Raw genomic sequence first — 112,448 nt, forward strand, 5'->3', positions numbered from 1 at the left:
TACAGCATCCCAAGATGCTGTCAACCCCCTCCGCTTCATTTCGTCATCACCCTGAGGTGAAAACCGAATGGCGAAGAATCCGTGGACCCCCCGCCCGGCCCAGACCTAAGTGCTTGATTTTCAAGCCCCTTCAGCATCTGCGCCGGAAGTGGGGCGCATTATAGGGGAGTTTCGAGGCAGGTCAACAGGTTATTTTCAAAAAGCCAAAAAAGAAGGGGCTGCTCGCGCAGCCCCTTCTCTCATAGACCTTTAGGCCCGACCAATACGGCGGTTGCGCCAGAGGGTGGTGAAGGGTCCGGAGACGGCATAGGCCAGGAAGCCCAGCAACAGGACGCGCGGCGGGTCGGTGAAGACCACGGCGAAGACCAGCACGGCGATCAGGATGACCACAAAGGGCACCCGCCCTTTCAGGCCCAGGGTCTTGAAGCTCCAGTACTTGAAGTTGCTGACCATGAGCATGCCGGCAGCGGCCACCATCAGGGCTACCAAGAAGGAAAGCTTGGAACCCAGAATGCCGAAGTCGCTGAAGCACCAGACGGTACCGGCCACCAGGGCCGCCGCGGAAGGACTGGCCAGGCCAATGAAGTAGCGCTTGTCCACCGAACCGATCTGGGTGTTGAAACGGGCCAGACGCAGGGCGGCGCCTGCTACATAGATGAAGGCCACGGCCCAGCCGACATTGCCCAGGCCGCTCAGGGCCCACTGGAAGGCCAGGATCGCCGGCGCGACGCCGAAGGCGACCATGTCGGAGAGCGAATCGTACTGTTCGCCGAAGGCGCTCTGGGTGTTGGTCATGCGGGCGACGCGGCCATCCAGGCCATCGAGGACCATGGCGATGAAGATGGCGGCGGCGGCGGCCGAGAAACCCGCGGAGGCGATTTCGTATTGACCCTGGATGAAGGCGGTCTGGGCCGCGACACCCTTGATGATCGAATAGAGGCCGGCAAAGAGTGCCGCGGTAGTGAAGAGGTTGGGCAGCAGGTACACGCCACGGCGTCTGATCTTACGCCCCTGGGCGTCCTGCGTTTCCTCGATGTGTTCATCCACGGGGATGAGGCCGTCGGTGTTGGTGTTGGACGGGGTTTCTTCGGGACGCTCGCTCATGGACTTTCCTTGGGCATTACCTGACGGATTGGACTGACCTCTCGAGGATAGGGTTCAGCCTAACCTCTCATGCTAAGGCATTGCCGGGGTCGTGGGCAGTGCAATAAAAAACGCGGCCGAGGCCGCGTCTTTACCGTTCGTTACAGGGCTGACGCCCTGCCCGATCAGTTCTTGGTCTTGTCGACGATCTTGTTCGACGCGATCCAGGGCATCATGGCCCGCAGCTTCTCGCCGACCTGCTCGATCGGGTGAGCCGCGTTGTTGCGACGGTAGGCGGTCATGGAGGCGTAGTTGGACGCGCCCTCGGCCACGAACATCTTGGCGTATTCGCCGTTCTGGATGCGCTTGAGCGCATTCTTCATGGCGGCGCGCGATTCGGCGTTGATCACCTCGGGGCCGGTCACGTACTCGCCGTACTCGGCGTTGTTGGAGATCGAGTAGTTCATGTTGGCGATGCCGCCTTCGTACATGAGGTCGACGATCAGCTTCAGCTCGTGCAGGCACTCGAAATAGGCCATTTCCGGCGCATAGCCGGCTTCGACCAGGGTTTCGAAACCGGCCTTGACCAGCTCGACCGCACCACCGCACAGCACGGCCTGCTCGCCGAACAGGTCGGTTTCGGTCTCGTCCTTGAAGGTGGTCTCGATGATGCCGGTACGGCCACCGCCGACGCCGCAGGCGTAGGACAGGGCGACGTTCTTGGCATTGCCGGAAGCGTCCTGGTGGACGGCGACCAGGTCAGGGATGCCGCCGCCCTTGACGAACTCGGAACGCACGGTGTGACCCGGGGCCTTGGGGGCGATCATGATGACGTCCAGATCAGCACGGGGCACGACCTGGTTGTAGTGGATGGCGAAACCGTGGGCGAAGGCCAGGGTGGCGCCCTGCTTCAGGTTCGGCTCGATCTCGTCCTTGTACAGCTTGGACTGGAATTCGTCGGGGGTCAGGATCATGACCACGTCGGCGGAGGCGACCGCGTCCTTGACCGGCTTGACGGTCAGGCCATGGGCCTCGGCCTTGGCCACGGTGGCCGAGCCACTGCGCAGGCCGACGACGACGTCGACGCCGGAGTCCTTCAGGTTGCAGGCGTGGGCGTGGCCCTGGGAGCCGTAGCCGATGATGGCGACCTTCTTGCCCTGGATGATGGAAAGGTCACAGTCTTTGTCGTAGTAAACGCGCATTGCAGGTTCTCCTGGAAAAGGGGGTATCAGATGCTCAGGGCTTTGTCGCCACGGGAAATTCCGGTCACGCCGCTACGCACCACCTCGAGGATGGACGCGGCGCCGATCGCCTGGATGAAGCTGTCGATCTTCTCGCTGGTGCCCGCCAGCTGAATGGTATACACGCTGCTGCCGACATCGACGATCTGGCCGCGAAAGATATCGGTGGTGCGCTTGACCTCGGCGCGCTGGGCGCCGGTGGCCTTGACCTTGATCAGCAGGAGTTCGCGCTCGATGTGGGCGCTTTCGGACAGGTTGACCAGTTTCACCACCTCGATGAGCTTGTTGAGGTTCTTGGTGATCTGCTCGACCGTCTCTTCCTGGCCGATGGTGGTCAGGGTCAGGCGCGACAGGGTCGGGTCTTCGGTCGCGGCGACCGTGAGGCTTTCGATGTTGTAGTTGCGCTGGGAAAACAGGCCGACCACGCGGGACAGGGCGCCGGGCTCGTTTTCCAGCAGCAGGGAGATGATGTGTCTCATGTTCAGGTCCGCTCCGTCTTGCTCAGCCACATGTCGCGCATCGCGCCATCCTTGATCTGCATCGGGTAGACGTGTTCGGTGTTGTCCACGGCGATGTCGAGGAAGACCAGGCGATTCTTCATGGCGAAGGCCTCGGCCATCATCGGCTTGAGGTCTTCCAGACGCTCGATGCGCATGCCGACGTGGCCATAGGCCTCGGCCAGCTTGACGAAGTCCGGCAGGGATTCCATGTAGGAGTGGGAGTAGCGGCTGCTGTACTGCATGTCCTGCCACTGGCGGACCATGCCCAGGGCGCCATTGTTGAGGCAGACGATCTTCACCGGCAGGTCGTACTGCATGCAGGTGGAGAGTTCCTGGATGTTCATCTGCACGCTGCCTTCGCCGGTGACGCAGGCGACGTCGGCGTCCGGGAAGTTGAGCTTGACGCCCATGGCTGCCGGGAAGCCGAAGCCCATGGTGCCGAGGCCACCGGAGTTGATCCAGCGATTGGGCTTGTCGTAGCGGTAGTACTGGGCAGCGAACATCTGGTGCTGGCCCACGTCGGAGGTGATGTAGGCATCGCCCGCGGTGACGTCGTACAGGGTCTCGATGACGGTCTGCGGCTTGATGATGCTGCCGTCGCCCTTGTCGTAGGGGAACATCTCGCGACCGCCACGCCATTCCTCGATCTGCTTCCACCAGGCGGCCTGGCTTTCGGCGTGGGGCTTCTCGCTCAGCTCGCGGACCACGGCGACCATCTCGGTGAGGACACTGTCGACCGGACCGACGATGGGCACGTCGGCCTTGATGGTCTTGGAGATCGACGCCGGGTCGATGTCGACGTGGATGATCTTGGCGTTCGGGCAGAAGCGCGTGGCGCCGTTGATGACGCGGTCATCGAAACGCGCGCCCACGGCGAGGATGACGTCGCTGTGGTGCATGGCCAGGTTGGCCGGGTAGCTGCCGTGCATGCCGAGCATGCCGAGGAACTGGCGATCGCTGCCCGGATAGCCGCCGAGCCCCATCAGGGTATTGGTGACCGGCAGGTTGAGCAGGCGAGCCAGCTCGGTCAGGGCCGCGGAGGCGCCACCGAGGATGACCCCGCCACCGGCGTAGAGAACCGGGCGCTTGGCCGCCACCAGCATCTCGATGGCCTTGCGGATCTGCCCGGAATGACCGCGTTGCGCCGGATTGTAGGAGCGCAGCTTGATCTTCTTCGGATAGACGTATTCGAATTTCTTGGTCGGATCGCCCATGTCCTTGGGGATGTCGACCACCACCGGACCGGGACGCCCGGACTCGGCGAGGTAGAAGGCCTTCTTGAGGACTTCGGGGATCTCGGAGGGGTGCTTGATGATGAAGCTGTGCTTCACGATCGGCCGGGAGATGCCGACCATGTCGGTTTCCTGGAAGGCATCGGTGCCCACCATGTTGCTCGGCACCTGCCCGGACAGGACCACCATGGGGATGGAGTCCATGTAGGCGGTGGCGATGCCGGTGATGGCGTTGGTCGCACCGGGGCCGGAGGTCACCAGGACCACGCCGGCCTTGCCGGTGGCGCGGGCATAGCCGTCGGCCATGTGGGTGGCGGCCTGCTCGTGACGAACCAGGATGTGGTTGAGCGCCGGTTCCTTGAACAGGGCGTCGTAGATGTGCAGCAGGGCACCGCCCGGGTACCCGTAGATGTGTTTCACGCCCTCGTCGCGCAAGAAGCGGACGACCATCTCAGCGCCAGTTAATAGCTCCACGTATCACCTCATTCCACGCATGGCGAGCGCCCATTGGTGGACGCTCAAGGTTCGGTTGACTGCAAGGCAGAGCATGGGCGACGGTGGTCACCGACGATTCAGCTGCCTAGAAAGCCTTGTTGGAAGATTCCGATGAATGCTGGAGCTTCCACCCGACGCGAGGTAACGCGGTGCAGGGTATTTGACTGTGGCGGCGCGGGTAGGCACCTCATGGTCTGCCGAGCAGTCAGCTTTGGGCCGACTCGCTACAGCGAACTTTGGATTGTTCGCATTCGACCGGTGCAAGTCAAGCCGAAAGGTGCAACCGGGCGCAATCGGTCGTCGGCGATCAGTCGTGATGAAAAGGTCGACGTCTCCTCTTATAGTGAAGTCCTGTCCTCTCCCCTTCCAGGATTCCCATGCGCTCGATCTTCTGGCTTTCCGCCCTGGCTTTCGCCTGCAGCCTGTCCGTCCAGGCCGCGCAGGTCTACAAGTGGACCGACGACAAGGGCGTCACCCATTTCAGTGCCCAGCCGCCCGAGGGCCAGAAGGCCAACGAGGTGGACGTGAAGACGGCGCCGCAGATCAATGGCGGTGGCAATGCGCCCACCTACAAGATGCCCAACGGCGCCCAGCAGCCGTCGGTGTCCAACGATGCCCAGCAGCAGGAGCTGGATCGCCAGGTGAAGGCGCAGGTACGCGAGGAGCAGAACAAGCTCAAGGGGCAGTGCGACCAGGCGCGCCAGAATCTGGCGCAGCTGCGCAACAATCCGCGCATCCTGGTGCAGTCCGGTCGTGGCGAGACGCGGCGGCTGAGCGAAGAGGAACGTCAGCAGCGGCTGGCCGAGACCCAGCTGTCCATCGAGCAGAACTGCGGCAAGTAGCTCAGGGGCCTTCGATGATGCGGTCGAATTCGGCCAGGGACGCGAGCAGGGACAGGACCGGATCGAGATTGCCCTGGTAGACCATCTCGGCCATCGGTCGGATGCCCGAGCGCGCCGGCAGGACCGCATCGCTTTCGATGATCAGCTTCATCCGTGGCACGAAGATCCACTGCAGCCACTGGGCGAAGCTCAGGGTATCGACGCAGAAGGGCTCCTGGCTGGCCAGGGCCTCGGCGCTTGGCGCCTGCGCCGACCACCAGCCGAGCAGGCGCAATTCACGCTCGATCTGCAGCAGCTGATCGGCCAGGGCGGGCAGGCGCTCGTCCATCAGGTACCCACCTGCGCCTTCTGCCGGGCCAGGGCGGCCCCGGAGGCATCGCCCTGGGCTTCGCGGGCCTGGGCGATCAGCTGCCAGAGACTGGCCTGCAGGGCCGGACGACCATTGGCATAGGTCAGGGCGCGACGGGCCAGTTGCTCGCCCTGGGCGGGATCGTTCTGCGCCAGGCGCACCTGGGCCAGGCGATAGAGCACCTGGGGCTCGCGGGGGGCGATGCGCATGGCGCGCTCCAGACTCGAGGAGGCGCCGTTGAGATCGCCACCACCCTGCTGTTGCTGGGCAGTGGTCAGCAGGGCCAGCACCGGACCGTCGAGCTGCTCGTCGGCAGCCAGGCCGCCGCCCGTGGAATTGCTGCCGGAGGGGATACCAGTCGGTGCGCTGTTGGCAGCTGCGGCGCCCTGAGTGGCGGGCGGATAGACCGGCTGCGAATAACTCGGCTGCACCGGCGCCTGGACGGGCGGCGCGCTGGGACTGGACGAGGTGATCAGCGGCGCCGAGGCCGCCGGTGCGGCATAGGTCTCCAGGGGCGCGGAACTGCCACCCGGCACCATGACGGTCACCCCGGCATCGGCCGGCGCGCTGGGCGCTGCGGCCACCGGAGCCTGGCGCTGCGCCGGCAGGGGCCGGTTGTTGCCCTGGCGATAGAGTTCGCCGTTGGATACCGGACCGCCGGAATCGACCACGGGGATGGCGCCACGCTGCGGCGCGGCGCAACCGGCGAGGAGAACACCGGCGATCATCACCGGCCAGACTGCTTTCGTCACCTTGGGACCTCTCAATTCAACCAACCCTTGACCCAATCCATGACCGGACTGCCGCTGTTGCCGTTGCCGTTGCCGTTGCCGCCGGCGGCGGCGGGTGCGGCCGGTGCACCACAGGAGGCGCCCGGTGGCGGCTCGCTGCCGCGAATATAAGGCATCTGCACGGCATTGGGACACGAGGGATCCGTGCCGCGGCCGGTGGTGGCATCGACCCAGGCCTGGGTGATGTTTTCCGGCACCGGCATATCCAGGGAGACCGGATCGGCGCGGCGCATGAAGTTGCTCCAGACCTGCAGGGCGCCGGTGGCACCGGTCAGCGGTGTCTTGCCGTTGTCGTCACGACCCAGCCAGACCACCGCCAGCAGATCCTGGCTGAAGCCGGAGAACCAGCTGTCGCGGGAATCGTTGGTGGTACCGGTCTTGCCCGCCAGGTTCACGCTGGTGGGGATCTGGTTGTAGACCGAGCGGCCGGTGCCCTCGCGCATGACACGCTGCATGGCGTACTGCACCAGATAGATGGCGCCGGTATCGAAGCGCTGCTCGATCTGGAACGGATAGCGCTTGAGCGGCTCGCCATTGGCATCGAGCACACTGCGGATGCTGCGCAGTGGCGTATTGAAGCCGCCGTTGGCCAACGTCTGGTACATGGTCGCCACTTCCATGGGCGTCAGGGCGCCGGCGCCGAGCAGGGTCGCCGGATAAGGTGGCAGGGCGCGACTCACACCCAGGCGCTCGACGGTCTTGAGCACCTCGGGCAGTCCCAGGTCCAGGCCCAGGCGTGCCGTGGAGAGGTTGTAGGAATGCGCCAGCCCCTGATAGAGGAAGATGGTGCCGTGCGCCTTGTGCTCGTAGTTCTGCGGCCGCCAGACTTGGCCGTCGGCGCCTTTCACCGAGAAGGGCTCGTCCTGGATCAGGGTGGTCAGGGTGTACTTGCTGGGGCGTTCCAGGGCGGTGAGATAGACCGCCGGCTTGATCAGCGAACCGACCTGGCGCACCGCATCGAGGGCACGGTTGTAGCCGGCGAAGCGCGGATCGCGACCGCCCAGCAGCGCCTGGACCTCACCGGTTTCCGGATTGGTCACCACCATGGCCGACTCGACGTTTTCCGCACCCTTGCGGCCATCGATGCGCTTCATGGCCTCGCCCATGGCCGCTTCGGCCTTGGTCTGCAGGATGGGGTCGAAGCTGGTGAAGATGCGCAGCCCTTCCTCGGTGAGGTCTTCGTCGCGGTAGTCCTGCTTGAGCTGGCGCTTGACCAGGTCGACGAAGGCCGGGAAGGAGCTGTTGGTCAGGCTGCCGGCCTTGGTGATGCCCAGCGGGCGGGCCTTGGCAGCCTCGGCCTCGGTGGCGCTGACCACGCCCTGCTCGGCCATGAGGTCGAGTACCAGGTTGCGGCGGGCCATGGCGCGCTCGGGATAGCGACGCGGGTTGTAGTAGGACGGGCCCTTCACCAGACCGACCAGCAGGGCGACCTGATGCAGTTTCAGTTCGCTGAAGGGCTGGCCGAAGAAGTACTGGGCGGCCAGACCGAAGCCGTGGATGGCGCGCGAGCCATCCTGACCGAGGAACACCTCGTTGAGATAGGCCTCGAGGATCTCCTGCTTGCTGTAGTGCAGCTCCAGCAGCAGCGCCATCAAGGCTTCGGTGCCCTTGCGGGTGATGCTGCGCTCGTTGGTGAGGTAGAAGTTCTTGACCAGCTGCTGGGTCAGGGTACTGCCACCCTGGCGGACCTGGCCGCTGGTGGCGTTGACCCAGACGGCGCGAGCGATGGACTTGGGCGATACGCCATGGTGATGCCAGAACTCGCGGTCCTCGACGGCCACCAGGCCATCGACTAGGTGCGGCGGCGCCTGGTCGAGCTTGATTAGGATGCGATCCTCGTTATGCGCCGGATAGATGCCGCCGATCATCAGCGGCTCCAGGCGGGCCACGGCCAGGTTGCTGCCATCCAGGGCGCTGACGCCGGAGACGGTGCCGCCGGCGAAGCGCACGCGGATCGCTCGCGCCGGCTCGACGCCTTCGTAGAACTGGAAGCCACGGGTGTTCAGCTCGACCGTGGAGGCGCCCACGGAGACGCTGCCGGGGCCGTCCACGGTCTTCTCGCGGCGATAGCCGAGGGCATCCAGTTCGGTGAGGAAGTCGTCACGGCTGAGCTTGACGCCATTGAACAATTCCAGCGGTCGGGCATAGACCTTGGCCGGGATGGTCCAGCGCTTGCCGGAGAATTTTTCCTGGACCACGGCATCCAGATAGATGCATACGCCAGCCAGGGCTACCAGCGCGACCAGACCAAGCTTGACTGCCCAGCCGGACAGGCGGCGCCAGTCAAAGGTCTTGCGCTTGCGGGAACGAGAGGATCGGGGTCGCTTCATGGCGGCGCATTATACGCACTTGCCCGTTGGCCGACAGCGGCCCACAAGCGCTTCGTCAGCTGGGGTCAAAGGATGCCCCCTTCCCGGTGTCGTGGCTTGCGTGGACCGCCCTGGCAGCGATAATGCCGCCATCCATTTCCTACAAGGACCGCCCGTGAGCCAGCTCCTGATTTCCGCCCTGCAGAACCCGGCGCTCTATCCCCATCCCACCTCGGCGTTCCGGGTGATCGAAACCCATATTTCCTGGGTAGTGCTGACCGGCGAGGTCGCCTACAAGATCAAGAAGCCGGTGAATTTCGGTTTCCTCGACTTCACCGACCTGGAGGCCCGCGGCCACTTCTGCCGTGAGGAGCTGCGACTCAATCAGCGCCTGACCCGCGATCTCTACCGGGACGTGGTGGCCATCACCGGCAGCGAAGGTGCCCCCGAGCTGGATGGCAGCGGTCCGGTGATCGAATACGCCCTGCGCATGCGCGAATTCCCCCAGAGCCAGCTACTCAGCGAAGTGCAGCAGCGCGGCGAACTGACCGAGGCGCACATCGATGCCCTGGCCGCCCAGATCGCCCGCTTCCACCTGGCAGCGCCCCAGGTGGCGACCGAGCATCCGCTGTGCACCCCGGACGCGGCCATGGCGCCGGTACGGCAGAATTTCGAGCAGATCCGCGCCATGCTCGGCGAGGCGGCCGACCTCAAGCAGCTCGACCAGCTGGAAGCCTGGGCCGAAGCCAGCTACGCCCGCCTCCTGCCGCTGTTCGAGGCCCGCTGCCGGGACGGCTTCATCCGCGAATGCCATGGCGACATCCACCTGGCCAACGCCACCCTGCTCGACGGCGAGGTGGTGCTGTTCGACTGCATCGAGTTCAACGAGCCCTTCCGCCTGACCGACACCATGGGCGATGCCGGCTTCCTGGCCATGGACCTGGAAGACCGTGGCCTCAAGGCGCTGAGCAACAGATTCGTCAACGCCTACTTCGAGGCGACCGGCGACTATGCCGGTCTTGCCCTGCTCTACTTCTACAAGGCCTATCGCGCCATGGTGCGCGCCAAGATCGCCCTGTTCCGCCTGGGCCAGGCCGAGGAGCCGGCGCTACGGGCCGAGATCCTCGCCAGCTATCGCAGCTACACGGCCCTGGCCGAGGGCTACACCCAGGTGCCTCAGCCCTTCGCGGCGGTGATGCACGGCGTCTCGGGCATCGGCAAGAGCACCGTGGCCCTGGCCCTGGTCGAGGCGCTCGGCGCCATTCGCCTGAGATCCGATGTCGAGCGCCAGCGCCTCTATGTCGATAGCGACGAAGCCACCCGTTACAGCGCCGCAGCCGGCGAAGCCACCTATGCGCGACTGCACGAGATCGGCGCCCAGGTGCTGGCGGCCGGCTATCCGCTGGTGCTCGACGCCACCTATCTCAAGCAGGCCCAGCGCGCCGCGGCCCAGGCCCTGGCCGAAGCCCAGGCCGCCCCCCTGCTGATCATCGACTGCCAGGCGGACGACGAACTCATCGCCCGCTGGCTGCAGGAGCGCCAGGCCGAGGGGACCGATCCCTCCGAAGCCACCCTTGCGGTGGTGGCGGCCCAGCGCCAGGCGCAGGATCCGCTCGAACCCGCCGAGCAGGATCGGGCACTGGTGGTGGAACTGGAGCGCGCGGGACAGCTGGAGGCCCTACCGGCTCGACTGCTGCGCCGCCTGGGTCGCGCGCCGGTCTGACCGCGACCTCCCGGGAGGCAGAACAAGCGTTCCGTCACAGCTCGCGGAGTTGTGGATTTACGGTCGCCGACGAGCGGCTTATCGTGCGACCCACGTCACAACCTCTGCGTAACAAGAAGGAATTGGCACCATGTACCTCATCGGCGATCAGCCTCCCTATGTCGATCAGCTGCGTCAGGCGCTGCAGGCCATTCCGGCGCGGCTGGTCAGTGGTGTGGCGCCGAGTCGGCAGCCCCTGCAGCTGAGTCCCGCCGCCCTGCTGCAGGACTGGATGCGCAATGACGAGGTCTATCTGATCCAGCGCGGCCCGCTGCGGGTGGTGCTGGATCAGCGGGCACTGTTCCAGCTCGGCGAGGGCGATCTGATCGGCCTGGGGCGCACCCTGGATCTGCCGCCCCTCAACTACGAAGGCGAGGCCGACGTGCGGGTGCTGCCCTATGACCGCGAGACCTTTCTCGCGGCGGCCACCGCCACACCGGTCCAGCGCGATGCCCTGCTGAGGTACATGCTGGGCCAGCAGTCGCTGCTGGCCCAGGCGCTGATCCGGCTCAAGCCGCCGGTCACCCAGCCGGCGACCGGCTTCCGTCGCTATGCCGCCGGCGAGGTCATCATCCGCCAGGGCGACTCCGCCGAGCATGTCTTCGTCATCACCGAAGGCCATGCCGAGGCCTGGGTGGATGGCTGCAAGGTCGGCGAGGTCTGCCAGGACGAGATCGTCGGCGCCCTGGCGGTCTTCACCCATACGCCGCGTACCGCCAGCGTCATCGCCAAGACCGTCTGCACCGTGCTGGTGATTCCCCAGGATCAATTCGTCTCGCTGATGGAGACCACCCCGCGCATCGCCCACAGCCTGATCGAGAACATGGCGCGCCATATCGATACGCTGAACAAGGAAGTCACCCGCCTGCGCAGTGCCCCGGAGCGCCCCACTAGCAGTAATTAAGAAATATTCTCGAATACGCTTGACGATGGAATGAGAATTGTTATTATTCAACTCAGCCGGTCGCGAGATCGGTCGATAACTGGAGGTCCAGCAGTGGTCTTCGGGTTATCTCCTCATCAGGCTAATCACGGTTTTGGACCCGGCTCTGCCGGGTCTTTTTTTGCCTGAAATCCGGCGCTAGCGTCGATCCAGCACGGGCGGCGCACGTTCTGGCAGTCGTTCCTCACCCAGGACATAGGCCGCCTGCAGCTGCGCGACGGCCCGCGCTGCGCTGGCGGTATCGCGAGCATGGACCAGCCCCAGCGGCCGATCCTGATCCACCCGCTCGCCGGGCAATGCCAGATCAGCCAGGCCTACGGCGGGGTCCACCTCATCTTCCGGGCGCTGTCGACCGCCACCCAGTTCGACCACCAGCAGCCCGAGGGCGCGGGTATCGACCTGCTGCACCCAGCCCGGGCGTGCAGGATGGACGGCGCGCACCACCGGAGCCCGAGGCAGATGCTGCCAGGGCCGCTCGGTCAGGTCGGACGGACCGCCCAGGGCCTGGTTCATCGCCGCGAAACGCGCCAGGGCGGCGCCGCTCCGCCAGGCCTCCAGCACCAGGCGCTCGGCCGCGCTGGCATCGCCGGCCAACCCGGCCAGTTGCAGCGCTTCCCCGGCTAGCGCCTGGATCACCTGCCAGAGGCGCGCGCTGCGCACCTCGCCGGCCAGCAGGGCGATGGCCTCTTCCACCTCCAGGGCATTGCCGGCGCTGCGCGCCAGGGGCTGGCCCATGTCGGTGACCAGGGCACGGGTACGGACCCCTGCCGCTTCGGCGACCTCGACGATGCTGTCGGCCAGGCGCAGGGCGGCTTGCTGCTCGGCCATGAAGGCGCCGCCGCCGGTCTTGACGTCCATGACCAGCACGTCCAGGCCGGCGGCCAGTTTCTTGGCCAGGATGGAGGCGGTGATCAGGTCCACCGATTCCACCGTGGCGGTGACGTCGCGGATGGCATAGAGGCGCCGATCGGCCGGGGCCAGATCGGCGTCCGGACCGACGATGGCGCAACCCACCTCGGCCACCACCTGGCGAAAGCGCGCCAGGCCGGGACGGATGCGATAGCCGGGAATGCTCTCCAGCTTGTCGAGGGTGCCGCCGGTATGGCCCAGGCCGCGCCCGGAGATCATCGGCACATGGCAGCCACAGGCGGCGAGCAGCGGCGCCAGCACCAGGCTGGTGAGATCGCCCACGCCGCCGGTGGAATGCTTGTCCACCACCGGCCCCGGCAGGTCCCAGTGCAACACCTGGCCGCTGTCGCGCATGGCCAGGGTCAGGGTGGTGCGCTCCGCAGCGGTCATGCCGCGCAGCAGGGTAGCCATGGCGAAGGCGGCGATCTGGCCTTCGCTGAGGCTGTCATCGACGATGCCGCTGACCAGGCGCTGGAGGTCCGCAGCGGACACCTCCAGGCCATCGCGCTTCTGGCGGATCACTTCCTGGGCGAGCCACATGGGCGGACTCCTTAGAAGTCTTCGAAGGCGCCGGGCAGCAGCTCGGCCAGGGTCCAGGTACGGGTACGGCCGGGTTCGCTGCCGCTGCAGACGATGGTCGCGTCGGGCGCCATCAGCTCCAGCAGCACCTGGCGGCAGGCGCCGCAGGGACTGATCAGGGGGACGCCCGGCGCATGGATGGCCATGGCGGTGAAGCTGCGCGGCGGCAGGCCCCGGCTGATGGCGGCAAACAGGGCGCTGCGCTCGGCGCAGTTGGTCAGGCCGTAGGAGATGTTTTCCACGTTGCAGCCATGGATGACCTCGCCTTCGGCGGTCAGCAGGGCGGCGCCCACGGGAAATTCCGAATGCGGACAGTAGGCGCGCTCGGCTGCAGCGACCGCTTCCGGAAGCAGTGCGGCCAGGTGCGCAGGCAGGTTGGTGCTCATGTCAGTCTCCAGATCAGAATTGATAACCCACCCCCACATAGTAGCCCCAGCCGTTGGAGCGACCCTCGAAGGCGCCCTCGCCAAAGTTCAGCTCGGTGCCGTCGCGCCAGTTGCCGCCATTGTGGAAGTGCCGCGCGGCGAACATGAAGCGCAGGTGGGTGAAGGCATAGAGCAGCACATTGGTGGACACGGTGGCATTGGCCGTTCGACCCGGCTCGTCGCCCAGCTTCGAGCCGAAATCGAAGTTGGTGAAGCCGACATAGGTCAGGGAGGCGCCGTTGTCGAACCTGGCCAGCGGCCAGATGTACTTGAGCTGGGCCCGATAGCCGTCCCAGGAATTCTCGTTGGCGGCGCCATAGTTTTCCCATTGGCGACGGCCGTACAGGTTGGCGGACAGCAGTACTGGGGTATGGGTCTCGATGTCGGTACCTAAGCCGGCGTAGAGGGTGTTCTGCCGACTGGCCTGGCTACTGCCGTGGTCGTAGATCCAGTCAAAGGCCAGGTACCACTCCTTGAACGGCCCGAAGGCCAGTGAGCGGCCGGTGAGCTGATCGAGGGAAATCCGCGGCTCGTGCTCCATGAACAGGGGTGAACCGCGGTCCCAGACGCCGGAGTCATGGCTGTTGCCGATGCCCAGCACCCTGGGCACGTCGATGTAGCCATAGAGTTCGAAGGGCCCCTTGCGGCCGAAGTACTCGTACTCCAGATAGACGTCATCCACGGGCTGCGGGCCGAAGCTGATGTCCTTGCTGCCGATCAGGGTCAGATCCTGGTTGTACCAGGACGACAGATAGGGGGAGCGATTTTCCGTCTGTTGCGCGGCAGGACTGGCGGTCTCGCCCTGGGCGCTGTCGGTAGCGACGGCGGGAGCGGCCAGCAGCTGGGCGCTGCAGCAGAACAGGAGCGGTAGCGCGCCGAGGCGCGCGCGACGGAGGCGGGAAAACGTCATGAGAGGGGGTCCTGAACGAAAGCCTTGAGAAGCCGCGGACAACGCGTGGCGGCGAAGCAGGCGCACGCCACGGTCATCCGCTGTTACGTTTTGGCGCACCCAGGCCAGCTGTGCACCATAAAGTGGACCGGATGGTCCAATCGACATCGACCTAGAGGCCGATGAAGAAGCCGGCCAGGGCCGCGCTCATCAGGTTGGCCAGGGTGCCGCCGAGCATGGCGCGCAGGCCCAGCTGAGCCAGTTCGTGACGCCGCTGGGGGGCGATGCCGCCCAGGCCGCCGAGCTGGATGGCGATGGAAGAGAGATTGGCGAAGCCGCAGAGGGCGAAGGTGACGATGACCTGGGTGTGCGCCGAGAGCGGCTGGACGCCAGCCGCCGCCGACTTGACCGGGTCCAGGTAGGTCGAGAGATCGGCGTAGGCGACGAATTCGTTGAGCACCAGCTTCTGGCCGATGAAGCCACCGGCCTGCACCGCCTCGCTCCAGGGCACGCCGATGAGGAAGGCCACCGGCGCCAGCAGATAGCCCAGTACCAGCTGCATGCTCAGCTGCGGCAGGCCGAACCAGGCGCCGCACCAGCCGAGGATGCCGTTGAGCAGGGCGATCAGGGCGATGAAGGCCAGCAGCATGGCACCGACCGCTAGGGCGATGCGCAGGCCGACCTGGGCGCCTTCCGCAGCTGCGTCTATGACGTTGGCCGGGCGCTCTTCCCCTTCCCCCAGGGTCTTCATGGCCTGGTCGCGCGGCTGCTCGGTCTCCGGCTCCATCAGTTTGGCCATCAGCAGTCCGCCCGGGGCGGCCATGAAGCTGGCGGCAATCAGGTACTTGAGTTCCACGCCCATGCCGGCGTAGCCCAGCAGCACCGAACCGGCCACCGCGGCGAAACCGCCGACCATGATGGCGAACAGCTCCGAACGGGTGAGATCGGCGATGAAGGGCCGCACCACCAGCGGCATTTCCGACTGGCCGAGGAACAGGGTCGCGGTGACCGTGGTGGATTCCACCCGGCTGGTGCCGAGCAACGCGTGTAGCGCTCCGCCCACCAGGCGGATGATCCAGCCCATGATGCCCAGGTAGTAGAGCACCGCGATCAGGCTGCCGAAGAACACGATCAGGGGCAGCACCCGCACGGCGAAAACGAAGCCGCCGTTACCGAAGTACTCGAACATCCTCGGCCCGGCGAGGCCGCCGAAGAGGAATTCGATGCCCTTGTCGGCATAGAGCTGCAGCGAAGAGACGGCCCCGGAGACGCTGCCGAGCACCTGCTGGCCCCAGGGAATGTAGAGGACGAACAGACCGAGTCCCGCCTGCAACAGAAAGGCCGCGAGCACGGTACGCACGCGAATGGCGCGCCGCTGGCGGGAGAAGAGGATGGCGATGGCCACCAGCAACAGCATGCCCAGCACAGAGATCATCAAGAGACTCCTGACAGGATCGCCCGATAGCGGCGATCAATGGGCGATATCCGTAAGCAAGGCGCCTGCCAGATCCTGTCCAGGCGATCAGCTTTTTGTGACTGCCCAGTCAGCGAGGCGTAGCGGTCGGTCCAGTTGCAGACCTGCGGGCGAGAGCAGTGCCCCATAAGCCAGCACCTGCACGCCCTGCCGACGGGCTTCGCCCAGGGCCAGGGCATAGGCGGCATCGATTTCCGCCGCCGGGCGCACCGCCTCGATGCCGTCGAGCAGCACGCAATAGAGCAGCACCGCCCGCTCGCCGGCCGCGGCCAGGGCCGCCAGCTCGCGCAGATGGCGGGTCCCGCGGGTGGTCACGGCATCGGGAAAGGCGGCGACCGTGGTGTCGGCAAAGCCCAGGGTGACGCTCTTGACCTCCAGGTACAGCGGCCCCGCGGGATACTCCAGGCGGAAATCGGCGCGACTGTTCTCCAGCCCGTAGGCCACCTCCCGGCGCAGGGCGGTGAAGCCGGCCAGCTCGGGAATGCCGCCTGCCAGCAAGGCCTCCTCCACCAGGCGATTGGCACGGGCGGTATTGATGCAGGCCAGGCGCCCATGATCCGTCTCGACCAGTTCCCAGGTGCCGGGCAGCTTGCGCTTGGGACCGCTGGCGCGGCTGAACCAGACGCGGGCTCCCGCCGGCTGGCAGTGGAGCATGGACCCGGTATTGGGGCAGTGCAGGGTCAACACTTCACCGCTGGCGGTCTCGATATCGGCGAGAAAACGCTTGTAGCGGCGCAGCAGGCGACCCTCCTCCAGGGGCGGATCGAATCTCACCGGGCACTCCAGCGCTGCAGGCCCTGGGCGATGCGGGCGACGGCCTCTTCCAGGCGCGGCAGCGACTGGGTGTAGGCGAAGCGCACATGGGTGTCGGCACGGTGGCGACCGAAGTCCAGGCCGGGGGTGATGGCCACGTGCTCGGTCTCCAGCAGGAACCGGCAGAAGGCATAGGCATCGCCGCCGAAGGCGGAGATGTCGGCATAGAGATAGAAGGCGCCCTGGGGCTCGACGGCGATCCTGAAGCCCAGGTCGCGCAGCGCTGGCAGCAGGTAGTCGCGACGACGGGCGAATTCGGCGCGACGCTCCTCGAAGATGGCCATGGCCTCTGGGGTAAAACAGGCCAGGGCCGCCTGCTGCGCCACGGTGGAGGCGCTGATGTAGAGATTCTGCGCCAGCTTTTCCAGCTCCGGCACGGCGGCGGGCGGCGCCACCAGCCAGCCAAGGCGCCAGCCGGTCATGCCGAAGTACTTGGAGAAGCTGTTGAGCACGAAGGCCGAATCGTCCACCTCCAGCACGCTGGGGGCGTCCAGGCCGTAGGTCAGGCCGTGGTAGATCTCGTCCACCACCAGGTGACCGCCACGCGCCTTGAGGGCGGCCGACAGCCCGGCGAGCTCGTCACGATCGAGCAGGGTGCCGGTCGGATTGGCCGGCGAGGCCACCAGGGCGCCCACGCTGTCCGCCTGCCAGTGCCGCTCCACCAGCTCGGGCGTGAGCTGGTAGCGGGTGTCGGCGCCGACCGGGATCAGCTGGGCCGCGCCCTCCACCAGGCGCAGGAAGTGCCGATTGCAGGGATAGCCGGGATCGGCCAGCAGCCAGTGCCGTCCGGGATCGACCAGCAGGGCGCTGGCCAGCAGCAGGGCGCCCGAGCCGCCGGGGGTGATCAGCACCCGCTCCGGATCCAGGTCGATGCCGTAGCGCTCGCCATAGAAGGCGGCGATGGCGCGGCGCAACTCCGGCAGGCCGCGTGCCGCGGTGTAGCGGGTCTGACCGGCGGCCAGCGCGGCCTGGCCAGCGGCGACCACTGGGGCGGCGGTGGTGAAATCGGGCTCGCCGATCTCCAGGTGGATGACGTCGTGCCCGGCGGCCTGGAGCTGGTTGGCGCGCTCCAGCAGGGCCATCACATGGAAGGGCTCGATGGCCTGGCTGCGTGCGCTGTAGGAATTGGACATGGACGGGGTCCGAACTTGTGGCGAAGGCGGGATTCTAACCAAGGCTTCGCAGACCGGCACCCGCCGCGTCGGCAAGGAGCGGGAGGCCAGTAGTAGCGCCCCCTGGAAGCTTCTGGTAAGTTCGCCGGCTTGCATCCGCAGGGCGACTGGCCAGTCGAGAACATATTCAGCCTGGCGTCGGCATTGCGCGGGACGTCATCGGCAGCCACAGACCCCGGGCGTTCCAACATGGAGAGGCCTGGAAACGCATCCAGCCTGTGGACAGGATCAGCGAAAGTGAGAGGGTCAATCATGCCCAGCGAAGCAAATCAGCAGAACAATCATCTGGCCCGTGGCTACGAACCCTACCAGCCTGCCAAGGGCGAGGAATACATGAGTGAGCGCATGCGCGCCCACTTCACCGGCATTCTGAACAAGTGGAAGCAGGAACTGCGCGAAGAAGTCGATCGCACCGTGCACCACATGAAGGAAGAAGCGGCCAACTTCGCCGACCCGGCCGACCGCGCGACCCAGGAAGAGGAATTCAGCCTGGAACTGCGTGCCCGCGACCGCGAGCGCAAGCTGATCAAGAAGATCGACGAGACGCTGCAGCTGATCGAAGACAACGAATACGGCTGGTGCGACTCCTGCGGCGTGGAAATCGGTATCCGCCGGCTGGAAGCCCGTCCGACCGCCAGTCTGTGCATCGACTGCAAGACCCTGGCCGAGATCCGCGAGAAGCAGACCGGGACCTGAGTCCTGCTGCCTCACCGACGAGGGCGCTACGGCGCCCTTTGTTCTGTTCAGATTTTGGTTTTTCCGGCATTCACAGGATGAGCTATGTCCAGGCGCCCCTATGTCGGCCGTTTCGCCCCCACGCCCAGCGGCTATCTGCACTTCGGCTCGCTGGTCGCCGCCCTAGCCTCCTACCTGGATGCCCGCGCCGCGGGCGGGCAGTGGCTGGTGCGCATGGAAGACCTGGATCCGCCACGCGAGGTCCCGGGCGCCCAGGCGGCCATTCTCACTACCCTGGAAGCCTATGGCTTCGAATGGGACGGCCCGGTGCTGCGCCAGAGCGAACGCCTGGACGCCTATCGCGCGGTCATCGCGCAGTGGCTGGCCAGCGGGCTGGCCTATGCCTGCGACTGCTCGCGCAAGCAACTTGAAGGCAGTGGCGGGCTCTACCCCGGCTACTGCCGCAATCGCGGGCTGCCGGCGACCGACGCCGCCATCCGCATCCGCGTCCCCGAGCTGGACTACCGCTTCGTCGACCGGGTGCAGGGCGAATTCCGCCAGCACCTGGGACGCGAGGTGGGCGACTTCGTCATCCAGCGTCGCGACGGCCTGATCGCCTACCAGCTGGCGGTGGTGATGGACGATGCCCTGCAGGGCATCACCGACGTGGTGCGGGGCGCCGACCTGCTGGACTCCACGCCGCGCCAGCTCTATCTGCAGGAATTGCTCGGCCATCCGGCGCCGCGCTATCTGCACGTGCCGCTGCTGATCCAGCCCGACGGCCACAAGCTGGGCAAAAGTTACCGCTCGCCGCCGCTGCCACCCGAACAGGCCGGCGCCCTGCTGGTACGCGCCCTGCGCGCCCTGGGCCAGCCGACCCAGCCGGCGCTGGCCGAGGAGCCCCCGACCCGGGTGCTGGCCTGGGGCGTCGCCCACTGGGACGCCACGCTGATCCCGCGGGTGCCCCACCTGGCCGAAGCCCAGCTGCCGGACTAGTAGTTGGGCCAGAGTCCGGGCGTCACCAGTTCCAGCAGGTGCCCGTCCGGATCGCGGAAATACAGGCTGACCGCCCCACGTGGCCACTGGGTGCGTTCCTCGATGGCGACCCCGGCGGCTGCCAGGTGCGCGATCCAGGTGTCCAGTTCATCCGCCGCGATCGCCAGGGCCAGGTGCTGACAGCCCTGGGCGCCGTGCGGAGGAATGCAGCCGCCCGGCAACCTGACGGGTTGCTCGGTAGTGCCCCGCTGGAACAGCAACAGCACGCTGGCGCCCACCGCATAGGCGGCCAGACGGTCGTCGGTGAACAGAGGCGCCAGGCCCAGCACCCTCGTCATAGAAGCGCCGGGCCCTGGGCAGATCGGCGGCATAGAGCGCGGTTTCCAGCACGGCAGCGAGGCGGGGCCTGGTCATCGAGGATCTCCAGCGGGCAAGGATGCCGTCACGGTAGAAGCCTCCCTCTCCGGGGTACAGCGCTTTTGCTTTACCATGGCGCCATCGCCGTTCGGGAACCGCGCATGTACATCTACCGGCTGGTCCTGCTCCTCGTGGTAGGCATCTATCTGTTCTCCCCCGCCATCATGGATTGGTGGATCGCTCCCAGCGGCGCCTGGTATCGGCCCTACCTGCTGTGGCTCATCCTCATCGTGGTGACCTTTATCCTGCAGAGCCAGCGCGATGCCGACGAGCTTTAGTCTGTCCCAACTGGTCCTGATCAGCGCCGGTTACCTGCTGATCTTCTTTGGCGTCGCCTGGATGACCGAGAAGGGCTGGGTGCCGCGCCGGCTGGTGCGCCATCCGCTGATCTACACCCTGTCGCTGGGCGTCTATGCCAGCGCCTGGGCCTTCTATGGCACCGTGGGCCTGGCCTACGACTACGGCTACGGCTTTCTCGCCTATTACCTGGGGCTGTGCGGCGCCTTTCTGCTGGCGCCGGTATTGCTCTATCCCATCCTGCGCCTGACCCGTGCCTACCAGCTGGCGTCCCTGGCCGATCTCTTCGCCTTCCGTTTCCGCAGTACCTGGGCCGGCGCCCTGACCAGTCTGGGCATGCTGATCGCCGTGCTGCCACTGCTGGCGCTGCAGATCCAGGCGGTGGCCACCAGTACCGGCATCCTGGTGCAGGCCCGCGCCCAGGACGCCCCGGCGCTGGGCTTCTGCCTGCTGATCACCCTGTTCGCCATGCTCTTCGGCGCGCGCCAGATCAACTCCAAGGAGCGCCACGAGGGCCTGGTGGTGGCCATCGCCTTCGAATCCCTGGTCAAGCTGCTGGCCCTGGGCATCGTTGGCAGCGTCACCCTCTATACCGTGTTCGGCGGCCCCAACGGCCTGGAGACCTGGCTGCAGCAGAACCAGAGCGCCCTTTCCACCCTGCACACCCCGCTGCAGGAAGGCCCCTGGCGGATCCTGCTGCTGGTGTTCTTTGCCGCGGCCATCGTCACCCCGCACATGTACCACATGGCCTTTACCGAGAATCTCAGTCCCCAGGCGCTGGTCAGCGCCAGCTGGGGCCTGCCGCTGTTCCTGCTGCTGATCAGCCTGGCGGTGCCGCCGATTCTCTGGGGCGGCCTGGCGCTGGGTTCGCCGACGCCGCCGGAGTACTTCACCCTGGGCGTGGGCCTGGCACTGGACAATCCGCTGCTGGCGCTGGTGGCCTTCGTCGGCGGCCTGTCGGCAGCCAGCGGCCTGATCATCGTGGTGACCATGGCGCTGTCGGGCATGCTGCTCAACCACATCGTGCTGCCGCTCTACCAGCCACCCACCGACGGCAACATCTATCGCTGGCTGCGCATGACCCGGCGCCTGCTGATCGCCGCCATCATCCTCGGCAGCTACGGCTTCTACCGCCTGTTGCAGGGCCATGGCGATCTCTCCAGCCTGGGCATCGTCTCTTTTGTCGCCACCGTGCAATTCCTGCCTGGCGCGCTGTCGGTGCTCTACTGGCAGACGGCCAATCGCAAGGGCTTCATCGCCGGCCTGCTGTGCGGCCTGGGCCTGTGGTTCCTGAGCATGCTCATGCCGCTGGTGGCCGACATCAATCCGCTGCACATCGGCGTCTTCAGCTATCGCATCAGCGCCAGCAACTGGCACCTCGCCGCCGTGGCCTCGCTGACCGTCAACGTGCTGGTGTTCGCCTTGGTCTCGCTGTTCACCGAAGCCAGCGAAGAAGAGAAGAGCGCCGCCGAGGCCTGCGCGGTGGACAACGTCCGTCGTCCGCAACGCCGCGAACTGGCGGCCAGCTCGCCCCAGGACTTCGCGGCCCAGCTGGCCAAGCCGCTGGGCGCCAAGACCGCGCAAAAGGAAGTCGAGCGCGCCCTGGCCGACCTGCTGCTGCCCTATGACGAACGCCGCCCCTATGCCCTGCGCCGGCTGCGCGATCGCATCGAGGCCAACCTCTCGGGCCTGATGGGCCCGCGGGTCGCCCAGGACATCGTCGAGACCTTTCTGCCGTTCAAGGCGGAAAGCGAGGCCTATGCCACCGAAGACATCCACTTCATCGAGAATCGCCTGGAAGACTACCAGTCGCGCCTGACGGGTCTCGCCGCCGAGCTGGACGCCCTGCGCCGCTATCACCGCCAGACCCTGCAGGAGTTACCCATGGGCGTCTGCTCCCTGGCCCGCGACCGCGAGATCCTCATGTGGAACCGCGCCATGGAAGAACTCACCGGCATCGACGGCGCCCGGGTGGTGGGCTCGCGCCTGAGCGCCCTGCCCGATCCCTGGCAGGACCTGTTCGAGCGCTTTCTCGCCGAACCGGCACAGCAGCACCTCTACAAGCAGCGCCTGCCCCAGGAGCACGAGCAGCGCTGGCTCAACCTGCACAAGGCGACCATCGACGAACCCCTGGCGGTGGGCAGCAACGGCACGGTGCTGGTGGTGGAAGACATCAGCGAGACCCAGCTGCTGGAAGACCGCCTGATCCACTCCGAGCGCCTGGCCTCCATCGGCCGGCTGGCCGCGGGCGTCGCCCACGAGATCGGCAACCCGGTCACCGGCATCGCCTGCCTGGCGCAGAATCTGCGCGAGGAGCGCGAAGCGGACGAAGAGATCGACGAGATCAGCAGCCAGATCATCGAGCAGACCCGCCGCATCACCCGCATCGTCCAGTCGCTGATGAGTTTCGCCCACGCCGGTGGCCGCCAGCAGGCCCACGAACCGGTGTGCGTGGCCGAGGCGGCCCAGGAGGCCATCGCCCTGCTCTCGCTCAATCGTCAGAGTGTAGACGTCGACTTCTTCAATCTCTGCGACCCGGAACACCTGGTGCAGGGCGATCCCCAGCGCCTGGTGCAGGTGATGATCAACCTGCTGTCCAACGCCCGCGACGCCTCGCCCGCCGGCGCGCCGATCCGGGTGCGCAGCGAGGCCCACGGCCAGACCGTGACCCTGAGCGTCGAAGACGAAGGCAGCGGTATTCCCAAGGCCATCGTCAGTCGACTGTTCGAACCCTTCTTCACCACCAAGGATCCGGGCAAGGGGACAGGGCTTGGCTTGGCGCTGGTCTATTCCATCGTAGAAGAGCATTATGGTCAGATAATGATCGATAGTCCTACCGACCCCGTGACCGGCCAGGGCACCCGCATTCGGGTACTGCTGCCGCGCTATCTCGGGTTGCCGGAGGCGCCGTGACGGACCCATCCGCCTGCTGGATGGATCTGCTAAAGCATTCGGAAGTCCAGACGACCGCGACATCACACGCTGCCTGGCGTGGGTCGTCTTGCCTTCCCGTAAGAGAGCGCACTTGATGGCCCATATCCTGATTGTCGAAGACGAGAAGATCATCCGTTCGGCGCTGCGCCGCCTGCTCGAGCGCAACCAGTTCCGTGTCAGCGAAGCCGGCTCCGTCCAGGAAGCCCAGGATCTCTACGACGTTTCCAGCTTCGACCTCGTCATCAGCGATCTGCGCCTGCCCGGCGCCCCGGGTACCGAGATGATCGATCTCGCCAAGGGCAAGCCGGTGCTGATCATGACCAGCTACGCCAGCCTTCGCTCGGCGGTCGATTCCATGAAGCAGGGTGCGGTGGACTACATCGCCAAGCCCTTCGATCACGACGAGATGCTGCAGGCCGTGGCGCGCATCCTGGTGGAACGCGAGCAGCGCCCGCCGATGGTCGCCGAGGAAAGCGTCACGCCGGCGCCGGCCACCGGCGAGATCGGCATCATCGGCAACTGCGCGCCGATGCAGGACCTCTTCGGCAAGATCCGCAAGGTCGCGCCCACCGATTCCACCGTGCTGATCCAGGGTGAATCGGGTACCGGCAAGGAACTGGTGGCGCGGGCACTGCACAATCTGTCGCGGCGGGCCAAGGCGCCGCTGATCTCGGTCAACTGTGCGGCCATTCCCGAGACCCTGATCGAATCCGAACTCTTCGGCCACGAGAAGGGCGCCTTCACCGGCGCCAGCGCCAGCCGTACCGGCCTGGTGGAAGCGGCCGACGGCGGCACCCTGTTTCTCGACGAGATCGGCGAATTGCCACTGGAAGCCCAGGCACGCCTCTTGCGCGTGCTGCAGGAAGGCGAGATTCGCCGGGTCGGCTCGGTGCAGTCGCAAAAGGTCGATGTGCGCCTGATCGCCGCGACCCATCGGGATCTCAAGGGTCTGGCGAAGATTGGCCAGTTTCGCGAAGACCTCTTCTATCGCCTCAATGTCATTTCCCTGCGCCTGCCGGCCCTGCGCGAACGCGGCGGCGACGTCATGGAGATCGCCCGGGTGTTCCTCGCTCGCCAGTCGGCGCGCATGAGTCGTCCAGGCCTGAAGCTCGGCGCCGAGGCCGAGGCCGCCATCCGCCACTACAGCTGGCCGGGCAACGTGCGCGAGCTGGAGAACGCCATCGAGCGCTCGGTGATCCTCAGCGAAGGCCAGGAGATCAATGCCGATCAGTTGGGCATCGACGTCGAGCTCGGCGAACTGGAGCTGGCCGACAGCTACCTGGATCCGCTGCCCAGCTCGGGACTGGGTAACGGCAATGGCGCCCACGAACCCACCGAGGACCTGTCGCTGGAAGACTACTTCCAGCACTTCGTGCTCGAGCACCAGGACCACATGACCGAGACCGAGCTGGCGCGCAAGCTGGGCGTCAGCCGCAAGTGCCTGTGGGAACGTCGCCAGCGCCTGGGCATTCCGCGGCGCAAGGCCAGCGCCAGCAGCGACGCCTCCTGATCCATACCGGGACGTGACAGCCTTGCACGTCCCGCGGTAACACCTCCCTGGTCTCTCCCCCATCCTTTGCAATGTGTTACCGCCGTAACAGCCGGCGGGTTCAGCGGTAACGAAAATTTGCCTGTAGCCCCTGAGCAAAAAGGCTACATTTTTCGCAAGCCGTTGAAAATAAAGGATTTTATAAAACTGGCACGGCATCTGCTTTATGTTCTCGCACAAGAACAATAAGAACGTACCCAAGCCATAACAAAAACAAGACGTAGCGACTCCAGCACAACAAGAACAAGCAGGCGGAGGCGTAGCTAACTGATCATTTTGGAGAAGAGTCGTCTAGCGGGATGGTCCGCGCGATGTCAGGCCAGAGAACAACAAAACTGCCCCGAGGCAGCACCCGTACCAGGCAGAGCAGGAATGATCCTGACGGCATCAGCTTCCAAAGTAATCCGTTTGCTCTTGGCTCTAGACTTCAGAGCCTTTCCGGCGGCAGGTATCCGCACGGAACAGACCACACAAGAAAAACAAAAGGTCTGGATAAACAATAAAAACAAAGCACGTACCACTTTGGGGGGGAGCTTCGGCTCCCCCAGTGCCTTTGACAGCCTCCCCTCCCTCGTTCAAGATCCCCTCCTTATCTATTGCGCAACGGTTCCCGCTGTGGGCCAGATTGCGTGTAGCCGTCTCTCCGAACAGAAACTCGCATGCTGAAGAAGCTGATCCAGACTCTGCGCTCGCCCCTGCGGCGTACTCCGCCCGCGCCTGCCTTGCCCATCGAACTGCCCCGCAGTCAGCATGCTCTGGAACGAGAGCGCATCAGCCGCTACGCCCTGAGCGTCGTCGAGCGGCTGGAGAAAGCGGGTTATCAGGCCTACCTGGTAGGCGGTTGCGTCCGGGACCTGCTGCTGGGCTTCGAGCCCAAGGACTTCGATGTCGCCACCAGTGCCACGCCTGAACAGGTGCGGGCCGAATTCCGCAATGCACGGGTCATCGGCCGGCGCTTCAAGCTGGTCCACGTGCATTTCGGCCGCGAGATCATCGAGGTCGCGACCTTCCGCGCCAATCATCCCACCGGCGATGCCGAGGACGAGGCCCAGGGCTCGCGTCATGAAAGCGGCCGGATCCTGCGCGACAACATCTATGGCAACCAGGAACAGGATGCCCAGCGGCGCGACTTCACCATCAACGCGCTCTACTACGACGCCAGCGGCGAACGCATCCTCGACTATGCCAATGGCACCCAGGATATCCGCCTGCGGCAGATTCGCCTGATCGGCGATCCGGAGCAGCGCTACCAGGAAGACCCGGTGCGGATGCTGCGGGCCGTGCGCTTCGCCGCCAAGCTGGACTTCCAGATCGAGGCAGCGACCGCCGAGCCCATCAGTCGCCTGGCGCCGCTGCTGCGGGACATTCCCGCACCGCGCCTGTTCGACGAGGTCATCAAGCTGCTGCTCGGTGGCAAGGCCGAACGTACCTTCGAGCTGCTCTGCCAGTACGGTCTGTTCGCCCCGCTGTTCCCGGCCAGTGGCGAAGCCCTGGAACGCGACCCGGAATACGCCGGCAGCCTGATTCGCCAGGCCCTGGTCAATACCGATACCCGCATCCGCGAAGGCAAGCCGGTCACGCCGGCCTTCCTGTTCGCCGCCCTGCTCTGGCCGGCGCTGCCCGAGCGTGTCCGGCATCACCAGGACCTCGGTCTGGCACCGATTCCGGCCATGCAGGAAGCCGCCCACGACCTCACCCTGCAGCAGTGCCAACGCACCGCCGTCCCCAAGCGCTTCACCCTGCCGATGCGCGAGATCTGGGACATGCAGGAACGCCTGCCGCGCCGTCAGGGCAAGCGCGCCGATCAACTGCTGGAAAATCCGCGCTTCCGCGCCGGCTACGACTTTCTGCTGCTGCGCGAGAGCGCAGGCGAGGAGACCGGTGGCCTGGGCGACTGGTGGACGCGCTACCAGGAGGTCGGCGACAGCCAGCGGCGCGAGATGATCAAGAATCTCAGCCGAGACGAAGGCGCACCGGCCAAGCGCCGTCGCCGGGGCGGCAGCAATCGCAAGCGGCGCACCTCGGATGCGCCCACCGCCGGCGACGAATGATGGAAAGGGTCTATCTCGGCCTGGGCAGCAACCTGGCCGAGCCGCGGCAGCAACTGGATGCGGCCCTGGAGGCCCTGGCCAGCCTGCCGAAGAGTCAGCTGGTGGCGGTCTCCGCCTTCTATGCCAGCGACCCCCTGGGTCCGCCCGACCAGCCGCGCTACGTCAATGCCGTCGCCGCGCTGGACACCGCCCTTGCCCCCCTGGCGCTGCTCGACGCCACCCAGGCCATCGAGCAGCAGCAGGGCCGCGTGCGCAAGGACGAGCGCTGGGGGCCGCGCACCCTGGACATCGACATCCTGCTGTTCGGCGAACGGCTGATCGACGAGCCACGCCTGCAGGTGCCGCACTATCACCTCCACGCCCGCGCCTTCGTGCTCTATCCGCTGGCCGAGCTGGCCCCCTCCCTGCACCTGCCCGACGGCCGCCGCTTGCCGGACCTGCTGTCCGCCTGCCCTTTCGAAGGCCTGGAACGGCTGCTACCGTCGTCACCCAGCCGGTAACACAGCCGTAACACCGAGCATTGACTTGTGCCGGACGCGCCGGGACTATAGCAGCCGTTTGCGCGCGGCCACCCCGCGCCCGCGGCGCCCAGACAACAACCATAGCGCCGTCCCACGAGGACCCCTTGCATGCCCGATATCAGCCTCACGACCCTTCAGGGGCTCAAGCAGCGCGGCGAAAAGATCGCCATGCTGACCGCCTACGATGCCACCTTCGCCCAGGCCGCCAGTCAGGCCGGCGTGGAGATGCTGCTGATCGGCGATTCCCTCGGCATGGTGCTGCAGGGTCACGACAGCACCCTGCCGGTGACCCTCGACGACATGGTCTACCACACCGCCTGCGTCAAGCGCGGCCACGCAGGCGCCTTCATCGTCGCCGACCTGTCGTTCATGACCTATGCCACCCTGGAGCAGACCCTGACCAGCGCCGGTCGCCTGATGCAGGCGGGGGCGCAGATGGTCAAGCTCGAGGGCGATGCCTGGCTGGCCGAGCCGATTCGCCGCCTGGCCGCCAATGGCGTGCCGGTCTGCGCCCACCTGGGCCTGACGCCCCAGTCGGTCAATGTCTTCGGCGGTTTCAAGGTGCAGGGCCGCGATCCGCTCCGGGCGCAGCAGCTGCGCGAGGCCGCGCGGGAGCTGGAAGAAGCCGGCGCGGCCATGCTGCTGCTGGAATGCGTGCCCTCGGCGCTGGCCGAGGAAATCACCCGGGCCGCCCGGGTGCCGGTGATCGGTATCGGCGCCGGTGCCGCCACCGATGGCCAGGTGCTGGTGCTGCACGACATGCTCGGCCTGGCCCTGCGCGGGCGCACGCCGAAATTCGTCCGCAACTTCATGGTCGGTCAGGACAGCATCCAGGCTGCCCTGGCGGCCTACGTCGCCGCCGTCAAGGACGGCAGCTTTCCCGCTCCCGAACACGGATTCTCCGCATGAAAACGGTCCATAGCGTCTGCGAACTGCGCGCCGCCGTTGCCGCCGCGCGCCGCCAGGGCCTGCGCATCGGCCTGGTGCCCACCATGGGCAATCTGCACGCCGGCCATATCGCGCTGGTGGAGACCGCCCGGCGCCACGCCGACTTCGTGGTGGCGAGCATCTTCGTCAATCCGCTGCAGTTCGGTCCCGGCGAGGATCTGGACACCTATCCCCGCACCCTGGCGGAAGACAGCCGCCAGCTGAACGAAGCCCATTGCGATCTGCTGTTCGCACCGGCGGTGGCCGAGATGTATCCCAGCGGCATGGACGGCCTGACCCGGGTGAACGTCCCCCAGGTCTCGGAAGGCCTCTGCGGCGCACGCCGGCCCGGGCATTTCGAAGGCGTGGCGACGGTGGTCACCAAGCTGTTCCAGATGGCGCAACCGGACGTGGCGGTCTTTGGCGAAAAGGACTATCAGCAGCTGGCGGTGATCCGCAAGCTGGTCCAGGACCTGGACATGCCCATCGAGATCGTCGCCCAGCCCACGGTGCGGGCCACCGACGGCCTGGCGCTGTCGTCCCGCAATGGCTATCTCGACGACGGCCAGCGCGCCAGTGCGCCCTGCCTGTACAGCCTGCTCAGGCGGCTCGCTGATCAGCTCGCCGCCGGCGCCGCGGTCGAGCCGACCCTGGCCGCCGGTGTCGCCGAATTGCAAGCTCAGGGGCTTAAGGTGGACTACCTGGAACTGCGTGAGCAGCTGAGTCTGCAACCGGCCGGGCCGGACACCTCCGCATTGGTCCTGCTGGTAGCGGCCTATCTCGGCCAGACGCGGCTGATCGACAACCTGAGCTTTCGCCGCAGGGCCCGAGTGTGACGCAACCGAAGGTTAGCTCACCCGACCCTGACTGAACCCTGGAAGCCCGGAACATACCGGGCTTTTTCATGCTCGAAGCGCGGCGCCACGACCGGCGTCTCGCGGTCACCGACTTTCTCTTGCAAGCCAGCGGCTTGTGGGGCACAACAGCAAACAAGAGCCACCAAGGAAAAGCCTAGCCATGGAGTACTATCAACACCCCATCGACGTGACCCAGCTCGCCTCCTGGAAAGCCCTGCAGGAACACCGCAAGGCCATGCAGAATTTCCGCATGCGCGATGCCTTCGCTGCCGATCCGCAGCGCTTCTCGCAGTTCTCCCTGAGCAGCAGCGGTCTGTTTCTCGACTACTCCAAGAACCTCATCACCGAGCAGACCCGCGACCTGCTGGTGAATCTGGCCCGTGAAGCGGGTCTGGAAGGGGCCATCCACACCCTGTTCGACGGCGCCTACGTCAACTCCTCCGAACACCGTCCTGCCCTGCACACCGCCCTGCGCCGCCCGGTGGGCGACAGCGTCCAGATCGACGGCCAGGACATCATGCCCGAGGTGCACCGGGTCCTGAACCAGATGACCCAGCTGGTCACCCGCATCCACAACGGCCTCTGGCGCGGCTACACCGAGAAGCCGATCACCGACGTGGTCAACATCGGCATCGGTGGCTCCTTCCTCGGTCCGCAACTGGTCTCCGAGGCGCTGGTGCCCTTTACCCAGCGCGGCGTGCGTTGCCACTACCTGGCCAACATCGATGGCAGCGAATTCCGCGAGGTGACCTCCAAGCTCGCCGCCGACACCACCCTGTTCATCGTCTCCTCCAAGTCCTTCGGCACCCTGGAGACCCTGAAGAACGCCCAGGCCGCGCGCGCCTGGTGCCTGGCCCAGGGCTGCCCGGAGCCGGAGCTGCACAAGCACTTCATCGCCGTCTCCAGCAACGTCAAGGTGGCGGTGGAATTCGGCATCGCCGAAGAGAACATCTTCCCGATGTGGGATTGGGTCGGCGGCCGCTATTCGCTGTGGTCGGCGATCGGCCTGCCCATCGCCCTGGCCATCGGCATGTCCAACTTCAAGGACCTGCTGGCCGGCGCCTATGCCATGGACCAGCACTTCACCAGCGCGCCGTTCGAAGAGAACATGCCGGTGCTGCTGGGCCTGCTGGGGGTCTGGTACGGCAACTTCTGGGGCGCGACCAGTCACGCCATCCTGCCCTACGACCACCACCTGCGTAACTTCGTGAAGCACCTGCAGCAGCTGGACATGGAGTCAAACGGCAAGAGCGTGCGCCAGGACGGCTCGCCGGTGAGCGTGGAGACCGGCCCGGTGATCTGGGGCGGCGTCGGCTGCAACGGTCAGCACGCCTACCACCAGCTCTTGCACCAGGGCACCCAGCTGATCCCCGGCGACTTCATCGTGCCGGTGGTGAGTCACAACCCGGTAGCCGATCACCAGCAGTGGCTCTATGCCAACTGCCTGTCGCAGAGCCAGGCACTGATGCTGGGCAAGACCCGCGAAGAAGCCGAGGTCGAGCTGCGCGAGAAGGGTCTGGGCGAAGCCGAGATCGCCAAGCTGGCGCCGCACAAGGTGATCCCGGGCAACCGCCCGAGCAACACCCTGGTGCTGGAGCGCATCTCGCCGCGGCGCCTGGGTGCGCTGGTCGCCCTGTACGAGCACAAGGTGTTCGTGCAGAGCGTCATCTGGGGCATCAACTGCTTCGACCAGTGGGGCGTCGAGCTGGGCAAGGAGCTGGGCAAGGACGTCTACCAGCACATCATCGGCCGCAGCGAAGGCAAGGCCGACGATGGTTCGACCCAGGGCCTGATCGACTACTTCCGCGGTCGTCACCGCGGCTGATCGTCGCTGGTCCGCTCCGAAAGGCGCCGCTCTGCGGCGCTTTTTTCGTTTTGTCGCCTCGCTGAACCCCGGCAGGTCATCCGCGGCCTAAACTAGGAGCACAACAACACCAAGAAGGAGCCGGCCATGAGCCAACGCTATCCCGTGCCCGAGAGCCTGAGTGCCCGCACCCACCTCGACGAAGCCCGTTATCGCGAGCTCTACCAGCGCTCGGTGGAACAGCCGGAACGCTTCTGGAGCGAACAGGCCAACGCCCTGCTCGACTGGTCGCGCACCTGGGACGAAGTCCATAGCGGCGATATGCGCCAGGGCCAGACCCGCTGGTTCAGCGGCGGCCAGCTCAACGTCGCCTACAACTGCATCGATCGCCACCTCGCCGCTCGCGGCGATCAGACCGCCATCCTCTGGGAAGGCGACGATCCCGCCGACAGCCAGGTCATCAGCTATCGCCAGTTGCACGAGCACGTCAGTCGCCTGGCCAATGTGCTCAAGGATCGCGGGGTCAGGAAAGGCGACCGCGTCTGTCTCTATATGCCGATGATTCCCGAGGCGGCCTACGCCATGCTCGCCTGCGCGCGCATCGGCGCGGTGCATTCGGTGGTATTCGGCGGCTTCTCGCCCGAGGCGCTGCGCGACCGCATCCTCGATGCCGACTGCCGGGTGGTGATCACCGCCGACGAGGGCGTGCGCGGCGGCAAGCGCGTCCCGCTCAAGGCCAATGTCGACAAGGCCCTGGCCAAATGCCCGGAGGTCCACACCGTGGTCATGGTCGAACGCACCGGCGCCGCCGTGGCCCGCCAGGAGGGGCGCGACCTGCCCTACGCCCAGGCGGTGGCGGCAGCTTCGCCCGACTGCCCGGCAGAGCCCATGGACGCCGAGGATCCGCTGTTCATCCTCTACACCTCCGGTTCCACCGGCAAACCCAAGGGCGTGCTGCACACCACTGGCGGCTATCTACTGGGCGCCACCCTGAGTTTCAAGTACCTATTCGACTATCACGAGGGCCAGGTCTTCTGGTGCACCGCCGATGTCGGCTGGGTCACCGGCCACAGCTACATCGTCTACGGTCCCCTGGCCAATGGCGCCACCACCCTGATGTTCGAAGGGGTACCGAGCTATCCCGATGCCAGCCGCCTCTGGCAGGTGGTGGACAAGCACCAGGTCAACATCTTCTATACCGCCCCCACGGCCTTGCGCGCCCTGATGCGCGAAGGCGACGACCCGGTACAGCGCACCTCGCGCAAGAGCCTGCAGCTGCTGGGCAGCGTCGGCGAGCCGATCAATCCCGAGGCCTGGGAGTGGTATCACCGGGTGGTGGGCGAAGGACGCTGCCCCATCGTCGACACCTGGTGGCAGACCGAGACCGGCAGCATCCTCATCGCTCCGCCACCCGGCGCCCTGGCGCTGAAACCGGGTTCGGCCACCCTGCCCTTCTTTGGCGTCCAGCCGGTGCTGCTGGACGAGCAGGGCAAGGAGATCGACGGACCCGGCAGTGGCGTGCTGGCGATCAAGTCCAGCTGGCCGAGCCAGATCCGTACCGTCCATGGCGACCACCAGCGCCTGATCGACACCTATTTCAGCGCCTACCCGGGCTACTACTTCACCGGCGATGGCGCACGCCGGGACGAAGACGGCTACTACTGGATCACCGGGCGGGTGGACGACGTGCTCAACGTGTCCGGTCACCGCATCGGCACCGCCGAGGTGGAGAGCGTACTGACCGAACATGCGGACGTGGCCGAGGCCGCTGTAGTCGGCTGCCCCCACGAGGTCAAGGGTCAGGCGGTCTATGCCTTCGTCACCACCAAGGGTGGAGTGACGCCGAGCGACGAACTCAAGGCCCGCCTGCGCCAGCAGGTGGCCGATGAGATCGGCAGCTTCGCCAAGCCGGAATTCCTGCAGTGGGCACCCGCCCTGCCCAAGACCCGCTCCGGCAAGATCATGAGACGCATCCTGCGCAAGATCGCCTGCGACGAACTGGACAGCCTGGGCGATACCTCGACCCTGGCCGATCCGTCGGTGGTCGACAGCCTGATCGACGCCCGCCTCAATCGCGCGCCCCAGAACTGAACGCCGGCCCAAAGAAAAGCCCCGCCTAGGCGGGGCTTTTTTCTGCGAGCAGCCTTAGTGGGCGGCTTGCATACGGTGCTTCAGGTCACGCATGCGATCATGGGTCGCACGGGCCTTTTCCAGCTGGCTGCGCAGGTTGGCCTGGGCATCCGGGGTGGCGTGTTCGTTGACGGCACGCTCCAGCGCGTGCAGCAGGCGGTCTTCCTGCTCTTCCAGCTCGCTGACGTAGGTGACTTCTTCCTTTTCCTTGCTGGCAAAGGAGGTTTTGACGTCGGTGTAGTACTTGCGGAAGCTGCCGGCAAAGGTGCCTTGCTCGGCAGGCTTTTCACCCGAGGCCGACACCTGGCTGCTCAGGGCGCTGATGATCTCGGCCTTGCTCTGGGCGATCTCGGTGAACAGGGCCTTCAATTCGGGGTTCTTCACTTCGGTGAGGGCGTGCTCGTAGAAATTCTTGCCGTCACGGGCGATCTCGATCAGATCGTTGAGGGTTTCGGTCGTGCTGGTCATGGCAGTTCTCCGGGGCGAAGGACAGGGGGGTGATGGCAGCGCGCGGCGCCGCCATCGTGCCGGGTGTACGGGCGTTCTTACTGGGCGGCTTTCAGCGCGTCAGCCGAGACGGCCTTGACGCCCTTGATGGCCTTGGCTTCCTTGATCGCCAAGTCGCGCTGGGCTTCGGTCGCCACGGTGCCGGACAGGGACACGACACCCTTGTTGGTCTCGACCTTGATCGAGGTGCCCTTGATGTGTTCGTCGGCCAGGAAGGAAGCCTTCACCTTGCTGGTGATCCAGGTGTCGGACGCGGCTTCTTCGGTCTTGTCCATGGTGTTGTTGGCGGCCAGGGTCATGTTCTGGCTGGTGGCAGCAAAGGCACCGCCGGCCAGCGGCAGGCTCAGTACGGAAGCGGTAACGGCAGCGAGGGCAAAAGTACCGAAAGTCTTTTTCATGAGATGACTCCTGTTTTCCTTGGTTGTACTGCGCCCAGGTCCTGGTAGCAGCGACCTAGATGTAGAGCGCAACGGCCGCGCCGAATTCCAAGATTCGTTAAAGACTTTACTAATCAATGAGTTATGAAAAATAGACGGCGACAAGGGGCGGGCAAAATGCAATTGGCAGATGGATAGGCCTGGTAATTTGCACGAGGTCAGACGACTCTTGAGCCTGGATGGGAAGAGTTGCCCGCCAGAGCATCTCACCCGATAAAGCCAGACTTATGGAAAAGATTTCCACGTGACCAGGCCAGAACTGCCATACCTTTATCCGGTCCAAGCCCCAGCGAACCCGACACCTGCGATCGGGCCTTGAGGATCCGGCATGCGGCCTCTCTCTCCTGCGCGCATTGCCCTGATTTATCTGCTGCTGAGTGCCCTCTGGGTGATCGGCAGCGACGGGCTGTTGTATCTGCTGCTCAGCGATCAGGACAGTGTCTATCTGTGGCACACCCTGAAGGGCCTGGCCTTCATGAGTCTGCTGTCGCTGGTGCTCTATGGATTGCTGCGGCGCCAGGTCAGCTATCGTGAAGGCTTCATCGAAGAGCTGCAGAACCAGCGCGCTACCCAGGATTTCGTCCAGCGCCTGACCAATACCGGCGACTGGCAGCTGACGTCCGATGGCCGCCTGCTCTGCTCCGAACGCACCCTGGTGATGCTGCACCAGCCCAAGGGCAGCGATCCGCTGGATTTCGCCACCATCGCGGCCTGCGCCCGTGTCGATGACCGCGATCATGTGCACAGCATGCTCGAACGCCTGCAGCACATGCAGGGCCCGCTGAATTTCTCCGCGCATTTCGCCGATGGCCAGGACAGCTGGCGCTGGCTCAACTGGCAAAGCGACTTCGACGAAGCCGGCACCACGCGCGGTGCCCTGGTCGACATCACCAGCCACAAGCTGGCCGAGCAGGCGCTCCAGGACAGCCAGAGACGCTATCGCGAACTGGTCCAGCACCTGCCGCTGGTGGTCTTCGCCAGCGATCACCGTGGCCGTTGGCAGTTTCTCAATCCGGCCTGGGAAGCCCTGACCGGCCACCCTGCCAGCCAGCAACTCAACCACCCCCTGGATCAGGCCTTCCACCCCCAGGATGGAGCCCGACTGCGCCAGCTGGTGGCCGATTTCGCCGCCGGTCAGCGCCTGCACTGGAATGGCGTGGTGCGGCTGCGCCTGTCGGTGGAAAGCCATCGCTGGATGCAGATGGAGCTGCGTGCCGGTCTCGATGGCGAGATCCAGGGCACCCTCACCGACATTCACCACGACTACCAGGCGCAGCAGCTGCAACAGGCCCGCAGCGACGTCCTCGACGATCTGCTCACCGGCCTGCCACTGGCGGAGATCCAGCAGGGCATCGCCCAGCGGCTGGAACGGATCTATCCGGAAATGCGCGTCGCCCTGTTGCTGGACGACCAGGGCGAGCATCTGCGGGTCGCCGCCGCGCCGAGCCTGCCACCCGCCTTCCAGGCGGCGCTGGAAAGCGTGCCGCGCAGCCGCCACGACCAGGGCTGCTGCAGTGCCGTCACCACCAATGCCCCGGTATTCACCATCGATGTCGAACTGGATCCGGCCTGGCAGCAGCTGCTACCGGCCGCCCAGGCGGCCGGCATTCGCGGCGCCTGGGCCCTGCCCCTGCAGGACGAGCAGCAGCGCGCCGTGGGCGCCCTGGGCGTCTACTACGGAGAGGCGCGGCTGCCAGAAACGGAAACCCAGGCGCTGATCACCGAATTCGCCCGCCTCGCAGTGCTGGCCATCCGGCAACAGCGCGTGGTCCAGGCCCAGCGCGCGAGCGAGGCGCGTTACCGCGGCATCTTCGAGCAGGCCTACACCGGCATCATGCTCAGCGACCTGGACGGTCGCTGGCTGAGCGCCAACCACCACTTCTGCCAGATGCTCGGCTACTCGCAACCGGAATTGCTGCAGAAGGACACCGCCTCGGTGACCCATCCGGACGAGCGCGCCCTGGGCGCCACCCTGCGCAAACAACTGGTCGACACCGGCCAGGACCGCTACACCCTGGAAAAACGCTATCTGCATCGCAGTGGCCAGCCGGTCTGGGCCAATGTCACCACGCGCCTGATCCGCGACGACCAGGGGGTGCCCCAGTATTTCATCAGCACCGCCCAGGACATCACCCTGCGCAAGCAGCAGGAAGAAAGCCTGCGCCAGGCCGCGGCGATGTTCCAGAACAGTCGCGACGGCCTGCTGCTGCTCGACGAGCGCCGTTGGATCCTGGCGGTGAATCCGGCCTTCGCCCGCCTGCTGGGCGCCCAGGAAGGCACCCTGCTCGGCCAGCGGCTGGGACTGCCCGGCGGTGGCCGCCAGGACCAGCGCTTCTACCGCGAACTCTGGCGCACGGTACGCCGCGTGGGCCGCTGGGAGGGCGAATTGCTCTGGCCGCGCCTCGACGGCACTACCTTTCCGGCCTGGACCACCATCGATACCCTCTACCCCCGGGAAACCCGGCAGTACACGGTCACCGTCAGCGATACCACGCGCCTGCGGGAAAGCGAGGCGCGCCTGAGTCACCTGGCGCATCACGATCCCCTGACCGACCTGCCCAATCGCCTGCTGGCGCGCACCCATCTGGAGCACGCCCTGGCCCTAGCGGAGCCCCAGGAATACCTGGTCGCCGTACTGATCCTCGACTTCGATCATTTCCGCACGGTCAACGAAAGCCACGGCCATGCCCTGGGTGACGAACTGCTGGTGGAATTTGCCGCCCGCCTGCGCGCCCTGCTCAGCGAAGACATCACCCTGGCGCGCATCGGTGGCGACGAGTACCTGGTTATCATCGAGCGGATAGACCGGCCCGAATTCGCCGCCCAGATCGCCCAGGCCATGCTCGGCAAGCTGGAGCAGCCCTTTCACCTCGGCGAGCACGACATCTATCTCAACGCCAGCATCGGCATCAGTCTCTTTCCCGACGATGGCGCCACCGCCGATGACCTCATTCGCAATGCCGACACCGCCATGCACCAGGCCAAGGACCAGGGGCGCGACACCTTCCGCTTCTATACCCAGGCCCTCACCGAGCAGTCGCGGCGGCGGCTGAATCTGGAGTCGCGGCTGCGCACGGCGCTCAAGCGCGGCGATTTCGTTCTCTACTACCAGCCGCTGATGAGCGTCAGCACGGCCCAAACCATCGGCGTGGAAGCCCTGGTGCGTTGGCGGGATCCGGAGCTAGGGCTCATCCCGCCCACCGAATTCATTCCGCTGGCCGAGGAGACCGGACTCATCGTGCCGCTGGGTGACTGGATCATCGAAAGCGCCTGCCAGCAGATGCACAGCTGGCTCGCCCAGGGACTGGAACTGGAGACCCTGGCGATCAACATCTCGCCCCGGCAATTCGCCAAGCGCGACCTGGCCAGTACCATTTCCCGTGCCCTGGCGCGCAGTCGCCTGCCGGCCGAGAATCTGGAACTGGAGATCACCGAAGGCACCCTGATGAACAATGTCGAGGAGGCGCTGCTGTCCCTGGCCACCCTCAAGACCCTGGGGGTGCGCATCGCGGTGGACGACTTCGGCACCGGCTATTCCTCGCTGGCCTACCTGCGCCGCTTCCCCCTGGACAAGCTCAAGATCGACCAGAGCTTCATGCACGAACTGCGCAGCGACAGCGGCACCCACAGCAGCCAGGCCATCGCCGCGGCCATCGTCGCCCTGGGCCAGGGGCTGGATCTCGACGTTCTGGCCGAAGGGGTGGAGACCACCGAGCAGTGGGACATCCTGCGCAAGCTGGGTTGCCAGCAATGCCAGGGCTTCCTGTTCAGTCCGCCGCTGCCGCCGGAAGAGTTCGAGACCTGGTATGCCGAGCGGCAGAAGGCGCGCGCCTAGCGGCTAACCGACGAATGTCACGGTATTGCAATCAAAACCGCTCTAGACTCGGGTTTCCACTTTCCGTCTGTCCCCGAGGGTACCAGTATGAAGATCGTGGTTCGTCCCCTGCGCAAGTCCACCACCAGTGCCTGGCAGGTCTGCATCGACAAGCAGGCCATCACCTTTCTCAGCGAAGCCGATGCCCGCAGCTACGTAGCCACGCTGGAGGCGCGCATCGCCGCTCCCCATCCGTTGCCGCTGCGTGAGGCGACCACGGGAATGGTGGCGCCGCTCTAGGCCGGCTGCACCCTGACCGTCCGTCTTCCGGATCACCTTGGCGCCGCCCGCTCAACGGCGGCCCAGGGCGGTTCACGGCTGTTCCTCGGCGAACGATTGGCTAGCCAGCTATCGAAAATGTAACTTTTGCGGCGTCCGCCCCATCCTACCCCTAGGCCCTGCGTTCGCAGGGGCTCGCTGTCTGATGGATCTGGAACGCCCATGCTCGAACTCGCTGCTGCCTTCATCTGCTTCACCTCGCTGCTCACCTACCTCAACTACCGCTTCGTCGGCCTGCCGCCCACCATCGGCGTCATGGTCATCGCGCTGATCTTCTCGGTCGGCCTGCAGAGTCTTTCCTGGCTCGGCTTTCCCGGCCTGGAACACCGCATCGGCGAATTGCTCGGGCAGATCGACTTCAACGACCTGCTGATGAACTGGATGCTTGGTTTCCTGCTGTTCGCCGGCGCCCTGCACGTCAATCTCAAGGACCTGCGCGACTACAAATGGGCCATCGGCGGCCTGGCGACCCTCGGGGTGATCATCTCGACGGTGCTGATCGGCTATCTCAGCCACTGGATCTTCGGCTGGCTGGGTTGGCACGTCGACATTCTCTACTGCCTGATCTTCGGCGCCCTGATTTCCCCGACCGATCCCATCGCCGTACTCGGCATCCTGCGCTCGGCCGGCGCGCCCAAGTCGCTGGAGACGACCATCGTCGGCGAGGCGCTGTTCAATGACGGCGTGGCCGTGGCGGTCTATTCGGTGCTGCTGGGGGTGATCCAGCTGGGCGAGGCGCCCACGGTCAACGCGGCGCTCTGGCTGTTTCTCGAGGAAGCCGGTGGCGGCATCCTGTTCGGCCTGCTGATCGGCTTCGTCTGCTACTGGCTGATGCTGAGCATCGAGCAGCATCAGATCGAGGTGATGCTGTCGCTGGCCCTGGTGATCGGCGGTTCGACGCTGGCCAGTCACCTGCACGTCTCGGGTCCCATCGCCATGGTGGTGGCCGGTCTGATCATCGGCAACCTGGGCCGCACCAAGGCGATGAACGACTTCACCCGGCGTTATCTGGACGGCTTCTGGGAGTTGATCGACGAGATCCTCAACGCCCTGCTGTTCGCCCTGATCGGCATGGAGCTGCTGGTACTGCCGTTCAGCTGGGCTCACCTGGGCGCGGCCCTGCTGGTGACCCTGGCGATCCTCTTCGCCCGCTGGATCAGCGTGGCACCGGTGGTGCTGCTCAGCCCGCACTGGCGCAACATGACCCGTGGCACGGCGCGCATCCTCACCTGGGGCGCCCTGCGCGGCGGGGTCTCCGTGGCCCTGGCGCTGAGTCTGCCAGCCGGTCCGGAACGGGATCTGATCCTCGCCCTGACCTATATCGTGGTGCTGGTTTCCATTCTCGGCCAGGGCCTCACCATCGGCCGGGTGGTCAAGAGCGTCACCGGTGGCGCCCCGGTCGTGCGCGACGAGCACCACTGATCCCCGGAAACGAGAAACCCCCGCCATGGCGGGGGTTTCTGGGCAACACCCGAGCGATCAGCGCGGCAGGTTGCGGCCGGAGAAGATCTCGCGCATCTCGTGCTTGAGGCGCTGGGTGATCTGCTGACGCTGTTCGGACGAGAGGCTGCGGGAGGCGTCGCCGAACAGATAGTTGTCCAGCTCGAATTCCTTGAGCAGCATCTTGGTGTGGAACAGGTTGTCCTGATACACGTTCACGTCGGTCATCTGGTAGGCCGCGCGGGTGTCCTCGGACAGGTAGTTCTGGATCGAGTTGATCTCGTGGTCGATGAAGTGCTTGCGCCCTTCGATGTCGCGGGTGAAGCCGCGCACCCGGTAGTCCACGGTGACGATGTCCGAGTCGAACTGGTGGATCAGGTAGTTCAGGGCCTTGAGCGGGGAGATCACGCCACAGGTGGAGACGTCGATGTCGACGCGGAAGGTGGCGATGCCGTCGTCCGGATGGATCTCCGGATAGGTGTGCACCGTGATGTGGCTCTTGTCCAGGTGGCCGAGAATGGTCTCGCGCAGCGGACCGGGCGACTCCTCGATCTGGCTCTCGGTCGGCTCGACCGGCTGTTCGGAGATCAGGATGGTCACGCTGGCGCCCTGGGGATCGTAATCCTGGCGGGCGATATTGAGGATGTTGGCCCCGATGATATCGACCACGTCGGTCAGGATCTGGGTCAGACGCTCGGCGTCGTATTCCTCGTCGATGTACTGGACATAGGCCTGCTGATCTTCCGACGTCTCGGCGTAGCAGATGTCGTAGATGTTGAAGCTCAAGGTCTTGGTCAGGTTGTTGAAACCATGAAGCCTGAGTTTGCTTTTCACGGTGGTAAAGCTCCCGTCGTGCGGTCTCTGACCGCGGTCCTGAGTGCCCGTCAGTTGCGGATTGCGCAAGCTGCGTAGGGCGGCGAACACCTCTTCGCGATGGCGATTGGCTGTACTTGTCGGGGGCTTGCCCCTTAAGAGCGGCGCATTATGCAGATCGGCAGCGGCTGGGGCCAGAGTCTGCCGGGCCCAGGTGATGAATTGATGTCGGCGGGAAGGGATGAAGCGGAGGGCGACGCCCGCACGGGCGTCGCCTGCAAGAGCATCAGGCGAGTTCGACGAGTTCGTAGCTGTGCGTGATCTCGACACCGGCCCGACCGAGCATGATGGACGCCGAGCAGTACTTTTCCGCCGACAGCTCGATGGCGCGCTTGACCTGGGCTTCCTTGAGCCCCCGGCCCTTGACCACGAACTTCAGGTGGATACGGGTGAACACCTTGGGCTCGGTGTCGGCGCGGTCGGCCTCGAGGAAGGCCTCGCAGCTTTCCACCGGTTGCCGCGCCTTGCGCAGGATGCTGACCACGTCGTAGCTGGCGCAGCCACCCAGGCCGATCAGCACGGTTTCCATCGGCCGCACGCCGAGGTTGCGACCGCCGCTTTCCGGCGGGCCGTCCATGACCACCACGTGGCCGCTGCCGGATTCACCGAGGAACATGGCCTCGCCTGCCCACTGGATGCGCGCTTTCATCGCTTTCGTCCTACTTATATATGCAAATGGTGATCAGCTTAACATGCTGGATGGCGTAAACTGGTGCGCAGTGAAGGGTTATTCAGCTCGCATTTAAGCTGCGCATGTTCTTATCCGGTCTTTGAATTGGAACCGGCGCAGCCTGTGCATGCACCGGTTCGGACATCGGTGCCCCCTACTCAGGTTAGCTTTCAACCTTAGGAATCAGCATGGCCGCTATCATCCCACCCGCGAAGTTACAGCACATCGACAAGCTGCTAGCGCACTGCTCGCGTCGCCGCTACACGGCAAAAACCACCATCATCTACGCTGGCGACAACAGCGAAAGCCTGTTCTTCATCCTCAAGGGTTCGGTGACCATCCTCATCGAAGACGATGAAGGCCGCGAAATGATCATCGCCTATCTCAATGCCGGGGACTTCTTCGGCGAGATGGGGCTGTTCTCCAAGGAAGGCAGCGAGCCCGAGCGCAGCGCCTGGGTGCGTGCCCGTACCGAGTGCGAAGTCGCCGAAATCAGCTATGGCCAGTTCCGCGAACTGAGCCAGCACGATCCGGACATGCTGTTCTCCCTCGGTCGCCAGATGGCCGAGCGCCTGCGCCAGACCACCCGCAAGGTCGGCGACCTGGCCTTCCTCGACGTCACCGGTCGCGTGGCCCGCACCCTGCTCGACCTGTGCAAGCAGCCCGACGCCATGACCCACCCGGATGGCATGCAGATCAAGATCACCCGCCAGGAGATCGGCCGCATCGTCGGTTGCTCCCGCGAGATGGTCGGTCGCGTGCTGAAGTCCCTCGAAGAACAGGGTCTGGTCCACGTCAAGGGCAAGACCATGGTGGTGTTCGGCACCCGCTGAACCCGCCTGGCGCGCCCCTGCCAGCAGGCGGGGGCCGTTCCCCCCGCCCGTCCGGGCTTCAGCTCTCGACCCGTGGCTGGACCTTAGCGACCCGCACCGTGGCCTTCTCGTCGACGGTCTTCTCGTCATTACCCTTGGCCTTGGGTTCGCCCACGACGAAGTGGAATTCTTCGCCGTGCTTGACCGCGCCATAGAGCACCGCCTTCTCGATCAGCTCGGTACCGCGCAGATGCCGCAGCATCAGCGGATCGCAACGCAAATCGCGATAGAGCGCCAGGCACAGCAGCGCCATCACCACCACGAAGGGCAGCGCGACCACGATAGTCAGATTCTGCAGCCCGTTGAGCGCTGCACCCGGGTTGCCCGGGTCACCGATGGCCAGCATGATCGCCGCAACCGCGCCGGTGAGGGCGCCCCAGAAGATCACCGTGCGCCGCGAAGGCTCGGTGGTGCCGCGCTCGGACAGGGTGCCCATCACCAGGGACGCGGCGTCGGCGCCGGACACGAAGAAGATCGCCACCAGCACCATCACCAGCACCGAGGTCACCGAGACCCAGGGATAGCTGGCCAGCAGGTCGTAGAGGGCGAAGTTGCTGTTCACCGCGCCGTCGACCAGGGTGAAGGCGCCCAGGCGCATGGCGTCGATGGCCGCGCCGCCGAAGATGACGAACCAGACCACGCTGACCAGACTCGGCACCAGCAGCACGCCGGTGACGAACTGGCGGATGGTGCGACCGCGACTGATGCGGGCGATGAACATGCCGACGAAGGGCGTCCAGGAAATCCACCAGGCCCAGTAGAACACCGTCCAGCTGGACAGCCAGTTGCCCATGGCCTCGCCACCGCTGGCGCTGGTGCGCGCCATCATCTCCGGCAGGAGGTCGATGTAGTCGCCGATGGCGGTGGGCAGCAGATTGAGCATCAGCAGGGTCGGACCGGCGACGAAGACGAACAGCGCCAGCGCCACCGCCAGCACCATGTTGGTGTTGGACAGCCACTGGATGCCCTTCTCGACCCCGGACACCGCGGAGATGACAAAGGCCACCGTCAGCACCGTGATGATGCTGATGTAGAGCATCTTCCCGGGTTGCTCGATCCAGCCGTTGTGTTCGAGTCCGCCGGCGATCTGCAGGGCGCCCAGACCGAGGGAGGCCGCCGAGCCGAACAGGGTGGCGAAGATCGCCATCATGTCGATGACGCGACCGACGGGGCCATTGGCGTGTTCGCCGATCAGGGGGCGAAAGGCCACCGAGATCAGTTGGCTGCGACCGCGCCGATAGGTGCCATAGGCGATGGCCAGCCCGACCACGGCATAGATGGCCCAGGGATGCAGCGTCCAGTGGAACAGCGTGGTCGCCATGGCCACCTGCAGGGCGGCGCTGCTCTGCCCCGCGGCACCACCGGGCGGCGGATTGAGATAGTGCGACAGCGGCTCGGCGACGCCAAAGAACATCAGGCCGATACCCATGCCGGCGCTGAACATCATCGCCACCCAGGAGAGGGTGCGGAATTCCGGCTGCTCGTCGTCGCGCCCCAGGGGGATCCGCCCATAGCGACTGGCGGCCAGCCAGATGACGAAGACCACGAAGCCGGTGGAGGTGAGCACGAACAGCCAGCCGAAGTGGGTGATCACCCAGCCCTGGGCGGTCGAGGCGCTGCTGGCCAGGCTGGCCTGGCTGACGAAGCCCCAGATCACGAAGGCCAGCGCGGCGATGCTGGTGACGCCGAAGACTACCCAGTCGGTGGTGCCGGCGAGTCGCCGATCCCGGCGCGACTCCTCGGTCCGGGAGGGATCGGTGACGCTGATATCAAGTGTTTCGCTTTTTTCTTCCGTTGCCATGGTGCTTGCCCTGGTTATGGATGGCCTGGTGCGGCGGAGCACGGTCTTGTCCTGCGACAGCCAGCCGTCTCCGCGCCTCGCCACGGTTCAGCGAGTCGGAGGCCATTAACCGGGTTTATTCCCATGGAAACAAAGCCCTGCGTCGGCAGCGGGCACACGGAGGTCGTTCCCGCCGCCCGGGGTGGGCGCGAGTCGACGTGGATCACCCTGCGGAAAGAAAAAAGCCCCGGGGTTATCCCCGGGGCCTTGCGCGCACGACCGACGCCTCAGGCGTCTCTGAGCGGGAAGCGGCGATCCGGGAAGAACAGACGCTGCAGCTCCTGACCCGGTTCGTCGGCGCGCATGAAGGCTTCGCCGACCAGGAAGGCGCGCACCTCGTTGATCTCCATCAGCTCCACGTCGGCACGATTGAGGATGCCGCTCTCGGTGATCACCAGGCGATCCTGGGGGATACGCGGCAAGAGATCGAGAGTGGTTTCCAGGCTGACCTCGAAGGTGTGCAGGTTGCGGTTGTTGACCCCCACCAGCGGGGTATCCAGCACCGTCAGGGCGCGCTCCAGCTCCGCACCATCATGCACCTCGACCAGCACGTCCAGGCCGACGTCCCTGGCCGTGGCGGCCAGTTCGCCCATCAGGCCGTCGTCCAGCGCGGCGACGATCAGCAGGATGCAGTCGGCACCGATGGCCCGGGCTTCCACCACCTGGATGGGGTCGATGAGGAAGTCCTTGCGGATCACCGGCAGCTGGCAGGCGGCGCGCGCCTGCTGCAGATAGGTGTTGCCACCCTGGAAGAAGTCCACGTCGGTCAGCACGCTCAGGCAGGTGGCCCCGCCCAGGGCGTAACTGTGGGCGATCTCGGCCGGCACGAAGTGTTCACGGATCACGCCCTTGCTCGGCGAGGCCTTCTTCACCTCGGCGATGATTGCTGCCTCCTTGCGCGCCACCTGGGCCTGCAGGGCGCGGGCGAAGCCGCGCGGGGCGTCGGCGGCACGGGCTTGGGCCTCGAGTTCGGCCAGGCTGGTCCGGGCCTTGAGCTGGGCGATCTCCTCGGCCTTGCGGGCCAGGATCTTCTGCAACACGGTTGGCACACTCACGGGCGACCCTCCTCGCGATAGACGGATGTGAAATGGGCGAGCTCGTCCAGCTTTTCCCGGGCCAGGCCGCTGTAGAGCGCATCGTGGGCCAAGAGTACCCCTTCATGCAGGCTGTGGGCGAGATCCGCGGCGTAGAGCGCCGCGCCGGCGTTGAGCACGATCATGTCAGCGGCCTTTTGCCCGGCCTCGGTCTTGCGTCGGCCGAGGGCGTCGCGGATCAGCGCCAGGGAGGCCTCGGGGCCGTCCACGGTGAGGCCGACCAGGGTCTGGCTCTTGATACCCAGATCCTCCGGCAGCACTTGGTATTCGCTGATGCTGCCGTCCTTGAGTTCGGCGACCTGGGTCGCCGCGGCCAGGCTGAATTCGTCCAGGCCGTCGCGGGAGTGCACCACCAGCACGTGGTGGCTGCCCAGGCGCTGCAGCACCTCGGCCAACGGCCGGCACAGCGCGGCACTGAACACCCCGACCACCTGGTGCCGGACACCGGCCGGATTGGTCAGGGGACCGAGCATGTTGAACAGGGTGCGCAGCCCCAGCGAGCGGCGCGGCCCGGCGGCGTGACGCATGGCGCTGTGGTGCGACTGGGCGAACATGAAGCCGACGCCCACCTGCTCGACGCAGCGGGCGATCTGCGCCGGAGTCAGCTCCAGGTAGATACCGGCGGCCTCCAGCAGATCGGCACTACCGCTCTTGCCGGACACCGCGCGATTGCCGTGCTTGGCGACCTTGCCGCCCGCCGCCGCGACCACGAACACCGAGGCCGAGGAAACGTTGAAGATATTGGCGCCATCGCCGCCGGTACCGACCACGTCGACCACGTGATCGAGGGTCGGCAGCACCACCGGGGTGGCCAGCTCGCGCATCACGCTGACCGCGCCGCAGATCTCGTCGATGGTCTCGCTCTTGATGCGCATGCCCATGAGGAAGGCACCGATCTGCGCCTCGTCGGCGCCACCGGTCATAATCTGGCGCATCACCGCCTGCATCTCGGCCACATTGAGGTCGAGTTGCCCGCTGATGCGATTCAGGGCCTGCTTGATGTCCATCTAGCGACGCCCTCCCTGCTGCTGGAGAAAGTTGGCCAGCAGGTCATGGCCATGTTCGGTGAGGATGGATTCGGGATGGAACTGCACCCCCTCGATCATGAATTCGCGGTGCCGCAGGCCCATGATCTCGTCCATGCTGCCGTCCGGATGCTGAGTCCAGGCGGTGATCTCCAGGCACTCGGGCAGGGTCTCGCGCTTAACCACCAGCGAGTGATAGCGGGTCACGGTGACGGGATTGGGCAGGCCGGCGAAGACGCCCTGGCCGTTGTGGTAGACCGGGCTGGTCTTGCCGTGCATCGGCTCGCGGGCCCGGACCACCTCGCCGCCAAAGGCCTGGCCCAGGCTCTGGTGCCCCAGGCAGACGCCCAGCACCGGCAGCTTGCCGGCGAAGCGCTCCAGGGTGGCCAGGGAGATGCCCGCCTCGTTGGGCGTGCAGGGACCGGGAGAGACGACGATGCGCTCCGGCGCCAGGTCTTCGAGCGCCTCGACCGGCAGCTCGTCGTTGCGCACCACCTTGACCTCGGCCCCCAGCTCGCCCAGGTACTGCACCAGGTTGTAGGTGAAGGAATCGTAGTTATCGAGCATCAGCAGCATGGTGGATTCCTCAGACGGACTGTTCGGCAAGGGTGACGGCGCGGAACATGGCGCGACGCTTGTTGAGGGTCTCCTCCCACTCCAGCGCCGGTACCGAGTCGGCGACGATCCCTGCCCCGGCCTGCACGTGCAGTTCGCCGTCCTTGATCACCGCGGTGCGGATGGCGATGGCGGTGTCCATGTTGCCGTTCCAGGCGAGGTAGCCCACGGCGCCGCCGTAGATGCCCCGCTTGACCGGCTCCAGTTCGTCGATGATCTCCATGGCGCGGATCTTCGGCGCCCCGGACAGGGTCCCGGCCGGCAGGATGGCGCGCAGGGCGTCCATGGCGGAGAGCTCGGGCTTGAGCCGACCGGTGACGTTGCTGACGATGTGCATCACGTTGGAATAGCGCTCGATGACCATCTTCTCGGTCAGGGTCACGCTGCCGGTGGTGGAGACCCGGCCCACGTCGTTGCGGCCCAAGTCGATCAGCATCAGGTGCTCGGCCAGCTCCTTGGCATCGGCCAGCAGATCGCGCTCCAAGGCCAGATCGGCTTCTTCGGTGGCGCCGCGCGGACGGGTCCCGGCGATGGGGCGCACGGTGATCTCGCCGTCCTCCACCCGCACCAGAACCTCGGGCGAACTGCCCACCACATGGAAGTCGCCGAAGTTGAAGAAATACATGTAGGGCGTGGGGTTGAAGCAGCGCAGTGCCCGATAGAGATCGATGGGCGCCGCCTGGAAGGCGATGGACATGCGCTGCGAGGGCACCACCTGCATGCAGTCGCCGGCCAGGATGTAGTCCTTGATACGCTGCACCGCGCCTTCGAAATCCTCGCGACTGAAGCTGGAACGAAAGCTCGGCTCCGGACCGGCCGGGGCGGCGAGATCCAGGCCGCGGCGCGGCACGATGGGCTGGCGCAGGCGGTCGAGGATGTCGGCCAAGCGCGCCTGGGCGGCGTCGAAGGCGTCGGCCTCGTCCGGATCGGCCAGTACGATCGCGTGGATCTTGCCCGCCAGGTTGTCGAACACCACCACGGCATCGGACACCATCAGCAGGATGTCGGGCGTACCCAGCGGATCGGGATTGGGGCAGGCCGCCAGGCGCCGCTCCACGTAGCGCACGCTGTCGTAGCCGAAGTAGCCCACCAGGCCACCGTTGAAGCGTGGCAGGCCATCCAGCGTCGGCACGCGATAGCGCGCCTTGAAGGCTTCGACGAAGGCCAGGGGATCGTCGCAGTGCTCGATCACCTCGACCTCGCGACCGGCATCGCTGACCACCACGCGATGACCATGAACGCGCAGGACACGGCTGCACGGCAGACCGATGATGGAGTAACGCCCCCATTTCTCGCCGCCCTGCACCGATTCCAAGAGATAGGAATTGGGGCCGTCGGCCAGCTTCAGGTAGATGGACAGGGGGGTATCGAAGTCGGCCAGGGTCTCGAAGGCCAGGGGAATGCGGTTATAGCCTTGAGCGGCCAGGCGCAGGAAATCGTCGCGGGTCATGATCAGCCTCGTGGCGAGGAAAACGAAAGGTCGGGTGCACAGCGCGCCGGTCAGATACCGGCCAGGACGAAATCAGGCGCGCCAGCGCCAACGGGCCAGGGCCTTGATGACTTTCATCCATGCTCGCGAGGAGCCTGTGCGGGTGACCACCACGATGCGATCTCTTGCTCTTGAGGCGGGGGTTGAAGGGTCACGTTAGCCTAGCCGGCGCGGCATGGCAACCGGCCGGCCACCTCGGTGTGCTAGATGAACAGCTCGCGCAGATCGTCGACGACCAGATCCGGCTGCTCGTTGGCGATGGGCTCGCCATGGTTGTAGCCATAGCTCAGGGCCACGCAGCGCACCCCGGCGGCGCGGGCGGCGCGGATGTCGTTGCGCGAATCGCCGATGAACAGCGCGCGCTTGGCGGGCACATTGGCCTGCGCCAGCACATGGAGCAATCCGGCAGGATCGGGCTTCTGCTGCGGCAGGGTATCCCCGCCGACGATCCAGTCGAAATCGCCCAGGCCCATGTCGGCCAAGAGCGGCGCGACGAAGCGCTCCGGCTTGTTGGTGATCACCGCCAGCCGCACGCCCAGGGTGCGCAGCAACGCCAGGCTGTCCAGCACCCCCGGATAGACGCGGGTCAGGGCGTGGCTGCCGCCATAGAGCTCCATGAACAGCGCCAGCGCCTGGTCGGCGGCGGCCTCGTCCACGGCGTCGTGCTGCATGTCATCGGCCAGCGCGCGGCGCACCAGCACCCGGGCGCCGTTGCCGATCCACAGCCGCACCTTGTCCAGCCCCGCCGGCGCGCGGTCCAGGCGTTCGAGCATGGCGTCCACTGCCACGGCGAGATCGGGCGCGGAATCCAGCAGCGTGCCGTCGAGGTCGAACATCACCAGGGCGGGCGGATGCCCGCCGCCGAGCCGTACCAGGGCGCTCATACCGAGCGGGCCTTGGCCAGCTCGGCGCGCATCGCCTGGATCACCGCGGCGTAGTCCGCCTGGCCGAAGATGGCCGAGCCGGCGACGAAGGTGTCGGCACCCGCGCGGGCGATCTCGCCAATGTTCTTGACGTTGACCCCGCCATCGATCTCCAGCCGGATCGGCCGGCCGGAGGCATCGATCAGGGCGCGCGCCTCGCGCAACTTGTCCAGGGTGCCGGGAATGAATTTCTGGCCGCCGAAGCCGGGGTTGACGCTCATCAGCAGCACCATGTCGACCTTGTCCATCACGTACTTGAGCACGTCCAGCGAGGTGGCCGGATTGAACACCAGGCCGGCCCGGCAGCCGCCATCCTTGATCAGCTGCAGCGAGCGATCGATGTGCTCGGAAGCCTCGGGGTGGAAGGTGATGTCGGTGGCGCCGGCTTCGATGAAGTCGCCGATGATGCGATCCACCGGCTTGACCATCAGGTGCACGTCGATGGGCGCGGTCACCCCGTAGTTGCGCAGCGCCTTGCAGACCATGGGACCGATGGTGAGGTTGGGCACATAGTGGTTGTCCATCACGTCGAAATGGACCATGTCGGCACCGGCGGCGAGGACCTTGTCGACTTCCTCGCCCAGGCGGGCGAAATCGGCGGACAGGATCGAAGGGGCGATGGCGAAGGGTTGCATGGGATAGCCTCGGCGAAGGTTGAGGAGCGGCATTGTAACGGAGATCCGTCTGCGGCTCGGGCGTTCCCGCTGCCCCGACGGGGCGAACGGCGGTAGGCTCGCCAGGGTCAACCGTGCCCCTGTCGAGGATTCCCGTCGATGTCGTCGCCCGCCCTGCTGCCGCTCTGCCTCCTCCTGCTCGGCCTCGCCGCCCCGGTGCGTGCCGAAGAAGCGCCCACCCCGGCGCCGGAACCGCCTGCGGCTCCCGCCGCCCTGGCGCCAGCGTTGACGCGCAGTCAGGAGCAGCAGCAGGCGCTGATGCGGCAGTTGCCCGCCGAGCAGCAGAAGACCCTGCAGGCCGGCGACGAGTCCTTTCTTGCCCTGCTGGTGCCCGCCGCCCGGGCCAAGGCCAGCGGGACGGTGGTGCTGGTGCCGGGCGACGGCGAATCGGCCGACTGGCCCAATGTCGTGGCGCCCGTGCGCCAGCAGTTGCCCACCTTTGGCTGGCAGACCATCAGTCTGAGCCTGCCCGACCCCTATGACCCGGTGGTGGCGATCGAACGCGATACCGCCCCGGCGGACACCGACGCCCAGGCCAACAGCGAGCAGACGGCACCGCCGGTAACCGGTGGCAGCGGCACGGCGCCCGCCGCCCCGACCCAGGCCGAAGCCGGCAGCGGCGAACCGGCCCAGGCGGCGGTCGCGCCGGTCGATCCCGAAGCCGCGGCCAATGCCCAGGCCACCCAGGTGCTGGCCCGCATCGCCGCTGGCATCGACCTGGCACTGCAACAGGGCGCCAACCCCATCGTACTGGTTGGCCACGGCACCGGCGCCTATTGGGCCGCGCGCTATCTGGCGGAAAAGGAACCGGCCGAGGTCAGGCAACTGGTGCTCATCGACGGTCGCGAGCCCCAGGGGCTGCCGCCGCGGCTGGACGCCACCATGGGCAAGACCGATCTGCAGATCGCCGACCTGGTCCATGCACCCGGACCGGCCGCCCAACGGCGCAAGGAGCGCGCGGCGCAAAAGGCCAACAAGAGCTATCGGCAGATCGACCTGCCGGTGATTCCCGGCGACCGCGCCGCGGAGCAGGAGCAGACCGTCCGCCGGCTGCGCGCCTGGCTGGATCGCCTGCCACCGGCCGCTAGCGGAAGCCCCGCCGCCTCTTGATCACCTGGTAGGCGGCATGCAGCTCGGCGGTACGCTGGGCAGCGGCATAGACCGCCGACTGGCCTGCCCCGGCACCGGCCTTCTTGTCGGGGTGGTGGCGGGAGAGCAGCCGCCGATAGGCCTGCTTGACCGTGGCGGCGTCGGCGTCATCGGTAACGCCGAGCAATTGCAGCGCCTTGCGATACTTCTCCTCGCCGCTAGGCTGGCGCGGCGCCGCCTGCACCGGCGGCTGCAGGGCCAGCACCTGGGCTTCGGCCAGGCCCATCGCCTGCCCCCAGCCGAGGATCTCGTCGCGATCCCCGGGGCGCACGCTGCCGCTGATCCAGACCATTCGCCAGCAGGCGCGCAGGATGCTCTCGCTGCGCTCGCTGAGACGCTGCAGGTCGGTCGTCGACGGCAGGGTGCCGCCCTTGCCCTGCTCGAAGGCGGCGATGGCTTTCTTGCGGTCGTCGGCGCCCAGCCCCAGGCGCTCGATCTCACCTTCGGCCTGGCGGATGTGGGCCGTCAGCACCCGGCCGCCGCGCTTGGCCAGGCGACCGAGCATCTGGAATTGCGCCTGATGTTCGAAGCGCCCGGGGCGCCCCTGCCAGCGTGCCTTCCAGCCCGCGAGGGAAGTCAGCCCCAGCTGGCGCTCACCGGCATGGGCGAGCAGCGCCACCAGCAGCGCGCCGGGAATGCTGGCCACGGCCCAGCCGGCCAAAAAGCCCAGCACCGTCAGCGGCCAGAACCAGACTTTCAAGAAGCCGTCCCGAACAGCCGCTCCGCTTCCGCCAGGCGCTCCAGGGTGCCTACGTCCACCCAGCGACCGTCCAGCCGCTGGCCCGAGACCTGTCCGGCGGCAATGGCGGGGCGCAACACGTCCACCAGCTTGAAGGCCCCGGCGGTGCGCTCGGCGAACAGCTGCGGATGCAGCACGGCGATGCCGCTGTAGGTGAGCTTTTCCGGGGCATCCAGGGTGATCCGCCCGTCCACCAGACCGAAGTCGCCGCCCGGGTGATGCAGCGGATTGTCGACCAGCACCAGGTGTGCCAGGCAACCGGCTGGCAGGGCCAGGGTGCCGAAGGCGAAATCGGTGCGGATATCGCCGTTGACCAGTACGAAGGGCGCACTGCCCAGCAGCGGCAACGCGCGAAAGATCCCGCCCCCGGTCTCCAGCGGCTCACCTTCGGCAGAGAAGCGGATGGTGACCCCTAATTGGCTGCCATCGCCCAGGGCGGCTTCCAGCTGGGCGCCCAGCCAGGCGTGATTGATCACCAGCTCGGTAATGCCTGCCGCCGCCAGCGCCCGGATGTGATGCTCGATCAGCGGCCGGCCGTTCACCTCGATCAGCGGCTTGGGCAGGCTCAGCGTCAGCGGTCGCATCCGCTCGCCCTTGCCCGCTGCCAGGATCATGGCCTTCATGCGTCGGCTCGCTCAGCGTGCAGCTCGTCCAGCAGCGCGCCCAAGTCAGCCAGCTCCGATCGCCGCGCCACCACGGTGCGGATGTAGGCAAGGAAGCGCGGGGTGTCGGCGACGTAGCGCGGCTTGCCATCGCGATGCCAGATGCGGGCGAAGATGCCCATCACCTTGAGGTGGCGCTGCACGCCCATCAGATCCGAGGCGCGCTGGAAATCGGCGAAGTCGGCCTGCACCGGGATGCCGGCGGCCCGTGCCTGCTCCCAGTAGCCCAGCAGCCAGCGCTGCACCAGCGGCTCGGGCCAGCTGAGGAAGGCATCCTTGAACAGGCTGGTGATGTCATAGGTCACCGGTCCGATGACCGCATCCTGGAAGTCCAGCACGCCCGGATTGGGCGTGCTGAGCATCAGGTTGCGCGGCATGAAGTCCCGGTGCACCAGCACCTGGGGTTGCGCCAGGGCGCTGTCGATCAGCCGGTCGCAGACGGCCTGCCAGCGTTCGAGCTGACTGGCGCTGAAGGTCGTGTCCAGTTCGCGACCCACGTACCACTCCGGAAACAGGCTCAGCTCGCGGGCGAGCAGAGCCCTGTCGTAGAGCGGCAGGCTGCCGTTCGTCGGTTGCTTGTCCTGGAAAGCCAGCAAGGCCTCGATGGCCGCCTGGAAATAATCGCCGGCATTGGCCGCATTGATCACCTCCAGGTAGGTCAGGGTGCCGAGATCGCTCAGCAGCAGGAATCCCCGCTCCAGATCCTGGGCCAGGATGCGCGGGACATGGACCCCGGCTTCAGCCAGCAGCGCGGCCACCCGGACGAACGGACGGCAGTCCTCCTGCGGCGGCGGCGCATCCATCACGATCAGGCTGCGGCCCTCGCCCGCCCAGCGGAAATAACGGCGAAAGCTGGCATCGCTGCTGGCCGCGGTCAGGCTACCCTTGGGCACCTCGCCCCAGGCCTGCTCCCGGAAAATTTCCGGTAAAACGGTGGTCAGCCAGTCTTCTATCTGGTTTAAGCGAACATCTTCAGTCATTTACAGCGGATCCCTCGGCCCTAGCCGATGCGCAGGTCATGTTTTATTATCCGCTATCTTTTTGAGCCCATCGAGAGGCCGCGGCCCCTTAATGGCCGGCGTGCAGGACGACTTTAAGGATGGCCGTGAAAACCCCCGCGTTTCGCAGAAAATTTCCCCTCTTGGTAACCGGCAGCCTGCTCGCCATGCAGCCCGTCACCGCCCTTATCGCCGCCCCCGCCGAGCAGTTCAGCTGTAGCGCCGGAGCCGGCGGTGGCTGGTCGTGCAATACCCAGGCACCGACCGCGGCCATCCCACCCCGTCCCAGCAAGGGCGAAACTCAGGGTGTCGCCGCCGAACCTGCCGCGCGCAAGGGCGACGCTGCCGTGCTGGTGACCGAGAGCAAGGGCCGCGCCCTGAAGTCCCGCAGCGCCGACTACAGTCACCTGGACTGGGTCCCGCGCGACCAGTTGACCCCGGCCCAGTTGGCCGAGACCGGTCCCTATTGCAGTGGTGCCTATGTCGAGCCGCAGCGTCCGGGCATGTACGACGACACCCCGACCGCCAAGGCCCCGACCTACATCTCCGCCAAGGCCTCGCGCTACGAGCAGGAGCAGCAGGTCGCCACCCTGGCCGGTGACGTGGTGCTGCGCCAGGGCGGCATGCAGGTGGAATCCCAGGAAGCCAACCTGCATCAGCTGGAAAACCGCGGCGAACTCAAGGGCAACGTCAAATTCCGCGACAACGGCCTGCTGATGGTCGGCGACAAGGCCGATCTGCAGCTGGACAACGGCCAGGTCCAGGTCGACAACGCCGAATTCGTCATGCACCAGAGCCGCGCCCGCGGCAGCGCGCTCTACGCCAAGCGCGGCGACGACGCCATCATCCGCCTCAAGGATGGTACCTACACCACCTGCGAACCGGGCAGCAACGCCTGGCAGGTCAAGGGCAACACCGTCACCCTGAACCCGGCCACAGGCCTCGGCTACGCGACCAACGCCACGCTGCGGGTCAAGGACATCCCGGTCCTCTATACGCCGTTCATCTATTTCCCGATCGACGACCGTCGGCAGTCCGGTTTCCTGGCGCCCTCGATCAGTACCTCCAGCGACACCGGCTTCGCGATCACCACGCCCTACTACTTCAACCTGGCGCCCAACTACGACGCCACCCTCTATCCGCGCTACATGGCCAAGCACGGCCTGCAGACCGAGGGCGACTTCCGCTACCTGACCCGCAGCAGCGAAGGCGAGGTCTACGGCTCCTACCTCAAGGACACCGACCCGGAGCACGAGGGCGAACCGGAAGCCACCGACAACCGCTGGCTGTACGGCTGGAAGAATCGCAGCGGCCTCGATTCGCGCCTGATGGCCGAGGTGGACTACACCCGCATCAGCGACCCCTACTACTTCCAGGACCTGGACACCGACCTCGGCATCAACAAGCCGACCTACGTCAACCAGCAGGGTCGCCTGACCTACCGTGGCGACACCTTCGTCGCCGGCCTCAACGCCCAGGCCTATCAGCTGGCTACCGTCTCCGACGTGACGCCCTACAACCGCCTGCCGCAGCTGACCTTGAGCGGCGCCCTGCCCTACAACCCGGGCGGCCTGGACTTCACCTACGATACCGAGGCGGTGCGCTTCACCCGCAGCTTCGACGACAACACCTACTTCGACCTGGACGACAACGGCAACCGCACCAACGTGCGCAACCGTCCGGACGTCAACCTGTTCGGCCTGACCCGCGCCGAAGGCAATCGCTACCACGTCGAGCCGGGCATTGCCCGTCCGATGACCGCGTCCTGGGGCTTCCTGACGCCGTCGCTGCGCTATGCCTACACCCGCTACGACCTGGATCTGGACAGCACCGGCCAGAACGACCTGAACTCGCCGCTGGTCGGCGGTAGCCGTCGTGCCGCGGCCGGTTCCAGCGTGACCAGCTTCAACGACAGCCCGACCCGCTCGGTGCCGATCTTCAGCCTCGACAGCGGCCTCTACTTCGACCGCACCTCGAATCTGTTCGGCGAAGGCGGCAAGCAGACCCTGGAACCCCGCGCCAAGTACCTCTACGTACCCAACCGCGACCAGGACGATCTGCCGGTGTTCGATACTGGCGAATACACCTTCAGCTACAGCTCGCTGTGGCGCGACAACCGCTTCACCGGTCGCGACCGCATCGGCGACGCCAACCAGCTGGCCCTGGGTGCCACCAGCCGCTTCATCGAGCCCAACGGCTTCGAGCGCGCCAACGTGAGCTTCGGCCAGCTGTTCTACTTCCGCGACCGCGAAGTGCAGCTGCCCGGCCTGACCAAGGACGACCTGGCCTACGCCCGCAGCCTGGGGCAGAACATCGACAATCCCCAGGCCACCACCTCGCGCTCGCCCTATGCCCTGGCCGGCATGTATCGCTTCAACCGCGACTGGCGCGTGAACGGCGAATTCAACTGGGATCCGACCCTGCACCAGACGGACTCCGGCAGCGTCATGTTCCACTACCAGCCGGAAGCCGAGCCGGGCAAGATCCTCAACGTCGGCTATCGCTATCGTGACAACGTCCGGGTGTTCGATCCGAACTTCGGCCGCTTCACCTACAACAGCGACGACTACAAGGTCGACCAGCATGACATCTCCTTCATCTGGCCGATCGTGCCCCAGTGGTCCGCGATTGCCCGCTGGCAGTTCGACTACAACAAGAGCCGTACCCTCGAAGCCTTCGGTGGCTTCGAATACGACAACTGCTGCTGGAAGCTGCGCCTGATCAGCCGCTACTGGCTCAAGAGCGAAGACGACGTCTTCTACACCGCCCAGAGTTCCGAAGCCGATCGCGGGATCTTCCTGCAGATCGTGCTCAAGGGACTTGGCAACGTCTTCGGCGGCAAGACCGAAGGCTTCCTGGACAGAGGCATTCAAGGCTATCGTGAACGTGAAGACCAAGCTATGTAACGCCCTGCGCCCGCTCGCCCTGGGCGCGGCGCTCGCTCTCTCCCCTCTGGCTCAGGCTGCCGTGGTTCCGCTGGATAAGGTCGTGGCCATCGTCGACAACGACGTGGTCATGCAGAGCCAGCTCGATCAGCGACTCAACGAGGTCAAGCAGAACATCACCCGCCGCGGTGCCGCGGCGCCGCCGGAAAGCGAGCTGCGCCAGCAGGTGCTCGAACGGCTGATCCTGGAAGACATCCAGATGCAGCTGGCCGGGCGCATGGGCGTGAAGATCTCCGACGAGGAACTCAACCAGGCCGTGGCCACCATCGCTCAGCGCAATGGCCTGAGCGTGGCCGACTTCCGCCAGGCCCTGGCCCGCGACGGTCTCTCCTACGACGCCGCCCGCGAGCAGGTCCGCCGCGAGATGATGATCAGCCGGGTGCGTCAGCGTCAGGTCGGTCAGCGCGTGCAGGTCACCCAGCAGGAGGTGCAGAACTTCCTCGCCTCGGACCTGGGCAAGCTGCAGCTGTCCGAAGAGTATCGCCTGGCCAACATCCTGATCCCGGTGGCGGACAACGCCGGCACCGCCGGTCTCGACGCCGCCGCGCGCCAGGCCCAGGACACCTACAACCAGCTGCGCCAGGGCGCCGACTTCAACCAGCTGGCCATCGCCCGCTCGGCCGGTGACAACGCCCTCGACGGCGGCGAGATCGGCTGGCGCAAGGCCGCCCAGCTGCCCCCGCCCTTCGACCGCCTGATCGGCAGCGTCGGCGTCGGCGGCATCACCCAGCCGGTGCGCGTACCCGGCGGCTTCGTGATCCTCAAGGTGGAGGAGAAGCGCGGCGGCGAGGCCAGTATCGTCGACGAGGTGCACGTCCGGCACATCCTGCTCAAGCCCAATGCCGTGCGCAGCGATGCCGAAACCCAGCGCCTCGCCGCGCGCCTGCGCGAGCGCATCCAGAACGGCGAGAGCTTCGCCACCCTGGCCAAGAGCTTCTCGGAAGACCCGGGCTCGGCACTCAATGGCGGCGACCTGGGCTGGATCAATCCGGAATCCCTGGTCCCGGAATTCCGCGAGGTGATGAACAACTCGCCGGTCAACCAGCTGTCGCAGCCGTTCCGCACCGCCTTCGGCTGGCACATCCTGGAAGTCCTGGGCCGTCGGGCCACCGACAACACCCAGCAGGCGCGCGAGCAGCAGGCATTGAATCTCCTGCGTAGCCGCAAGTACGACCAGGAACTGCAGACCTGGTTGCGCCAGATCCGCGACGAAGCCTACGTCGAGATCAAGCAGTAACCGCAAGGCCGCAGGCACCCCCTGCGGCCTTCCTGTTTCCGGAGCCCGCCATGGCCCTGCGCTTCGCCCTGACCCCCGGTGAGCCCGCCGGCATCGGTCCCGACCTCTGCCTGCTGCTGGCCCGCGTGGCCCAGCCCCACGCCCTGATCGCCATCGCCAGCCGTGACCTCCTGGCCGCTCGCGCGATCGAGCTGGGACTCGCCATCGACCTCATCGAGGTCGCTCCCGCGGCCTGGCCCGACCGCCCGGCACCCGCCGGTGCGCTCTATGTCTGGGATACCCCGCTGGGTGCCCCGGTGGTGACCGGCCAGCTCGATACCGCCAATGCCGCCTATGTCCTGGACACCCTGACCCGCGCCGGCCAGGGCTGTCTCGACGACACCTTTGCCGGAATGATCACCGCGCCGGTGCACAAGGGCGTGATCAACGACGGTGGCGTGGCCTTTTCCGGCCACACCGAATTTCTCGCCGAGCTGACCCACACTTCCCAGGTGGTGATGCTGCTGGCGACCGCCGGCCTGAGAGTGGCCCTGGTCACCACCCATCTGCCACTGCGCGAGGTGGCCGATGCCATCGATCGCCAGACCCTGCTGGACGTGACCCGCATCCTGCATGGCGATCTGCAGCGCTACTTCGGTGTGGCCCGGCCGCGCATCCTGGTCTGCGGTCTCAATCCCCACGCCGGCGAAGGCGGTCACCTGGGCCGTGAAGAGATCGAGATCATCGAGCCGGCGCTGGACAGCCTGCGTGCCGAAGGCCTCGACCTCATCGGGCCGCTGCCCGCCGACACCCTCTTCACGCCCAAGCACCTCGAGCACTGCGACGCGGTCCTGGCCATGTACCACGACCAGGGCCTGCCGGTGCTCAAGCACAAGGGTTTCGGCGCCGCGGTCAACGTGACCCTGGGCCTGCCGATCATCCGCACCTCGGTCGATCATGGCACGGCCCTCGACCTGGCCGGCAGCGGGCGCATCGATACCGGCAGTCTGAAGGTCGCCCTGGAGACTGCCTACAGCATGGCGGCCCATCGCCGTTCGGTGACCTAAGCGGCTATTCATAACCTCGCGAGCGAGAGCCAAACGAGGCGAAAAGCCCTGGGGAAGCGGAGTTTACGCATGGTAAATGAGCACTCCGCAGGTCTTTTCAACGCAGTTTGGCCGACGCGCAGCAGGTTATGAACAGGCTCTAAGCGCTCCGGTGACGGTAAAGGGTCTGCTAAACTGGTGGGTCTTTGCCGTCTTGAAATCGCAGGCCCGCTGCCTGCGCCGGAGCACCTGATGACCGAGCTCTACCAACACCGCGCCCGCAAGAGGTTCGGCCAGAACTTCCTGCACGACGCCGGGGTGATCCACCGCATCCTGCGCGCCATCCACGGGCGACCCGGCGAGCGCCTGCTGGAAATCGGGCCGGGCCAGGGCGCCCTGACCGAAGGCCTGCTCGGCAGTGGCGCCCGGCTCGACGTCATCGAGCTGGACCAGGACCTGATTCCCCTGCTCCGACTCAAGTTCGGCCTCAATCCGCTGTTCACCCTGCATCAGGGTGACGCCATGAAGTACGACCTCTCCAGCATCGCCGCTGGCGATCGGCTGCGGGTAGTGGGCAACCTGCCCTACAACATCTCCACACCGCTGATCTTCCATCTGCTCAGCTTCGCCGACATCATCGCCGACATGCACTTCATGCTGCAGAAGGAAGTGGTGGAACGCCTGGCCGCGGTGCCCGGCAATGGCGACTGGGGTCGGCTGTCGATCATGGTGCAGTACCACTGTCGCGTGGAGCATCTGTTCAACGTCGGTCCGGGCGCCTTCAATCCGCCGCCCAAGGTGGATTCGGCCATCGTGCGCCTGGTGCCCCACACCGAGCGCCCCCATGTGGCGCGCGATCCGGTGCTGCTCGAGCGCGTCGTCCGCGAGGCCTTCGGCCAGCGGCGCAAGACCCTCAGGAACACCCTCAAGGGCACCCTGGACAGCGCCGCCATCGAAGCCGCCGACGTCGACCCGGGGCTGCGTCCGGAGCAGTTGGACCTGGCCGCCTATGTGCGCCTGGCCAACCAGCTGGCGTCCAGCTGAAGCCCTTCCATCCGTATCTGCCGAGAATCCTTTCGTGACCGAGCCCGATCCGCGCTACCTCATCACCGTGCAGGTCACCACCCGCTACCTGCCCGAACAATCCAGCGCCAGCCAGGAGCGCTACGCCTTCGCCTACGACGTGAGCATCCGCAATGACGGCCGGCTGCCGGCGCAGCTGCTCAGCCGCCACTGGATCATCACCGACGGCAATGGCGAGGCGCAGGAAGTGCGCGGCCCAGGCGTGGTGGGCGAGCAGCCGCTGATCGCGCCGGGCGAAACCCACAGCTATTCCAGCGGCACCCTGATGCCAACCCAGGTGGGCAGCATGAGGGGCAGCTACCAGATGGTCGCCAGCGATGGCCATACCTTCGAGGCCACCATCCCCACCTTCCGCCTGGCCGTACCCGGCTCGCTGCACTAGGAGTCCCGATGACGTTGTACGCCGTTGGCGACCTGCAAGGTTGCCTCGACCCGCTCAAATGCCTCCTCGACGAGGTCCGCTTCGATCCCGCGCAGGACCGCCTCTGGCTGGTGGGTGATCTGGTCAACCGCGGACCTCAGTCCCTGGAAACCCTGAGATACCTGTACGGGATGCGCGATTCGCTGGTCAGCGTCCTGGGCAATCACGACCTGCACCTGCTGGCGGTGGCCTTCGGTGGCGCCAGGCTGAAGAAACAGGACACCCTGAGCGACATCCTCGCCGCGCCCGACCGCGACGAGTTGCTGCATTGGCTGCGCCACCTGCCGCTGATTCAGCACGATGCCAGGCGCAACTGCGTACTGGTCCACGCCGGTCTGCCGCCGCAATGGACGCTGGCCCAGGCCATGAGCCTGGCTGGCGAAGTGGAAGCCGTGTTGCGCGATGACCAGGCCCATGTGCCCTTTCTCGAGCAGATGTATGGCAACGAGCCGGCGCTCTGGCAAGATGAGCTGCAGGGCCAGGAGCGCCTGCGCCTGATCACCAACTACCTGACGCGCATGAGATTCTGCAGCCCGGAAGGTCGTCTGGAATTCAAGAGCAAGGAAGGCCTGGACAGCGCGCCGGCCGGTTTCGCCCCCTGGTTCAGCCACGATCATCGGCTGACCCGCGACGTGCGCATCCTGTTCGGCCACTGGGCCGCGCTCAAGGGTCGCTGCGCGGCGCCCAATGTCGAGGCGCTCGACAGCGGCTGCGTCTGGGGCGGCGACATGACCCTGCTCGACGTCGACGGCAACCGCCGTCATCTCTGCAGTTGCAAGGAGAAGAAATGAGCGAATTCACCTGTATCTCCCCCGAACGGGCGCTGGAACTGCGCAGCGAGGGTGCGCGGATCGTCGACATCCGCGATCCGCACAGCTACGCCACCCTGCACGTCGCCGGCGCCCAGCGCCTCGACAACCAGAACATCCACGACTTCATCGCCGCCGCCGATCTCGACGCACCGCTGCTGGTGTTCTGCTACCACGGCCACTCCAGCCAGAGCGCGGCGGCCTTTCTGGCCGGCCAGGGCTTCAGCCAGGTCTACAGCGTCGACGGCGGCTTCGAAAACTGGCGCACCCGCTATCCCGAGCAGACCGAAAGTGGCGAGGCCGTTTAACACAACGGCTTGACGTTGTGGTTACAAGAATAAACCGAATTGGCTCTTCCACATCTCGCAGATAGGACTATTCTGGAATCAGGCCCTCCGGAAACGGCGGGTTCGATAACCGGCTTTGGACCATCGGTGTAACCACTGGAGATTCGGGGGAATTCCAGGGGGACCGTTTCCATCGGTCTCCTTCGTGCGTCTCTCGAAACCCAACCCTACTTCTGCAGGCGGATCGATTAGGCAAGACGACAACGAAGGTATTAGAGACGTTATCTTTCGTCGCCCGGCATGACCGCTCCCCACCGGCAGCAAGGCAAGGCTCCAGGCATCGATTCCAAGCTGGTCCAGGGTATCCAGCGAGGAGACGTCATGAGCATTTTCAGTCACTTCCAGGGGCGTTTTGAAGCGACTCGCCAGGAAGAGTATTCCCTTCAGGAATACCTTGAGATCTGCAAGAAGGATCGTACCGCCTTTGCCAGTGCCGCCGAGCGCATGCTCATGGCCATCGGCGAACCCGAACTGGTGGACACCACCAGTGATTCACGCCTGTCCCGCATCTTTTCCAACAAGGTCATCCGCCGCTACCCCGCCTTTGCCGACTTCCATGGCATGGAGGACTGCATCGAGCAGATCGTGTCCTACTTCCGCCATGCGGCGCAGGGCCTGGAAGAAAAGAAGCAGATCCTCTATCTGCTCGGCCCGGTGGGTGGCGGCAAGTCGTCCCTCGCGGAAAAACTCAAGCACCTGATCGAGAAGGTCCCCTTCTACGCCATCAAGGGCTCGCCGGTGTTCGAATCGCCCCTGGGGCTGTTCAATCCCGACGAGGACGGCCAGATCCTCGAAGAGGACTACGGCATTCCCCGCCACTACCTGCGCAGCATCATGTCGCCCTGGGCGGCCAAGCGGCTGCAGGAATTCGGCGGCGACATCAGCAAGTTCCGGGTGGTCAAGCTCTACCCCTCCATCCTCAACCAGATCGCCATCGCCAAGACCGAGCCGGGCGACGAGAACAACCAGGACATCTCCGCCCTGGTGGGCAAGGTGGACATCCGCAAGCTGGAGGAGTACCCGCAGAACGATGCGGATGCCTACAGCTACTCCGGCGCCCTGTGCCGCGCGAACCAGGGCCTGATGGAATTCGTGGAGATGTTCAAGGCCCCGATCAAGGTCCTCCACCCCCTGCTGACCGCGACCCAGGAAGGCAACTACAACAGCACCGAGGGCCTCGGCGCCCTGCCCTACAGCGGCATCATTCTGGCCCACTCCAACGAATCCGAGTGGCACACCTTCCGCAACAACAAGAACAACGAAGCCTTCATCGACCGGATCTACATCGTCAAGGTGCCCTACTGCCTGCGCGTCTCCGACGAGATCCACATCTACGACAAGCTGCTGGTCAACAGCTCCCTGGCCAACGCCCATTGCGCGCCGGACACCCTGAAGATGCTGGCCCAGTTCTCGGTGCTGTCGCGCCTCAAGGAACCGGAAAACTCCAACATCTATTCGAAGATGCGCGTCTACGACGGCGAAAACCTCAAGGATACCGATCCCAAGGCCAAGTCGATCCAGGAATACCGCGACAGCGCCGGCGTCGACGAGGGCATGAACGGGCTCTCCACCCGCTTCGCCTTCAAGATCCTCTCGCGGGTGTTCAACTTCGACGCCAACGAGATCGCGGCCAACCCGGTGCACCTGCTCTATGTGCTGGAACAGCAGATCGAAGCCGAGCAGTTTCCGGCCGAGACCCGCGAGCGCTACATGAGATTCATCAAGGAATACCTGGCGCCGCGCTACGTGGAATTCATCGGCAAGGAGATCCAGACCGCCTACCTCGAGTCCTACAGCGAATACGGCCAGAACATCTTCGACCGCTACGTGCTCTACGCGGACTTCTGGATCCAGGATCAGGAATACCGCGATCCGGAAACCGGCGAGATCCTCAACCGTGCCTCGCTCAACGAGGAACTGGAGAAGATCGAGAAACCGGCGGGCATCAGCAATCCAAAGGATTTCCGCAACGAGATCGTCAACTTCGTGTTGCGCGCCCGTGCCAACAATAACGGTAAGAATCCGAGCTGGCTGTCCTACGAGAAGCTGCGCGCGGTGATCGAGAAGAAGATGTTCTCCAACACCGAGGAGCTCCTGCCGGTCATTAGCTTCAATGCCAAGGCCAGCAAGGAAGACCAGCAGAAGCACAGCGACTTCGTGACCCGCATGGTGGAGCGCGGGTACACCGAGAAGCAGGTACGACTGCTGTCCGAGTGGTATTCACGGGTACGCAAGTCGCAGTAAGGCAGCCTGAGGCTGAACCCGCGACGACGCGCCAGCCGCGTCGTCGCGGTGTCCTGCAATAGCCCGGAGGGCCTGTATGAGCTATGTCATCGACCGGCGTCTAAACGGCAAGAACAAGAGCACGGTGAACCGCACGCGTTTCCTGCGGCGTTATCGTGAGCACATCAAGAAGGCGGTCGAGGAAGCCGTGAGTCGGCGCTCCATCACCGACATGGAACACGGCGAGCAGATCAGCATTCCTGCCCGCGACATCGACGAGCCCGCGCTGTACCAAGGCAAGGGCGGGCGCCAGACCATCGTCCACCCGGGCAACAAGGAATTCATCAGCGGCGAACGCATCCCGCGCCCCCAGGGGGGTGGCGGTGGTCAGGGCCAGGGCAAGGCCAGCAACAGTGGCGAAGGCATGGACGAATTCGCCTTCCAGATCACCCAGGACGAATTCCTCGACTTCATGTTCGAGGACCTGGAGCTGCCCAACCTGGTCAAGAAGCAGCTGACCGGTACCGACACCTTCAAGACGGTCCGTGCCGGCATCAGCAACGAGGGTAATCCCGCCCGCATCAACATCATCCGCACCCTGCGCGCCTCCCATGCGCGGCGCATCGCCCTCTCCGGCGGCAGTCGCAGCAAGCTGCGCGAAGCCAGGGCGGAGCTGGCGCGGCTGCGGGTGGAAGAGCCCGACAACCTGGGCGACATCCAGGCGCTGGAAGCCGAGATCGAGCGGCTGCGCGCGCGCATCGACAAGGTGCCTTTCCTCGACACCTTCGACCTCAAGTACAACCTGCTGTCAAAGCAGCCCAGCCCCAGCTCCAAGGCGGTGATGTTCTGCCTGATGGACGTCTCCGGGTCCATGACCCAGGCCACCAAGGACATCGCCAAGCGTTTCTACATCCTGCTCTACCTGTTTCTCAAGCGGAACTACGAGCGCATCGAGGTGGTGTTCATCCGGCACCACACCAGCGCCAAGGAAGTGGACGAGGAAGAGTTCTTCTACTCCCGGGAGACCGGCGGCACCATCGTCTCCAGCGCCCTCAAGCTGATGCAGGAGGTCATGGCCGAGCGCTATCCGGTCAACGAGTGGAATCTCTATGCCGCCCAGGCCTCCGACGGCGACAACTGGAACGATGACTCGCCCATCTGCCGGGAGATCCTGACCAAGCAGATCCTGCCGTTCATGCAGTATTACACCTATGTGGAGATCACCCCGCGCGAGCACCAGGCGCTGTGGTACGAATACGAGAACGTCCGCGGCGCCTTCCCGGATTCCTTCTCGCAGCAGCAGATCGTCTCGGCGGGGGATATCTATCCCGTGTTCCGCGAACTGTTTCAGCGGAGACTCGTGTCATGAAACGTGAGCCCATTTCCACCGGCTCGGAATGGACCTTCGAGCTGATCCAGACCTACGACCGGGAGATCGCCCGGATCGCCAAGCGCTATGCGCTGGATACCTACCCCAACCAGATCGAGGTGATCACCGCCGAGCAGATGATGGATGCCTATGCCTCCGTCGGCATGCCCATCGGCTACAACCACTGGTCCTACGGCAAACACTTCCTGCACACCGAGAAGCACTACAGCCGCGGCCAGATGGGATTGGCCTACGAGATCGTGATCAACTCCGATCCCTGCATCGCCTATCTCATGGAAGAGAACACTATGACCATGCAGGCGCTGGTGATCGCCCATGCCTGCTACGGTCACAACAGCTTCTTCAAGGGCAACTACCTATTCCGCACCTGGACCGATGCCAGCTCCATCATCGACTACCTGGTGTTCGCCAAGCAGTACATCACCCAGTGCGAGGAGCGCCATGGCATCGATGCCGTGGAAGAGCTGCTGGATTCCTGCCATGCGCTGATGAACTACGGGGTGGATCGCTACAAGCGGCCCTACCCCATTTCCGCCGCCGAGGAACGCCAGCGGCAGAAGGAGCGCGAAGAGCAGTTGCAGCGCCAGGTCAACGACCTCTGGCGGACCATTCCCAAGATGGCCGGCAAGGAGTTGCATGACGAAGGGGCGCGCTTCCCCAGCGAACCCCAGGAAAACATCCTCTATTTCGTGGAAAAGCACGCGCCGCTGCTGGAGCCCTGGCAGCGCGAGGTGATCCGCATCGTGCGCAAGATCGCCCAGTACTTCTATCCCCAGCGCCAGACCCAGGTGATGAACGAAGGCTGGGCCACCTTCTGGCACTACACCCTGCTCAACGATCTCTACGACGAGGGCCTGGTCACCGAAGGCTTCATGTTCGAATTCCTGCAATCCCACGCCGGGGTGATCTACCAGCCGGGCTTCGACAGCCCCTACTACAGCGGCATCAACCCCTACACCCTGGGCTTCGCCATGTTCCGCGACATCCGCCGCATCTGCGAGGACCCTACGGAGGAAGACCGCCGCTGGTTCCCCGACATCGCCGGCAGCGACTGGCTGGCCACCGTCACCTTCGCCATGAAGAGCTTCAAGGACGAAAGCTTCATCCTGCAGTACCTCTCGCCCAAGGTGATCCGCGACCTCAAGCTGTTCAGCATCCTCGATGACGATCAGCGCGACGAACTGGAGGTGGCGGCCATCCACGACGACGGCGGTTATCGTCTGATCCGCGAGCAACTCGCCGCCCAGTACAACCTGGGCAATCGCGAACCCAATGTGCAGATCTGGAACGTGGACCGGCGTGGTGATCGTTCGCTCACCCTTCGCCATTTCCAGCATGACCGCAAGCCGCTGGGCAACTCCACGGACGAGGTGCTCAAGCACCTGCACCGGCTCTGGGGGTTCGACATTCGTCTGGAAAGCATGAGGGGCGAAGATGTCACCCACAGCTTCCAGGTTCCGCCCCGCCACGAGAGCCGCGACCATGACCGACGCCTGGATCTGGCTTCGCCGATCTGAGCCGAGTCGGGCTTTCGGGCTATCCTAGACCTCCGCAAGGAGGTCTTTTTCTATGCAAATCTACAAGGTGGGCGGCGCCGTGCGCGATCGCCTGCTCGGCCGACCGGTGACCGAAGTCGACTGGGTCGTGGTGGGCGCCACTGCCGAAGCCCTCGCTGCCCAGGGTTATCGTCCCGTGGGCGCCGACTTCCCGGTGTTCCTGCATCCCCGTACCGGCGAGGAATACGCCCTCGCCCGTACCGAACGCAAGAGCGGGCGCGGCTATGGTGGCTTCACCTTTCACGCCGCACCCGACGTCACTCTGGAGCAGGATCTGATCCGTCGCGACCTGACCGTCAATGCCATGGCCGAAGACGACGATGGCCAGGTCATCGACCCCTATGGCGGGCGCGCGGATCTTCAGGCGCGCCTGTTGCGCCACGTCTCGCCCGCCTTCGCCGAAGATCCGTTGCGCGTGCTACGCGTCGCCCGTTTCGCCGCCCGCTATTGCAGCCTGGGTTTCCAGGTGGCGCCCGAAACGCTGCTGCTGATGCAGGAGATGGTCGCCAGCGGCGAGCTGGATGCCCTGACCGCCGAGCGGTTGTGGAAGGAAATCTCGCGCGCCCTGCTCGAAGAGCGGCCCGATGTCTTCATTCGGGTGCTGCACGACTGCGGCGCCCTGACTGCGCTGCTGCCGGAGGTGGCTGCCGGGTTCGCTGACGAGCAGCCCGAACCGGGCGCTCGGGTCTATGCCACCCTGCGCCAGAGCGCCGAGGTCCAGGCCTCGCTGAACGTACGCTGGGCCTGCCTGTTGCTGGACGTGCCGGAAGGGAAGCATGCGGCCATCAACGCGCGCCTCAAGGTCCCGCGTGACCCGGCCGAGCTAGCATTGCTGCTAGCACGTCATTGGCCCACGGCCCTGCAGGCCCGGCAGCTGACACCGGAAGCCTGGTTTGAGCTCTTGCAGGGTTTCGATGTGCTACGCCGTCCGGCGCGCTTCGAGGAATTCCTCCAGGCCTGCGCCTGCGCGGCAGCGGTCAGGACCGACCAGGGCGAGCCACCGCTGGCCTTGCTGCATCGAGCGGCCGAGGTGTTGCGTGGAGTCGAGGTCCAACCCCTGGTCGCCCGGGGCTTCAAGGGTGCGGCCCTGGGCGAGGCCCTCAAGCAGGCACGCATCGACGCCCTGGCCCAGCTTTCGTAGATTGGCGCTGAGCACAGCGAAGCCCAACAGCTCCAGCCAGCGCTCCTCAGTGTTGGGTTTCGACGATAGAACCGCCTCAACCCAACCTACCGTAGGTTGGCGCTGACCAGCTCTTCCGGCGTCAGCTCGACGCCCTTCCAGCGGAAGGACACCGGCCGCAGCACCTGGGTGGTCTGGCCGCGCATCTCCTGCCACAACTCATCGAGCCGGCGGCCGTTGTCCGGATGCCGACGCTCGCCGGCCAGCAGGGCCAGCGGCCAGAGCACGAAGGCGTTGCGCAGGATCTCGGCGCGCGGCAGGGTCAGGCCGGCGAATTCGCCGGCCAGGTCGCCATGCAGCAGGATGTCGATGTCCAGCGGCAGGCCCTGGCGATCCGGCGCATAGCGACCGCTGCGGGTTTCGATGGCCTTGAGTCTCTGACTCAGGGCCATGGGATCGAGCGCCGTGTCACCCGCCACCACCAGATTGAAGAAGGGTGCGCTGCGGATACCCACCGCTTCGCTTTCGAAGACCGGCGAGCACTGCATGGCGGTCAGCAGCGTCGCGAGCTCGTCCAGGGCCATGCCCAGGTGCTGCTCGCGCTGGATATTGCTGCCCAGTCCCAGATAGACCCGGGTCACGCCTGCCCCCGCTCGATCTCCACGCCCACGCCGCGGGCGGTCGGCACCGCGCCGGACTTGGTGATGCGCAAGCGCAGCCAGGGCAACTTGAATTCCGCCTGGAGCAGGGCAGCCAGGCGCTCGGCAAAGGTCTCGACCAGTTCGAAGGCGGTCTCGTGGGCAAAGGCGGTGATGCGCTCGGCCACCGCCGCATAGTTCAGGGTGTGTTCGAGTTCGTCGTTCGCCGCCGCCGCGCGGATATCCCAGCCCATGGTGAGATCGATGCGCAGGCACTGGCGGATGTCACGCTCCCAGTCATACACCCCTATCACGGTGTCGACCTCGAGTCCCTCGATGAAAACCTTGTCCACTGCCTTTGCCTCGCACCTTTGCCGTGCTCTGTGTGATCGTCGCCGCCGGCCTATCGTCGGGCGGCGGGCTGTCGGTAGAATCGAGCCTTCTCCTGGCGCGGAACCCTACCATGTTCTGGCTGCTGCTCCTGCTGGCCTATCTGCTGGGCTCGCTGTCCTTCGCCGTGCTGCTCAGTCGCCTGTTCGGCACCCGCGACCCGCGTCACGACGGCTCCGGCAATCCCGGCGCCAGCAACATGCTGCGCCTGGCCGGGCGCAAGCTGGCGTTGCTGACCCTGGCCGGTGACCTGAGCAAGAGCCTGATTCCCGTGCTCATCGCCCAGCAGCTGGGGCTTTCACCCCTGCAGCAGGCCTGGATCGGGCTGGCCGCCGTGGTCGGCCACCTCTATCCGCTGTACTTCCATTTCCGCGGTGGCAAGGGCGTCGCCACGGCGGCCGGGCTGCTGCTCGGCCTCTATCCGCCGGCGGCCCTGCTGGGGCTGGTGCTCTGGGCTGCGGTGTTCGCCAGCCTGAGGATCGCCTCCCTGGCATCGCTGGTCGCCGTGCTGGGCATCCTGCCGCTGTTCGCCTGGCAACGTCCGGATCTGCTGGCGCCCATGCTGCTGCTCGCCCTGCTCATCCTGATTCGCCACCGACACAATCTGCGCGCCCTGCGCCAGGGCACCGAGCGTCATTTTTGACCCTGGCGTCGCCCGGGGATTACCCAGCGACGCCCTCCGCCCGTCTCAGAGCGCCGCCAGTTGCTCCATGGGCCAGCGTGCCTTGACGGCGATGGCCGGACCTTCCTGCTGGCCGGCCAGCAGGCGCTGGCAACCGGCGTAGGCGATCATGGCGCCGTTGTCGGTGCAGAAGCGTGGCCGCGCATAGAAGACCTGGCCGCCCAGCTCGCCGAGCATCTGCTCCAGGTTCTGGCGCAGCGCCCGGTTGGCACTGACGCCACCGGCGATCACCAGCGACTTGAGCCCGGTCTGCTTCAGCGCGCGCTTGCACTTGATCGCCAGGGTCTCGACCACCGCCGTCTGGAAGGCCAGGGCGATGTCGCACCGGGTCTGCTCGCTGTCGTCACCAGCCGCCCGGCAGCGCTGCCAGGTGGTGAGGGTAAAGGTCTTGAGGCCGCTGAAACTGAATTCCAGACCGGGTCGATCGGTCATGGGCCGCGGAAAGACGAACCGCCCCACGACGCCACGCTCGGCCAGACGGGCGATCTCCGGTCCCCCGGGATAGCTCAGGCCCAGCAGCTTGGCGGTCTTGTCGAAGGCCTCGCCGGCGGCATCGTCCAGGGACTCGCCGAGCACGCTGTAGCGGCCGATGCCATCGACCTGCACCAGCTGGGTATGGCCACCGGACACCAGCAGGGCGACGAAGGGGAATTGCGGCGGCTGCTCTTCGAGCATGGGCGCCAGCAGATGGCCTTCCATATGGTGGACGCCCAGGGCAGGCACGCCCCAGGCCAGCGCCAGCGCCTGGGCGCAGGCCGCACCCACCAGCAGGGCGCCGACCAGGCCGGGGCCGGCGGTGTAGGCGATGGCGTCCACATCCGCGGGACGGCTGCCCGCCTCTTCCAGCACTTCGCGGATCAGCGGCAGCATGCGCTTGACGTGATCGCGCGAGGCCAGCTCCGGTACCACGCCACCGTAGACGCGATGCAGATCGATCTGGCTGAACAGCGCATCGGCCAGCAGGCCACGCTCGCTGTCGTAGAGGGCGACGCCGGTTTCATCGCAGGACGTTTCCAGTCCCAGAACACGCATGGAGATAAGCCTTCGAGGGTATAAAATGTCAGGCTGCGCATGATAAGCGCCGCTTCCAGCACCGGCCAGCGCTTTTCGTCCGCCGGGGGTTGGCAGCGGGGCAGTTGAAGCGTTACTATCCGCAACCCTTAAAAACCGACGCTTCCCGTGCCCTTTTGCCGCTAGCGTTGGATTAAACCTCGGTAAATTTGAAGGTACGACCTGGATGCCCAACGTCAAAGTCAAAGAAAACGAACCCTTCGACGTAGCGCTGCGTCGTTTCAAGCGTTCCTGCGAGAAGGCCGGTGTACTGGCCGAAGTGCGTAGCCGCGAGTTCTACGAAAAGCCCACCGCCGAGCGCAAGCGTAAAGCTGCCGCCGCGGTCAAGCGCCACGCCAAGAAAGTACAGCGCGAGCAGCGCCGTCGCGAGCGCCTGTACTGAGTTACAGCGCTCCTCTGGCGTCATCACACAACCCGACCTCTGGTCGGGTTGTCTGTTTCTGGCCTTCCCGCTTCGCCCAGGCGCCCGCTGGCGCTAGACTCTCCTTCTGGCCATCTGGCCTGCCCCACCCTCCGCTCTTTGCTCCTCTATCCAGACGCTGACCATGGCCGGACTCATCCCGCAAGGCTTCATCGACGACCTGCTCAACCGCACCGACATCGTCGAAGTGGTGGGCGCGCGGGTGAAGCTCAAGAAGGCCGGCAAGAACTGGATGGCCTGTTGCCCCTTCCATAACGAGAAGACGCCCTCCTTCAGCGTCAGCCCCGACAAGCAGTTCTACTACTGCTTCGGCTGCGGCGCCGGCGGCAACGCCCTGGGCTTCATCATGGACCACGACAACCTCGAATTTCCCGAGGCGGTCGAGGAACTGGCCAAGAAGGCCGGCGTGGACGTGCCGCGCGAAGAGAGCGGCGGCCGGCGCAAGCCGCGGCAACCCACCGACTCGCCGCTCTATCCGCTGCTGGCCGCGGCCGCCGAATTCTATCGCCTGGCGCTGCGCAACCATCCCAAGCGCCAGGCGGCGGTGGACTACCTGAAGAAGCGCGGCCTCACCGGCGAGATCGCCCGGGACTTCGGCCTGGGCTTCGCCCCGCCAGGCTGGGACAACCTGGGCAAGCACCTGGGTGGCGACGACCTGCAACAGAAGGCCATGCTTGATGCCGGCCTGCTGGTGGAGAACGCCGAGAGCGGCAAGAGATACGATCGCTTTCGCGACCGGGTGATCTTCCCGATCCGCGACAGCCGTGGCCGGGTGATCGCCTTTGGTGGCCGGGTACTGGGCGACGACAAGCCCAAGTACCTCAACTCGCCGGAAACTCCGGTCTTCCACAAGGGCCAGGAACTCTACGGCCTGTTCGAGGCACGCAAGCACAACCGCGACCTGGACGAGATCCTCGTCGTGGAAGGCTACATGGACGTCATCGCCCTGGCTCAGCAAGGCATCCGCAATGCCGTGGCCACCCTGGGCACCGCCACCAGCGAAGAGCACATCAAGCGGCTGTTCCGCATCGTGCCGAGCATCCTGTTCTGCTTCGACGGCGACCAGGCCGGCCGCAGCGCCGCCTGGCGCGCCCTGGAATCGGCCCTGCCGGTGCTCAAGGATGGCTTCCGGGTGCGCTTCCTGTTCCTGCCCGAAGGCGAGGACCCCGACACCCTGGTGCGCGCCGAGGGCGCGGATGCCTTCCAGGCGCGCTTCGTCCAGCAGGCCCAGCCGCTGGCCGAGTATTTCTTCCAGCAGCTGATGATCGAAGCGGATCCGGCCACCCTGGAGGGCAAGGCGCATCTGGCCACCCTGGCGGCGCCGCTGATCGAGAAGATTCCCGGCAACAACCTGCGCCTGCTGATGCGCCAGCGCCTGAGCGAACTCACCGGTCTCGGCAACGACGCCCTGAGCCAGCTGGCGCCTTCCGCACCGGCGCAGGATGCGCCACCCATGGACTATGGCGACTACGCCTACGCCCATGCCGAGGAAGCGCCGGCGCAGCAGCAGTGGACGCCACGCCGCGAGGGCAAGGGCGGGCGCGAGGGCAAGGGCTGGAAAAAGGATTTCAACGGTAAGGGCGGCGGCGAACGCGCACCCCGTCAGCCACCGGTCAAGGTGGAGACCCCGGTGCTGGCCGCGCTGCGCAGCCTGCTGCACCACCCGAACCTGGCCCAGGCGGTGCAGGACGCCCGCAACCTGGCCGAGGAAAGCGATCAGTACGCCCAGCTGCTGGTCGCCCTGGTCGAGGCGCTGCAGAAGAAGCCGGGACAGAGCACCCTGGCGCTCATCGCTCGCTGGCACGGCACCGAACAGGGCCGACTGCTGCGCGCCCTGGCGGAAAAAGAGTGGCTGATTGCCGGCGACAACCTTGAACAACAGTTTTTCGACACCATAACGAGGTTAGCCGCCAGCCAGCGTGATCGCTCGCTGGAGCAACTCCTACGCAAGGCGCGACAGAGCGAACTGAGCTCCGAAGACAAGGACCGCCTACGCGAACTCCTCAGCCGTCCGGCGGGGTCCGTGACCTAACTGGCACGACCACCGTCTAACCGGCTATAATGTTCAGCTATTTTTGCCCGCCTAAGCCTTCAGTGGAAGGGTACCTATGTCCGGAAAAGCGCAACAGCAATCCCGTCTGAAAGAATTGATCGCCCGCGGTCGTGAGCAGGGTTACCTGACTTACGCGGAGGTCAATGACCACCTACCGGAGGATATTTCAGATCCGGAACAGGTGGAAGACATCATCCGCATGATCAATGACATGGGGATCAACGTATTCGAGACCGCGCCGGACGCTGATGCCCTGCTGCTGGCGGAAACCGATACCGACGAAGCCGCCGCCGAAGAAGCCGCCGCCGCCCTGGCAGCGGTGGAAAGCGATGTCGGCCGCACCACCGACCCGGTGCGCATGTACATGCGTGAAATGGGCACCGTGGAACTGCTGACCCGCGAAGGCGAGATCGAGATCGCCAAGCGCATCGAGGAAGGCATCCGCGAAGTCATGGGCGCCATCGCCCAGTTCCCGGGCACCGTCGACTACATCCTCAGCGAATACACCCGCGTCACCACCGAAGGCGGTCGCCTGTCCGACGTCCTTGCCGGCTACATCGATCCCGACGACGGCAGCCTGCCGAACGAGAGCGAGGTCCTGCCCGTCCCGAACAAGGCCACCGATGCCAAGGCCGTGGACGACGAGAAGGACGACGAGGAAGAGAGCGACGACGCCGACGAGGAAGAAGGCGACGGCGGTCCGGATCCGGAAGAGGCTCGCCTGCGTTTCGGCGCGGTTGCCGAGCAGCTGGAAAAGACCAAGAAGGTGCTGAAGAAGCACGGCCGCGACAACGACCACGCCGTGGAAGAATTCGTCGCCCTGGCCCTACTGTTCTCGCCGATCAAGCTGGTGCCCAAGCAGTACGAAGCCCTGGTGATCCGCGTGCGCGAATCCCTGGAGCGGGTGCGTGGCCTCGAGCGCGCCATCATGCAGCTCGCCGTGCGCGATGCGCGCATGCCGCGTGCCGATTTCCTGCGTCACTTCCCCGGCAACGAGACCAACACCGAATGGACCGCCGGCCTGCTCAAGGGCAAGCCCAAGTACGCCGAGGGTCTCGAGCGCTTCCAGGCCGACATCAAGGCCAAGCAGGCTCAGCTGGCCGAGCTGGAGCGTGACTACGAGCTGAAAGTCTCGCAGATCAAGGACATCAACCGCGCCATGTCCATCGGGGAGGCCAAGGCCCGCCGCGCCAAGAAGGAAATGGTCGAGGCGAACCTGCGCCTGGTGATTTCCATCGCCAAGAAATACACCAACCGTGGTCTGCAATTCCTCGATCTGATCCAGGAAGGCAACATCGGCCTGATGAAAGCGGTGGACAAGTTCGAATACCGCCGTGGCTACAAGTTCTCCACCTATGCCACCTGGTGGATTCGCCAGGCCATCACCCGCTCCATCGCCGACCAGGCGCGCACCATCCGGATTCCGGTGCACATGATCGAGACGATCAACAAGCTGAACCGGATCTCCCGCCAGATGCTGCAGGAGATGGGTCGCGAGCCGACCCCGGAAGAGCTGGGCGAGCGCATGGAGATGCCCGAGGACAAGATCCGCAAGGTGCTCAAGATCGCCAAGGAGCCGATCTCCATGGAGACGCCCATCGGCGACGACGAAGATTCGCACCTGGGCGATTTCATCGAGGACAGCTCCATGCAGTCCCCGATCGAGGTGGCCACCAGCGAAAGCCTTAAGGAAGCCACGCGCGACGTGCTCTCCGGCCTCACCGCCCGTGAAGCCAAGGTCCTGCGCATGCGTTTCGGCATCGACATGAACACCGACCACACCCTCGAGGAAGTGGGCAAGCAGTTCGACGTCACCCGCGAGCGTATCCGCCAGATCGAAGCCAAGGCCCTGCGCAAGCTGCGCCACCCGTCCCGCAGCGAACACCTGCGCTCCTTCCTCGACGAGTAAGGCGCCCACGCTGCACCCGAAACCGGAGCCCAGGCTCCGGTTTTTTTATGCCCGACAAGGGTTTGGCGATCCCCGCCACCCCCGGTATACTCCTCCGCGCTATAGGGCCTATAGCTCAGTTGGTTAGAGCAGAGGACTCATAATCCTTTGGTCCACGGTTCGAGTCCGTGTGGGCCCACCAGCTTTCAGGAGCCGCGCGTTGCGCGGCTTTTTTGTGCCTGCGATTCGCGCTTCACGCTTTTGCCACTCAGACGTGCAACAGCGCCAACACCCCTACAGCCACTCCTCCCCCCGCCACCCCATACACCGCCGCCTGCAACCAGCGCCGCCGGGTCAGCAGGGTGATGGCGGCCAGGGAGATGGCGACCTGCATGAGCATGGTGGCCTGGGCCCAGCGGTGGTGGCGGTGGAGCTGGGTTTCGCTCAGGGCTTCGTTGGCCATGACCTTTTCCTCCAGGGCTTCGGCCTTGGTGCGGATCTCGGCCTTTTGCTGGGCGTAGCGCTGGCTGTCCTGGGTGAAGCGCTGGGCGGTGTCGGGGTTGGTCGCGAGGGCGGCGCCCAGGTCGGCGAGGTTCTGCTTTTCGCCCTTGGCCTGGTAGTAGCCCCACTGGTTGGCGGCTTCGGTCTTGGCGATGGCTTCTTCGTTCTTGTAGTAGAGCGCCAGGCTCTCGGCGTTGCCGCCCTGGTAGGCGCAGAGGGCGCCCAGCGTCGCGAGAATGGCGGTGGTGACGGCAATGCGGCCGGTGAGGCTGTCGCGGCGATGGGCGCCGTGGGCGGCGTGTTCCACCTCGTGGTCGTGGGGACCGTGGACTTCGTATTCGCTGGACAAGACCTAGCTCCGCTGCGGATTCCTGCGGCGAGGCTAGTCCAGTCGGCTTAAGGCCTTCTTAAGAGTTGGGCAATCGCGCCTGCAGCCAGCGGCGTAGCGGACCGGCCACCCAGCGCTGCATGGCCAGGCCGAGCAGGACGATGAGCACCAGGTGCAGCGGCAGCATCCAGCCGGGTATGGGGATGGGCAGGGCCAGCACCTCGCCGACGTCTTCGGCCAGGTCTTCGAGGCTGTCGCCGGCCAGGTGCATCCAGCCCAGCAGGGTACGGGTCCAGGGTTCGAGCACGCCGATCAGCGGGGTGTGGACGGCGAAGATGCACAGCGAGGCCTCGCCGAGGCGCTGGGCCAGGCGGCGCACGCCGGCGCGGCCGGGTTCGCCGAAGGTGGCGCAGGCCAGCAGCACCGCCGCCTGGAAGGGCGTCAGCAAGCCGTTGTGGACCAGGTAGAACCAGCGGCGGCCATCGCCTTCCAGCAGCAGGGCGCCCAGCCACAGGCCGGTCAGGCCAAACAGCAGCAGCGGCACGCGCAGGCGCTGGGTCGTCTCGGCCACCCAGGGCTCCTGCACGGCGCGATAGAGCAGGATGCCGAGCAGGAATTCCGGCAGGCGGATCAGCGGATTGCGATGGATGACGCCCACGGTGACGGTATCGAAGGCCTGGGCCCAGGTGGCCACCAGCGGGCCGAGCAGATAGAGCCCCCAGAGCGCGGCGGCGGCCAGGGCCCAGCGACGCAGGCGCATCAGCCGCGGGCCCAGCAGCGGGAACAGCAGGTAGAAGAACAGCAGCGCCGAGATCGACCAGGCGGCGCCGTTGAGCCAGAGAAAGCGCGGCTCCCAGGATTGCAGCAGGAGCAGTTGCAGGAGTACGTGGGTGGTGGCGGCCAGCCAGGACAGCGGCAGCATCTCGTCCAGCGCGCTGCCCTCCTCCAGCTGCAGATAGGGATGCTGGTTGTAGTAGACCGGCACCCCGTGTTCCAGCCAGGAGTCCTGGGACAGCCAGTAGGACAGCCCCAGGGCCACCAGCAGGGTAAGCAGGTGGATGGGATAGAGGTTGCACAGCCGGCGCAAGACGAAACCGCGCGAGCTGCCCTTGAGTGCGCCCTGGCGATCCAGGCTGACATGGGCCAGCAGGAAACCGGAGAGCAGGAAGAAGGTGCTGGTGGCGAAGAAGCCCATGCCGGCCAGGCGGCGGAAGGCATCCGGCAGATCGCTGTAGAGCCCGCCCAGGTGGTAGACGACCATGTACAGCGCCATGAGGAATCTCAGCCATTCCAGGCCGTAGTAACGGGCAGTGGGGCGGCTTGCGGTTGAAGAGGTCATGGCGGCGGTTTACGGCGGATAAGACCTGATTATAAGCCGCCTGGGCGTGAGCCCTGCCGATGTTCATGACAAAAGCATGACAACCGGTTTCCCAGGGTTGCCAGGCGCCGCTCAGGACACCGCCGTTCGGGAGTCCTGCGGCCTCTGAAACCGGGCCCGATTCAGCCGGCGAAGGCAGGCTCCGCCAGCCCCTGCACGCCAGGGTCCAGGGCGAACAGACCACCCGCCAGCGGCTGATCGCTCAGATCGCCACCCGGGCGGATGGAGGTCACGAACAGGGTGTCCAGGTTGCGTCCGCCAAAGGCGCACATGGCCGGCTTCCTGACCGGCACGGCCAGGGAGCGATCCAGGCGACCGTCGGGCGTGAAGCGATGGATGAGGCCGGCATCGTTGCCGCAGATCCAGTAGCAGCCGTCGACATCCACCGCAGCACCATCAGGCCGGCCGGGATGGCCGTTCATGTCGACGAACAGCCGCCGGTTGCCGGGTGTGCCCGTGTCGGGATCGTAGTCGAACGCCCAGATCAGCTGGCGGCTGGGATGGGAGTCGGACAGATAGAGGATGCGGCCATCGGGGCTCAGGGCCAGGCCGTTGGGGACGATGAGGTCGTCCAGCAGCAGCCGGGCGCCCTCGCCGGCCGTATGACTGTAGAGGCGGCCAGCCGGGGCGCCCTGCGCCATGTCCTGCACCATGGTGCCCACCAGGAAGCGACCCTGGCGATCGCAGCGACCGTCGTTGCATCTCATGGCCGGCTGGGCATGGTCGAGGGCGACCAGGCGCTCGCCGCTGAGTTGGCCGCAAGCCTCGGCCTGCAGGGCGAAGAGGCCGCTTTCCAGGCCGGCGAGCCAGCCGCCGCCTGCGCGGGCGGCGATGCAGGCGAGCATTTCCGGCGCGCTCCAGCTGTCCAGCGCACCCGTCGGGGTCCAGCGATGCAGCCGCTTGGCCGGGATATCGACCCAGTAGAGCGCCTGTTCGGCGACGTGCCAGACCGGGCATTCGCCAGTGGCGTTGCGGGCATCGACGAGCAATTCGGCAGTCATGGCGGCCCTCCTCAGTCGTCGAAGGGACCGGTGGCGACGAAGGCACCGCCCTGGTAGACCAGAGACGGATCGTCCGCCGCCGGCATCGGCTGGGCCTCGACCTTGGCGCGGAATTGCTCGGAGTTGTCCTTGGGCTGGAAGCCCAGGTGCGCGGCCAGGCGGTTGTCCCACCAGCTGTCGCGGTTGTTGGAGGCACCATAGACGATGGTGTGGCCGACGTCCGGGGTGGTCAGGCTGCGCAGGATGAGGTCGGTCAGGTCTTCGTAGCTCAGCCAGGTGGCGAGCATGCGGCGATTCTGCGCCTCGGGAAAGGACGAGCCGATGCGGATGCTCACCGTCTCGATGCCATAGCGATCGAAATAGAAGGTCGCCAGGTCTTCGCCAAAGGCCTTGGACAGGCCGTAGTAGCTGTCCGGACGCTGGGGCACGCTGGCGTCGATGCGCTGGTCCTGGCGATAGAAGCCGATGACATGATTGGAGCTGGCGAAGACGATGCGCTTCACCCCATGGCGCCGCGCGGCCTCGTAGAGATTGAAGGTGCCGCGGATGTTGGCTTCGAGGATGGGCTCGAAGGCATGCTCGGTGGAGATGCCACCGAAATGCAGGATGGCATCGACGCCCTCCACTAGGTCATGGACGCCAGCCTTGTCCGCCAGGTCGCACGTGACCACCTCTTCCGCTGGCCCCTGGGCCGCATCCATCGGCGCGATGTCGGACAGCCGCAGGATCTCGGCATGGGGCTTGAGCCGCTGGCGCAGCTCCTTGCCCAGGCCCCCGGCAGCACCGGTCAGCAACAGACGATGGAAAGGTGACGAGGAGACTTCGGACATGAGCGGGCGCCTTCTTATGGAGTTATCTGGCAAGAGGTACGACATCCCACCTCTTTTCGTGATTCTCGCGGGCGACTGGGGTCCTGTCAATGCTACCTAGGCCGGCAGGCAAGGCAGCCGCAGGCGGAAGGTCGCGCCCTGCCCGGCGATGCTTTCCACGTGCAGGCTGCCATGGTGCGCCTTGACGATCTGGTCGGCGATATAGAGGCCCAGGCCCAGGCCGGCGATGTTCTCGGTGCCACTGGCGCGCTCGAACTGGCGGAAGATCAGCGCCTGGTGCTCCACCGGGATGCCGATGCCGTGGTCCTTGACGCTCAGCTCCACGTCGGCACCATCGCTGCGCAGGGAGATCGCCACCGGACGCCCGGCGCCGTATCTCATGGCGTTGGTCAACAGGTTGGTGATCACCTGCTCGATGCGGAATTCATCCCAGTAGCCAGGCGCCGGGCCCTCCGCGTGCAGCTCCACCGGGCAACCGGCGGCGGCGAATTGCGAGGCGAAGCTGTCGACCACGGTGTTGACCAGGGCGGCGAGATCGCATTGCGAGGGGCGGATGGACAGCTTGCCGGTGCGGATGCGCGAGATGTCGAGCATGTCGTCGATCAGGTGCACCAGGCGCTGGATCTGCCGCTCGTCGCGCTCGGCCATGCCGGCCAGCTTGTCGGGGGTGAAGGCCTCCAGCTTGCCCTTGTCCAGGTACATGCGGCGCAGCTGGGCTTCGAGCATCAGGGTGTTGAGCGGCGTCTTGAGTTCGTGGGAGACCATGGACATGAAGTCGTCGCGGGTGCGGACCGCCTGCTGCAGCTCGACCTGAGTCTGGCGCAGCTCGGCCAGCAGGATCTCCTGTTCCTGGCGACTCTGCTCCAGGGCCACCAGCTGCTCGGCCAGGCGCTTGCGGTGCCAGTAGAGGTCGACGAAGACCCGGGTCTTGCTCTTGACCGCATGGACATCGAGGGGCTTGTGCAGGAAGTCCACCGCCCCGCTCTCGTAGCCCTTGAAGGCATAGTTGAGGTCGCGGCCGGCGGCGCTGACGAAGACGATGGGAATGTGCCGGGTCTTTTCCAGGCCGCGCATCATCTCCGCCAGTTCGAAACCGTTCATGCCCGGCATCTGTACATCGAGGATCGCCAGGGCGAATTCGTGCATCAGCAGGAGCTCCAGCGCGGCCTCGGCGGAGCTGGCCTGGAAGATCTCCAGCGCCTCGCTGCGCAGCAGGGCTTCCAGTGCCAGGAGATTTTCCGGCAGGTCGTCTACGAGCAGGAGCTTCGCCTGTTCGACGGGTACTTCAGCCATGGTCGCGTTCCAGCTCGATGAGCAATAGATGGATGCCCGGCACATCCAGCACGAAATCCGGGTGGAGTCTCTTCAGCGCCGCCTCGGGCATGGTCGGTACCTCGGCCGACTGCGGCGACTGGACGACGGTGACCGCTCCATTCCGAGCCAGGGCGTGCAGGCCGCTGGCGCCGTCCTGGTTGGCGCCGGTGAGCAGGACGCCGCAGACCTGCTCGCCCAGGGCATCGGCCGCGCTTTCGAACAAGACATCGATGGACGGCCGAGAAAACTGCACCGGCTCGTCGCGTGACAGCGACAGTGTGAAGTCGTCTTCCACCAGCAGGTGATAACCCGGCGGCGCGAAATACAGGGTGCCGGGCAGTATAGCGTCCTTGTCCTCGGCTTCGCGTACCCGCAAGGCCAGCCGCGCCTGGAACAACTCGGCCAGGCGCGAATTGCGGTCGTCCGGCAGGTGCAGCACCACCGCCAACGGCAGGCGGAAGCTGGCCGGCAGGGTCGAGAGCAGGCGCAGCAGCACCTGCAGCCCGCCGGCAGAGGCTCCGATGACGATGAGGCGCAACGGCTTCAGGGGCGGGAACATGCTAGAGCCTGCGGAACAGCCGTTCCTGCTTCACCACCGGCTCGAAGTGACTGGCGTAGGCGGAGAAGTCCAGCGACTCCTTGCTGCCCAGGCCGAGAAAGCCGCGGTGGCTCAGGGACTCGTGAAACAGGCCGAGCGCCCGATTCTGCAGATTCTTGTTGAAGTAGATGAGCACGTTGCGGCAGGACACCAGCTGCGTCTCGGAAAAGACGCTGTCGGTGGCCAGGCTATGGTCGGCGAAGGTCACGTTGGCGATCAGCGACTTGTCGAACAGGGCGCCGTCGTAGGCCGCGGTGTAATAGTCGGAAAACGCTCGGGTGCCGCCGGCGTTCTGGTAGCTGGCGGTGTAGGCGCGCATCCGCTCCAGCGGAAAGATGCCCTGGCGGGCCTTTTCCATGGAGCGCGGATTGATGTCGGTGGCATAGAAGAGCGTACGGTCGAGCAGCCCCTCCTCCTGGAACAGGATGGCCATGGAGAAGACTTCCTCGCCGGTGCTGCAGCCGGCGATCCACACCTTGAGCGAGGGATAGGTGCGCAAGACCGGTACCACCTGCTGGCGCAGGGCGAGGAAGTAGCCCGGATCGCGAAACATCTCGCTCACCGGGATGGTGATGAATTGCAGCAGCTCGGCGAACAGCGCCGGATCGCGCAGGACCCGCTCCTGCAGCGCCGAGATGCTCGGGCAGTCGAAGCGCGTCAGCGCCTGTAGCACCCGCCGCTTGAGCGAGGCCTTGGAGTAATTGCGGAAGTCGTGGCTGTATCTCAGGAAGATGCCTTCCAGCAGCAACCTCAGCTCGATGTCCTGCAGCCGTTCGCTCATGACCTACAGCCGCTCCAGCGACGGCATCCAGACACGGATCAGCGAGAACAGCCGATCCAGGTCGATGGGCTTGGCCAGGTAGTCGCTGGCGCCGGCGGCGAGGCAGCGCTCCTGGTCGTCCTTCATGGCCTTGGCGGTGATGGCGATGATCGGCAGCTTCTTCATGTGCGGCCGCTTGCGGATCTCGCGCATGGCTTCGTAGCCGTCCATCATCGGCATCATGATGTCCATCAGCACCAGGTCGATGGTGTCGCTGTTGTCGAGCTTCTCCAGCGCTTCCAGGCCGTTGCGGGCGATCTCCACCTTGGCGCCCTTCTGCTCCAGGGCACTGGTGAGGGCGAAGATATTGCGCACGTCGTCATCCACCAGCAGCAGGGTGCGGCCGTCGAAGGCCTTTTCGCGACTGCGGGCGCTTTCCAGCATGCGCTGGCGATCGAGCGGCATGTCGGCCTCGATCTTGTGCAGGAACAGGGTCACCTCGTCGAGCAGCCGCTCCGGCGAGCGCGCGCCCTTGATGATGATGGAACGCGAATACTTGAGCAGCGCCGCTTCTTCGTCGCGGGTCAGGCTGCGACCGGTGTAGACGATCACCGGCGGGAAGGAGCAGATGTCTTCGCTGGCCATGCGCTGGAGCAGTTCGCCACCTTCCATGTCGGGCAGCTTGAGGTCGATGACCATGCAGTCGTAGACCTCGTCGCGCAGCAGTTCCAGGGCCTGGCTGCCCATCTCCACCGCGGTGATCTCCACGTCCACGTCGCCGATCAGCTTGGCGATGCTGTCGCGCTGCAGGGCGTCGTCTTCCACCAGTAGCACCCGCTTGATGCCGGCGGCGAACTTGGCTTCCAGCCGCGTGAAGGCCTCGCGCAATTCGTCGCGGGTGGTGGGCTTGATGGCGTAGCCGACCGCGCCCATGTGCATGGCCGTCTCGATGCGATCCGAGGCCGAGACCACGTGCACCGGGATGTGCCGGGTCAGGGGATTTTCCTTGAGCCGCTCCAGCACCGTGAGGCCGGAATGATCCGGCAGCCCCATGTCCAGCAGGATGGCGTCGGGGCGGTACTCCAGCGCCGCGGCGAAGCCTTCCTCGGCGCGGTGGGCGATCAGGCAGCTGTACTTCAGCTCGTGGGCCAGATCGAAGAGGATCTGCGCGAAGGGCACCTCGTCCTCGATCACCAGCACTCGACGATCCGGATAGGGCCAGCTGTCCCGGTCGTCAGCGAAGGCAGCTGCCACAGGCGCCGCTGCCTCGGTGACCGGCGGCGCTGCGGGCGGACGCGGGGTAGCGGCCAGGGTGGCGAGAGGCGCAGGTGCTGCAACCGGCGTGGTGGCCTGCGCCGGGGCCATGATCGGCGTCACCGGCAGACCGGGCGCGGCGGTTTCCTGATACTCCAGCGGCAGGCGCAGGGTGAAGGTACTGCCCTCGCCCGGCTGGCTGGTGACGCTCAGGGTGCCACCCAGCAGCAGCGCCAGGTCGCGGGAGATCGACAGCCCCAGGCCGGTGCCGCCGTAGCGACGGGTGATGGCGCCATCCGCCTGGCGGAAGGCCTCGAAGATCAGCTCCTGCTGCTCGGCGGCGATGCCGATGCCGGTATCGCTCACGGCGAAGCTGGGCTGGCCGTCTTCCAGCGACAGGCGCAGGGTGACCTGACCATGCTCGGTGAACTTGAAGGCGTTGGACAGCAGATTCTTGAGGATCTGCTCGACTCGCTGGCGATCACTGAAAAAGGCCGGCGGCATCCGCGCGTCCAGCTCCACCACGAAGGCAACGCCCTTGTTCTGGGCCACCGGCTCGAAGGCGGTCTTCAGGGCTTCCACCAGGCGGCGCACGGACATCTGCTCCGGGCGGATTTCCAGCATGCCGGCCTCGACCTTGGAGATGTCGAGGATGTCGTTGATCAGGGTGAGCAAGTCGTTGCCTGCCGAATAGATGGACTCGGCATAGCGCACCTGCTCGCCGCTGAGATTGCCGGCCGGGTTGTCTGCCAGCAGCTTGGAGAGGATCAGCGAGCTGTTCAGCGGCGTGCGCAATTCGTGGGACATGTTCGCCAGGAATTCGGACTTGTACTGGCTGGCCCGTTCCAGCTCGCGCGCCCGGTCTTCCAGCAGCTGCTGGGCGTCGTTGAGGCGATTGTTGCGGTCGTCCAGCACGTCGCGCTGCTGCAGCAGTTCCTGGGCCTGCTGGGAGAGTTGCTCGTTGGTCTGCTCCAGTTCGGCCTGCTGCTGCTCCAGATGAACCTGGGACTCCTTGAGCGCCTGCGACTGTTCTTCCAGCTCTTCGTTGGCGGTGCGCAGTTCTTCCTGCTGCACCTGGAGTTCTTCGTTGAGTTGCTGGGTTTCCGCCAGCACCTGCTGCAGCCGCTGGCGATAGCGCGCGGCTTCCACCGAAGAGCCAATGGAATCGGCGATCAGGGTCAGCAATTCTTCGTCCTGCGGACGCAGGGCGCGCAGGAAGCCCAGCTCGACCACGCCATTCACCCGGCCATCGTTCTCGATGGGCACGATGAGCGCCGCGCTGGCCTGGCGCTCGCCCAGCGCCGAATTGACCTTGAGGTAATCGAGGGGCAACTGGTCGAGCGCCACGAGGCGACCGTCCAGCACGGCCTGCCCGGCCAGCCCCTCGCCCGGTGAAAGGCGCTGGCGCCGGCGACGACCCTCGTCGTCGAGGGCATAGTCGGCAACGCGTTCCAGGCTACCGTCGTCGAGCCGGACATAGAGGGCACCGGCCGCGGCGCCGAGATAGCGCGCCAGGAACTGCAGGATGCTCTGCCCCAGCGGCGCCAGCGTCGCCTGGCCGATCACCGCTTCCGACAGCTGATTCTGGCCGGAGCGGAACCAGCTCTGCCGCTCCAGGTTGTCGGTGTGCTCGGCCTGCTGGTCGAGCAACCGCGTGTAGGTCGCGGAAAGCCGCATGAGCTCGCGGCGTCCGAAGAAGGCCATGATGCCCGACAGCAGCAGGCTGACGATGAGGAAGGCGGCGACGAACACCACCGTCATGCGGCTGGCCGTCTCGGTCCGCTCGGCGCGCATCTGCTCTTCGTAGGCCATGAAATCGCTGTAGTCGCGGCGGATGCTGTCGATACGGTTCTTGCCCTGACCGTCGTTCAGCGGCGTCTGGAAGTCTCCACCCAAACGCCGCGCATCGATCACCCGGCTCGCATAGTCGCGCCACTCGCGATGCACCGCTTCGATCCGCTCCAGGCGACGGATCTGCACGGCACTGTCACTGACCAGACTCTTCAGCTCGTCGAGCTGCGGCTCGACGTTGGGCAGGGCGCGCTCATAGGGCTGCAGAAAGCTGGTGTTGCCACTCAGCAGATAGCCACGCATCCCGGTTTCCAGATCGACCACCAGGCGGAAGTTGGCGTTGGCCTCGCTGATGACACGGTCGGTGTGCTCGACCCACTGGGTGACTCTCAGCAGGTAATAGATGATGGCGATAAAGAAGATCGCGCTGAAGACACCGATGCTCAGCGGCAGGGAAAGATTGCGCTTGAGGATCTGGCTGAAGTGCTTCTGATCGAGGGGCGACTCGCGATTCATGAGGTCTGAAAGCCTTGTACGGGACGAAACGGTCGGCGGCGGTGAAGCCTCTGTCTGCGGGTGGGTGCCGTCACCCGCAGAGTCACGACCAAGAATCGATCAGAAACCCTGCCACGCCTTGGCCGGGTTTTCTCGAAAAGCCTGCGGAACACGCACGTGCCGGCCGTGTACGCCGTATGCCTTGGCGCTGTCGCCCTGATGGCGGCGGGCTTGCAGACCGACTAGTCGATGGGGACGCGCAACGCGCGTCCGCCTCTCAGGTCAACGACGGGCAATCACCCAGACGGCATGAATGATACCCGGAATGTAACCCAGCAGCGTCAGCAGGATGTTGAGCCAGAAGGCGCCGCCGAAGCCGACCTGAAGGAAGACGCCCACGGGCGGCAGGATGATGGCGAAGATAAGGCGGATGAGGTCCATTTCAGGCTCCAGTAGCGGGCAGGCAAGAAGATGCCTCTAAGACTGGCAGGGCCTGAATCAGGTTCCGGCAGGCAATAAAAAACCCCGCCGAAGCGGGGTTTCGCAGACTTAACCCGACATCCTTGTCAGGCCGCCAATCCTTGGCCATCTATCCCTGTAAGTCTCTGCCCGACATCCGTGCCGGGGGGCCATCCTGGCCACATTTCCTTGAAATCATCTGGAGCGCTGAGTACATCCTGTACCGCGATCCGATGGGTGTAGATTACGCAGCTATCCGCGACTAGGCGATGGCTTATCGCGGCGACGTCGTGTAAGCCAAAGCTTACAGGGCATGGCTTTTTACCTTGCCGGTCAACAGCTTAGAACGCCTCCTCGACCAGGGCGTAAAGCGGCTGGGCGCCACTGCGCACGGCCGCCGCCAGGCTCAGGGTGCGCGGTAGCAGGCGAGCGAAATAGAAGCGCGCAGTAGCCAGCTTGGCTTCGGCGAAGGTCGCCTCCTGATCCGCCGCAGCGGCCGCCGCCCGGGCCCAGAGGTAGCCATAGGCGACATAGCCGAACAGGTGCAGGTAGTCCACCGAGGCCGCCCCCAGTTCGTGGGGATCGCTGGCGCCGGCCTGCAGCAGCCATTCGGTTGCCCCGTCCAGCTGATCCAGCGCCTGGCGCAGGGGTGCGGCGAATTCATTGTCCGCCGGCAGACCGGCGAGATAGCCATGGACCTCTTCGCTGAAGGGCCGATAGAGCGCCCCGCGGCTGCCGGCCAGCTTGCGGCCGACCAGGTCGAGCGCCTGGATGCCGTTGGTGCCCTCGTAGATCTGGGTGATGCGCACGTCGCGCACCAGTTGCTCCTGGCCCCATTCGCGGATGTAGCCATGGCCGCCGAACACCTGCTGACCGGCAACGCAGAGTTCCAGGCCGAGATCGGTGAGAAAGCCCTTGGCCACCGGGGTCAGCAACGCCACCAGGGCCTCGGCGCGTTCGCGCTCGATCGGTTCGGGGCTGTACTTGGCGGTGTCGAGCTGCAGGGCGACATAGCTGGAGAACAACCGGCCGCCTTCGTTCAGGGCCTTCATGGTCAGCAGCATGCGCCGCACATCGGGATGGACGATGATGGGATCGGCGTTCTTGGCGGCCTGCTGGATACCGGCCGGCGAACGACTCTGCAGGCGCTCGCGGGCATAGGCCAGGGCATTCTGGTAGGAGCGCTCGCTCGAACCCAGGCCCTGGATGCCAACGCCCAGGCGCTCGTAGTTCATCATGGTAAACATGGCGGCCAGGCCCTTGTTGACCTCGCCCACCAGGTAGCCGACCGCGCCATCGAAGTTCATCACGCAGGTAGCGGCGCCCTTGATGCCCATCTTGTGTTCCAGCGAGCCGCAGGCCACGGCGTTGCGCGCGCCCAGGGCACCCGCCTCGTCCACCAGGATCTTGGGCACCAGGAACAGCGAGATGCCCCGGGAGCCGGCCGGCGCATCGGGCAGCTTGGCCAGCACCAGGTGGATGATGTTCTCAGTGAGGTCATGCTCGCCGGCGGTGATGAAGATCTTGGTGCCGGTGACCCGGTAGCTGCCATCGGCCTGGGGTTCGGCGCGGGTGCGGATCAGACCCAGGTCGGTACCGGCGTGGGGCTCGGTCAGGCACATGGAGCCGGCCCACTGGCCGCTGTAGAGGTTGGGCAGATAGGCCTGCTTCAGTTCCGCGCTGCCATGGGCGTGCAGGGCCAGGCAGGCACCGGCGCTGAGCATCGGATAGAGACCGAAGGCCAGGCAGCTGGCGTGCATCATTTCCTCGACCTGGGCGGTGAGCACCTTGGGCATGCCCATGCCGCCGTATTCGGGATCGCCGCCGACACCGACCCAGCCACCCTCGGCGAAGGCCTGGTAGGCCTGGCGGAAGCCCTGGGGCGTGGTCACTTCCCCGGCTTGCCAGTGGCAGCCTTCTTCATCGGAATTGCGATTGAGTGGCGCCAGTTCCTGGGCGCACAGCTTGCCGGCTTCTTCGAGGATGGCATCGGCGGTCTCGCCGTCCACCACCTCGGCCAGGGCAGGCCACTGACTCCAGCGGTCCTTGACCTTGAGGACGGCATCCAGCACGAAACGGATATCGCGAAGCGGCGGGGTGTAGTCAGCCATGTCGAGTCTCCTCGGAAGGTGTTCTTGTTGGTATGAGTCGAGTGTAAGACCGAACCGAAAGGGAGACATAGGTTCATGATCTGACCTAACGGTCAGCCGATCAGAGGTCTGCGTTGGGTGTTTTTTCGCGGCCGCGAAAAGACGAAAACCCCGCCGGAGCGGGGTTCTCAAGGGAGCTGCGACGGCTTAGTAGCCGAGGGCGAAGTCTTCCTCGGCCAGGGCCATCAGGCTGCCGGCGCCGGCCAGCAGCGCTTCGGCGTGGGCGCGGGTACGGGGCAGCAGGCGCTCGTAGTAGAAGCGCGCGGTGGCCAGCTTGGCCTGGTAGAAGGCGGCCTCGTCGGTACCCGCGGCCAGTTTCTCGGCCGCGACCCGGGCCATGTCGGCCCAGAAGTAGGCCAGGCAGACATAGCCGGAGTACATCAGGTAGTCGACGGCGGCGGCACCCACCTCCTCGCGATCCTTCATGGCGGCCATGCCGACCTTGAGGGTGAGCTCGCCCCACTCCTTGTTCAGCTTGGCCAGCGGCTCGACGAAGGCCTTGAGTTCGGCGTTCTCGGCATTGGCCTGGCAGAACTTGTGCACCACCTTGGTGAAGGCCTTGAGGGATTCACCCTGGGTCATCAGCACCTTGCGACCCAGCAGGTCAATGGCCTGGATGCCGGTGGTGCCCTCGTAGAGCATGGCGATACGGGCATCGCGCAGGTTCTGCTCCATGCCCCACTCGGCGATGTAGCCGTGGCCACCATAGATCTGCACGCCGTGGCTGGCCGCCTCGAAACCCACCTCGGTCATGAAGGCCTTGGCGATGGGGGTGAGGAAGGCCATCTGGGTCTCGACCTGCTGCTTCTGCTCCTCGTCCTGGCTGTACTTGAGGATATCCACCAGCTTGGCGGTGTAGTAGATCATCGCCCGGCTGCCCTCGGCGAAGGCCTTCATGGTCAGCAGCATGCGGCGCACGTCGGGGTGCACGATGATGGGATCGGCGGGCTTCTCGGGTGCCTTGGGACCGGTCAGGGATCTCATCTGCAGCCGCTCGCGGGCGTACTTCAAACCGCCCTGGAAGGCCACCTCGGCATGGGCCAGGCCCTGCAGGGCGGTGCCGATGCGGGCGAAGTTCATGAAGGTGAACATGCAGTTCAGACCGCGATTCGGCGGGCCGATCAGGAAGCCGGTGGCGCCGTCGAAGTTCATCACGCAGGTGGCGTTGCCGTGGATGCCCATCTTGTGTTCGAGGGAACCGCAGTGCACGGCGTTGCGCTCGCCGGCCGCGCCGCTGGCGTCGGGCAGGCGCTTGGGCACGATGAACAGCGAGATGCCCTTGGTGCCGGCGGGGGCGTCGGGCAGGCGGGCCAGCACGATGTGGACGATATTCTCGGCCATGTCGTGTTCACCGGCGGAGATGAAGATCTTGGTGCCGGTGATGGCGTAGCTGCCGTCCGCGCGCGGCTCGGCCTTGGTGCGCAGCATGCCCAGGTCGGAACCGCAGTGGGGTTCGGTCAGGCACATGGTGCCGGTCCATTCGCCGGTCACCAGCTTTTCCAGGTAGGTGTGCTTCTGCTCGTCGGTGCCGTGCTGCTCCAGGGTGTTCATGGCGCCGTGCGATAGGCCGGGGTACATGCCCCAGGACCAGTTGGCCTGGCCGACCATTTCCGACAGGGAGATGCCAAGGGACTCGGGCAGGCCCTGGCCACCGTGGGCCGGATTGTGGGCCAGGCTCGGCCAGCCGCCCTCGACGAACTGGGCATAGGCTTCCTTGAAGCCATCGGGGGTCTTCACCCCTTCTTCGCTCCAGGTGCAGCCCTGCTGGTCGCCGATGCGATTGAGCGGCGCCAGTACCTGTTCGCAGAACTTGGCACCTTCTTCGAGGATGGCGGAGACCATGTCGGGCGTGGCGTCGCCGCAACCGGGCAGGCTCTGGTAGTGCGCGTCATAGCCCAGGAGTTCGTCGCGGACGAAGCGGATGTCCCGCAGGGGGGCTTTGTAATCGGGCATGACTGTTACCTCTTTGCGAATGCTTGTTGTCGAGGGTGGCGGCAGCGTCGCTGCGGACCTTCCGCCAGGGCGTTTAAACAGTTGTTTGAAACTAATGTTCCAGGCCTGGCCTTGTCAAGCGCGGCGAGGACGAGTGGAGCGACCGGTCAGTCCGCTGCGGTCAGGGCTTCGCGCAGGGCTGCCGCTGTCGCCGGACGTATCAGCCGCGCCAGTTCCTGGCCGTCCTTGACCAGGATCAGCGTAGGCCAGAGCTTGACGCGAAAGGAGCGTCCCAGGCGGCGCCCGGGGCCGTCCTCGATCTTGAGATGGCGCACGCCGGGGTAGTCCGCGAGCGCCGTGGCCAGCAGCGGCTGGGCGGCACGACAGTGACCGCACCAGGGTGCGCCGAACTCCAGCAGGGTGACACCCGGCAGGGCATCGACCTCGGTGCGGGCGGGTTCCTTTTCCGCATAGGTGGTCGTCATGGTCATGGCGGGGCTCCTGAAGTCGGTTCCAACGGTGGACAAGTCGCTGGCGGGACTGCTCGGTCACAGGAAAAGGATTAGGGTCGAAGCTGCGGTACGCCCCGATCTCCCGACAATAAAACAAGGCGCTCCATTTCTGCCTCCGTCTCCGCCCTTTCCCGAGGCCCGCCATGAGCCAGACAGCGACTTCCGTTTCACCCGCCACCCTGCGCAAGGTCATCTCCGCCGCGTCCATCGGCAATTTCGTCGAATGGTTCGATTTCGCTCTTTATGGCTTTCTCGCCACCCTGATCGCCGCGCACTTCTTTCCCAGTGGCGACGCCACCGCCGGGCTGCTCAAGACCTTTGCGGTCTTCGCCGTGGCCTTCGCCTTCCGACCGCTGGGCGGCATCGTCTTCGGCCTGCTGGGTGACCGCATCGGCCGTAAACGGGTCCTGGCGCTGACCATCCTGATCATGGCCGGCGCCACGGCCCTGATCGGCATCCTGCCCAGCTACGCCACCATCGGCATCTGGGCACCGATCCTGCTGACGCTGATCCGTTGCGCTCAGGGCTTTTCCGCCGGCGGCGAATACGCGGGTGCCTGCGCCTACGTGATGGAGCATTCGCCGCGCGATAGACGCGGGCGCTATGGCAGCTTCGTGCCGGTCTCGACCTTTCTCGCCTTCGCCAGCGCGGCCCTGACCGCCTGGGGTCTGGAACGACTGCTGGGCGCCGCCGCCATGGCCGACTGGGGCTGGCGCATTCCCTTCCTGGCCGCCGCGCCGCTGGGTCTGATCGGCCTCTACCTGCGGCTGAAGCTGGACGAGACCCCGGCCTTCCAGGCCCTGGAAGCCGACCATGAGGTCAGCCATTCGCCGCTGGGCGAGACGCTCAGGCTGCAAGGCCGTTCCATCCTGCGCCTGGGCGCCTTCATTTCGCTGACGGCGCTGTCCTTCTATATGTTCACCACCTACTTCTCCACCTACCTGCAGCTGGCCGGCGGCTTCGACCGGGCCGCGGCGCTGGCCATCAGCCTGATCACCCTGTTCGCCGCCGCAGCCGCCTGCCCGGTGCTGGGGCGCGTCACCGACCGCATCGGTCGGCGCATGACCACGGTGCTGGCCAGCCTGGTCCTAGCGGTAGGCGTCTATCCGGCACTGTTGCTGGCCAGCAGTGGCCAGTTCGGCAGCGCCCTGCTGGGTTCCCTGCTGCTGGGCGCCGGGGCGGTACTGTGCAACGTGGTGACCGCGCCGCTGCTCAGCGAGGTCTTCCCGACCCGCACGCGCTACACTGCCGGTGCCATCACCTACAACCTGGCCTATACCATCTTCGGCGGCACCGCCCCGCTGATGGCGACCTGGCTGATCGGCGCCACCGGCAGCAACCTCTCGCCAGCGCTCTACCTGATCCTGGTCGCCCTGCTGGGCCTGGTCGGGGGCCTGAGTCTGCCGGAGACCTCCCGGATCGACCTGGACGACGTCAGCGAAGGTGGCGAGGTCAGCTATCGCGCGGTGCGCGGCTAAACCGCTCGTCTCATGAGCGGCACTTCCTCCGGGTCCATCTGCCGATAGGCAAAAGGCCCGGAGTATTCCCCCATGCCCGCCACTCACGATCTGCAACGCTTCCTCGACGCCCAGGCCGACACCTATGCCACCGCCTTGGCGGAGGTCCGCGCCGGGCGCAAGCGCAGCCACTGGATGTGGTTCATCTTTCCGCAGATCCAGGGACTGGGTCGTAGCGAAACGGCACGCCACTACGCCATCGCCTCCCGTGACGAGGCCAGCGCCTACCTCGCACATCCGCTGCTGGGATCGCGCCTGCGGGAGATCACCGCGGCGGCACTGGAACATCCTGAGCTGTCCGCCACCGCGCTGTTCGGGCAGCCGGACGATCTCAAGTTCCACTCCAGCCTCACCCTCTTCGCCGCCGTGGCCGAAGATCCCGAGCCCTTTCGCCAGGCGCTGAAGACCTTTTTCGCCGGCAGGCCGGACGAAGCCACGCTGACCCGACTCTGTTAGCGCCAGAGTTCGGGCAGCGCGCCCTCAGGTCCGGTCACCGGATCACTTGCCGGCAAAGGCACCCCGGCGATCAATCCGACCGAGCGGGCGTGGGCGGCCGGATCGGCGCGCTGGGTGATGAAGTCCTGCTGATCAGGCGGATAGGCGCCCACCACCAGGAAGTCCGCACTGGATTCCAGATTGCGGTGGCCAGTGCCCGCCGGTAGTACCACCACATCACCTGCGGTCACCTCCACATCCTGCCCCTGCTCGCCGCCCAGGCGCAGGGTAGCCTGACCACGCGCCACGCCCAGGACTTCATGGGCATTGGGATGATAGTGATGGTAGCTATAGACGCCGTAGCGCCATTGCGGCGGCCAGGCGTTGTCGGCGAACAGTCGCTCCAGCGCCGCCGCGCGGTCGGCACCCTCCAGCGACACCTGGCGATAGAGCAGCACGGGCAGGCGGCTATTGGGGATGACGCCGTCATCGGCGAAGTGCAGCTGCTCGGGCTGACCCGCTCCCACTGGCGCGGCCAGAGCCACGGTGGTGGGAGCAAGACCCAGCACCAGGGAAAGGATGGACAGTGATGGGCGATGCGACATGCGGGACTCCAGAGGCTTTGCCAATGGAGGCCCGACTGGCGCCGGGGTTCAGCGCCCGCGACGAGGGGTCAGGCCAGCCACTCCCGCAACAGCGCCGTGGTCCGTTCCGGCAGTTCCAGTGGCGGCAGGTGGCCGCAGTCGTCCAGCACCACCAGACGCGAGCCCTGGATGCCGGCCGCCATGAGTTCGGCTTCGGCGGGCGGGGTGAGTTGATCCTGGGCGCCGACCACGATGAGGGTGGGCACCTGGATCCGGGCCAGGGTCGGCCGCGAATCAGGGCGGTCGATGATCGACTGCTGCTGGCGCAGGAAGGCCTCCTTGCCCACCGCCTTGCCCATGGCCAGCACGGTATCGGCCACCGGCGTGCCCAGGCGCGAGGCATGGATCAGGCGTGGCAGCAGTTGCGGACTGATGCCGAGAAAACGACCGCGTTCGGCCAGGTCGAGCATGGCGCGACGCTGGGTGGCACGCTCGGCGGTATCAGGGCTGGCCATGGTGTCGAACAGCGCCAGTCGCGCCACCCGCTCCGGCGCCTGGCGCAGGATCTCGAAGGCCACATAGCCGCCCATGGACAGGGCGCCCAAGGCGAAGCGCGGCGGCGCTTCGGCCAGCACCCGGCGCGCCAGGGCGGCGATGCCAACGTCGCGCGTGAGGTCGGGGATGAACACCGGGCAGGCGTCGGCCAGGTCGGCAGCCTGGGTGGCCCAGAGGCGCCGGTCACAGAGCAGGCCGGGAAGCAGGATCAGGGGAAGCGCGTCGGTAGCTGTCATCACTAAGAACTTGAGAGACACTGCGGAAAACGCGCAGTGTAGCGCGGATCACCAGCGAACCCGGCGGGCTTCGCGGGTTCCAAGGGACATTGCCAAGGATCTGGAAACATCCATGCGTACTGAAGGCTTCTTCGACTGGCTGGGCGCGGCGCTCGGCCAGGTCATCCGTTTCATCATCGACCTGTTCGGCTCGGTCCTGGGCGGCATCGCCGATGCCGTGCACGACTTCCTCCATGGCATGGCGCGCTCCATCGGCATGGACGACTCCTATATCAGCTTCGTGGTCCTGGCCATCGGCCTGTTGCTGCTCTACGCCGCGGTACGGGCCTTCATGGCCCGCTCGATAGTGGGCGGCGTCATCTGGCTGGTCCTGGGCCTGATGGTGATGGGCTGGCTGATTCGCGGCTGACTGGTGACCAGGCCGGCGGCCTGGCACAGTAGGGCTCTCGCTCGGCACGGATGCCGTCATGACCTTACCGTTCTCCTCTGTATCAAAGCGCCACTGGCAACGCCTGCGGCCCGGGACGCACTGCGCCCTCTGCGCCGCCTGGCTTCCGGCCGGACTGCCGCTGTGCGAAGGCTGCGACAGCGAATTGCCCTGGCTCGGGCCACACTGCCAATGCTGCGCCCTGCCCCTACCTGTAGACGGGCTACTCTGTGGCAGCTGTCTGGCCAGGCCGCCGGCCTTCGACCAGGTACTGGCGCCCTGGCGCTATGCCTTTCCGGTCGACACCCTGATCAACAGGTTCAAGCACCGCGACCAGGGCAGTCTTGGCCGCCTGACCGGGGCGCTGCTGGCGCGGCATCTGCAGCATCTGTTCGACGAAGGCCAGCCACGCCCGGACTTGCTGCTGCCGGTTCCCCTCTCACCCTCGCGCCTGCGCCAACGCGGCTTCAACCAGGCCGCCCTGCTGGCCAACTGGCTTGGCAAGGCGCTGCAACTGCCGGTGGATGGCGGGTTATTGCAGCGGGTACAGGAGCAACAGAGCCAGCAGGGCCTGAGCGCCAACGAGCGGCGGCGCAATCTCAAGCAGGCCTTCGCCTTGGTGAAGGACGCCCGGTTGGAGGGTCGCCACCTGGCCCTGGTGGACGATGTCCTCACCACCGGCGCCACCGCCGACAGCCTGGCCCTCTTGCTCAAGCGCGCCGGCGCCGGACGGGTCGACGTCTATTGCCTGGCGCGCACGCCACCACCCGGTGACTAGCCGCTGTCACCAAAACGTCATTCAGTCTGACTAGCCTCGCCTGCACACCGCGAGGGAGCCATCCGCATGCACAACGACCAGACCGATCTCGAACGCCTCGTCCATCTGAGCCGCCGCCGCTTCATCGGCGCAGGCGCCCTCGCCGGTGCCGCCCTGTTTCTGGGCGGCGGCCTGCTCGGTCGCAGCGCCCTGGCCGACGCCGTCGGCGAGGCCACGGGCAATCCCCTGATCGGCTTCGCCAACATCCCGGCCTCCACCGCCGACACCCTGGTGGTGCCGCCCGGCTATCGCGCCAGCGTGCTCATCAGCTGGGGCCAGCCACTGCACGCCGATGGCCCGGCCTTCCGCCCCGATGGCAGCCCCAGCGCCGCCGACCAGGCCGAGCAATTCGGCGACAACAACGACGGCATGGCCTTCTACCCCTTCCCGGACGATCCGGATCGGGCACTGATGGCGATCAACAACGAATACACCAACTACCGCTACCTGCTCAGCCACGGCACGCCGCCCAAGTCCCTGGAAGACACCCGCAAGGCTCAGGCCGCCGAGGGCGTCTCGGTGATCGAGGTGAAGCGCGTGGACGGCCAATGGCACTTTGTCCAGGGCTCGCCCTACAACCGCCGGGTGCACGGCAACACGCCCATCGCTGTCAGCGGTCCAGCCGCTGGCCACGCCCTGCTCAAGACCGCCGCCGACCCGGCCGGACGCGAGGTGCTGGGCACCTTCCAGAATTGCTCCAGCGGCGCCACGCCCTGGCATACCTATCTGACCTGCGAAGAGAACTTCACCGACGTCTTCGGCAGTCGCGACGCCAACCTGAAGTTCGATGCGGCTCAGAAGCGCTACAGCGTCAAGCACGCCAGCGTGGAGAACGACTGGCACCTGCACGACGATCGTTTCGACCTGGCGCAGAATCCCAACGAACTCAATCGCCACGGCTGGATCACCGAGATCGATCCCTTCGATCCCCAGGCCAAACCGGTCAAGCGCACCGCCCTGGGTCGCTTCAAGCACGAGAACGCCGCCCTGACCCGCACCCGCGATGGCCACGTGGTGGTCTACATGGGCGACGACGAGCGCGGCGAATTCATCTACAAGTTCGTCAGCCGTGATCGTCTGCAGGACGATCCCCAGGCCAATCGCGAGCTGCTCGATCACGGCACCCTCTATGTCGCCCGCTTCGACGAAGGCGACCGTGATCCGAACCGCCCCAAGGGCCGCGGCCAGTGGCTGCCGCTGGTGCATGGCGAGAACGGCCTGACCGCCGCCAACGGCTTCGCCAGCCAGGCCGAGGTGCTCATCCACGCCCGCCAGGCCGGCACCCAGGTCGGCGCCACGCGCATGGACCGCCCCGAATGGATCGCCGTCAGCCCCAAGGACGGCCAGGTCTATTGCACCCTGACCAACAACACCAAGCGCGGCGAGGACGGCATGCCGGTGGGCGGCCCCAATCCCCGCGCCAACAACCTCTACGGCCAGATCGTGCGCTGGCGCGAGAGCGGCGACGATGCCGCGGCCCTGAGCTTCGACTGGGATCTGTTCGTCATCGCCGGCAATCCCAAGGTGCACCCGGGCACGCCGGAAGCGGGTTCCGGGCAGATCAACGCCGAGAACATGTTCAACAGTCCCGATGGCCTGGGCTTCGATGCCGCCGGCCGGCTGTGGGTGCTCACCGACGGCAAGTACAGCAACAAGGGTGACTACGAGGGCATGGGCAACAACCAGATGCTCTGCGCCGATCCGCGCAGCGGCGAGATGCGCCGCTTCTTGGTCGGCCCGGTCGGGTGCGAGGTCACCGGCCTGGCCTTTTCGCCGGACTACCGGACGATGTTCGTCGGCATCCAGCACCCGGGCGAGGAAGGCGGCTCGCAGTTTCCGGAGCAACGTCCGGACGGCCAGCCACGCTCTTCGGTGATGGTCATCACCCGCGAAGACGGCGGGGTGATCGGCGCCTGACCGGCGAGCGGATAGCGCTCGAGCCTTCGCCATGGGGCTCGGGCATGCGCTAGCATCTCCCCGATGCAGGGTGGCAATCGCCATCGTCCCCCGTGACCGAGGAGCGCGCCATGTCCCATCCGTTCGAAAATCTGAGTCCCGACCTCGTCATCGACGCCATCGAAAGCCTGGGCTATCTCAGCGATGCCCGGGTGCTGGCGCTCAACAGCTACGAGAATCGCGTCTATCAGATCGGCATCGAAGCCGAGACCCCGCTGATCGCCAAGTTCTATCGCCCGGATCGCTGGACCGATGCGGCCATTCTGGAAGAACACGCCTTTTCCGCCGAACTGGAAGAGCGCGAGGTGCCCGTGGTCGCACCCTTGCAGCGCGACGGCCAGACACTGTTCACCCATGCCGGCTTTCGCTTCGCGCTCTTTCCCCGCCGTGGCGGCCGGGCGCCGGAGCCGGGCGATCTCAACCAGTTGCATCGCCTCGGCCAATTGCTCGGTCGCCTGCACGCGGTGGGTGCCAGCCGGCCCTTCCAGCACCGCGAGACGCTGGACGTCCAGGGCTATGGCCATGCCTCCCTGGACACCCTGCTGACCGGCAATTTCATTCCTAAGAGCCTGCTGCCGGCCTATGAATCGGTGGCGCGCGACCTGCTGCTACGCCTCGATGAACTCTTCGAGAGCGTCAGCTACGACGTCATCCGCCTGCACGGCGACTGCCACCCGGGCAACCTGCTCTGTCGCGATGACGCCTACCATATGGTCGACCTCGACGACTGCCGGCACGGCCCGGCCATGCAGGATCTCTGGATGCTGCTGGCCGGTGATCGCCAGGAGCGGCTGACGCAGCTGTCCGAGCTGATGGACGGCTACGAGGAATTCCATGATTTCCAGCCGCGCGAACTGGCGCTGATCGAGGGGCTGCGCACCCTGCGGCTGATGCACTACAGCGCCTGGCTGGCGCGCCGCTGGGACGATCCGGCCTTTCCCAAGAGCTTTCCCTGGTTCGGCAGTGAACGCTACTGGGGCGACCAGATCCTCACCCTGCGCGAACAGCGCGCCGCCCTGGACGAGGCGCCGTTGCGGCTGTTCTAGACTTGCGGCGACTCAGTGGAAAAGGCTGCGCCGTTTTCCACGCTACAGGCGTGGATACCCCCTCTCCCTCTGGGAGAGGGCCGGGGTGAGGGTAGGCTTCGTGAAGACTTCTCCAGGGAAAAAGACCACGCCGTTTTCCACGCTACAACACTGATCGCAGCCATGGGACCGCCATGGCCGCGATCGACCGTCGCGACGGTCACGCCACAAGCGCACCACCTCGGCCCACATCCCGCAGCCCCTTGAGCTATCCTGCCCGGACAAGAAAGTTGCCTGCCTAAGGATCCCTCATGTCTGCCTTGCGCCAGGGTTACGCCCTGGGCCTCACCGCCTACGGGCTGTGGGGCTTGTTTCCGCTGTTCTTCAAACTGCTGGCGGCCATGCCGGCGACCGAGATCCTGTTCCAGCGCATCCTCTGGTCCGCGCTGTTCAGCGCTCTGCTGCTGGTGGTCTGGCGCCATCACGGCTGGTGGGCGGAGTTGCGCGCCCATCCTCGGCGGCTGTTCTGGCTGGCGGTGTCCGGCGCACTGGTGGCCTGCAACTGGCTGGTCTACATCTGGGCGGTCAACAACGCCCACGTGGTCGAGGCCAGCCTCGGCTACTACATCAACCCGCTGGTCAACATCCTGCTCGCCCTGGTGATTCTCGGCGAGCGCCTGCGCCCGCTGCAGTGGATCGCCGTGGGCCTGGCGGTGCTGGGCGTGGCCCAGCAGCTGTGGACCCTGGGGCAACTGCCCTGGGTTTCCCTGGCCCTGGCGCTGACCTTTGCCTTTTATGGCCTGGTGCGGCGGCAGACGCCGGTGGCCGCACTGCCGGGCATGGTGGTGGAGAGCTGGATGCTGGTGCCGATCGCCCTGGTCGCGCTGCCGCTGCTGACCCCGGGGGTGAGCCTGCAGGCCGAGACCTGGCAGTCCTCGCTGGGCCTGCTGATCGTGCTGGCCGGTCCGGTCACCCTGATTCCCCTGCTGTGCTTCAACGCCGCGGCGCGCAAGCTGCCCTATTCGACGCTGGGCTTTCTGCAGTACCTCGCCCCGACCCTGGTGCTGATCCAGGCGGTCTGGCTCTACGACGAACCCTTCCCCCGCGAGCGGCTGTTCGCCTTCATCTGCATCTGGACCGGCCTGGCCGTGTTCAGCTTCGATCTCTGGCGCGCCAGCCGCAAGCTCAGAGCCAGTGCAAAGGCACGCGAACCGGAGGCAGACCAGGCCTAGGCACGCCCCAAGAGACCTGGGACCAGACAGCAGAACGCCCCTCGCAAGGGGCGTCCGGTAACGCAGCGGCGCCGATCAGGCTTCGCCAGCGGTTTGCATGCGCGCCAGTTCCTGGGCGTAGAGGGCGTCGAAATTCACCGGCTGCAGCATCAGCGCGGGGAAGGAGCCACGCACCACCATGTTGTCCAGCGCCTCACGGGCGTAGGGGAACAGGATGTTGGGGCAGAAGGCGCCCAGGGCGTGGGCCATGGAGGCGGCGTCCAGGCCCTTGATCAGGAAGATGCCACCCTGCTGCACTTCGGCGATGAAGGCGGTCTCTTCGTTGTTCTTGACGGTCACGGTCAAGGTCAGCACCACTTCGTGGAAGTCGTCGCCCAGGGTCTTCTGGCGGGTGGCCAGGTCCAGGTTGACGTTGGGCTGCCAGTCCTGACGGAAGATCTCGGGGCTCTTGGGCGCCTCGAAGGACAGGTCGCGGATGTAGATGCGCTGCAGGGAGAACTGAGCGCCGTCGTCCTGGGCGCCATTGGCTTGGTCGGTCATGGTAGGGCCTTGAGTTGTGAGTGTTGGTCAGGCGGACAGCAGCGGATCAAGACGTCCGCTTCGGTCTAGGGCATAGAGCTCGTCGCAACCGCCGACGTGGGTGCTGCCGACCCAGATCTGCGGCACGCTGGTGCGACCGGCCTTGCGGGCCATCTCGCTGCGCAACGCGGGCTGGCCGTCGACGGAGACTTCCCGGTAGGCCACGTTCTTGCGATCGAGCAGGTGCTTGGCACGATGGCAATAGGGACACCAGGCACTGGTATAGATGACGACGTCAGACATGCGCGGTCTCCAGTGGCCGATGAGGCGGCCACGCTAGGGGTTCACTTCACCAGGGGCAGATTCTCTGCACGCCAGGTGGCGATGCCGCCGTTCAGCCGGGCGGCGGTGAAGCCGGCCTTCTGCAGATCGCCGCACACGGCGCCGGCTTGCTGGCCGGCGCCGTCCACCACGATCAGGGTCTTGGCCTTGTGCTTCTCCAGTAGAGACAGGCTGCTGGCGACTTTCTCCTGAGCGATGTTCAGCGCGCCGACGATATGCCCGGCGGCGAAGTCCTTGCCCGGACGGATGTCGAGGACCACGCCCTGCTCGCGGTTGAGCAGGTTGGTGAGTTCACCGGTGGACAGGCTGCGCCCGCCACGACGGGTCTCGTTGAACAGCATCAGGGCGACGATGGCGAGGAAGGCGGCGACGAGAAGCGGATGATGGGTGGCGAATTCAACCGCCCGACCGATAAATTCCATAATGAAAGAGCTATCCAAGGAGGGCTAAAAATGCTGGCCAGTATACACAGCCCCCCGATGGCGCCATACCCTCGCCGGCACCGGGTTATCCGCAGGTAACCAGCTCATCCCGAACTGCCTCCTTGGCGGCTTCCGCCGCTCTGCCTAGGCTTGGCTTCCCTTCACTTCCGAGGAATCCAGCCATGACCTCCATCGCCCTGCTCGGCGCCACCGGCAACGTCGGCAGCCGCCTGCTCGACGAAGCCCTCTCCCGCGGCCACCGGGTCACCGCCCTGGTGCGGGATCCCGCGCGCCTGGCGTCGCGGCCCGACCTGACGGTGGTCGCCGGTGATGTCACCAATCTGCAGGCCGCCCCGGCCCTGGCCGGTCATGAGGTGCTGATCAGCAGCCTGAGATTCGCCGACCTCGCGCCGAGCGCCCTGGTCGACTTCGCCCGCGCCACCGGCATTCCGCGGCTGCTGATCGTTGGCGGCGCTGCCAGCCTGAACTTGCCGGACGGTTCGCGGCTGTTCGATGCGCCGGCCTTTCCCGCGGAATATCGCAGCGAAGCCGGAGCCGGCATTGCCACCTTGGACACCTTGCGCACGGTGAGCGACCTCGACTGGGTCTTCGTCAGTCCGCAGATGGTCTTCGCGCCCGGCACCCGTACTGGGCGGTTCCGCCTGGGCGACGATGCCCTGCTGTTCGACGCAGCCGGGGACAGCCATATCTCCTATGAAGACTTCGCCATGGCCCTGCTGGACGAGGTCGAACGGCCCGCTCATCACCGCACCCGCTTCACTGTCGGCTACTGAAGTAGAAATGCCCTCTCGTTCGCAGCCTGGCCGCCTGGTCGGGCTGTGAACGCTGAACGGCGTACCTTGCCGTTTTTTTTGCCGGATGTGACGGGCATACTAGGCGCTTCGCCCTAGAAACGTACGACCTCGCATGCGCCGTGTTCTTGCCCTTCTCCTGCTTGCCAGCGTTCTCGCTCCCGCCCTGGCCGACGACCGCGCCGATACCCAGCGGCAGATCGAGCAGACCCGCCGGGAAATCCAGGAGATGCAGAAGGTCCTCAAGCAGGTGCAGGCCGAAAAGTCCGGCGTGCAGAAGCAGCTGCAGGGCACCGAGACCCAGATGGGCGAGCTGGAAAAGCAGGTCGACTCGCTGCAGAAGCAGCTGGAGAACGGCGAAAAAAAGCTGCAAGAGCTGGACGGGCGCAAAAAGAAGCTCGACCAGTCTCGCGCTGAGCAACAACAGCTGATCGCTGTGCAGGTGCGTGCCGCCTACCAGAGCGGACGCCAGGAATACCTCAAACTGCTGCTCAACCAGGAGCATCCGGAAAAGGTCAGCCGCACCCTCACCTACTACAACTACCTGAATCGCACCCGGTTGGACCAGCTCGCCACCTTCAACGATACCCTGCGCGAGTTGCGCGAGGTGGAGCAGGGCATCCAGCAGGAACAGGGCGATCTGGTCGCTCGCCGCGAAGACCTGGAGAAGCGTCAGGCGGAACTGGCCGAGGTCCGCAAGGAGCGCCAGGCAGCGCTGGCCAAAATCAACGCGGACTACCGCGACAAGAGCCGCGAGATCGAGAACCGCGAGCAGGATCAGGCAGCCCTGAACAAGGTGCTCAAGACCATCGAGGAAACCCTCGCGCGCCAGGCCCGCGAAGCCGAGGAAGCCCGGCAGCGACAGCTGGCCGAAGCCCGCGCCGCCCAGGCACGGGAAGCGGCACGGCGCCAGGCGCAAAGCGAGCCGAAAGCCCCGCGCCCCTCGAACGCCCCGGAGCTGGCGGTGTCTAGTGCAGCACCTGCCTATGGCGGCGCCTTCGCCAGTGCCCGCGGCAAGCTGCCCTGGCCGGTCGATGGCCGTCTGGTGGCCCGCTTCGGCAGTGCCCGCGGCGACGACCCCCGCGCGAAATGGGACGGTGTCCTGATCGCGGCCGGTGCCGGCACCCGGGTCAAGGCAGTGCACGATGGCCGGGTGGTCTTCGCCGACTGGCTAAGAGGCGCCGGCCAACTGGTTATCATCGATCATGGGAATGGCTATCTCAGCCTGTACGGACATAATCAGAGCCTGCTCAAGTCTGCGGGTGACGTGGTCAAGGCCGGGGATGCCATCGCGACCGTCGGCGCCAGCGGCGGTCAGGAAGCCTCCGCCTTGTACTTCGCCATCCGCCAACAGGGCCGCCCGACGGACCCGGTCATCTGGTGCCGTGCTCAGGGATAGTGCGACACACCTTGGTTTAGGAGCTGCACATGCCGCATCGCTTTCGTCCCACCGTCCTGGTCCTCGCCCTGCTGTTCAGCGGCGTCGGAGTCGTCCAGGCGCAATCGCCGCAGAGCACGCCAGCTGCAGTGACGCCGGTCGCACCGGGCGCCGCGCCCGCGGCCCCGGCCAGCGCTCCGCTGCCGCTGGACGAGCTGCGCACCTTTGCCGAGGTGTTCGACCGCATCAAGGCGGCCTATGTGGAGCCGGTGTCGGACAAGGTCCTGCTGGAAAACGCCATCAAGGGCATGCTCAGCAACCTGGATCCGCATTCCGCCTACCTGGAACCCAAGGACTTCGCCGAACTGCAGGAAACCACCAGCGGTGAATTCGGCGGCCTGGGCCTGGAAGTCGGCCAGGAGAACGGCTTCATCAAGGTGGTCTCGCCCATCGACGACACCCCGGCGGCCAAGGCGCGCCTGCAACCGGGCGACCTGATCGTCAAGATCGACGGTCAGCCGACCAAGGGCCAGGCCATCAACGAAGCGGTCGACAAGATGCGCGGCAAGCCGGGCAGCCCCATCGTGCTGACCATCGTCCGCGGTGGCGGCCAGCCGTTCGACGTCAAGCTGGCGCGGGCGGTGATCAAGGTCAACAGCGTCAAGAGCCAGCTGCTCGAATCCGGCTACGGCTTGCTGCGCATTTCGCAGTTCCAGGTGAATACCGGCGAAGAGACGGTTAAGGCCCTCGCCAAGCTGCGTCAGGAAAACAAGGGCAAGCTCAAGGGCCTGATCCTCGACCTGAGAAACAACCCGGGCGGGGTCCTGCAGTCGGCGGTCGAGGTGGCCGATGCCTTCATGACCCACGGCCTGATCGTCTACACCAAGGGCCGCCTGCCCAACTCCGAGCTGCGCTTCTCGGCCGATGCCGCCGATCCCAGCGAGAAGGTGCCCTTGGTGGTGCTGATCAACGGCGGCAGCGCCTCGGCCGCCGAGATCGTCGCCGGCGCCCTGCAGGATTCCAAGCGCGGCATCCTCATGGGTACCGACAGCTTCGGCAAGGGTTCGGTGCAGACGGTACTGCCGCTCAACAACGACCGGGCGCTCAAGCTCACCACGGCGCTCTACTACACGCCGAGCGGCCGCTCCATCCAGGCCCAGGGCATCACCCCGGACATCGCCGTGGCGCCGGCCAAGGTCACCCCCCAGAGTGGTGGCGACGAATACTTCCGCGAAGCCGATCTGGCCGGTCACCTGGGCAATGGCAATGGCGGTGCCGATCGGCCCACCGGCAGCAAGGCGCCGAACCAGAGTTCGCGCCCGCAGGATGACGACTTCCAGCTCTCCCAGGCGCTGTCGCTGCTCAAGGGACTCAACGTCACCCATACCCCGTGAGGACTGGACGCTGGCTACTGGCCGGGGCGCTTGCCCTGGTCAGCACGCTTACCCAGGCCGCCACCGCGCAGCTGACCATCGTCATCGACGACCTCGGGCAGAATCCGGCCCGGGACCGTCAGGTCCTGGCCCTGCCCGCGCCGGTGGTCCTAGCGATCATCCCCGAGACCCGCTACGCCGCCGAACTGGCCGCCGCGGCCCACCGCGCCGGGCGCACCGTGCTACTGCACCTGCCCATGGACCCGGCCGGCGGTCCCTATGCCTGGCATCCGGAGATGTCTTCGATCGAGCGGCTGCAACGCCTGGACCGGGCGCTGGAGCGGGTACCCGAGGCGGATGGGGTAAACAATCACGAAGGCAGTCGCATGACCGCGGACCGCCCGGCCATGGCCGAGTTGATGCAGGTCCTGCAGGAGCGTCACCTGCTGTTTCTCGACAGCCGCACCAGCGCCGCTACCGTGGCCGCGGCGGAAGCCCAGAAGATCGGCCTGGCCAGCGTCTCGCGCGATGTCTTTCTCGACAACGACGCCACGCTAGCGGCGGTGGCGGCCCAGCTGGCCGAAGGCGTGCGCCTGGCCCAGCGCCAGGGCAGCGCGGTGCTGATCGGCCATCCGCACCCGGCGACCCTGGCGGTGCTGGCCCAGCAGTTGCCGCTGCTCAAGGCCCAGGGCGTGGAAGTCATCGACCTGCCGCAGATGATCGCCCTGCGCGCCAACCAGGCCATGCCCGGGCACGGCCGCGCCGGTCGCTATCGCTAGCGACCGCCCGACGGCCTCCAGGCGTCAGAGGTAGTTGTTGGTGATGCTGTCGATCACCCCTTCCTTGCGCATCTGCTCCAGGGCCGCCTTGAGGCGTGTCACCACTTCGTCAGGCGTGTCCTTGTTCAGCGCCAGATACTGATCCACCTCGTTGAAACGAAGCAGCGTCTGCAAGCCAGTCACCCCCTGCTGCTTGGCGAGATAGCGGCCGACGGGATCGGCGGTAGCCCAGATATCGATCTGGCCTTTCACCAGCTTGTCGACGTTCTCCTGATCCCGCAGGGCGTCGATGACCGGAATGCCCTGGGCGGTCAGCGTCTTGCTGATCACATCGTTGCGATAGGCACCGATGCGGTAGCGGGCGGCGTCTTTGAGCGTCTTGATGTCCAGCTTGCTGCTAGGCAGCGCCTGCAGGGTCCAGCTCGAACGGCCGAAGGGCCCCACCCATTTGAACTGATCCTTGCGCGCCTCGGTATAGGCGACGGAGAAGAGTCCGTAGTTGGGCGTCTCCTGGGTCAGCCGATAGATGCGATCCCAGGGGAAGCGCAGCGAAAGGCTGTACTTGATGCCCGCACGCCTGAACATCTCGCGGACGACATCGGTGGCAATACCGTCGATGGCGTCATCGCGGGCGAAGTTCTTGTCATCGACCGACATGTTGAAGGGGGGGTAATTCTCGGTCAGGAGCACGACCTGATAGTAATCCGGCAGCTCGGCACGGGCTTGGGTCAAGCCCAGCGTGCAACTCAGCAGTACCCCTGCAAGACGCAACCACAGCTTTTGCATTGCAACTCCCTGGCGACACAAGGCCGCATGTCCGAGGTTTCGTTGAGTATTCCTTTACAACGTTCAGCGCTCACTGCGGCTGGCCTCACCGCGGTCGTCAACGCTTCGCCGATCCCCGTCCAGCTGCCGGGCCAATGCGGAATCCCTGGCACCTCGCGTCTAGACAGGGCGCTAGCGAATGCTCACCTCCAGCGCAACTCGCAAGGCGCCCGCCACGCGGCGCCGCACTAGAGATAGTTGTTGGTGATGCTGTCGACCAGGCCTTCGCTGCGCATGGCATCCAGGGCCTGCTGCAGGCGGGTCACCACCTCGTCGGGGGTGTCCTTGTTCAAGGCCAGGTAGAGGTCGGATTCCTGGAAGCTGAGGAGGGTCTGCAGGTTGCTGACGCCCTGCTGCTTGGCCAGGTAGCGGGCGACCACATCGGTGGTGGCCCAGACGTCGATCTCGCCCTTCTGCAACTTGGCGATGTTCTCCTGATCACGCAGGGCGTCGATGGGGACGATGCCCTTTTCCTGGATCATCAGGCTCACGGCGGAATTCTTGTAGGCACCGACGCGCAGCCGGGCTGCCGTGGCCAGGTCCGGCACCTTGAGGGTGCTGCCGGCCAGCGCCATGAACACCTTGCGGGTCTTGCCCAACGGCCCGACCCACTTGAACAGCGGCAGCCTAGATTCGGTGCGCGACACGGAGAACAGCGCGTAGTTGGGGCTTTCCAGGGTCAGGTTGTAGATGCGATCCCAGGGAAAGCGCAGCGAGAGGTTGTAGTCGATCCCGGCGCGCTTGAACATCTCGCGCACCAGATCGGCGCTGATACCGTCGATGGCATCGTCACGCGCGAAGTTCTTGTCGTCCACCGCCATGTTGAAGGGCGGGAAGTTCTCGGTCAGCAGCACCACGCGATAGCCCGCTGGCAATTCCGCCCGGGCTGTCCCCAGGCCGAGGGTGCAACTCAACAATACGGCGGCGATGGCCAACCAAGACTTGCGCATAGCTCTCTCCTCAGGCGACCGCCCGCGCCGATCGCTCGGCCCGCCGGGATCACAGATAACGATTGAAGATGGTCTGAACCGCGCCGCTCTGGCGCATCTCGTCGAGGGCCTTCTGCAGCTTCTGTACCACCTCGTCGGAGGTCTGCTTGTTCAGCGCCAGGAACAGCTCGCCGCTGTTGAAGCGCAGCAGCATCTTAAGTCCGGTCACGTCTTCCTGGCGGGCCAGGTAGCGACCGGCGGGATCGCCGGTGGCCCAGACATCGATCTGCCCCTTGACCAGGCGTTGCACGTTTTCCTGATCGCGCAGCGCAAGATCCGGCTGGAAACCCTGCTGGACGAGACTCTCGGCGATGGCGTCGCCCTTGTAGGCGCCGATCTTGAGCTGCTGCTTGCGGACGTCGTCCAGGCTGCGCAGTTGCAGGTGACTGTCGGCGCGACCGAGCAGGACCCAGTCGTCCGGGCCGATGGGACCGACCCATTTGAACAGGGCCTCGCGCTCCGGCAGCCGGGCGGTGACGAAGACGCCGTGGTCGGGCTGATCCAGGGCCATGCCGTAGATTCGCTCCCAGGGAAATCTCAGGGTGAGGTTGTAGGAGATACCAGCCCGTTTGCACATCTCGCGGACCATGTCGACGGCGATGCCCTTGAGCTCGCCCTCGCGGGCGAAGTTCTTGCCATCGACGGAGAAGTTGTAGGGCGGGAAGTTTTCCGTCAGCAGCGTCAGCTGATAACCCGCCGGAAGCTCCGCCCTGACCGCGGTGGATACCAGCAGCAAACCGGCCAAGCAGGCCCAGACTCCCTTGCGCACGCCCCTCTCCCTGCCGGCACCGCCGGTGCTTAAGATTTTGTGGAGCGTATCACAATCCCTTTTTCGGCCAGGTACCGTTTAGCCTCGGGAATGGTGCATTCGCCGAAATGGAAGATGCTCGCAGCCAGCACCGCAGAGGCCTTGCCTTCGAGGATGCCGTCGGCCAGGTGCTGCAGATTGCCGACGCCGCCGGAGGCGATCACCGGGATGCCCACCGCCTCGCTGACGGCGCGGGTCACGCCCAGGTCGAAGCCGTTCTTCATGCCGTCCTGGTCCATGCTGGTGAGCAGGATCTCGCCGGCGCCCAGGCCTTCCATCTTCTGCGCCCAGGCTACGGCGTCGAGCCCGGTGGGCTTGCGCCCGCCATGGGTGAAGATCTCCCAGCGCGGGGTTTCGCCAGGGCCGCTGACGCGCTTGGCGTCGATGGCCACCACGATGCACTGGGCGCCGAAGCGTGCCGCGGCTTCACCGACGAACTCCGGGGTGAAGACCGCCGCGGTGTTGATCGAGACCTTGTCGGCGCCGGCGTTGAGCAGGTTGCGGATGTCCTGCACGGTGCGCACGCCGCCGCCCACGGTCAACGGGATGAACACCTGGCTGGCCATGCGTTCCACGGTGTGCAGGGTGGTATCGCGGCCCTGGTGGCTGGCGGTGATGTCGAGAAAGGTGATCTCGTCGGCGCCCTGCTCGTTGTAGCGGCGGGCGATCTCCACCGGATCACCGGCATCGCGGATGTTCTCGAACTTGACGCCCTTGACCACGCGGCCATTGTCCACGTCCAGGCAGGGGATGATGCGTTTCGCCAGCGCCATGACTGAGCCCTCAGACCTTGAAGTTGTCGCACAGCGCCTGGGCCTCGGCGACGTCGAGGGTGCCCTCGTAGATCGCCCGGCCGGTAATGGCGCCGATGATGCCCGGGCTGCGCGCGTCGAGCAGGTTCTGGATGTCGCCCAGGTTGTGGATGCCGCCGGAGGCGATCACCGGGATGCTGGTGGCTTCGGCCAGGGCGCGGGTGGCCGGCACATTGCAGCCCTGCATCATGCCGTCGCGGGCGATGTCGGTGTAGACGATGGCGCTGACGCCGTCGGCTTCGAAGCGCCGGGCCAGGTCGGTGACCTGCAGCTCGCTGACCTCGGCCCAGCCGTCGGTGGCGACGAAGCCGTCCTTGGCGTCCAGGCCGACGATGACCTTGCCGGGGAAGGCGCGGCAGGCTTCAGCGACGAATTCCGGCTGCTTGACCGCCTTGGTGCCGATGATCACGTAGCTGACGCCGGCACGCACATAGTGCTCGATGGTCTCCAGCGAGCGGATGCCGCCGCCGATCTGGATCGGCAGGCCGGGGTAGCGCCTGGCGATGGCGGTGACCACCTCGCCATTGACCGGCTGGCCTTCGAAGGCGCCGTTGAGATCCACCAGGTGCAGCCGGCGGCAGCCGCCGTCGACCCACTGGGCAGCCATGGCCACGGGATCGTCGGAGAATACGGTGGAATCTTCCATGCGCCCCTGGCGCAGGCGGACGCAGGCACCGTCCTTGAGGTCGATGGCGGGGATGATCAGCATGGCAATACCTTGGCTCGGGGGTGAGGGCGATCTAGGGCTTTTCCAGCGCCCAGATGTCGCTTTCCAGGCTGTCGACACGCTCCCTGAGCAGGGTCTGCACGTCGGCAACCGCCTTGTTGTAGTACAGCGGCCCGCACTCGCGGGCGAAGAAATCCAGCAGTTCCTCGACTTCGAACCGCCCCAGGCGGACCTCGAAGCGATCGTCCAGCAGGGTCTGCAAGGCCGTGACCAGGCGCTGGCTCTGCTCGGGCTCGAGCGTCACCAGCGGCGCGGGCGGCTTGCGCGCCATTACCAGCGGCCGTCCCAGGCGAGGAAGTTGGCATAGAGCTGCAGACCGTAGTCGGCGCTCTTCTCGGGGTGGAACTGGGTAGCGAAGCGCGAACCGTCGGCCAGCGCCGCGGCGAAGTCCAGGCCGTAGTGGCCGCGCCCGACCACCTGGCGCGGATTGCCGGCCTCGACATAGAAGCTGTGCACAAAATAGAAGCGGGCGCGATCGGGAATGCTGTGCCAGAGCGGATGGTCGAGCACATGACTGACCTCGTTCCAGCCCATGTGCGGCACCTTGAGGGTCTCGCCCTCTTCCTGCATGCCGCCCGGGAAGCGGCGCACGGCGCCGGGGAACAGGCCGATGCAGTCCACCCCGCCATTCTCTTCGCTGCGCTGCATCAGCGCCTGCATGCCGACGCAGACGCCGAGGAAGGGCCGATCCTGGCTGACTTCGCGCACCAGTTCATCGATGCCCTGGCGGCGGATCTCGGCCATGCAGTCGCGGATGGCGCCGACGCCGGGCAGTACGATGCGGTCCGCCTCGCGGATCACCGCGGGATCGCCGGTCACCAGCACCTGGTGGCTACCGGCGTGCTCCAGGGCCTTGGCCACGGAGTGCAGGTTGCCCATGCCATAGTCGATGACGGCTACCGTCTGCATCACAGGCACCCCTTGGTGGAGGGCATGACACCGGCCATGCGCGGATCTTCGCTGAGCGCCATGCGCAGGGCGCGGCCAAAGGCCTTGAACACCGTCTCGATCTGGTGGTGGCTGTTGACGCCGCGCAGGTTGTCGACGTGCAGGGTCACCTGGGCGTGATTGGTGAAGCCCTGGAAGAATTCGAGGAACAGGTCGACGTCCATGCGTCCCACGGTGGCGCGGGTGAAGGGCACGTTCCAGTGCAGCCCGGGCCGGCCGGAAAAGTCGATGACCACCCGCGACAGGGCTTCGTCCAGCGGCACATAGGCATGGCCGTAGCGCTGGATGCCCTTCTTGTCGCCGACGGCCTTGGCGAAGGCCTGGCCGAGGGTGATGCCGATGTCTTCCACCGTGTGGTGGTCGTCGATGTGCAGGTCGCCGCGGCAGTGGATATCGAGGTCGATCAGCCCGTGGCGGGCGATCTGGTCGAGCATGTGCTCGAGGAAGGGGACCCCGGTGTCGAAGCGCGCTGCGCCCGTGCCGTCCAGATCCAGGGATACCTTGACCTGGGTTTCCAGGGTGTTGCGCTCGACGGTTGCCTTGCGTTCGGCCATAGCCTGCTCCGCGAAAATCGGTGGGCGAAAGGGCCGATATTATAGGGGTGCGGGGGCTGGATCGAAAGCGCGGCGGGACGAGGCGTCCCACCGCGCGGGGCGCCCGCGTGGGGACGCCCGGTTACCGTCCGGTTCGGCTGCGACTCAGCTGAACAGGGCGGCGGTCTTTTGCAGGGTGATCCAGATGCCCCAGGCCAGCGGGATGCCCACGGCCAGCCAGGCGGCGATGGCTAGCGGCTTGGTCTTGGGATCGGCGCTCCACTCCAGCACCTGGGCGCTGCCGGCGTTGCTGTCGTGGCCATTGGCGCGCTCGACGGCGAGCTCGGCCTCGGTCATGAAGTGCTTGTCGGCGACCGGACGCACCAGCAGGTTGCAGATGAAGCCCAGCACCAGCAGACCGGCCAGGATGTACAGGGTGATGTCGTACACCTGGGCGCGGGGGATGCCCATGCTCAGCTGGTACTCGCGCAGGTAGTTGACCAGCACCGGACCGAAGACGCCGGCGGCGGCCCAGGCGGTGAGCAGGCGACCGTGAATGGCGCCGACCATCTGGGTGCCGAACAGGTCGGCGAGGTAGGCCGGCACGGTGGCGAAACCGCCGCCGTACATGGACAGGATCAGGCAGAAGGCGAAGACGAACAGCGCCACGCTGCCCAGGTGACCGGTCCAGGGCACGATGGCATAGAGCACGAAGCCCAGGGTGAAGAAGACGAAGTAGGTCATCTTGCGGCCGATGTAATCGGAGAAGGATGCCCAGAAGAAGCGACCACCGATGTTGAACAGACTCAGCAGACCGGTGAAGCCGGCGGCGATGGCGGCGATCTGCTTGAGCTGATCGGCGCTGAGTTCACCATAGGCCAGGCCGTTGCCCAGCAGGCGGCCACCGAAGACTTCCTGCAGCAGCGGCGAGGCCATGCCGATGATGCCGATGCCGGCGGTCACGTTCAGGCAGAGCACGGCCCAGACCAGCCAGAATTGCGGGATGCCCCAGATCTTGCTCACGTGGACGTGGCGATTGGTGATCATGTTGCTGCCGGCCTTCTTGGTGGACGGCGTCCAGCCCGCGGGCTTCCAGCCGGTCGGCGGTACGCGGTAGCCCAGGGCGCCGCTCAGCATGAACACGAAGTAGATCACCGCCATGACCAGGAAGGTCTGCCAGACACCGATTTCGGTGGCCGACGCGAAGTGACGCATGAGGGCGTCGGCCAGGGGTGCACCCACCATGGCGCCGCCACCGAAGCCCATGATGGCCATGCCGGTCGCCATGCCGCGCTTGTCCGGGAACCACTTGATCAGGGTCGACACCGGCGAGATGTAGCCCAGGCCCAGGCCGATACCGCCGATCACGCCCGAACCCAGCCACAGCATCCAGATCTGGTGGGTATAGATGCCCAGGGCGGAGATCAGCAGACCACCGCACCAGCACAGGGCCGAGACGACCCCGGCCTTGCGCGGACCGGCGTGTTCCAGCCAGCCACCGAACAGGGCGGCCGAGCAGCCGAGGAAGATGAAGAACAGGGTATAGATCCAGCCGAGCTGGGAGATCTTCCAGTCACAGGTGGCACTGAAGATCTGCTCGAAGAAGCCCATCTCGACCGGGCAGGCCACGGCGGCGGTGATGCCGATCGCCTTGGACAGCGGCAGCCAGAAGACCGAGAAGCCGTAGGCCATGCCGATGCACAGGTGGATGGCCAGGGCGGCCGGCGGGACCAGCCAGCGGTTGAAACCGGGCCGGGCGACGATGCGCTCCTTGGAAAGGAAAGCCGGACGTGCCGAAGCGACACCGCCAGCAGTGAGAGTAGTGCTCATGGGTTCAGCCCTTTTCTAGTGTATTGCGTCCAGGCCGGTGGACATTCCCTGCACGCTTCCCCGTAAACGAGTCAAAGAAACGGCGCCAACCGACCAGAGGTGCGCGACATTAAAGCGCACCCTAGCCAACTGCCAGCCCTGCTCATTTGCCAGGGTACGGGCGGCATCAGCCATCCGACGAAACGGGCGAGTACCACGGCTGTCACAGCGCCGACACCTCGATGTCATCGGGCGCGACCGAGCCCCTATACTGGCCAGTCGCGCCATCGCCCGTCGGAACAGGAATTTCCTCGTCATGAAAGCTTTCGCTAAAGTGCTGGGTATCGTCCTCGTCGGCCTGCTGCTCCTGCTGGTCGCCGTAGGCTTTGCCCTCACCCACCTGGTCGATCCCAACGACTACAAGGACGAGATCCGCCAGCTGGCGCGCGACAAGGCCAACGTCGACCTGCAGCTCAAGGGGGATATCGGCTGGAGTCTGTTCCCCTGGCTGGGGGTCGAGCTGCACGACGCCACCCTGGCCAGCGCCGCCACGCCCGATCGCCAGCTGGCGCAGGTGCAGCGGCTGATTCTCTCGGTCCGCCTGCTGCCGTTGCTGCTGCGCCGTGACCTGGAGATGAGCGACATCAAGATCGACGGCCTGGACCTCACCGCCAGTCGCGATGACCAGGGCCGTACCAACTGGGCCGAGATCGGCCGACCCGCACCCAAGGCGGATACGGGCGCCGCGCCGGCTGATACCTCCGCGGGCACCCCGGGCGAGGCGACTGCGGGACGCCAGCCGCTCAAGCTCAATGTCGAGAGCCTGACCGTGCGCAATTCCCGGGTCGAATACAGCGATG

103 protein-coding genes and 1 tRNA gene (1 of these 104 running past the window's edge) are annotated in these 112,448 nt (G+C 65.8%); 47 read left to right on the forward strand and 57 right to left on the reverse strand.

Features of this window, described 5'->3' with window-relative positions; translation table 11 throughout:
• Positions 1-249 precede the first annotated feature (249 nt).
• The 4 genes from pssA to PVZ77_RS00030 all read right to left on the reverse strand — a co-directional run bounded on the left by pssA (position 250) and on the right by PVZ77_RS00030 (position 4,530).
• Entirely contained in the window at positions 250-1,104 is an 855-nt protein-coding gene (gene pssA, locus PVZ77_RS00015; protein ID WP_273805806.1) for a CDP-diacylglycerol--serine O-phosphatidyltransferase, read from the reverse strand.
• Positions 1,105-1,268: 164 nt separating this feature from the next.
• Positions 1,269-2,285: a ketol-acid reductoisomerase gene (gene ilvC, locus PVZ77_RS00020; RefSeq protein ID WP_007159689.1), complete on the reverse strand. Its 1,017-nt coding sequence runs from the start codon at positions 2,283-2,285 to the stop codon at positions 1,269-1,271.
• Positions 2,286-2,311: 26 nt separating this feature from the next.
• Entirely contained in the window at positions 2,312-2,803 is a 492-nt protein-coding gene (ilvN, locus tag PVZ77_RS00025; protein ID WP_007159690.1) for an acetolactate synthase small subunit, read from the reverse strand.
• 2 nt (positions 2,804-2,805) lie between these two features.
• Complete coding sequence (locus PVZ77_RS00030) at positions 2,806-4,530, reverse strand: acetolactate synthase 3 large subunit (RefSeq protein WP_133861908.1); 1,725 nt, start codon at positions 4,528-4,530, stop codon at positions 2,806-2,808.
• A gap of 398 nt (positions 4,531-4,928) precedes the next feature.
• On the opposite strand from PVZ77_RS00030, the gene PVZ77_RS00035 reads away from it, so the two are divergent.
• The gene (locus PVZ77_RS00035) at positions 4,929-5,393 is read left to right on the forward strand and encodes a DUF4124 domain-containing protein (protein ID WP_273805805.1); all 465 of its coding nucleotides are present in this window, start codon (positions 4,929-4,931) and stop codon (positions 5,391-5,393) included.
• A gap of 1 nt (position 5,394) precedes the next feature.
• On the opposite strand, the gene PVZ77_RS00040 is transcribed toward PVZ77_RS00035, so the two are convergent.
• Genes PVZ77_RS00040 through mrcB form a run of 3 tightly spaced genes read right to left on the reverse strand, consistent with a single transcriptional unit; the run spans position 5,395 to position 8,863 of the window.
• Positions 5,395-5,721 carry a YqcC family protein gene (locus PVZ77_RS00040; RefSeq protein WP_273805804.1) on the reverse strand — a complete coding sequence of 109 codons (327 nt, stop codon included), beginning with the start codon at positions 5,719-5,721 and terminating at the stop codon, positions 5,395-5,397.
• A complete protein-coding gene (locus tag PVZ77_RS00045) occupies positions 5,721-6,470 on the reverse strand; it encodes a tetratricopeptide repeat protein (protein ID WP_273805823.1) in 750 nt (249 codons plus the stop codon). Before PVZ77_RS00045 ends, PVZ77_RS00040 begins: the two co-directional genes overlap by 1 nt.
• A 35-nt stretch (positions 6,471-6,505) precedes the next feature.
• Complete coding sequence (mrcB, locus tag PVZ77_RS00050; protein ID WP_273805803.1) at positions 6,506-8,863, reverse strand: penicillin-binding protein 1B; 2,358 nt, start codon at positions 8,861-8,863, stop codon at positions 6,506-6,508.
• Positions 8,864-9,017: 154 nt separating this feature from the next.
• Between mrcB and PVZ77_RS00055 the strand changes: the two genes are divergently transcribed.
• Together PVZ77_RS00055 and PVZ77_RS00060 are read left to right on the forward strand one after the other, a co-directional pair.
• Positions 9,018-10,565 carry a bifunctional aminoglycoside phosphotransferase/ATP-binding protein gene (locus tag PVZ77_RS00055; protein ID WP_273805802.1) on the forward strand — a complete coding sequence of 516 codons (1,548 nt, stop codon included), beginning with the start codon at positions 9,018-9,020 and terminating at the stop codon, positions 10,563-10,565.
• Between the two features lie 130 nt (positions 10,566-10,695).
• Positions 10,696-11,508 carry a cyclic nucleotide-binding domain-containing protein gene (locus tag PVZ77_RS00060; protein WP_273805801.1) on the forward strand — a complete coding sequence of 271 codons (813 nt, stop codon included), beginning with the start codon at positions 10,696-10,698 and terminating at the stop codon, positions 11,506-11,508.
• A 177-nt stretch (positions 11,509-11,685) separates the two neighbouring features.
• Here PVZ77_RS00060 and deoA read toward each other — a convergent pair whose 3' ends face one another.
• The 6 genes from deoA to PVZ77_RS00090 all read right to left on the reverse strand — a co-directional run bounded on the left by deoA (position 11,686) and on the right by PVZ77_RS00090 (position 17,769).
• Complete coding sequence (gene deoA / locus PVZ77_RS00065; protein ID WP_273805800.1) at positions 11,686-12,996, reverse strand: thymidine phosphorylase; 1,311 nt, start codon at positions 12,994-12,996, stop codon at positions 11,686-11,688.
• Between the two features lie 11 nt (positions 12,997-13,007).
• Complete coding sequence (locus PVZ77_RS00070) at positions 13,008-13,421, reverse strand: cytidine deaminase (protein ID WP_273805799.1); 414 nt, start codon at positions 13,419-13,421, stop codon at positions 13,008-13,010.
• Between the two features lie 13 nt (positions 13,422-13,434).
• Positions 13,435-14,370: a nucleoside-specific channel-forming protein Tsx gene (locus tag PVZ77_RS00075; RefSeq protein ID WP_273805798.1), complete on the reverse strand. Its 936-nt coding sequence runs from the start codon at positions 14,368-14,370 to the stop codon at positions 13,435-13,437.
• Between the two features lie 151 nt (positions 14,371-14,521).
• Entirely contained in the window at positions 14,522-15,784 is a 1,263-nt protein-coding gene (locus PVZ77_RS00080) for a NupC/NupG family nucleoside CNT transporter (RefSeq protein WP_273805797.1), read from the reverse strand.
• Positions 15,785-15,871: 87 nt separating this feature from the next.
• The gene (gene sfsA, locus PVZ77_RS00085) at positions 15,872-16,597 is read right to left on the reverse strand and encodes a DNA/RNA nuclease SfsA (RefSeq protein ID WP_273805796.1); all 726 of its coding nucleotides are present in this window, start codon (positions 16,595-16,597) and stop codon (positions 15,872-15,874) included.
• The gene (locus PVZ77_RS00090; RefSeq protein WP_273805795.1) at positions 16,594-17,769 is read right to left on the reverse strand and encodes a pyridoxal phosphate-dependent aminotransferase; all 1,176 of its coding nucleotides are present in this window, start codon (positions 17,767-17,769) and stop codon (positions 16,594-16,596) included. The genes sfsA and PVZ77_RS00090 overlap by 4 nt, the downstream gene beginning before the upstream one ends.
• Before the next feature lie 291 nt (positions 17,770-18,060).
• Here PVZ77_RS00090 and dksA point away from each other — a divergent pair, with 291 nt between their 5' ends.
• Positions 18,061-18,504 (forward strand): RNA polymerase-binding protein DksA, encoded by a 444-nt coding sequence (gene dksA, locus PVZ77_RS00095; RefSeq protein WP_007159704.1) that lies wholly within the window; start codon positions 18,061-18,063, stop codon positions 18,502-18,504.
• A gap of 84 nt (positions 18,505-18,588) precedes the next feature.
• On the forward strand, positions 18,589-19,479 hold the full coding sequence (gene gluQRS / locus PVZ77_RS00100; RefSeq protein ID WP_273805794.1) for a tRNA glutamyl-Q(34) synthetase GluQRS: 891 nt from the start codon (positions 18,589-18,591) through the stop codon (positions 19,477-19,479).
• On the opposite strand, the gene PVZ77_RS00105 is transcribed toward gluQRS, so the two are convergent.
• A complete protein-coding gene (locus tag PVZ77_RS00105; RefSeq protein WP_273805793.1) occupies positions 19,476-19,817 on the reverse strand; it encodes a VOC family protein in 342 nt (113 codons plus the stop codon). The genes gluQRS and PVZ77_RS00105 overlap by 4 nt on opposite strands.
• A 180-nt stretch (positions 19,818-19,997) precedes the next feature.
• Here PVZ77_RS00105 and PVZ77_RS00110 point away from each other — a divergent pair, with 180 nt between their 5' ends.
• The 9 genes from PVZ77_RS00110 (at position 19,998) to acs (ending at position 32,927) form a co-directional block, all read left to right on the forward strand.
• Entirely contained in the window at positions 19,998-20,174 is a 177-nt protein-coding gene (locus PVZ77_RS00110; RefSeq protein ID WP_007159707.1) for a hypothetical protein, read from the forward strand.
• On the forward strand, positions 20,158-23,106 hold the full coding sequence (locus PVZ77_RS00115) for a sensor histidine kinase (protein ID WP_273805792.1): 2,949 nt from the start codon (positions 20,158-20,160) through the stop codon (positions 23,104-23,106). Before PVZ77_RS00110 ends, PVZ77_RS00115 begins: the two co-directional genes overlap by 17 nt.
• A gap of 115 nt (positions 23,107-23,221) precedes the next feature.
• On the forward strand, positions 23,222-24,637 hold the full coding sequence (locus PVZ77_RS00120; protein WP_133861922.1) for a sigma-54-dependent transcriptional regulator: 1,416 nt from the start codon (positions 23,222-23,224) through the stop codon (positions 24,635-24,637).
• A 698-nt stretch (positions 24,638-25,335) separates the two neighbouring features.
• Positions 25,336-26,727: a polynucleotide adenylyltransferase PcnB gene (locus PVZ77_RS00125; protein WP_273805791.1), complete on the forward strand. Its 1,392-nt coding sequence runs from the start codon at positions 25,336-25,338 to the stop codon at positions 26,725-26,727.
• A complete protein-coding gene (folK, locus tag PVZ77_RS00130; protein ID WP_273805790.1) occupies positions 26,727-27,227 on the forward strand; it encodes a 2-amino-4-hydroxy-6-hydroxymethyldihydropteridine diphosphokinase in 501 nt (166 codons plus the stop codon). The genes PVZ77_RS00125 and folK (PVZ77_RS00130) overlap by 1 nt, the downstream gene beginning before the upstream one ends.
• Positions 27,228-27,356: 129 nt before the next feature.
• Positions 27,357-28,157, forward strand: a complete 801-nt coding sequence (panB, locus tag PVZ77_RS00135) for a 3-methyl-2-oxobutanoate hydroxymethyltransferase (protein WP_273805789.1) — start codon at positions 27,357-27,359, stop codon at positions 28,155-28,157.
• The gene (gene panC, locus PVZ77_RS00140) at positions 28,154-29,011 is read left to right on the forward strand and encodes a pantoate--beta-alanine ligase (RefSeq protein ID WP_273805788.1); all 858 of its coding nucleotides are present in this window, start codon (positions 28,154-28,156) and stop codon (positions 29,009-29,011) included. The genes panB and panC overlap by 4 nt, the downstream gene beginning before the upstream one ends.
• 181 nt (positions 29,012-29,192) lie before the next feature.
• The gene (pgi, locus tag PVZ77_RS00145; RefSeq protein ID WP_273805787.1) at positions 29,193-30,857 is read left to right on the forward strand and encodes a glucose-6-phosphate isomerase; all 1,665 of its coding nucleotides are present in this window, start codon (positions 29,193-29,195) and stop codon (positions 30,855-30,857) included.
• A gap of 126 nt (positions 30,858-30,983) precedes the next feature.
• Positions 30,984-32,927 carry an acetate--CoA ligase gene (acs, locus tag PVZ77_RS00150; protein WP_273805786.1) on the forward strand — a complete coding sequence of 648 codons (1,944 nt, stop codon included), beginning with the start codon at positions 30,984-30,986 and terminating at the stop codon, positions 32,925-32,927.
• A 54-nt stretch (positions 32,928-32,981) separates the two neighbouring features.
• On the opposite strand, the gene PVZ77_RS00155 is transcribed toward acs, so the two are convergent.
• Positions 32,982-33,434 carry a PA2169 family four-helix-bundle protein gene (locus PVZ77_RS00155; protein WP_133861929.1) on the reverse strand — a complete coding sequence of 151 codons (453 nt, stop codon included), beginning with the start codon at positions 33,432-33,434 and terminating at the stop codon, positions 32,982-32,984.
• A gap of 77 nt (positions 33,435-33,511) precedes the next feature.
• Positions 33,512-33,871, reverse strand: coding sequence for a BON domain-containing protein (locus PVZ77_RS00160; protein WP_017640375.1), 360 nt, complete (start codon positions 33,869-33,871; stop codon positions 33,512-33,514).
• Between the two features lie 367 nt (positions 33,872-34,238).
• Here PVZ77_RS00160 and PVZ77_RS00165 point away from each other — a divergent pair, with 367 nt between their 5' ends.
• From PVZ77_RS00165 to PVZ77_RS00175, 3 genes are all read left to right on the forward strand, one after another.
• Positions 34,239-37,745, forward strand: a complete 3,507-nt coding sequence (locus tag PVZ77_RS00165) for a bifunctional diguanylate cyclase/phosphodiesterase (RefSeq protein ID WP_273805785.1) — start codon at positions 34,239-34,241, stop codon at positions 37,743-37,745.
• Between the two features lie 87 nt (positions 37,746-37,832).
• Positions 37,833-38,024 carry a hypothetical protein gene (locus PVZ77_RS00170; protein WP_273805784.1) on the forward strand — a complete coding sequence of 64 codons (192 nt, stop codon included), beginning with the start codon at positions 37,833-37,835 and terminating at the stop codon, positions 38,022-38,024.
• Positions 38,025-38,225: 201 nt separating this feature from the next.
• A complete protein-coding gene (locus PVZ77_RS00175) occupies positions 38,226-39,485 on the forward strand; it encodes a cation:proton antiporter (RefSeq protein WP_273805783.1) in 1,260 nt (419 codons plus the stop codon).
• Between the two features lie 57 nt (positions 39,486-39,542).
• On the opposite strand, the gene speD is transcribed toward PVZ77_RS00175, so the two are convergent.
• Together speD and PVZ77_RS00185 are read right to left on the reverse strand one after the other, a co-directional pair.
• Positions 39,543-40,337, reverse strand: a complete 795-nt coding sequence (gene speD / locus PVZ77_RS00180) for an adenosylmethionine decarboxylase (RefSeq protein ID WP_007159721.1) — start codon at positions 40,335-40,337, stop codon at positions 39,543-39,545.
• A 265-nt stretch (positions 40,338-40,602) separates the two neighbouring features.
• A complete protein-coding gene (locus PVZ77_RS00185) occupies positions 40,603-41,025 on the reverse strand; it encodes an OsmC family protein (protein ID WP_158891526.1) in 423 nt (140 codons plus the stop codon).
• A 209-nt stretch (positions 41,026-41,234) separates the two neighbouring features.
• On the opposite strand from PVZ77_RS00185, the gene crp reads away from it, so the two are divergent.
• Complete coding sequence (crp, locus tag PVZ77_RS00190; RefSeq protein WP_017640369.1) at positions 41,235-41,879, forward strand: cAMP-activated global transcriptional regulator CRP; 645 nt, start codon at positions 41,235-41,237, stop codon at positions 41,877-41,879.
• A 58-nt stretch (positions 41,880-41,937) separates the two neighbouring features.
• On the opposite strand, the gene PVZ77_RS00195 is transcribed toward crp, so the two are convergent.
• The 7 genes from PVZ77_RS00195 to rpe form a co-directional block, all read right to left on the reverse strand.
• Positions 41,938-43,719 carry a BCCT family transporter gene (locus tag PVZ77_RS00195; RefSeq protein WP_273805782.1) on the reverse strand — a complete coding sequence of 594 codons (1,782 nt, stop codon included), beginning with the start codon at positions 43,717-43,719 and terminating at the stop codon, positions 41,938-41,940.
• Between the two features lie 266 nt (positions 43,720-43,985).
• Complete coding sequence (trpC, locus tag PVZ77_RS00200) at positions 43,986-44,813, reverse strand: indole-3-glycerol phosphate synthase TrpC (RefSeq protein WP_273805781.1); 828 nt, start codon at positions 44,811-44,813, stop codon at positions 43,986-43,988.
• Positions 44,810-45,859 (reverse strand): anthranilate phosphoribosyltransferase, encoded by a 1,050-nt coding sequence (gene trpD / locus PVZ77_RS00205; RefSeq protein WP_145154087.1) that lies wholly within the window; start codon positions 45,857-45,859, stop codon positions 44,810-44,812. Before trpD ends, trpC begins: the two co-directional genes overlap by 4 nt.
• Positions 45,860-46,453, reverse strand: coding sequence for an anthranilate synthase component II (locus tag PVZ77_RS00210; RefSeq protein WP_273805780.1), 594 nt, complete (start codon positions 46,451-46,453; stop codon positions 45,860-45,862).
• 10 nt (positions 46,454-46,463) lie between these two features.
• On the reverse strand, positions 46,464-47,942 hold the full coding sequence (trpE, locus tag PVZ77_RS00215; protein ID WP_273805779.1) for an anthranilate synthase component I: 1,479 nt from the start codon (positions 47,940-47,942) through the stop codon (positions 46,464-46,466).
• A 242-nt stretch (positions 47,943-48,184) separates the two neighbouring features.
• The gene (locus tag PVZ77_RS00220; protein ID WP_310045588.1) at positions 48,185-48,865 is read right to left on the reverse strand and encodes a phosphoglycolate phosphatase; all 681 of its coding nucleotides are present in this window, start codon (positions 48,863-48,865) and stop codon (positions 48,185-48,187) included.
• A complete protein-coding gene (rpe, locus tag PVZ77_RS00225; protein WP_273805778.1) occupies positions 48,862-49,539 on the reverse strand; it encodes a ribulose-phosphate 3-epimerase in 678 nt (225 codons plus the stop codon). The genes PVZ77_RS00220 and rpe overlap by 4 nt, the downstream gene beginning before the upstream one ends.
• 138 nt (positions 49,540-49,677) lie before the next feature.
• On the opposite strand from rpe, the gene PVZ77_RS00230 reads away from it, so the two are divergent.
• Positions 49,678-50,688: a DUF3530 family protein gene (locus PVZ77_RS00230; protein WP_273805777.1), complete on the forward strand. Its 1,011-nt coding sequence runs from the start codon at positions 49,678-49,680 to the stop codon at positions 50,686-50,688.
• Here the strand turns inward: PVZ77_RS00230 and PVZ77_RS00235 are convergent.
• Genes PVZ77_RS00235 through PVZ77_RS00245 form a run of 3 tightly spaced genes read right to left on the reverse strand, consistent with a single transcriptional unit; the run spans position 50,663 to position 53,108 of the window.
• Positions 50,663-51,427, reverse strand: coding sequence for a DnaJ domain-containing protein (locus PVZ77_RS00235; RefSeq protein WP_273805776.1), 765 nt, complete (start codon positions 51,425-51,427; stop codon positions 50,663-50,665). The genes PVZ77_RS00230 and PVZ77_RS00235 overlap by 26 nt on opposite strands.
• Entirely contained in the window at positions 51,424-52,089 is a 666-nt protein-coding gene (gene murU, locus PVZ77_RS00240; protein WP_273805775.1) for an N-acetylmuramate alpha-1-phosphate uridylyltransferase MurU, read from the reverse strand. Before murU ends, PVZ77_RS00235 begins: the two co-directional genes overlap by 4 nt.
• The gene (locus tag PVZ77_RS00245) at positions 52,086-53,108 is read right to left on the reverse strand and encodes an aminoglycoside phosphotransferase family protein (protein WP_273805774.1); all 1,023 of its coding nucleotides are present in this window, start codon (positions 53,106-53,108) and stop codon (positions 52,086-52,088) included. The genes murU and PVZ77_RS00245 overlap by 4 nt, the downstream gene beginning before the upstream one ends.
• 119 nt (positions 53,109-53,227) lie before the next feature.
• On the opposite strand from PVZ77_RS00245, the gene PVZ77_RS00250 reads away from it, so the two are divergent.
• The 11 genes from PVZ77_RS00250 to PVZ77_RS00300 all read left to right on the forward strand — a co-directional run bounded on the left by PVZ77_RS00250 (position 53,228) and on the right by PVZ77_RS00300 (position 67,303).
• A complete protein-coding gene (locus PVZ77_RS00250) occupies positions 53,228-56,032 on the forward strand; it encodes an LPS-assembly protein LptD (protein WP_273805773.1) in 2,805 nt (934 codons plus the stop codon).
• Positions 56,013-57,308: a peptidylprolyl isomerase gene (locus tag PVZ77_RS00255; protein WP_273805822.1), complete on the forward strand. Its 1,296-nt coding sequence runs from the start codon at positions 56,013-56,015 to the stop codon at positions 57,306-57,308. Before PVZ77_RS00250 ends, PVZ77_RS00255 begins: the two co-directional genes overlap by 20 nt.
• 50 nt (positions 57,309-57,358) lie before the next feature.
• Positions 57,359-58,354, forward strand: coding sequence for a 4-hydroxythreonine-4-phosphate dehydrogenase PdxA (gene pdxA, locus PVZ77_RS00260; protein WP_273805772.1), 996 nt, complete (start codon positions 57,359-57,361; stop codon positions 58,352-58,354).
• A gap of 231 nt (positions 58,355-58,585) precedes the next feature.
• Positions 58,586-59,377 carry a 16S rRNA (adenine(1518)-N(6)/adenine(1519)-N(6))-dimethyltransferase RsmA gene (gene rsmA / locus PVZ77_RS00265; protein ID WP_017640354.1) on the forward strand — a complete coding sequence of 264 codons (792 nt, stop codon included), beginning with the start codon at positions 58,586-58,588 and terminating at the stop codon, positions 59,375-59,377.
• Positions 59,378-59,411: 34 nt separating this feature from the next.
• Entirely contained in the window at positions 59,412-59,798 is a 387-nt protein-coding gene (gene apaG / locus PVZ77_RS00270; protein ID WP_187980506.1) for a Co2+/Mg2+ efflux protein ApaG, read from the forward strand.
• Positions 59,799-59,806: 8 nt separating this feature from the next.
• Entirely contained in the window at positions 59,807-60,628 is an 822-nt protein-coding gene (locus tag PVZ77_RS00275; RefSeq protein ID WP_273805771.1) for a symmetrical bis(5'-nucleosyl)-tetraphosphatase, read from the forward strand.
• Entirely contained in the window at positions 60,625-60,954 is a 330-nt protein-coding gene (gene glpE, locus PVZ77_RS00280) for a thiosulfate sulfurtransferase GlpE (RefSeq protein ID WP_133861949.1), read from the forward strand. Before PVZ77_RS00275 ends, glpE begins: the two co-directional genes overlap by 4 nt.
• Before the next feature lie 360 nt (positions 60,955-61,314).
• Positions 61,315-63,237: a PrkA family serine protein kinase gene (locus PVZ77_RS00285; RefSeq protein WP_133861950.1), complete on the forward strand. Its 1,923-nt coding sequence runs from the start codon at positions 61,315-61,317 to the stop codon at positions 63,235-63,237.
• 76 nt (positions 63,238-63,313) lie between these two features.
• On the forward strand, positions 63,314-64,585 hold the full coding sequence (locus tag PVZ77_RS00290; RefSeq protein WP_273805770.1) for a YeaH/YhbH family protein: 1,272 nt from the start codon (positions 63,314-63,316) through the stop codon (positions 64,583-64,585).
• Positions 64,582-66,123 carry a SpoVR family protein gene (locus PVZ77_RS00295; RefSeq protein WP_273805769.1) on the forward strand — a complete coding sequence of 514 codons (1,542 nt, stop codon included), beginning with the start codon at positions 64,582-64,584 and terminating at the stop codon, positions 66,121-66,123. Before PVZ77_RS00290 ends, PVZ77_RS00295 begins: the two co-directional genes overlap by 4 nt.
• A gap of 52 nt (positions 66,124-66,175) precedes the next feature.
• Positions 66,176-67,303, forward strand: coding sequence for a multifunctional CCA tRNA nucleotidyl transferase/2'3'-cyclic phosphodiesterase/2'nucleotidase/phosphatase (locus PVZ77_RS00300; RefSeq protein WP_273805768.1), 1,128 nt, complete (start codon positions 66,176-66,178; stop codon positions 67,301-67,303).
• Positions 67,304-67,389: 86 nt separating this feature from the next.
• Here the strand turns inward: PVZ77_RS00300 and folK (PVZ77_RS00305) are convergent, their stop codons facing one another.
• Both folK (PVZ77_RS00305) and folB read right to left on the reverse strand, forming a co-directional pair.
• A complete protein-coding gene (folK, locus tag PVZ77_RS00305) occupies positions 67,390-67,923 on the reverse strand; it encodes a 2-amino-4-hydroxy-6-hydroxymethyldihydropteridine diphosphokinase (protein WP_273805767.1) in 534 nt (177 codons plus the stop codon).
• Positions 67,920-68,273: a dihydroneopterin aldolase gene (gene folB, locus PVZ77_RS00310; RefSeq protein WP_273805766.1), complete on the reverse strand. Its 354-nt coding sequence runs from the start codon at positions 68,271-68,273 to the stop codon at positions 67,920-67,922. Before folB ends, folK (PVZ77_RS00305) begins: the two co-directional genes overlap by 4 nt.
• A 110-nt stretch (positions 68,274-68,383) precedes the next feature.
• On the opposite strand from folB, the gene plsY reads away from it, so the two are divergent.
• On the forward strand, positions 68,384-68,953 hold the full coding sequence (gene plsY / locus PVZ77_RS00315; RefSeq protein WP_273805765.1) for a glycerol-3-phosphate 1-O-acyltransferase PlsY: 570 nt from the start codon (positions 68,384-68,386) through the stop codon (positions 68,951-68,953).
• A gap of 45 nt (positions 68,954-68,998) precedes the next feature.
• Here plsY and tsaD read toward each other — a convergent pair whose 3' ends face one another.
• Positions 68,999-70,024 carry a tRNA (adenosine(37)-N6)-threonylcarbamoyltransferase complex transferase subunit TsaD gene (gene tsaD, locus PVZ77_RS00320; RefSeq protein ID WP_273805764.1) on the reverse strand — a complete coding sequence of 342 codons (1,026 nt, stop codon included), beginning with the start codon at positions 70,022-70,024 and terminating at the stop codon, positions 68,999-69,001.
• A gap of 205 nt (positions 70,025-70,229) precedes the next feature.
• On the opposite strand from tsaD, the gene rpsU reads away from it, so the two are divergent.
• The 4 genes from rpsU to PVZ77_RS00340 all read left to right on the forward strand — a co-directional run bounded on the left by rpsU (position 70,230) and on the right by PVZ77_RS00340 (position 74,627).
• The gene (gene rpsU, locus PVZ77_RS00325) at positions 70,230-70,445 is read left to right on the forward strand and encodes a 30S ribosomal protein S21 (RefSeq protein ID WP_007159750.1); all 216 of its coding nucleotides are present in this window, start codon (positions 70,230-70,232) and stop codon (positions 70,443-70,445) included.
• Between the two features lie 163 nt (positions 70,446-70,608).
• Positions 70,609-72,516: a DNA primase gene (dnaG, locus tag PVZ77_RS00330; protein ID WP_273805763.1), complete on the forward strand. Its 1,908-nt coding sequence runs from the start codon at positions 70,609-70,611 to the stop codon at positions 72,514-72,516.
• A 76-nt stretch (positions 72,517-72,592) separates the two neighbouring features.
• Complete coding sequence (rpoD, locus tag PVZ77_RS00335) at positions 72,593-74,446, forward strand: RNA polymerase sigma factor RpoD (RefSeq protein WP_187980515.1); 1,854 nt, start codon at positions 72,593-72,595, stop codon at positions 74,444-74,446.
• A gap of 104 nt (positions 74,447-74,550) precedes the next feature.
• Positions 74,551-74,627, forward strand: a tRNA-Ile gene (locus PVZ77_RS00340).
• Between the two features lie 66 nt (positions 74,628-74,693).
• Here PVZ77_RS00340 and PVZ77_RS00345 read toward each other — a convergent pair.
• From PVZ77_RS00345 to PVZ77_RS00400, 12 genes are all read right to left on the reverse strand, one after another.
• Complete coding sequence (locus PVZ77_RS00345) at positions 74,694-75,275, reverse strand: DUF4337 domain-containing protein (protein WP_273805762.1); 582 nt, start codon at positions 75,273-75,275, stop codon at positions 74,694-74,696.
• A 58-nt stretch (positions 75,276-75,333) separates the two neighbouring features.
• Positions 75,334-76,593: an acyltransferase family protein gene (locus PVZ77_RS00350; protein WP_273805761.1), complete on the reverse strand. Its 1,260-nt coding sequence runs from the start codon at positions 76,591-76,593 to the stop codon at positions 75,334-75,336.
• A 161-nt stretch (positions 76,594-76,754) separates the two neighbouring features.
• Entirely contained in the window at positions 76,755-77,633 is an 879-nt protein-coding gene (locus PVZ77_RS00355) for an SMP-30/gluconolactonase/LRE family protein (protein WP_273805760.1), read from the reverse strand.
• 11 nt (positions 77,634-77,644) lie between these two features.
• Positions 77,645-78,463, reverse strand: a complete 819-nt coding sequence (locus PVZ77_RS00360) for an NAD-dependent epimerase/dehydratase family protein (RefSeq protein WP_273805759.1) — start codon at positions 78,461-78,463, stop codon at positions 77,645-77,647.
• A gap of 96 nt (positions 78,464-78,559) precedes the next feature.
• Positions 78,560-79,756, reverse strand: coding sequence for a hybrid sensor histidine kinase/response regulator (locus PVZ77_RS00365; RefSeq protein ID WP_273805758.1), 1,197 nt, complete (start codon positions 79,754-79,756; stop codon positions 78,560-78,562).
• Entirely contained in the window at positions 79,749-80,336 is a 588-nt protein-coding gene (locus PVZ77_RS00370) for a chemotaxis protein CheB (RefSeq protein ID WP_273805757.1), read from the reverse strand. Before PVZ77_RS00370 ends, PVZ77_RS00365 begins: the two co-directional genes overlap by 8 nt.
• Position 80,337: 1 nt before the next feature.
• Complete coding sequence (locus tag PVZ77_RS00375) at positions 80,338-81,156, reverse strand: CheR family methyltransferase (protein WP_273805756.1); 819 nt, start codon at positions 81,154-81,156, stop codon at positions 80,338-80,340.
• A 3-nt stretch (positions 81,157-81,159) separates the two neighbouring features.
• Positions 81,160-84,696, reverse strand: a complete 3,537-nt coding sequence (locus PVZ77_RS00380) for a response regulator (protein WP_273805755.1) — start codon at positions 84,694-84,696, stop codon at positions 81,160-81,162.
• A 261-nt stretch (positions 84,697-84,957) separates the two neighbouring features.
• Complete coding sequence (locus tag PVZ77_RS00385) at positions 84,958-85,116, reverse strand: YqaE/Pmp3 family membrane protein (protein WP_007159763.1); 159 nt, start codon at positions 85,114-85,116, stop codon at positions 84,958-84,960.
• 359 nt (positions 85,117-85,475) lie between these two features.
• A complete protein-coding gene (locus PVZ77_RS00390; protein ID WP_273805754.1) occupies positions 85,476-87,245 on the reverse strand; it encodes an acyl-CoA dehydrogenase C-terminal domain-containing protein in 1,770 nt (589 codons plus the stop codon).
• A 186-nt stretch (positions 87,246-87,431) separates the two neighbouring features.
• Positions 87,432-89,237 carry a phenylacyl-CoA dehydrogenase gene (locus PVZ77_RS00395; protein WP_187980524.1) on the reverse strand — a complete coding sequence of 602 codons (1,806 nt, stop codon included), beginning with the start codon at positions 89,235-89,237 and terminating at the stop codon, positions 87,432-87,434.
• 146 nt (positions 89,238-89,383) lie between these two features.
• Positions 89,384-89,707 carry a thioredoxin family protein gene (locus PVZ77_RS00400; RefSeq protein ID WP_273805753.1) on the reverse strand — a complete coding sequence of 108 codons (324 nt, stop codon included), beginning with the start codon at positions 89,705-89,707 and terminating at the stop codon, positions 89,384-89,386.
• 164 nt (positions 89,708-89,871) lie between these two features.
• Between PVZ77_RS00400 and PVZ77_RS00405 the strand changes: the two genes are divergently transcribed.
• Both PVZ77_RS00405 and PVZ77_RS00410 read left to right on the forward strand, forming a co-directional pair.
• Positions 89,872-91,206, forward strand: coding sequence for an MFS transporter (locus PVZ77_RS00405; RefSeq protein WP_273805752.1), 1,335 nt, complete (start codon positions 89,872-89,874; stop codon positions 91,204-91,206).
• 72 nt (positions 91,207-91,278) lie between these two features.
• The gene (locus PVZ77_RS00410; RefSeq protein WP_273805751.1) at positions 91,279-91,701 is read left to right on the forward strand and encodes a DUF1810 domain-containing protein; all 423 of its coding nucleotides are present in this window, start codon (positions 91,279-91,281) and stop codon (positions 91,699-91,701) included.
• On the opposite strand, the gene PVZ77_RS00415 is transcribed toward PVZ77_RS00410, so the two are convergent.
• Positions 91,698-92,285: a cupin domain-containing protein gene (locus PVZ77_RS00415; protein ID WP_273805750.1), complete on the reverse strand. Its 588-nt coding sequence runs from the start codon at positions 92,283-92,285 to the stop codon at positions 91,698-91,700. The two genes, PVZ77_RS00410 and PVZ77_RS00415, sit on opposite strands and share 4 nt — an antisense overlap.
• 68 nt (positions 92,286-92,353) lie before the next feature.
• On the reverse strand, positions 92,354-93,055 hold the full coding sequence (locus tag PVZ77_RS00420; RefSeq protein WP_273805749.1) for an alpha/beta fold hydrolase: 702 nt from the start codon (positions 93,053-93,055) through the stop codon (positions 92,354-92,356).
• Positions 93,056-93,167: 112 nt separating this feature from the next.
• Between PVZ77_RS00420 and PVZ77_RS00425 the strand changes: the two genes are divergently transcribed.
• The 5 genes from PVZ77_RS00425 (at position 93,168) to rarD (ending at position 98,512) form a co-directional block, all read left to right on the forward strand.
• Entirely contained in the window at positions 93,168-93,464 is a 297-nt protein-coding gene (locus PVZ77_RS00425) for a hypothetical protein (RefSeq protein ID WP_273805748.1), read from the forward strand.
• Between the two features lie 58 nt (positions 93,465-93,522).
• Positions 93,523-94,260 carry a ComF family protein gene (locus PVZ77_RS00430; RefSeq protein WP_273805747.1) on the forward strand — a complete coding sequence of 246 codons (738 nt, stop codon included), beginning with the start codon at positions 93,523-93,525 and terminating at the stop codon, positions 94,258-94,260.
• Between the two features lie 66 nt (positions 94,261-94,326).
• Entirely contained in the window at positions 94,327-96,216 is a 1,890-nt protein-coding gene (locus PVZ77_RS00435; RefSeq protein WP_273805746.1) for a PhoX family protein, read from the forward strand.
• 110 nt (positions 96,217-96,326) lie between these two features.
• Complete coding sequence (locus PVZ77_RS00440) at positions 96,327-97,301, forward strand: serine/threonine protein kinase (RefSeq protein WP_133861977.1); 975 nt, start codon at positions 96,327-96,329, stop codon at positions 97,299-97,301.
• Between the two features lie 290 nt (positions 97,302-97,591).
• A complete protein-coding gene (gene rarD, locus PVZ77_RS00445; protein ID WP_273805745.1) occupies positions 97,592-98,512 on the forward strand; it encodes an EamA family transporter RarD in 921 nt (306 codons plus the stop codon).
• Between the two features lie 75 nt (positions 98,513-98,587).
• Here the strand turns inward: rarD and secB are convergent, their stop codons facing one another.
• Genes secB through PVZ77_RS00460 form a run of 3 tightly spaced genes read right to left on the reverse strand, consistent with a single transcriptional unit; the run spans position 98,588 to position 99,795 of the window.
• Positions 98,588-99,052, reverse strand: coding sequence for a protein-export chaperone SecB (gene secB / locus PVZ77_RS00450; RefSeq protein WP_273805744.1), 465 nt, complete (start codon positions 99,050-99,052; stop codon positions 98,588-98,590).
• Between the two features lie 27 nt (positions 99,053-99,079).
• The gene (gene grxC, locus PVZ77_RS00455) at positions 99,080-99,334 is read right to left on the reverse strand and encodes a glutaredoxin 3 (RefSeq protein ID WP_133861979.1); all 255 of its coding nucleotides are present in this window, start codon (positions 99,332-99,334) and stop codon (positions 99,080-99,082) included.
• Positions 99,335-99,375: 41 nt separating this feature from the next.
• Positions 99,376-99,795, reverse strand: coding sequence for a rhodanese-like domain-containing protein (locus PVZ77_RS00460; RefSeq protein ID WP_273805743.1), 420 nt, complete (start codon positions 99,793-99,795; stop codon positions 99,376-99,378).
• A gap of 182 nt (positions 99,796-99,977) precedes the next feature.
• On the opposite strand from PVZ77_RS00460, the gene PVZ77_RS00465 reads away from it, so the two are divergent.
• From PVZ77_RS00465 to PVZ77_RS00480, 4 genes are all read left to right on the forward strand, one after another.
• On the forward strand, positions 99,978-100,589 hold the full coding sequence (locus PVZ77_RS00465; protein ID WP_273805742.1) for an NAD(P)-dependent oxidoreductase: 612 nt from the start codon (positions 99,978-99,980) through the stop codon (positions 100,587-100,589).
• A 133-nt stretch (positions 100,590-100,722) separates the two neighbouring features.
• Entirely contained in the window at positions 100,723-102,006 is a 1,284-nt protein-coding gene (locus tag PVZ77_RS00470; protein WP_273805741.1) for a murein hydrolase activator EnvC family protein, read from the forward strand.
• Between the two features lie 29 nt (positions 102,007-102,035).
• A complete protein-coding gene (locus PVZ77_RS00475; RefSeq protein WP_273805740.1) occupies positions 102,036-103,379 on the forward strand; it encodes a S41 family peptidase in 1,344 nt (447 codons plus the stop codon).
• The gene (locus PVZ77_RS00480; protein WP_273805739.1) at positions 103,376-104,137 is read left to right on the forward strand and encodes a divergent polysaccharide deacetylase family protein; all 762 of its coding nucleotides are present in this window, start codon (positions 103,376-103,378) and stop codon (positions 104,135-104,137) included. Before PVZ77_RS00475 ends, PVZ77_RS00480 begins: the two co-directional genes overlap by 4 nt.
• A 24-nt stretch (positions 104,138-104,161) precedes the next feature.
• Here PVZ77_RS00480 and PVZ77_RS00485 read toward each other — a convergent pair whose 3' ends face one another.
• From PVZ77_RS00485 to PVZ77_RS00525, 9 genes are all read right to left on the reverse strand, one after another.
• A complete protein-coding gene (locus tag PVZ77_RS00485) occupies positions 104,162-104,923 on the reverse strand; it encodes a substrate-binding periplasmic protein (RefSeq protein ID WP_273805738.1) in 762 nt (253 codons plus the stop codon).
• A 227-nt stretch (positions 104,924-105,150) separates the two neighbouring features.
• Positions 105,151-105,912, reverse strand: a complete 762-nt coding sequence (locus PVZ77_RS00490; protein WP_273805737.1) for a substrate-binding periplasmic protein — start codon at positions 105,910-105,912, stop codon at positions 105,151-105,153.
• Positions 105,913-105,961: 49 nt separating this feature from the next.
• On the reverse strand, positions 105,962-106,720 hold the full coding sequence (locus PVZ77_RS00495; RefSeq protein WP_273805736.1) for a substrate-binding periplasmic protein: 759 nt from the start codon (positions 106,718-106,720) through the stop codon (positions 105,962-105,964).
• Between the two features lie 29 nt (positions 106,721-106,749).
• Positions 106,750-107,532 (reverse strand): imidazole glycerol phosphate synthase subunit HisF, encoded by a 783-nt coding sequence (gene hisF / locus PVZ77_RS00500; RefSeq protein WP_183632603.1) that lies wholly within the window; start codon positions 107,530-107,532, stop codon positions 106,750-106,752.
• A gap of 10 nt (positions 107,533-107,542) precedes the next feature.
• Complete coding sequence (gene hisA / locus PVZ77_RS00505) at positions 107,543-108,280, reverse strand: 1-(5-phosphoribosyl)-5-[(5-phosphoribosylamino)methylideneamino]imidazole-4-carboxamide isomerase (RefSeq protein WP_007159787.1); 738 nt, start codon at positions 108,278-108,280, stop codon at positions 107,543-107,545.
• 31 nt (positions 108,281-108,311) lie between these two features.
• Positions 108,312-108,569 (reverse strand): DUF2164 domain-containing protein, encoded by a 258-nt coding sequence (locus PVZ77_RS00510; RefSeq protein ID WP_007159788.1) that lies wholly within the window; start codon positions 108,567-108,569, stop codon positions 108,312-108,314.
• Positions 108,569-109,207, reverse strand: coding sequence for an imidazole glycerol phosphate synthase subunit HisH (gene hisH, locus PVZ77_RS00515; protein WP_273805735.1), 639 nt, complete (start codon positions 109,205-109,207; stop codon positions 108,569-108,571). The genes PVZ77_RS00510 and hisH overlap by 1 nt, the downstream gene beginning before the upstream one ends.
• Entirely contained in the window at positions 109,207-109,800 is a 594-nt protein-coding gene (gene hisB, locus PVZ77_RS00520; protein ID WP_058768514.1) for an imidazoleglycerol-phosphate dehydratase HisB, read from the reverse strand. The genes hisH and hisB overlap by 1 nt, the downstream gene beginning before the upstream one ends.
• A 144-nt stretch (positions 109,801-109,944) precedes the next feature.
• A complete protein-coding gene (locus PVZ77_RS00525) occupies positions 109,945-111,609 on the reverse strand; it encodes an OFA family MFS transporter (RefSeq protein WP_133861991.1) in 1,665 nt (554 codons plus the stop codon).
• 295 nt (positions 111,610-111,904) lie between these two features.
• On the opposite strand from PVZ77_RS00525, the gene PVZ77_RS00530 reads away from it, so the two are divergent.
• Positions 111,905-112,448: the beginning of an AsmA family protein gene (locus PVZ77_RS00530; protein ID WP_273805734.1), read on the forward strand. 1,676 nt of this gene lie beyond the right edge of the window; the window shows 544 of its 2,220 coding nt (coding positions 1-544); the start codon lies at positions 111,905-111,907; the stop codon falls past the right edge of the window.

Source organism: Pseudomonas sp. SHLD1, from assembly GCF_028640935.1.
Lineage (GTDB): Bacteria > Pseudomonadota > Gammaproteobacteria > Pseudomonadales > Pseudomonadaceae > Chryseomonas > Chryseomonas aestiva.

What these genes read in the sequence shown, in the direction of transcription:
- pssA (WP_273805806.1), bottom strand. Translation starts at nt 1,104, where the DNA reads ATGAGCGAGCGTCCCGAAGAAACCCCGTCCAACACCAACACCGACGGC.
- ilvC (WP_007159689.1), bottom strand. Translation starts at nt 2,285, where the DNA reads ATGCGCGTTTACTACGACAAAGACTGTGACCTTTCCATCATCCAGGGC.
- ilvN (WP_007159690.1), bottom strand. Translation starts at nt 2,803, where the DNA reads ATGAGACACATCATCTCCCTGCTGCTGGAAAACGAGCCCGGCGCCCTG.
- PVZ77_RS00035 (WP_273805805.1), top strand. Translation starts at nt 4,929, where the DNA reads ATGCGCTCGATCTTCTGGCTTTCCGCCCTGGCTTTCGCCTGCAGCCTG.
- PVZ77_RS00040 (WP_273805804.1), bottom strand. Translation starts at nt 5,721, where the DNA reads ATGGACGAGCGCCTGCCCGCCCTGGCCGATCAGCTGCTGCAGATCGAG.
- PVZ77_RS00045 (WP_273805823.1), bottom strand. Translation starts at nt 6,470, where the DNA reads ATGATCGCCGGTGTTCTCCTCGCCGGTTGCGCCGCGCCGCAGCGTGGC.
- mrcB (WP_273805803.1), bottom strand. Translation starts at nt 8,863, where the DNA reads ATGAAGCGACCCCGATCCTCTCGTTCCCGCAAGCGCAAGACCTTTGAC.
- PVZ77_RS00060 (WP_273805801.1), top strand. Translation starts at nt 10,696, where the DNA reads ATGTACCTCATCGGCGATCAGCCTCCCTATGTCGATCAGCTGCGTCAG.
- deoA (WP_273805800.1), bottom strand. Translation starts at nt 12,996, where the DNA reads ATGTGGCTCGCCCAGGAAGTGATCCGCCAGAAGCGCGATGGCCTGGAG.
- PVZ77_RS00070 (WP_273805799.1), bottom strand. Translation starts at nt 13,421, where the DNA reads ATGAGCACCAACCTGCCTGCGCACCTGGCCGCACTGCTTCCGGAAGCG.
- PVZ77_RS00075 (WP_273805798.1), bottom strand. Translation starts at nt 14,370, where the DNA reads ATGACGTTTTCCCGCCTCCGTCGCGCGCGCCTCGGCGCGCTACCGCTC.
- PVZ77_RS00080 (WP_273805797.1), bottom strand. Translation starts at nt 15,784, where the DNA reads ATGATCTCTGTGCTGGGCATGCTGTTGCTGGTGGCCATCGCCATCCTC.
- PVZ77_RS00090 (WP_273805795.1), bottom strand. Translation starts at nt 17,769, where the DNA reads ATGTCCAATTCCTACAGCGCACGCAGCCAGGCCATCGAGCCCTTCCAT.
- dksA (WP_007159704.1), top strand. Translation starts at nt 18,061, where the DNA reads ATGCCCAGCGAAGCAAATCAGCAGAACAATCATCTGGCCCGTGGCTAC.
- gluQRS (WP_273805794.1), top strand. Translation starts at nt 18,589, where the DNA reads ATGTCCAGGCGCCCCTATGTCGGCCGTTTCGCCCCCACGCCCAGCGGC.
- PVZ77_RS00105 (WP_273805793.1), bottom strand. Translation starts at nt 19,817, where the DNA reads ATGACGAGGGTGCTGGGCCTGGCGCCTCTGTTCACCGACGACCGTCTG.
- PVZ77_RS00110 (WP_007159707.1), top strand. Translation starts at nt 19,998, where the DNA reads ATGTACATCTACCGGCTGGTCCTGCTCCTCGTGGTAGGCATCTATCTG.
- PVZ77_RS00115 (WP_273805792.1), top strand. Translation starts at nt 20,158, where the DNA reads ATGCCGACGAGCTTTAGTCTGTCCCAACTGGTCCTGATCAGCGCCGGT.
- PVZ77_RS00120 (WP_133861922.1), top strand. Translation starts at nt 23,222, where the DNA reads ATGGCCCATATCCTGATTGTCGAAGACGAGAAGATCATCCGTTCGGCG.
- PVZ77_RS00125 (WP_273805791.1), top strand. Translation starts at nt 25,336, where the DNA reads ATGCTGAAGAAGCTGATCCAGACTCTGCGCTCGCCCCTGCGGCGTACT.
- folK (WP_273805790.1), top strand. Translation starts at nt 26,727, where the DNA reads ATGGAAAGGGTCTATCTCGGCCTGGGCAGCAACCTGGCCGAGCCGCGG.
- panB (WP_273805789.1), top strand. Translation starts at nt 27,357, where the DNA reads ATGCCCGATATCAGCCTCACGACCCTTCAGGGGCTCAAGCAGCGCGGC.
- panC (WP_273805788.1), top strand. Translation starts at nt 28,154, where the DNA reads ATGAAAACGGTCCATAGCGTCTGCGAACTGCGCGCCGCCGTTGCCGCC.
- pgi (WP_273805787.1), top strand. Translation starts at nt 29,193, where the DNA reads ATGGAGTACTATCAACACCCCATCGACGTGACCCAGCTCGCCTCCTGG.
- acs (WP_273805786.1), top strand. Translation starts at nt 30,984, where the DNA reads ATGAGCCAACGCTATCCCGTGCCCGAGAGCCTGAGTGCCCGCACCCAC.
- PVZ77_RS00155 (WP_133861929.1), bottom strand. Translation starts at nt 33,434, where the DNA reads ATGACCAGCACGACCGAAACCCTCAACGATCTGATCGAGATCGCCCGT.
- PVZ77_RS00160 (WP_017640375.1), bottom strand. Translation starts at nt 33,871, where the DNA reads ATGAAAAAGACTTTCGGTACTTTTGCCCTCGCTGCCGTTACCGCTTCC.
- PVZ77_RS00165 (WP_273805785.1), top strand. Translation starts at nt 34,239, where the DNA reads ATGCGGCCTCTCTCTCCTGCGCGCATTGCCCTGATTTATCTGCTGCTG.
- PVZ77_RS00170 (WP_273805784.1), top strand. Translation starts at nt 37,833, where the DNA reads ATGAAGATCGTGGTTCGTCCCCTGCGCAAGTCCACCACCAGTGCCTGG.
- PVZ77_RS00175 (WP_273805783.1), top strand. Translation starts at nt 38,226, where the DNA reads ATGCTCGAACTCGCTGCTGCCTTCATCTGCTTCACCTCGCTGCTCACC.
- PVZ77_RS00185 (WP_158891526.1), bottom strand. Translation starts at nt 41,025, where the DNA reads ATGAAAGCGCGCATCCAGTGGGCAGGCGAGGCCATGTTCCTCGGTGAA.
- crp (WP_017640369.1), top strand. Translation starts at nt 41,235, where the DNA reads ATGGCCGCTATCATCCCACCCGCGAAGTTACAGCACATCGACAAGCTG.
- PVZ77_RS00195 (WP_273805782.1), bottom strand. Translation starts at nt 43,719, where the DNA reads ATGGCAACGGAAGAAAAAAGCGAAACACTTGATATCAGCGTCACCGAT.
- trpD (WP_145154087.1), bottom strand. Translation starts at nt 45,859, where the DNA reads ATGGACATCAAGCAGGCCCTGAATCGCATCAGCGGGCAACTCGACCTC.
- PVZ77_RS00210 (WP_273805780.1), bottom strand. Translation starts at nt 46,453, where the DNA reads ATGCTGCTGATGCTCGATAACTACGATTCCTTCACCTACAACCTGGTG.
- trpE (WP_273805779.1), bottom strand. Translation starts at nt 47,942, where the DNA reads ATGACCCGCGACGATTTCCTGCGCCTGGCCGCTCAAGGCTATAACCGC.
- PVZ77_RS00220 (WP_310045588.1), bottom strand. Translation starts at nt 48,865, where the DNA reads ATGAGCGCCCTGGTACGGCTCGGCGGCGGGCATCCGCCCGCCCTGGTG.
- rpe (WP_273805778.1), bottom strand. Translation starts at nt 49,539, where the DNA reads ATGCAACCCTTCGCCATCGCCCCTTCGATCCTGTCCGCCGATTTCGCC.
- PVZ77_RS00230 (WP_273805777.1), top strand. Translation starts at nt 49,678, where the DNA reads ATGTCGTCGCCCGCCCTGCTGCCGCTCTGCCTCCTCCTGCTCGGCCTC.
- murU (WP_273805775.1), bottom strand. Translation starts at nt 52,089, where the DNA reads ATGAAGGCCATGATCCTGGCAGCGGGCAAGGGCGAGCGGATGCGACCG.
- PVZ77_RS00245 (WP_273805774.1), bottom strand. Translation starts at nt 53,108, where the DNA reads ATGACTGAAGATGTTCGCTTAAACCAGATAGAAGACTGGCTGACCACC.
- PVZ77_RS00250 (WP_273805773.1), top strand. Translation starts at nt 53,228, where the DNA reads ATGGCCGTGAAAACCCCCGCGTTTCGCAGAAAATTTCCCCTCTTGGTA.
- pdxA (WP_273805772.1), top strand. Translation starts at nt 57,359, where the DNA reads ATGGCCCTGCGCTTCGCCCTGACCCCCGGTGAGCCCGCCGGCATCGGT.
- rsmA (WP_017640354.1), top strand. Translation starts at nt 58,586, where the DNA reads ATGACCGAGCTCTACCAACACCGCGCCCGCAAGAGGTTCGGCCAGAAC.
- PVZ77_RS00275 (WP_273805771.1), top strand. Translation starts at nt 59,807, where the DNA reads ATGACGTTGTACGCCGTTGGCGACCTGCAAGGTTGCCTCGACCCGCTC.
- glpE (WP_133861949.1), top strand. Translation starts at nt 60,625, where the DNA reads ATGAGCGAATTCACCTGTATCTCCCCCGAACGGGCGCTGGAACTGCGC.
- PVZ77_RS00285 (WP_133861950.1), top strand. Translation starts at nt 61,315, where the DNA reads ATGAGCATTTTCAGTCACTTCCAGGGGCGTTTTGAAGCGACTCGCCAG.
- PVZ77_RS00290 (WP_273805770.1), top strand. Translation starts at nt 63,314, where the DNA reads ATGAGCTATGTCATCGACCGGCGTCTAAACGGCAAGAACAAGAGCACG.
- PVZ77_RS00295 (WP_273805769.1), top strand. Translation starts at nt 64,582, where the DNA reads ATGAAACGTGAGCCCATTTCCACCGGCTCGGAATGGACCTTCGAGCTG.
- PVZ77_RS00300 (WP_273805768.1), top strand. Translation starts at nt 66,176, where the DNA reads ATGCAAATCTACAAGGTGGGCGGCGCCGTGCGCGATCGCCTGCTCGGC.
- plsY (WP_273805765.1), top strand. Translation starts at nt 68,384, where the DNA reads ATGTTCTGGCTGCTGCTCCTGCTGGCCTATCTGCTGGGCTCGCTGTCC.
- tsaD (WP_273805764.1), bottom strand. Translation starts at nt 70,024, where the DNA reads ATGCGTGTTCTGGGACTGGAAACGTCCTGCGATGAAACCGGCGTCGCC.
- rpsU (WP_007159750.1), top strand. Translation starts at nt 70,230, where the DNA reads ATGCCCAACGTCAAAGTCAAAGAAAACGAACCCTTCGACGTAGCGCTG.
- dnaG (WP_273805763.1), top strand. Translation starts at nt 70,609, where the DNA reads ATGGCCGGACTCATCCCGCAAGGCTTCATCGACGACCTGCTCAACCGC.
- rpoD (WP_187980515.1), top strand. Translation starts at nt 72,593, where the DNA reads ATGTCCGGAAAAGCGCAACAGCAATCCCGTCTGAAAGAATTGATCGCC.
- PVZ77_RS00350 (WP_273805761.1), bottom strand. Translation starts at nt 76,593, where the DNA reads ATGACCTCTTCAACCGCAAGCCGCCCCACTGCCCGTTACTACGGCCTG.
- PVZ77_RS00355 (WP_273805760.1), bottom strand. Translation starts at nt 77,633, where the DNA reads ATGACTGCCGAATTGCTCGTCGATGCCCGCAACGCCACTGGCGAATGC.
- PVZ77_RS00360 (WP_273805759.1), bottom strand. Translation starts at nt 78,463, where the DNA reads ATGTCCGAAGTCTCCTCGTCACCTTTCCATCGTCTGTTGCTGACCGGT.
- PVZ77_RS00365 (WP_273805758.1), bottom strand. Translation starts at nt 79,756, where the DNA reads ATGGCTGAAGTACCCGTCGAACAGGCGAAGCTCCTGCTCGTAGACGAC.
- PVZ77_RS00370 (WP_273805757.1), bottom strand. Translation starts at nt 80,336, where the DNA reads ATGTTCCCGCCCCTGAAGCCGTTGCGCCTCATCGTCATCGGAGCCTCT.
- PVZ77_RS00375 (WP_273805756.1), bottom strand. Translation starts at nt 81,156, where the DNA reads ATGAGCGAACGGCTGCAGGACATCGAGCTGAGGTTGCTGCTGGAAGGC.
- PVZ77_RS00380 (WP_273805755.1), bottom strand. Translation starts at nt 84,696, where the DNA reads ATGAATCGCGAGTCGCCCCTCGATCAGAAGCACTTCAGCCAGATCCTC.
- PVZ77_RS00385 (WP_007159763.1), bottom strand. Translation starts at nt 85,116, where the DNA reads ATGGACCTCATCCGCCTTATCTTCGCCATCATCCTGCCGCCCGTGGGC.
- PVZ77_RS00390 (WP_273805754.1), bottom strand. Translation starts at nt 87,245, where the DNA reads ATGGCTGACTACACCCCGCCGCTTCGCGATATCCGTTTCGTGCTGGAT.
- PVZ77_RS00395 (WP_187980524.1), bottom strand. Translation starts at nt 89,237, where the DNA reads ATGCCCGATTACAAAGCCCCCCTGCGGGACATCCGCTTCGTCCGCGAC.
- PVZ77_RS00400 (WP_273805753.1), bottom strand. Translation starts at nt 89,707, where the DNA reads ATGACCATGACGACCACCTATGCGGAAAAGGAACCCGCCCGCACCGAG.
- PVZ77_RS00405 (WP_273805752.1), top strand. Translation starts at nt 89,872, where the DNA reads ATGAGCCAGACAGCGACTTCCGTTTCACCCGCCACCCTGCGCAAGGTC.
- PVZ77_RS00410 (WP_273805751.1), top strand. Translation starts at nt 91,279, where the DNA reads ATGCCCGCCACTCACGATCTGCAACGCTTCCTCGACGCCCAGGCCGAC.
- PVZ77_RS00415 (WP_273805750.1), bottom strand. Translation starts at nt 92,285, where the DNA reads ATGTCGCATCGCCCATCACTGTCCATCCTTTCCCTGGTGCTGGGTCTT.
- PVZ77_RS00420 (WP_273805749.1), bottom strand. Translation starts at nt 93,055, where the DNA reads ATGACAGCTACCGACGCGCTTCCCCTGATCCTGCTTCCCGGCCTGCTC.
- PVZ77_RS00425 (WP_273805748.1), top strand. Translation starts at nt 93,168, where the DNA reads ATGCGTACTGAAGGCTTCTTCGACTGGCTGGGCGCGGCGCTCGGCCAG.
- PVZ77_RS00430 (WP_273805747.1), top strand. Translation starts at nt 93,523, where the DNA reads ATGACCTTACCGTTCTCCTCTGTATCAAAGCGCCACTGGCAACGCCTG.
- PVZ77_RS00435 (WP_273805746.1), top strand. Translation starts at nt 94,327, where the DNA reads ATGCACAACGACCAGACCGATCTCGAACGCCTCGTCCATCTGAGCCGC.
- PVZ77_RS00440 (WP_133861977.1), top strand. Translation starts at nt 96,327, where the DNA reads ATGTCCCATCCGTTCGAAAATCTGAGTCCCGACCTCGTCATCGACGCC.
- rarD (WP_273805745.1), top strand. Translation starts at nt 97,592, where the DNA reads ATGTCTGCCTTGCGCCAGGGTTACGCCCTGGGCCTCACCGCCTACGGG.
- secB (WP_273805744.1), bottom strand. Translation starts at nt 99,052, where the DNA reads ATGACCGACCAAGCCAATGGCGCCCAGGACGACGGCGCTCAGTTCTCC.
- grxC (WP_133861979.1), bottom strand. Translation starts at nt 99,334, where the DNA reads ATGTCTGACGTCGTCATCTATACCAGTGCCTGGTGTCCCTATTGCCAT.
- PVZ77_RS00460 (WP_273805743.1), bottom strand. Translation starts at nt 99,795, where the DNA reads ATGGAATTTATCGGTCGGGCGGTTGAATTCGCCACCCATCATCCGCTT.
- PVZ77_RS00465 (WP_273805742.1), top strand. Translation starts at nt 99,978, where the DNA reads ATGACCTCCATCGCCCTGCTCGGCGCCACCGGCAACGTCGGCAGCCGC.
- PVZ77_RS00470 (WP_273805741.1), top strand. Translation starts at nt 100,723, where the DNA reads ATGCGCCGTGTTCTTGCCCTTCTCCTGCTTGCCAGCGTTCTCGCTCCC.
- PVZ77_RS00475 (WP_273805740.1), top strand. Translation starts at nt 102,036, where the DNA reads ATGCCGCATCGCTTTCGTCCCACCGTCCTGGTCCTCGCCCTGCTGTTC.
- PVZ77_RS00485 (WP_273805738.1), bottom strand. Translation starts at nt 104,923, where the DNA reads ATGCAAAAGCTGTGGTTGCGTCTTGCAGGGGTACTGCTGAGTTGCACG.
- PVZ77_RS00490 (WP_273805737.1), bottom strand. Translation starts at nt 105,912, where the DNA reads ATGCGCAAGTCTTGGTTGGCCATCGCCGCCGTATTGTTGAGTTGCACC.
- hisF (WP_183632603.1), bottom strand. Translation starts at nt 107,532, where the DNA reads ATGGCGCTGGCGAAACGCATCATCCCCTGCCTGGACGTGGACAATGGC.
- hisA (WP_007159787.1), bottom strand. Translation starts at nt 108,280, where the DNA reads ATGCTGATCATCCCCGCCATCGACCTCAAGGACGGTGCCTGCGTCCGC.
- PVZ77_RS00510 (WP_007159788.1), bottom strand. Translation starts at nt 108,569, where the DNA reads ATGGCGCGCAAGCCGCCCGCGCCGCTGGTGACGCTCGAGCCCGAGCAG.
- hisH (WP_273805735.1), bottom strand. Translation starts at nt 109,207, where the DNA reads ATGCAGACGGTAGCCGTCATCGACTATGGCATGGGCAACCTGCACTCC.
- hisB (WP_058768514.1), bottom strand. Translation starts at nt 109,800, where the DNA reads ATGGCCGAACGCAAGGCAACCGTCGAGCGCAACACCCTGGAAACCCAG.
- PVZ77_RS00525 (WP_133861991.1), bottom strand. Translation starts at nt 111,609, where the DNA reads ATGAGCACTACTCTCACTGCTGGCGGTGTCGCTTCGGCACGTCCGGCT.